The organism is Rhizobium sp. AC27/96 (assembly GCF_001692325.1).
Taxonomy (GTDB): domain Bacteria; phylum Pseudomonadota; class Alphaproteobacteria; order Rhizobiales; family Rhizobiaceae; genus Rhizobium.
Map to the genome: position 1 here is coordinate 1 of NZ_LXKN01000002.1, position 114591 is coordinate 114591.

Here is a 114591-nt window from a genome sequence, read left to right on the forward strand (position 1 = left end):
GCACTTCTATCTTAGGTATGTGACTGGTCATAATGGGCACATTACTCCTAACACTTAACAAGTGGGAGATCGTGTCCGGAGATTTAGGGGGCCACTACAATTCGCGCCATAACGACCGCCGCTTTCGCAGGTGCCGAGCACAGCTCAGGCACCGAGGCAATGATCATCGATGCCCTGCGAACTGCCGGAGCGCTGACCCTCTCGCTCGTCGCTGTCGAAGGCGACGAGATCGTCGGACATGTTGCATTCTCGCCTGTCAGTATCGAATCAGGGACAGCGGGATGGTTCGGCCTCGGGCCGGTCTCGGTGCTACCTGATCGACAAGGAAGCGGCATCGGCAAAGCCTTGATCGAGGCCGGGCTCGCCAAGCTCAAGGAAGACGGCGCCCACGGCTGCGTCGTCCTCGGCGACCCCCACTACTACGCCCGCTTCGGCTTCAGGAATGACCCGGCTCTTCGCTATGCCGACGTGCCAGCGGAGTATTTTCAGCACATTACATTCAAGGGACCAACACCAGGTGGAGAGGTTCGATATCACCAAGCATTTGAGGTGAGTTAAATGAGGCTCGCATCATACCTCTGAACAAGCTGACTTTGAAAAGACAGCGTTCTTCTCGCCCCTCGCACCGTTCGATTGAACAGATCGCACAGTACCTCTGAGCAAAACGGGCAGCATCGCATCATATCTCTGAGCACGAGGCTCGTCAAAACGGCGACCTCGCGAATCGCGGTAAATCCTTGTAAGGTTGCGCTCATGAAGGCAGATGCCGCAACAAAGTCGAATGCAAGTCGATTAGGCTCGCGTTATGTGAAGCCTGAGCACTTCCGGACGTCTACTCTCCAGGAAATTCTTCATCGCTTTGGTCGTAGCGCGAACGACGTCGGACAATCTGACCTTCTTCGTAGTTATGGCGAACGGGATACCTTCCTTCACTACTCAGGCGATCTAAAGTTGTTGGCCAAACCCACCGTCTCGATAGTGGGAACGCGACAGATCAGCGAAAAAGGAGTGCTTCGCGCGACCAAGCTGGCGCGGCAGCTGGGAGAAGCTGACGTATTGGTAATGAGCGGGTTGGCAAAAGGCGTCGACACAATTGCTCACACCTCGGCGATGGCGGCGAAGGGACATACTGCAGCGGTTATCGGCACGCCACTGGATCGTGTCTATCCTGCCGAGAACGCGGAATTGCAGATGGAAATCTATACCCGCCATTTGTTGATTTCCCCGTTCAACATAGGTGAGCAGGTTTTCAAATCGAATTTCCCTGCACGGAATAAGATCATGGCCGTTCTTAGTGACGCGACGGTGATCGTCGAAGCATCCGATACGTCGGGAACTCTTCACCAAGCAGCCGAGTGTCAAAAAAATAATAGGTGGCTTTTCATTATGCGGTCTGTGGTCGAAGACGAAACACTGACTTGGCCTGCAAAATTTCTAAAACATCCAAAGACGCGGATGCTCACCGACACATCAGAACTGCTGGAAGCGATCCGCCGATGACTGACATCGCTGTAACTTGCTTGATCCCTTACAATGCGGAGCACAAGGAGAACCGCCCGCAAATCGAGTGGGAGGCAATACATATGAAGCGTGTCGTTAAAGCTGAGCCGCTCAACGGCAGCTTTAATTTTTGGATTAATGGCGTTTACACGAAGATAAACAACCACAACGTTGGCCTCTTCCAAAGCGAAATCAATAAATTATTTGCTGCAAAAATTCTTGCCGATCATCCTTATCCGGTTGCTGTAGTTCCCATTCCAAATGGCGATGGCGTTCTTGGTCAGAACAATGTTTTCCGAACTTTCCGCATAGCAACCACTATCGTCAACCGAATGGGCAACGGTAGTATTTGCCTGGACTTACTGCGATGGAATGTTGCGCAGGGAAAATCTCATCTTAAGCAACGGGCTCGGCGGGTTGATGACCATTTGGCTGCGTTACGCATCAATGGCACCACCAATTTGCCCGTCGTGATTTTTGATGATTTCCTTACGACAGGGTCACAAATGGCTGCAGCAAAACTCAAGTTAGAAGATGCTGGCTACAATGTGGTTGGCTGTTATACGGTGTTCGAAAGGCTTGATGCGGGAGCCGCCGTGAACCCGCCTGGTTGGAAAATTGCTACCCGCAGCGTTATGCAGATAGCGGATTTCTTCGCCGATCTCGGTTAGTCATCTCACACGAGGCTTGCGATTGTCACCAGCGCTTCCTCCAACTTTTCCAGGGACTGTGGGTTCGAAATTGCGATCTCGAAACTAAGCCCATTGGCAAGACGTCTTCCTTCGAACGCCAGAATGCCTGTGTCCTCGTTAAAGACCACCATAAAGGTCAACGTCCGTTTTGCATTAGAAATCGCCTGACCGTCGAGCGAAAGTGTCGAGGGGAGATAGAGAAACGGTGGCCGTTCAGAAGTCATCGCACGCGCCTTGTCCCAAAAGTTTTGGAACGAGCGCGTGGTGATCCGTGTCGGGTCACGCCGGAATCTCAACACTTTGCGGAGATCGCTGTAGCGGTAGATCACGTTTACAGAATGCCCCTTCGACTTCGGGTGTGGCGACAGCAAAGCCCTGATATTGTTGTCAGTCATGGTTTGTTTCAGGTCATCCAGACTTCCCTCAATATATGTCAGGAACTCTCTGGCGTTGCGGTGGTCTCTTCCAAAGACAACCACTTCAGCTCGATCCAGCCAGCGGGCACCATTCTGCTCTTGCAGGCTCAGATGCTTTTCTTGGACAAGTGCCCAAAGCGTCTGCCGAGTAATATTCAACTCAATTTCAGCTTCTGCTAACGACATCTGGTTGGGCAATCGCTTGATCGTCTTTGAAGGGGTCCTTGATGATGGCGGAAGCGAAGGATCGGCCTCGGCCGTAACAATGCGAATAGCCCGGAAGCCAGCTCGGGAACGGTCTCCCGCGACAATCTTCAATCGTCCACGAAGAATGTCCGCAGCTCCATCGCCGCGCTCGATTTTCATTCCCTTTGCAAACGCGAAAAGCCCAAGGGATGTACAATTGCTGTCGACCGTCAGCAATTCAATCAAACGGTCGAGAACAACCTGGATATCTGATTGCAAGAAGCGTGCGCCGCTCGGTCCCTCAATTGAGACATTTCGAAACTCCCTGAGATATCCTGCGTCAACCAGGTGCTGAATATCCTGAGAAACAAGTCCAAGGCTCGCGGCGGCCTCTACGCGCGTGGCCATACGGCGGCAATGAAATTCGATAGTATCAGCCTCGCTCGGATCGAACTTCACAGGGGCACGGTACCACTCTCGTTCAGGGAGGAGACCAATCGCGTCTGCAACAGCGGAAATGCCTTTTCTGCTTATCCCAATGCGTTGTGCCAACGCTGTAAGGCCAATCTCGTCATCCAAGAAATCGTCATTCGTCAATGGATCACAAACGCCGCGTGCTTCCAGAGCAAGTGCTTTTCGGAATGCCTTCTTCAGGAGGTTGGAAAGCTCGGGGTCGGAAAGCGCTTGCCGTCTTTTGTTTGCCTGGCCAAACACGATGGTGTAGCCGCGTCTTACGATCTCCTTGGGCACATTGATGCGAATCCAGGCTCTCAAAGCCTCTACCAATGCGACCGCGCTCCCCCCGATTGCTCGGAATCCAGCTTCGCCAAACATCTCCGGGTTGCCAGGAAGATTATCGGTCCACGGAAGCGACAAGAGCGTCCCAAGCATTTGACATACAGAGATCGCGGCGCTGAGATCGCATCGATCTAACAGCGGTGCCGGAACATACGGGCCAAAACCGAGGCGACCGACGATGTATCCCGAAAACGACCGGTCATCGCCCGTCCTACCAATAGGCGAATGAAGCACATCACCTCCCGGTGAAACGCTCATCTCTGGCCACCACCAACGCACGGCTTCTGCGTTTTTGTCATGCTCTACGAGATCGACTCCATGAAATGGGCAAGTTTGGATGGCCGTAATATCCCACCAGGTTCGGTGATGACCACTCTCATGCAGGCATCCTGGGCACCAGCGTCGCGATGAAAACGAAAGGTCCGAATGATTCAGCCTTTGACCGGCAAGCCATACACCGTCACCGCGACGTTGCGGCGTCGCATTAAGAAGGCGAGCTTTTCGCCCTTCAGCAAGCGGAAGCTTCAGGAGAACGTCCAGCAGGGTTTCTGGATTGGTGTGTCTCGTATTGACGTCGATACCATCGGCGTAGCGGGTTACGCTTGAATGGCCTTCTGCGGCGACCAAGCGGGCGAAGTAGCCGTGAGCGGGCTCGTCAAGAGCATTCTCCACATTCCAGCGGCTAAACGGGGCGGTGCGAATATCGAACTGGACGGTCATTCGGTCGCGCCTTCACCGAAAGGAATATAGGTTTTTCCGGTCGGCATGCGTTCTTTCGCTGCCTGGTGAAGATGCTCCGGCATGACGCAGGCAGTCCCGTCGTTGATCGCGCGATAGGCAGCCGCAATCACGATGTTCATCACCATCCCGACAGAGCCGTCCGAGACTTCAACCAGATCGGCGACATAGCGCTTTGACGACAAATTGGAGAGCGTGCGAAATGGAAGTCGCTCGTCAACTCCATGAAGGAAAATCCGGAATTTCGTTCGCCCTTCGACGGTCTTAGGATCGAACCCTTCCACGTTGAAGGTCGGGAAGCCACCGCGACCGATCATCTGCATATCGTTTTCCATCGACTGTTTTACAATCGACGGCCCAGCCAGCAGGACATTACATGCGTTGACGTTGTCGAGCAGGTATTTGATGAGCGAGATGAACACGGTCCGCCGCCGTCCCGCTGCTCCAAGCAGACAATGCGCGTCGTCAATGATAATAAGCTTGACGCCGCATTCAATGATGCGACGGGCCGCCTTGGTGTTAAGTGTCGAAGTCGAAATGCGCGGAGTGGTAGGGATACCTGTTGCCAAATAAATCTGGCGTCCAAGCTCAAGCGAGTCCCAGTCAGCACGCGCCTGGAGGTAGATGACCTGATGCTCAAAGCCGGTGTCGGTTTGTTTAGGCTGAAACTGTCTTGCAAAGTTCTGCAGGATGAATGTTTTACCGGAACGGAACTGCCCGATCACGCCCGCCATCCAACCGGTGTCGGGCTGTCCCCCCTTCACCGGCCGATGGAAGCTCTGAATCTGCTCAGAGACGGTCAAGAACTGTTCATAAGGAAAAAGCACGTTCTTCACCATCTCCTGACGCTCGCCGGGCGAAAGAAGCGAAGCCTCCAGACGCTTTGCGTCGGAGAGGAAAGGCGTCATGTGGAAATTTGGGAAAATCATCATTCTGCTTGATCCTTGTTGTTGAGGAGGCTGGCGATGTCGTCGACATCATCTGAGAGGTCGAGGTTATAGCTGCGGCTCTCCTCAGGAACGGACTGCTCGGGAGTTGCGGGCTTCGGCTGTTTGGACTTGGCGGGAACCTTGGACGGATGCCCGGAAGCCGGGGGTACCGATGGGCTCAGTTCAACCATGTCGGAACTGGAGCCATCCGGCTCAATGGAACTCGTGGCGTACGATTGGATTGGTGAAAAGAACGACGGCTCCGGAACCGCCAAAGCGTTTTTCACCAATTCCATGTGAGCAGCGCCGCCTGGATCATTGTGATCCACCTCAACCACCCGGCTACGAACGAATTTATTGGTTGCACGGGCATGAAATCGGCCGAGCGCCTGTCGCGTTCTCTTGGTGGTGCGGATATTATTGATTTCGGCAAGCCGAGCAGAAAACGAGTCGTAGACTCCCTGGAAGTCCCGCTCGTCCAGGCCCAACTCCCTTTGATACTTCATCATCATCGTATGCTGGTAAAGTCGCAAGCCCTTCGCGTACCAGAGGTCGATTGACTGGACCGGGACCGTAACAACCCGGTTGTTGAAATGATCGAAGAGATAGATGCACTGGAGATCGCCAGGGTCACGCCATGCCTTGTACTTCGTCGTTGCCACGCCCGACACAGCGGTGCGGTTTCGAGCGTCAGCCTGCACAACGACAAGATCGGGATGGGTGTAGATGAGGTTGTCCCAGCGCACGCATCCGTTTTGGATGGTGACGAAGGCAGTATTGCCTAACGCGCGGGTGAGGATGTCCGCATCAAGCGGCCGACGCGCCTTGGCCTTGCGGATACCTTCGTCCCAAAGCTTGTTTGGCACCCCACTGAGGGTGCGGAGCATTCCAAGACCGCTATGAGCAGTGACATGGTATTCACCACAGATATATTCGGTAAGAAAGCGATCAAGTTCGCTGAGCTTGATCTTTGGAACGTCGTCATTTTTCTCCAAGAATTTCTCGCGCTCGACGACAGTTGCCATCATTGCTCCAGGCAAATTGTGGACGACATCCAAATTCAACGTGTGGAACAGGCGCTCTACGGCACCCTTCTCCCAAGGGTGTCCGGGACGGTATTCGACAAGCTGGATGCCGAGTTGTGAAAGCGTAAAACGCGCATGGTCGTTAATGAACGCCATGTCGTTGTCGACACCCAAGCGCAGAAACGTCCCGTACTGTTTCCATTCAAGACCTGGGAAATCAGACATATCTTTCGGCATGATCGCCATTTTAAGCGCTTCGAGGAACGCTTCGAATGTCGCGCCCTTGAAGCTGATAGCCTTGCCGAGGATCGAGCCAGTCTTCCGATCACGGAATGCAATCAGGTGCGGACGTCCAAAGATGATCGGACGTTCGTCATCGATTACGATGACGTCGATGGGCGTGAAGTCGACATCGACAACATCAAGGGGGTGGTCCGGCAAGGCTTGGCGAACCTTAATGTCCAAATGTTTTTTGGCATACGCGATGCCATGACGCCAAATCGTACGTTGGACGTGATCGACGCTGCCGAAACGCTTTTGGATCGTGCGGTTCTTCGGTCGGACGAAGTGCCCTTCGGCATCGTGAGTAAACTCGCGAAGATACTGGTTTTCCGGCTTTTTGAGTTCTTCTACGAGGAAATCCTTGACGTTCTTCCAATCGCCGGTTTTCAGATTCCAGCTTTTCTCGACCGCTTTGGTGAGTAACTCCTCGATCTGGCCGCAAAACCGGTCGGTGCGGTTCCCAGCACTCTTTGTTGGGACCAGGGCGCTCACCGGGTCAAAACTGCCATTGCAATACTGATCGATTTTCAGCTTGATCGTATTGTAGCACGGAGGCTTCGCATCGCCGGTCGACACTGCATGCTTCGCGATAGCTTGTTCAATAAGGCCACGGCGAAGGGGCTTGTTTGCATCTGATGCTGCGCAAAGGCATGCCTCGACGTACCCAAGATACCGCTTGGCTTTCGCAAGGTCCTCATCGGAAACCTTAAAAACGGCACCGGGAGAATTGTCATTCAGACGCTTGCCGTTGGCAGGGCGGAGACGCCGATGTTTTTCCAGGAACACCAGCTGCGACGTGCTGAAGTGGGCCGCGCTATTGCTGGCGATATTCACCATTGTCACAAGCGCCCCAAAACGATCATCGAGCGACCATGACTGGACCGCGTAATGACCGACCCTGGATCGGTCCGCCGAATAAATCTGCCAGCGTTCGCCAACGTTCATTACAAGCGACTGTTGGTTCGCCGAGTTTTCTGGGCGCGGAAGATCAAGCTCATCAGCTGTCATAATGAGTTGCATGGCTTCCGGGTTGATAAAAGCAGTTGGATTTTCACGAAGCGACATCTCAGGCCTCCTGATCAAGCGAGCTGAAGAGGAGCGTGTCGTCATTGAACGGCCGCGAAAGATCGATGCGCAGTTCACCCATCGTGGCCATCTGCATGATCGCCGTGAAGACCCGGTCAACATCATCAAGGTCACGGGCATAGAGCACAGACTGCCCGGAGAGATCGGCAACTTCAAAACGTAAGCTACGCAGCACCGCCTCTTTGCGAACGGCGGCGATGGTGGTCGGCATATCCAATTGCGCCACGACGCGCCGCACGACCATCAAAGCCTCGTGATCTTTGACGCGACGGTGCTGGTACATGATCTTGAGGTTGGCGAACCGAGGCTGAATATGAAGCGTACGTTCGTCGTGGACGACGTAGTCCGCGCCGAGTTCGTTTCGTGCCGCCTCTTCCAGGCGCAGTGTGCGTTCCTTGATCCAGGGGCGCTCTTGCTGGATCGCATATGGAATGTAGTCGATATAGACGCGATGACCGGATCGCATTTCCACGCCCAAATGGAAGGTGCGTTCGCGAAATTTGAACATCTCGCTAGTCTGGCTCGATGCATATTCGATCCGGATCGGGTACGGGCAAATACGCGACACTGCCGGATTGACCTCCAGGTGGATCATTCCATCCAGCATGAGAGGCGATTTGGTACGCACAAAGCCGCCTGCGACCTTGAGGCTCGGCGCAATGCCAGGCAAGCTCGCCTGCATCTGTCGACGTGGCGGTTCAAAGACCGGAACGCTACCAGGTTCAAATCCAGTCTTCATTTCTTTTCCCCTTTGTTACCGCCGGGGACAACACCGTGGCCGTTAAGCGCTTGAAGGGAAGTGAGGGTGCTCAATGGCACCCCATGTCGAATGACGGCGTTCGCCGAAATCTTCGTACTACCTTGAAAGGAAATCGCTGCCGGATACATCACGACACACTCCATCGGCGGCTGCGGCCAGCGGCCGAGCTTCGAGCAACACTGAAACGATGTGAGATTCAGTTCGCTATGCGCGGTAGGAGAAATTCAGGAGCGCTAGGGAGCGAGCGCTGAGGCTTGGGCAAGCAGCAGCGCGGCTGGAGGTGATTGCAATTTCCTTTAGTCACGTTCATTCGGCACCTAAACCAATAAGGGTTTCTGGGTGACGTTCGGCCTGTCGTGGCCGAGAGGAGACTCAGCGCACGGACAGGCTAAACGCCCATAGGTCCTTCAATTGAGATAGCGCTGCATTCACGAACTTATTCTCCAAAACGAACGTGCTTGCAGCGTATTTCATGCAGCATTGAGGAGTCACGAGAAACCTATCTTCATGGGTAATTCCTTACGAATATCAAAGAGTATTTTTGAGCAATTTCCTTGTCATGACGCTAACGCTGTTCCAGTGGATGAGATGAAATTTCCTCTTATTTTGAGAAATCGTTCAGCGGATACGTTCCCTGTTTCCTGCAATTCCTTCGCTAAGGTTTCGAGAAACGGTCGATGTTCCGAGAGTATGGCCAAGGCTCGGTCAAACTGCTCGCGAAGGAGTTGTTCAATCCGCTGGGCGTATTGATGGTGAAGAACAGCAGAGCTTCCATGGGCCTCCGCTTCAACGAACCGAAAGCCCTGTCCCATGCCAAGGTTACCTTCAACAAGGAACGCTAACCTGGTCGCCTGCCGAAGATCATTGTCGCTGCCAACGCCTGCGCCATCACCATGGCGTCCGAATAAGACATGTTCCGCAGCGATCCCGGCAAGGGTCGTGCAAATCTCATCCAAGTACGACTGTCGATCTCGGAAAGATAAGACCCTGTACCTGAAGGTGGCAGCTCCAGCTTGATGCTCACGAATGCGTGGGTTTACCTGCCGCGCCACAACGACGCTGACGAGTTCACCATGACCAGTTCGGTCGGCAACGATGGCGTGGCCCGCCTCATGTGCGGATACGGTTCGACGATAAAAGCCATCGACCGGGATGAGGTCCGGCAAATTATCTTTGAGATCGTCGACCGTGACGTCTCTTTGCATCCTGCGGGCAGATCGCCGCGCATGTCGCGCCAAGTGTTCGATGTCTGCCCCGGACATGCCTTCCATTTCAGGTCCAAGCGCCGCAAGGACTTCAAATGGGAGCGTTCCGGCGAGATGATGTCCAAGGATCGCAACTCGATCTTTCTCATCAGGCATTCCAATGATGACATGCTTGTCGAGGCGACCGGCCCGCCTTAAGGCAGGGTCGATCCGGTCCGGATTGTTCGTTGCCGCAATGACAACGACACCCTCTCTTCCCGAAATGCCATCGATGCATTCGAGCAAGGCATTCACGACCTGGGTGCTGTAAGACGCATGGTCTCGCGGGAACGATTCCCGATCACCGATGCTGTCGAGTTCATCCAAGAAAATGATAGATGGCGCTTTTCGGCGAGCATCGTCAAAGTCCGATCTCATCGCCTTAAGGAGATCGCCAAGGTGTCCTCGCGCTTGCCATTGACCGACAGACGAGGCAACGAGGTGAGTGCCGCAGGTTGCTGCAAGCGACCGGGCAAACTGGGTTTTCCCAGTACCCGGCGGGCCGCTCAATAAGAGACCCTTATCAACATCGCTCCAGTCGAGTTTCCCGTCACGCCACTGCGCAAGGTCATCAGCAAGTTGAAGACCCCATTCCTTGGCCTCTCCGTATCCGTGCATGTCGTGGAGATGCGGAACCGCTTTTTTCTCAAGCGACGACTTTTTTCCAGCCGTGTCGTTCACAGCTCTCTTTAAGCGGTCAAGAGACTCCGCCATCGGTCGCCCGATCCGCAAGGCACTCCAAAGCAAAGGATCAGGATAGGAAAGCGCTTCGGCCGCCTGGGCTTCTGATGCTTTTGTTTTAAGGACAAATCGACAGGCAGCCTGAAGGTCTTTGACCGTAATCGGCGGAATGTCGACCACGGCATCTGCTGCTAAAGCGATCACGGTCGGAATGACATCCTTTGATTCAGCGATGACGATTGCACGGCGTTTGTCGCGGCATTCGCTTTCGAATTCGTCGACGGATTTCGCTTCCCGATCTTTCGACACAATGCACATGAAGCCCAAGTCGCGGCCGAGATAATCGACCTCGCTTCCGTGGAGTGCCGTTGTGACCGGTCTGACATAGTCAGATGGCGGCTTTCCGGATGGCGTAACAAGAACGAGAATACCGGGTCCACCGGCAGCAAACGCAGGAACCGTTCGAACAGCGCGTGTGATGCAGCAATGTAATGCGAAACCGTAAGCAGAGCCGGGTTTTTGCCGCTTTGTTGAATTTTCAAATTTTGACATAGGAAACCTACCTGCAGCCGTGCTGCGAAACCAATAGAACGAGCGGCTCAGTCGCGCTTACGACGAACCTGTGTCTCAGGGCCGATGAGGATTTCGTCTAGGTCCATCGTGATAAAGCGATGGAGAACGAGACTCGCGAGCCCGGCTATTGGCTTGGTTTCCTGGAACGCGTTGAGGCATTCGGCAACACTAAGGCTGCCATGTTCATCAAGGGCAGCAAGAAGTCGAATGCGGTCAGCGAGCGCGGCTTCAAACCTGGCGTATCGAAGAAGGTCTTTGGCGTTCTTCAATCGCACCTTTGGAAGTGATGACCTTGAAACGGTTTCGTAGTGATACCCGGCCGTTTCAGCGCTGCGCTCCACCCATTCAGGAGGACTGCCATCAGTGGTCGTGTCAACGAGGAACGTGATATCGGCCCGCTCTACGACAAAATCAGGCCGGTATTCCTCTATTCCATTTGAGAGACAGATCGACATGCACGACCACGAAACAATATCGTCGTCGGTGTCGAGAATGCATGCCAAATCTCTGGAAAGCTGGTTCCGGAAGACTGATGGACCGGAGCATCGGATTGTGCCAAGCGGATAGAAAGTTTGTGCCGAAACAATCGGCGACCCTGTCGGGGATGAAGTAGAGACGCTCATCATGAACACTCGCAACAGAACAACACTATACGGTTCCGCCTAAGCGGAACGGCTCATAGGGTTATTCGTAGCGATGGTTGAGCGTGTTGGGTCATGGCGTGAACAAATACGGAACAAAATTCCATCTGTCAAGCGGATTTAGTTCCCGAACACCGGCCTCATGCGCAACATGACGATTTAGCAGAAGACCCGCAACAGTTTGTTGCCGCTACTGCCTGCTCGACCAGCCAACGATCACGCGGCTTGCAGCTGGCAGGCCGCGCCGATAGTCGCACCAGCAAAGCTCCGTCCACGTTCACAGGGCGCTCAGCACAATAAAGTTGCATGGGTCTCACGCCATCACTGGCCTCGAACGTCAATTTGGCGGTTCCGTCGAGATTTACGTGCTCCGAAACCTTGCGAACGATGGCGGAGAATTTTCGGGCGGTCATGTGAGTTTGCTCGTCTTCTTCAATAATAGTCTTGTCGTAATCCGTTAGGTGACAAAATCACACTGTTACTTGTCACTCAAACCTGAAGCCGAACAAGCCGCCTGTGGCAGTGTCATCCAGCACCACTGGAAGAACATGGCTTTGTGCATCAAAGCCTCCTGTAAACGGCAACTCTCTGAAAAGGTCGCTGTTCATGGTGACGATGTATTGACCCGCCACCTCGTGGGCCAACGCACCGCCAATTTCCAGCGCTTTCGCAACCTGGCGAGTATCAACACCATCAAAGAGATGACTGTCATGTATCAAGAAATGCGGACCGCCGAAGCTTTTGGACACAAGCTTGAACAGCGCATAATCCATCGCAAATATTTCCATACTCGCGATCCCGCCGCTGCGGCTCCCGTCAATATGAACTATAAAGCGTGGTCCGGTTTCGGTGCTCTCGATACGTAGCGACATGTTTCGGTTCGCTGCATAAAGAGCCTTCAGAGCCTCATTGACGGCGAGCGTTGCGTCGCGCACTGCCTTCTCACGAGCAGCCAAGTCAGCGTCCAGCCTCTGCTTAAGATTGATACGTTCTTTGCGATGTTCGCTTTTGTTGCTTTCCGCCTTTTGCAAAGCCTCCTTCTGCGTGGCGAGATTGGCAACCTGCTGGTTCACGTCAGCAAGCCTTCGCTGCATGTCGACCAGTTCCCCGAAAGCGCCTTTGCCTTTCAGGCTTTGATAAATCTCGCTTTGACGGGTTGTGTGAGCGCGTCTTTCCAGGTCGATTTCCCGAAGTCGCTGTTGGTTGCGTTCAAGCTCCTGAGAAAGATGAAACTTCCGGTTTGTTACAACGGATTCATGGAAGGCGGCTACGCTCTCAAAACCGATCCGAACACTGTCAGGCAATTGAAATCCGACGGCGTCATATAGCCGCTCGACATCGCTTAAGGTCGACCGCTTCTCATTTTCGATACTGGCTTCTATGTGTTTTATGGCAGTGGCATACTGCACCTCTTCGCGAGTCAGGCGCTCGGCCTGCAGGCGAGAATCGGTCGCCTCCTTCATGAGGTCGTGATAGTGCTCTTCAACCTGGAAATCAGCAATCTGTTGGGATAACCGCGCAGCACGCTGCTGCGCCAGAACGTGTTCAGCGGTGGCAGACGCAAGCGTGGTCAATGATGGATTGGCGCGGATCGCATTTTTAGCATCAGCGTCAATTTCTTTCTTTGCCTGCTTTGCCTCTTCGAATGCGCGAACGATGGTCCAGTCCAAACCCATCATGTACGATAGCGCCGTCTGAGCTTGGGCATCAGGAGCTTTCTCATAAGCCTTTGCAGGATGGAGGAAGCCGCCGTTGCCGCGCCGCCGAATGAAGTATGGCAAGAGCATGCGAAAGGTTGGGCCACCCTCTTCGAAGACGGTGTTTTCGCGGTGGAGCGGGAGCCGGAACATCACATGACCAAGCCACGCATTCCAATTTCTGAGAGACACGTACGGCTCGATCAGGTCGCCTTCCTGGACTAGAGGGGTGCCGGGCTGACCATCGAACTGAACGTAAACTCGGTCAGGCATGCTCACATGCCTGGTGACCTTCGTCCTGGTTCCTTCGATGAAAAACTCTCCCCAGAACGAAGTCTTGGCCAAGTCCTTGGCGACAAACGGCGTACCTTGGGTGATATCGCCGCCCAACAGAAAGCTAACGATCTCGATGATGCTTGATTTCCCAGCACTATTTCGAGTCTCTTTCTCCGTCGAGATTTCACTCTTATCGGCCAGAAGAATATTAAGGCCTTCGTGAAAATTGATGGTCCTGAATGATGGAAGCGAACTACCGATGGCAATGATCATGACTTAACCGCCCGGCGGATTTGCAGAAGCCCATCGCTCATTTCGATCATTTGTACGGCATAGAGAAAAGTAAGAGCCAAGGTGAACCAATCAAAACCGAGAATTTGCCCTCGCGTTCTGCGATCTGCGCTCACACGTTCCCAAACCTCGCTGACTGAGCGTGGGGTCTCGTTAATCACCGTCAGCACCTCGCCACCGACAGTTATGAGGGCGCGGTCAGCGGGCAAGAATTTGCTAGGCAGGATCATTGACGACTTCCGGGAACTTTGCCTTCTCTTTATCTTCGAAGATTACGCAGGATTCAAACATGCTCGCCATTACCGCGAGGGCTGCTTCGTATCGGCCGTTGTGCTCTAAAACGAACCCCGCCAACTGCTCATGTAAAGTTTCCAGAACAGTCTTTGGCGATAAACTCTGCTGTTTAAGGAGCTTGTATTGTTCGTGGAAATAAGGCGGAGCCAGTTCAGCCGCCTTCTCGGTAGGATAGTGGGCGATCACATACTCTACTGTGGGCGCGTGTTTCAGCCAGGTAACAAGGTTCTCTCTCCAAATCGGCGGGATTTTGTTGTGGTCCAGCTTATCGAGCGGCACTGGCTTGATCGGCAGAACCGCGAGCTTCTCTTCAATCCCTGAGGAGTAAATTTCTTCAATGACGCCGTCGAGGATTTCAGAAATTAGTTTTGGAAGCTCATCGACATGCGCGGCATTTAACGTCCTGATACCGATAAGTTCTTCAAGGTTATCCGCCGACTGTTGCGGCAACATTTCGCGGAAGTTGTTGAAGCCGAAGAAGCCGACCTTGATACCGTGCTTTTTTCCTTCGATCTCCAGTTCGAACAGCTCTTTCACAAGCGGGGCAGGAACCTCAATCAAATTGTGAGTGAAACGCCACTCTTTAAGATTTTTGTAATTCAGGCGAGCAGTCTCGAAATCTGCTTTCATCTTATCGATGACGTTATAGATATTGTTGACCACCCCATTTTCCGCACCATAGCACTGATATAGCGTGTCGCTGCTTCGCAGATATCCGTCCATGCCGCCGTCGCCCAGCGAGCCGTGCGGCTTAACTGGGATGTAGTCATCCGGATACAAACAGCCCATAAACTCTGCAAAGAACTTCTGGAAACTTGTTGAGTTGCTTTTCCTCAAACGCAGTTCAAGCAACTGCCGCCATTCACGCGCCACTGTCATCCCTCCAGACGTCCCACGCAGATTCTCTTAAAAGTATCAATGCAGGTTGCAAGGAAAGCAAGATAAACGACCGGTTAAACAACCGGCAGGCGGTGTATTGCTATCTCAAAGGAGACGTGCGTTCGACGATTACCTCGACACCATTCAGCCTTGTGATGAGAAAGGTCAGCGCATTCCCGGCATCTAATTTGCACGCCGTCAGCCGGTTCGTCGCGTAAGCTCCGGTATCCAGTGCTATCCGGTTCGGGTAGACCTCTGGCAATCCCGAATGCGTTACTGAATGCCCGTGCACGATAACTTTCTCAAAAGAGCCCGAGTGCGAGAGAAAGTCGTCACGAATGAGCCGCGTATCGGTTGAGGATTGGGAATCGAGAGCGATTCCGGGTCGAATCCCGGCGTGGACGAGACAATAATCACCCACCAAAACCTGACAGACGGCGTCTTTTAACAGGGTATGATGATGCTGATAGTAATTGCAGACAAAATCAGCGAACTGGCCGACGGACGGACGGGTGCCTGGCAGATACGACTCGGTCGTTGCCCGGCCACCGTTTCCGTCAAGCCAGTTTACCGCGTCGCTATCTGTCAGGAGGCCTTCTAGCGCCAATAAAAGATACTCGTCGTGATTTCCAAGGATAAGTTGCGATCCTGGAAATCTGTCGAAGGCCTCATCAACGAGTTCGAGAGCCTCTTTGCTATCCGGCCCTCTGTCGATGATGTCACCAAGGAAAACGACCTGCGCGGGGCAATCTCCAGCGTCAGCTTCGATAGCGTCCAGCAGCGGACGGAGCAAATCTGCTCGACCGTGAACGTCACCTATTGCGTAAACTTGCCCCTCAAGCCTTTCCACGCACCCGCCCGCTTTTCCTTTGCAAAATCAGATGCAAAAATCGTTATCGTGAATTCCGGAAACGATCAATGCGCCACCCACATCCCTCTCGCACGATCATGTTTGATACCTTGTTTGAGAACCGGGTACATGCGCTTGCGAACAATCACAGAGAAACTCTGCTGAATTCTGATCTTCGCAACACGGACAAGCAGCAGGAAATCATAAAAAACTGGGCCTCTTCAAAAGAATTCGCAGGCATGCGCGACGATGAACGCCTTGAGCGGTTTGAAACTCTCGTAGGACTTCAGCCTTTGGCCACTGACGTCATGGTCCATGGTGATCGCCTGTTCGATATCTCAAATCTAGTAAAGCAATTTCAATCTGCCAGCCTGGCCGGATTGACGTTCCAGAACGAACGCTTACCGTATGAAACAATCTTCATTTCCTTTGGGGAACAGAAAAACCTGACGGTCGATTCGGCTGAAGGGATATTTTTCGAAGGAGCGTATGTTCACGAAGTAAGTGAACACGGAGAGGTCGTCTTCGACGTGATCCTGGTCTGCAACGATCCAAAGTTCGTTGACGAAGACGAGAATGCCGGAGACCTCTTAAAAGGCCTGACACGCTTCTATCACATCAAAATCCCGCTTGGGAAACCGTTGCTTGAGGCGACAAACACCTTTTCGTATGGGCTCGATCCGTCTGTTTTGGGAGACCGGTCAGCAGCGACTGCTGGGACGCGCTTGGTAGCTCACACGATACTGTATCTCTCGCAGCCGAACATTGAGGCAACGCTCGGGCACGACGCCAATGCGCCCAAAAAGATGGCGCAGAGATCGATGCTGGGAGAGTATGGCGTCCAGCTAGATTTGGATTGGCGGGGCTATCCAAGCATTACGTACCTGGGACGCCAGCCCAAGAGCACTTTCGAGTTAAATGTCGCGCCACGCCTACCGGTTTACGGTATGTAGCGCCAGGCGAATCGGCAGGATTGTCGCTTATCTAAGCAACATCGAGATATGGTATTAGCCACGCCAGCTCTCGGCACGTCTCTTGAAGTCGATCTTCTTCCACTCGTCTTTCCAAAGCGTAAGATACTTGACGTCGCTCGATGCTGGTTCAGGGTCGCATTTCTCGACGTAGACAACGCAGGGCATAATAACGGCGTCCCCAATCAAAAGGGCCTCACCCTGTTCAAGCGCTGGCATCCCTTCTGTCAAATTGCCGAGCGTGTCAGGCAAAAGCCGCCGTACATAACTTTGGTCATCTGGATTGGTCAGGCGCATCGCCAGGAAGTTGCTGCATTGAGAGAAGATTGTCTCAGAGATTTCCGACGGCCGCTGGCTGGAGATAAGCAAGCTGATACCGTACTTGCGGCCCTCCTTAGCGATCCGTTCGATGGCTGCCAATGACGCCTTATAGCGAGCAAGGCCGCTCTTGGGGGCATATTTGTGGGCCTCTTCGTAGACCATAAGAAACGGTTGCTCGGTCGCCTTGTCCGCGCGGCGGGCATAATAGCAGAAATCGAACATCAATCTGGAGATTAATGAGACAGTGATGCTAAGCAATTCGAATGGTATGCCGCTCAAGTCGATGATGGTTATGTTCGCTTCAGCACCTGCTTTGTAGCCAGTGAATTGCTCCAACACTTGCTCCAAGGTCGCAGCTTTTGCCTTTGCGCCGAAGATGAAATCGAGCCGTGAATTGGATATCTTTGACCTTATGCGCCGCTCGAATTTGTCGATGCTGCCATCGGCATATGGCCCTTTATTTATCTTGCTGCGTTCCGGTAAAGCGAACTCATGCAACGCTTTGCAGTAGTGCTCAAGCTGACCTTCGACGTCATCGAATGTTTTCGCAGTGCCGTCCTTGAATTTGATATGTAGAGAATTGTCAGCATCTTTCGTTTCGCGCGTAAGATTGCGGAAAGCGTTCGCAACATTCTGTATGTCGTATCGCAGTGGACTGTCGAAATTCACCTTCTCGACATTTGGATTGGCGATCTTCTTTGCGATGGTCACGATAGATCGCAGCAGGGATTCTTGATTGTAATTATTGTTGTCGCCCGATTCCAAAAACATGTCTTCCATCTCGTCCTCGTTCAGCAGCCAGTAAGGCAGAACGAGATCGTCAACGGTAATGACGTTGGCCTTTGGGAAAGCGGATGCATATTCAGAGTGTAGGTCGAATATCAGAATATGAGAGTTGTTCAGGCCCTGGTACTCGCCTGTTTTCGCCGCTATGGCACGCTGAAGGACTGACGACACGCTTGATGACTTCCCGGAACCCGAAGCCCCGACCACGGCGACATGTTTGTTAAAAAATCGGTCTCCGTGAACAGGGACCTTGATGTCACGTTGCCTCGTCAGCGAGGAAAAGCAAAAGCGATCCTTTTCCTCAAACGCCTCCGCATAAATTGCCGCAATCTCTTCTTTAGTGGCAGGCACGACCTTTTTCGGCGGGATCGCCAGCTCGTCACCACCTCGATTAAATTTACCGTCTTTGAGCGTTCCGAGCGGATATGCATCGATCATGTACACGCGTTTGGAATCCGGCACGCCGTCAACGGTGACCGATTTCATTTCGATGGAAAAGCTCTCGATAATGCAGATCAGCGATACATTGTCGTTGTCTGAAACCTTGAGGAACGAGCCAACACGCAAAGATTCCCCGGCCGCTTGGAAATTGATTAGGTCATCAACCGCCACGCGCACCTTATTTGGATATACGGCAACGACTTCAGCGTTCGCTATCTCTTCGGTCATGTTTACCTCATACAATTCTTCTGATTATGGAAATGTCGTTGATTGGGATCGAGAACATCCGGCTTTTTGCACCTGGCAATTTGACTACCAGCGGTCTCTCTAAGAAAAAGTCGTAGAAATGGCATAGTTTCCGACCGACACCGTCGAGTGCTTCAAGCAGTTGATCAGTGTCGTCCGCGAATCGTATAGCTATCAACCGTTCTCTTGTTTGGGCTGTGTGGATGTGTTCAGCTCTGAACGGTGACCCCTGGTAAGGAAAGCCATCAACAAAATCGGTTCCGGTGTCGAACAGTTCGTTCTTAACATCTGAAATCAATTGTGCGGTCGCGTCGCGCAAAACGATGAAGGGTGCATATCGGTCGGCATTTGGAGTGGTTTTGCTTTTGGCAGAACTCCATTTCCGAGCGATCTCGCGTAGCTGGTCGCAAATTGCGCCGCTGTCAGCTTTACCAACATCAAGAACGAACGCTCTGACAACCCCTGCGCTATTGTTCGCAGCGAAATAGAGGCGTCGCATATGCTTGCCATATTCGGCGGCGTCCTTCTCGCGTAAAAGCCATCGACTGTGAATTGCCTGTGTACCGGCCAAGTGCCCCTGCAGCGCCCGCAGACAAGTCGTCCGTTCCCGGTGATCGGCTTTGGTTGCCATCGTGGCAATGAAATCAAACGCACGCGGGTAGTGAAATCCTTCAGCTTCCAGGATGGAAATTCCCTGAGCCTTCTTGACGGCCGCTATCACATCGACACGATGTTCGGAATATTCCTTCGACAATATGATCCGAAACGCCTTGCAGAACTCCTCTATGAGTTCATCGGCCATGGTAGCTGGATCAATAAGCGACTTCTTGTGGAGCCGCTTAACGCCTTGGGCATCTGGAAGGAATTCACCGACTTCCATCACCTCTTTAAAGCGGTCGACCGTCAGCTCATCCGTTGAGATTTTAACGTCGGCGTAAAACCCGTAGAGAACGTACTTTCGGTTCCTTCGCGCGTCGGGCTTCAATTTCGCGAAATGCTGAAAGAGCTTAAACAAAGGTTCGCGAAGAACGCTGTTCGTTAGTTCCTTGCCTGCGTAGTATTTGACCTGGCTGTAGGTGATCTCATCGCCCGAATAACGGTCGAAGTCCTCGATTCCTTCGATAACGATCTGATCATCAAGGCCTGCGTTGAGAATTTCCAGCAGAGCGGCATCCAACTGGTAAAGATATCCGCGTATGGATGCGGTGGCCTCTCTTTGCTTATCAACGTCGACGTCTGCCACTCAGATTCCCCCGAATCAATCCCCGGTTGGAATAATAGGATATAGATCGCACGAAGGGCGAGCGCCGATACTTGCGCCATAGGAATTACGACGGAAAATCAGGACCCCGAAATGCATTTCGAAAGCTGATTGGTGCTAAGATTTCGAATTCTAATTTAAAAGGACCGGCCGCAGCAACGTTTGTCCCTCATTCTGCGAGGCAGAGACGTAGGAATTACGGATAAATTAAATTACTCTGCCTCCCGCAGCAGAAGTTTGGCGACACTCAAATGCAGCGAATGCGAGCAAATCGGAGTAATATGCCAATACCTCGCAACCAATGAGGGCGCTTTGCTCAATTTGGCGTGCAAACGCTCACACGTATGATGCGAGCAACATTAAAAATGGTGGGCCCGGAGGGACTCGAACCCCCAACCAAGCGGTTATGAGCCGCCGGCTCTAACCATTGAGCTACAGGCCCGGCACGAGAAAGGATCCCCGCGCGCGACTCCGGAGCAATGGTTCTCCGAAAGCCGAGATGGCTCTAGCCCAATTTCTCTTTTCCGACAAGGGACTGCCGTAATACCTTCACAATCAATCCGCAAAAGCGAATCCTGAGGGACCATCAACCAAGGAACGAACTATGCCACTGACCAAAACCAGAGATTTTGTCCTTGCCGCTCTTGTCAGCGCCACTTTTTTCGTACCTGCGGCCGCAGCCTTTGCCGAGGACGCCAAGCCGCGCGAGGCCGTCATCACGGTCACCGGCGAAGGACATGCCGCCATCGCGCCGGATATGGCCGTGGTGACGCTTGCGGTCGTCCAGCAGGCAAAGACGGCGCAGGATGCGCTTGATCAGAACAACAAGGCCATGGGCGCCGTTCTGGCAACGCTGAAGGACAGCGGCATCGCCGAGCGCGACCTGCAGACCTCGGGCTTCTCCATTCAGCCGCAATACACCTATCCGAATGACAAGGATGGCCATACCCAGCCGCCGGTTCTCAACGGCTATCAGGTCTCCAACGGCCTGACCGTTCGCGTGCGCGACCTCTCGAAGCTCGGCGGCTTGCTTGACCAGGCCATCAAGCTCGGCGTCAACCAGGGCGGCGATATCCAGTTCACCAATGACAAGCCGGATGCCGTGCTCGAAGACGCCCGCAAGAAGGCCGTCGCCGATGCCGCCGCCAAGGCGAAAACCTTGACGGATGCCGCCGGCGTCAAGCTCGGCCGCGTCATCGCGATCCATGAAGGCGGCATTGCCGCTCCGCCGCAGCCCTACATGCGCGCCATGTCTGCCGCAGCGCCGATGGACAAGGCCGTTCCCGTCGCAACCGGCGAGAATGAATATAACGCCTCGGTCAGCATCACCTACGCGATCCAGCCGTAATCAAAAGCAAAACCGCCCTTCGCTCAGATTCATCCGAATCGAGCAAAGGGCGGTTCCGCGGCCCCCGCCAAAAGGCGAAAAGATCAAACAGGCAAGAACGGGCGCGACAGGCGCCCGTTGTTCTATCAGCGGCCGAGCAGCGGGCAACCGCGCACATTCGCAAACATCATCGTATCCGGGCCGCGACGACCGAAGCCATCGACGATGACGCGGCGCGGCGTCACATCCACGACACGAGCGCGGCGCAAGCCATAGCTGCGGGCGACATCCAGGGCCTCACGCGCATCGCAGCCGCGGCGACGGTCGAAGCGTGGCGGCGGGTTGTTATAATCCGGCGGTGGCGGCCGATGGCGGCCGGGACCGACATAAATATCCACGCCCTGCGCGGAAGCAAAATCCGCCGTTCCCGACAACGCAGTAACTGCGATGGCAGTGGCGACCCCCAACTTTGCCAGCAAGTGTCTCATTGTGTCCTCCATGGAGCAAAAAAGCCTTTCCTTCGCTCCTGCAATACTTGCCGAGCGAGTGCCGAGAGATAACGTGAGACGCTGAAACGAGCAGAATCGACGGTACCTCTACTCGTCAGGTACAATGAACGCTAAAATGACACCAGATGCGCCACGATAGCACAATGTTAAAAAATAAAGCCGCCTCGTGAGCGGAGGCGGCTTCGGAACTATCGAATATATGTGGAAAACGTCAGCGCTCTTGCAGCCGGCATCAACGGCGGATCAGCGGGCAACCCCGCGCATTGGCGAAAACGACGCGATCCGGACCACGGCGGCCAAAACCTTCGACAACGACGCGGCGCGGCGTGATGTTATCGATGCGGGCGCGACGCAGGCCCATGTCGCGTGCCTTCTGAACAGCCAGAACCGGCGAGCACGAACGGCCGCGATAGTGATCATAGCGCGCCTGCTGGATGCCGGGGTGAAAATCATTGGCAGATGCGGTGGCGGCCGTTGCGGAGATACCGCCGAGCGCGATCAGAGCGGCAATACCGACCTTGGTGAAAAGATTGGTCATGGGTGTTTCTCCTTCAAATCCTTGCTGCGGATTGTTGCAATCCCGGGATCCGGCTCGACGCCTTTGGGATTGAGTGCAGGTTACGTCGGCCAAGCTGAACCGAACGCGAACTCGCCATTCAGATTGTATTCATGAGGGTTAACAATCGGTTGACGCGAGGATTTCAGAAATCAGACTGAGAGATGCAGGACAATTTCACGCCGGTGAGGCCGGTCACGATGCTCGAAAAGATAGATGCCCTGCCATGTGCCGAGCGCCAAGCGGCCATTCATGACGGGAATGCCGATCGAGACTTGCGTCAGGGCCGCCTTGATGTGCGCCGGCATGTCGTCCGGCCCCTCCATCGTATGCACGACCCAGCGCATTGACGGGTCCGAGGAGGGCGGCACCAGCCGCCGGAAGAAGGTATCGAGGTCCGTCTTCACATCCGGGTCGGCATTTTCCTGAATGAGCAGCGAGCAGGATGTGTGCCGCACGAAGACGGTCAAAAGCCCCTCGCCGCCGCCAGCCGTTGCATCACGGACGAAAGCCGCGGCCTGATCGGTGAACTCGTAAAGTCCCTGCGCACGAGTGGCGAGCGTGATGACGGTTTGCGGCATGGCTTCTTCCGACAATAGTGTTTGTAATCGGCATCAGGTCTGCCGCAACACTCGCAATGTCAAGTCCGGCGGCTATGTCTCGAGGAAGATCTCGAAGCCGCCATAGATCAAGCGTTTGCCATCGAAGGGCATATTCTGCATATCGTCTTGTAGGCGTGGATCGGCCATGACCTTTTTCAGCACCTCGTCGCGGCTCTGCCGGGATTCGTAGGTGATCCAGGAAAAGACGACCACTTCATCCTCGGTTGCCAGCACTGCGCGAGGGAAGGATGTCAGTTCTCCATAGGGCACATCGTCGCCGATGGCCTCCACATAGCTGAGAGCACCATGTTCCCTCCAAACCTCCCCGGCCCTGCGCGCCTGCGCCTTGTATGCCTCGATCTTGTCTTTCGGCACGGCAAGGATAAAACCATCCACATAGGACATTTGAGCCTCCTCTGTTCTACACTCACGTCAGAATGACGATCGAACACATCACTATCCGACATGGGACGCTCACTTTTTTCAACGATTGCCCAACAGACGGATCCGCCCGAGTGATTCAAATGCAAATAGAGTACAGGGACGATCCAAATCCTGGAAATAAAGCCCTTGGCGCTCTCTGGACGAGTGCATGGAATGATCCCTCCATGCGCGATTTCTCGCCTATCCTCGCAAGAAGCCTCGCCCATGTCGGCGCATTTGCAGGCCCGAGGCTAATCGGTTTTGTCAATGTCGCCTGGGATGGCGGCATCCACGCCTTCATTCTCGATACCTGTGTCGACCCGGAATTCCGAGGTCAAGGTATCGCGACCGGCCTAGTCGAGCGAGCAACGATCCTCGCCCGCCAGCGTGGCGCGGAGTGGCTGCATGTCGATTTCGAACCGCATCTCACCGGCTTCTATCGAAAGCTCGGTTTCACCCCCACCGAAGCAGGCCTGATAAGATTGCGTGATTGAGACCGGAGTGCGTTACCCAACGCCTCACCCGGGCGAACGAGCTTGCGACAATAACCAATTGCGAAACAATGCTGCCGAAGGGTTCTCCAGCGCATTGGGCGGATAGAGCAGGTTGTAGCTGACTGGTGCCGGCTGAACCTCGACAAAACAACGCACCAATTTTCCCTCGGCAATATCCCGCGCAACCAATGAGCTGCGCACAAGGGCGAAGCCGCGCCCTTCCCGGCACGCCTCAAGCATGTCGGCAAAGGATTGGAACAGCTCGCTGTTCTCCACAGCCCGGATGATATCGAAATGCGCGCCTGCCTCGCCGATCCCGCCGGTGATCTGCCCGTGCCAACGCTGCCAATCCAGTATCGTGTGGCTCATGCCGGCATAGCGCAGCAGCGGCGCCGCCCTTATGGCGTTGCGCGGGGGTAAACGTTCGGAAAGAGCCGTCGAGCTGACGACGAACTCCTCGTCCGCCAGCAATACCTCCTCAACAAGGCCTGCGTCGGCATGGCCAAGCCAGATCGCCAGATCAATCCCACCGGGCCGGAAATCCGGACGCTGGTAGCCGACGGCCATCTTCAATTCGATCTCCGGATGTCGCTGACAGAAATCCGGCAGCCGCGATGCCAGCCATTGGCTCGAAAACTCCGGCGAGACGGAAACGGCAACGCTACGAACAGAAATACTCGCCCGCGCCTGATAGAGCGCCGTCTCCAGCTCGGAGATGGTCCCGGCAATTGCCGGATGCAGCCGCGCGCCGAGTGGCGTCGGCCTTGCACCGTTTCGGCCACGATCGAACAGGCGCCCGCCAATCCATCCTTCCAGCTGCGCGAGCTGATGGCTGACGGCGGTCTGGGTTTGCCCGATCCGCTCCGCGGCGCGGCCAAAACCGCCGGTTTCGACAATGGCACAAAATGTCTGCAACACCGGCAGGGGTGGAAGCGGCCTCTTACCCATGAAAACCCTGCATGTTCGATTGCGAGAAGCTTCATTATACATCACAAATTTTCGAGCGCATCCATTCATCTCAAGAAATCATAAGGCTCCGATAGATGAAAAATCTTCATGGAAATGATTGGGCGCGATGGATTGCCCGGTGGCTGGATCAAGCAATCCGCGAACATAACAGCGAAAGGCTGCCCCAGCTGAAATCGAAAGGCAGGCCCAATACGCTCGATGCGGCGAACGACCATTTACTGAGGGATATCGGGCTCGGCGACAGCCAGGCAAGCTGCAGGGATTGTCGCTTGGGCTAGCCCTTGAGCGTCTTGACCCTGGTGAGATCCGGGAAGAGCCGCATCCACAGCAGCACCACAACTATGGTGCCGACACCGCCGACAATGCCGGTCAACACCGGTCCGAGAGCGCTGGCCAGCATGCCGGACTCGAATTCGCCGAGCTGATTGGACGTGCCGATGAAGAGTGAGTTCACGGCGTTGACGCGGCCACGCATCGCATCCGGCGTCAAAAGCTGCACGAGCGAGCTGCGCACCACGACGCTGACCGTATCCGAAGCGCCGACAACGAACAGTGCGGCGACGGAGAGGAGGATGTTACTCGACAGCGCGAACACGACGGTGGCCACGCCGAAAATCAGCACGGCAAACAGCATCTTCTTGCCGACATCGGTCTGCAAGGGCCGCCGGGCCAGCCAGATCGACATCACCAAGGCACCGATCGCCGGAGACGCACGCAACAGGCCAAGACCCCAGGGGCCGGCATGCAGAATGTCGCGGGCGAATATCGGCAGGAGCGCGGTTGCACCGCCCAGCAGGACAGCAAACAGATCGAGCGAGATCGTCCCCAGCATTACGGGCCTGCTCTTGATGAAGGAAACGCCGGCAAAGACGGAGCTCAGCGTGACCGGCTCCCGCGACGATGGTTGCTCCCGCTCGACACGGATCGAAATGACGTTGCTGCTCGCGATGACATACAGCATTGCCGAGACAGCGAACGGCGCCACCGGATTGAGGCCATAGAGCAGGCCGCCAAGCGACGGGCCGATGATGAAGGCCGTCTGCATCATCGACGTCGAGGTCGCGATCGCGACCTGGAGCAGCGAGGGCGGGACGATATTCGGCAGGAGCGCCGCCATTGTGGGGCGCTCGAAAGCGGTAGCCGCACCCATGACGGCGACGGCAGCCAGAATGCCCGCGGGACCGATCCAGTGCTGCCAGACGGCAACGGCCAGCACCAGTGCCGTCAGAGCCTCGACCAGTTGGCACGCAAGGCCGATGCGCCTCCGGTCGAACCGGTCGGCGACATGGCCGACGACAAAGGTCAGGATGACCATGGGCAGGAACTGGCAGAGGCCGACCAGGCCGAGATAGAAGGCGCTATGAGTCTGATCATAGATCATCCAGCCCATGGCGACGGTCACCGACTGAAAGCCTATCGAGGAGAAAACGCGCGACGCCACAAATGAACGGTAGCCGGGGTGACCGAGCACGCCCGGCCGGTCTAGGTTCTGCAGGGTATCCATGGGCCTTCTTCGTCTTCCGGCGCCGATGCGCGGAGACATGCGCTCTCAATCGTCAAAATCTCTGTAGCCCCTGCTCTGCCTGAACGCGCCGCTTGTCAACCTCGTTTCGGTTCCAGTTGGGCATTCGTCTCCGCCGGGAGATCAAATCGCGGTGATGAGCGGCTTAGCAATCCCCGCCTGGCCTCCAGCGACCAGACAGCGGCAAGCTCGGCGGCAATCGTATCGATCAGCCGCGGCACATCGCTGGCGGCGGAATCGTGCAGCGCTTCCGCCACGATGAGCACGGATCGCGTGTCCTCCCGCACCGCAGAAAAACCGCTTTGCCGATTGGTCCACCGCCGGGCGTGGGCCTGCCCTGCTGCATCGGCAAAGACCACCTCGCGAGGCTCCGGACGCTCGACATCTCCGGAAAATGTCAGATAGGATTCGCTACCATGAGCATACCGCACCTCGAGATCACCAGATATTTTCGAGAGATCGAACACGGCAACAGGAATGGCGAAGGCGATGGAAACAGCGTTACAGAGATCGACGAGCGGATGAAGCCGCGGCAGCGAACCCTCCTGGCGGAAACGACGCAACAGAGCCTCCGAGGCGCAGCGATATTGAGTGGGCTTCAATCCCATTTTCGAGAAGCAGCGCCGCCAGGCCTGAATCTCAGGCATCTCACTTTCGGGACCTTGCGCCAGCCGCTCCGTCGCAGTCGCATAATACCCATTGAGGCGATCGGTGACGGCGGCATCAGCGGTGATCCCGTCGGCAAACAACACGCCCGGAACCAGTTCGGGGAACTCGTTCCACATCTCGTTCGAGTGGCGAAAATACATGGCCTCTCCTTCTGCATGTCCGGTTTTGCATTTCAGAAGACCCTGTCATCATCGCAAGGTCTTGAATGAAATTGCAGAAGCCTCAGCAGGCGGCGGCATAGGCGCCGGGCGATATGCCGAAATTGCGCACGAACAGGCGCGTCATGTGGCTTTGATCTGCAAAGCCACCGGCAAAGGCAGCTTCAGCCAGCGGCGTGCCTGTTGCGATCAGCCGCCGCACTTCCTGGATACGACGCTGCATCAGATAAGCGTGCGGAGTAAGCCCCATCGCTTTGCTGAATGCGCGCAGGAACTGGAATTGGCTCAGCCCACAGGCATCGGATAGCTCGCCAAGCGTTAGGGGTGCAGCAGGATCATCGTCGATCATGTCGCGCGCCCGATCGATGGGCGCGGGGACAGCGATATCGCGCGCCGTCCGTTCGCCTTCACTCATCACGGCGGCGACCAGCGATAACAATAGCCCATCCCGCAGCAACCCATCCGCGGGCTCAGCCCGATCGACCACAAGCGGAAACAAGGCGCTGAAACATGCGGCTATCTGGCCATTGCGGATGACAGGGGCCGGAAATTCGATCTCGCCGATCTGCCCTTCCCCGATATCCTCAAGTAGATCGCCGATCAATCGTGGATCGAAATAGAGCATCGACCATGCCCGGCTTTCGCCGATGGGCATGCCGTCATGCACCTCGTTTGGACTGACGCTGATGACGTCTCCAGCCTCCGCCCGCACCATCCCACGCCCGCTGAGCGACATCTGTGCGCCGGCCTCGATAAGACCGATACCGAATTGATCATGGGTATGCTTGGGGAAGCTGTGCCCCGTTGCCGCCTTCACGGCCTCGATGCCCGTAACTTGAGAGCGGAATATCCTGAATTGGCTGGATCTCATGCGTATCGCTTCCCCACGGAAACAGCATCACTCGCTCGAGGATGATGGCGAAGCCTAATCCGATACGGGTACAGCTGGCAATCTCGCTCGTCTTCCTTCCAGCCCTGCTATCGTTCCGGTATGGCTGTGTCCTCATCCTGGGTTGTTGCCAATGCCGCCTGCGTGTTGCCGGCAACGGCGGCCGGCAGCGGGGTACCGCGCCTGCGCTCCCTCGCCAGCGTCAGCAGGCCGGAGAAGATTATGAGGGCGATGCCGAAGGCCATGGGCATATCGATGCTGTCATTGAACAGCAGATAGCCGAAAATAATCGCCCAGATCATCTGGCTGTACTGCGGCGGCGCAACCAGATTGGCAGGCGCCATGCGTGCAGCATTCATCAGCAGCACGTTGCCGATCGCACCTAACAGACCATAGCTCGCGAGGAAGATCCATTGCGTCGCCGTCGGCGCCATAACCTCCGAAAGCATCAGAAAGCCGCTGACAATCAAAGTGCCGAACAGGCCGGCACCATAAAGCGAGATGCGCTTTTCCTTCGAGCCGAGCGCACGATTAATGACGATCGAAATCGCCGCCGCAAGACCGCCCACCGCAGCGCAGAGATGGCCGATCGAGAGCTCGCGAAAGCCTGGCCGCAAGACGATCAGCACGCCGATGAAGCCGAGAATGACCGCTGTCCAGCGCTGCCAGCGCACATCCTCTTTCAGGAAGATCACCGAGAGGATCGTCACGAAAGACGGCAGCAGGAAGAGAAGCGCGAAGGCTTCCGCCATTGGCAGCTTGGTAAATGCGATGACCGAGCAGATGGCGCCGGTCGCGCCGCAGATGAAGCGCAACAGCCACAGCGGCCGGTTAGACGTCCTCACCATATCAAGCCAGCCGTCCTCCCGCTTTTTCAGAAAGGGCACGGCGGCAAAGCCAAACAGCGCGCCGATGAAGGCGACCTGATAGGACGGAACCACGCCGTGCAGGATCTTGATCGAAGCATCGCTGAAGGCAAAGACGGCATAAGACGCGAATGCCACAAGGACACCGCGCAAGGCGGAGCGGCCAGCGGCCGCGGAACTGGGATCGGCTGTAATCGAGGACATCGGAATCGTACAATGTGACGGGAGGAGAATTGAATCAGGTAGATACAGGCAATTGTATGATGAAACGAGCCGAATTTCGATTGAGCTGACAATAAACTATTGTTTCAGGTGGATGTGGCGGGCGATCTTGCCGTTTCAATTTCCTGCAAAGCCCAGCTTGTCGAGTTGGCTTGGGGGAACGCGCCCCCTGACGGTGTAGGAAAAAGCGACCACCTTCAACGCGTCGCTGTCCACCTCACAGGTAAACGCCACTCTCTGCCAATCATTTTGGGTCTGCACCGCCACCCCTTCGCCGAACAGGCTGGTGTCCGAAACCATCGCGGGAGACAGGGCAGAATTCACATAACCGACGGCACCGAGATCGTGACGGTACTGGAGTTTTTCCTCGGAGTTGCAGAGGTAGGCGACACGCTGCCTACGTGGCAGCTTCTTCCAGGCATCATAGTCACTCTTCGAGAGGCGCGACATCTCCGCGCTCGAATAAAGCTTCTTGGCCTGGACGGCCCTCTTCGGTGCGTCGGACTTGGGCGGCTGCGGTTCAGTCACCAATGCGGTACCGCCGGTCTGCCCCCCCTGACTGCTCGAAGCAGGCTGACTTTGCGAAGCTTGCTCCGTCGGAGACGGCCTCACTGTGGGAACAACAATCTGCGGCTCGGCTTTCGCCTCATCCTTGGCTTCATTGGCGGTAGGCTGCTGTTGCGGATCAGATGGGGGCACCTGCGCGGCGGCTTGCGCCTGTGGATCATTCTGATCGGTCGATTGCGCCTGCGGCTGCTGCACCTGCTGATCAGAGGGTTCGTTGGTCGCCAGCACATCGGGAGCCGAAGAGGCAGCTTTGGCGGTCGAATCGCTTTCCGGCGGCTTGGCCGCATTTGCTTCCTGGCTCTGGGCATCGGCTTGCTGTTGAGCTTGCTCGGCTTGAGCTTGGGCTTGAGCTTCTGCAGCTGCCGCAGCAGCAGCCTGTGCCTCAGCCTGTTGCGCGGCGGCATCATTCGGCGGCGTCTGCGGCGTGTCGCTCGGCTGCGTTGAGGCTTCCGCCTCCTGCGTGGTCGTCGCGTCCTTCTCCTCGCCCTTCATATCCGGAAATGGCGTCTCCGTCGCAGAGGGCTTCTGGTCCGCTTTCTCGACGGGCTTGTCAGTGCCGCCATCGTCAGATTTGGGCGCAGGCTTTTCCGGCTGCTCTTCAGGCTTGTCGGCCTTGGCCTCATCCGATTTGGGTGATGGCTTGTCCGTCGGCTCCTTGCCCTGAGGGTCGGATTGCTTTGGTGGTTGTTCGTCGGCCTTTTTTCCCTCGGGCTGCTGCGGCTGCTCTTGAGCTTCAGCGGTCTGTTGCGCTGGCTTCTCATCGGGCTTCTGAACGGGCTTCGGAGGCTGATCGGGCTTCTCGTTCTCCTTCGTCGCGATCTCCTTTTTTTCCTCCGGCTGCGGCACCAGCTCGACGTTGACGCTCTGCTCGGGCTTTGCCTGTGGCGGCGCGGGCAACAGCGGCAGCAGAAAGATAGCCACAAACAGGACATGCAGGAGGATCGACAGGACAAAGCCCGGCCTCGTCTCCTTATCCCGTTTTTCCGCAACCTTTTCCATCGTTCAGCGGATGGCTCGCGAAGAGAAAACAATCAAGAGGGAACTGCGCATCGATTCATTCGATCCTTGCCGGCAAACAGATCAGAAGACTTCCAAGCCCGCTGACATATGGTATCCGACAGCACGCCAAGAAAGAGGCAGCCATCAAAATCGAACTTGTCAGGCCTCCGGGCGATCCGCAATGCTTCAAAAACAAACCTGCGTGATCGCACGGGCGCCAAACCCACCCGTCCACCGTTAAAAAAACTCGTCCAACAGCCGATAGTAAGCCATCTTTTCAGGATGCAGCTCGAAGTGCCCATAGGCATTGAGGAAATCGGCAACCAGCGCGGAGCCGAAATTATATTCGATGCTGCCGCAGGCAAGCGACAGGTCCTGATGGCGATCGGCAATGCCGAGGCGGCCGCAATCGATATAACCACTGAAGCCCGTATCATCGGCTATGAAATTCGGAAGACAGGCATCGCCATGGGTAACGACAAGGTCTTCCGTCGCAGGCCTTTTCTCCTCGAGTTCTCTGAAAAGATCATGCCCCGAGCGCCCCAAGCGGGTCTCATCGAAATCATCCTCATCAACGTGGCCGGCAAGCAGACGCGCCCGTGCATCGCCAATTCTGTTCGCCAATCGATGATCGAAAGGGCAGGCAGCGATGTCGATCGCGTGCAATCGCCGCAACGCATCCGCCAGAAGACGGACACGTTCGGCCGGCGATATCAGCTCCGCGCTGACAAGATCGCTGCCGGGAAGCGCGCTCATCAAAAGCCATTCGCGCTCCTCGTCCTTCGCATGGGCAATGATCTCCGGACAGGCAAGGCCCTGAGAGCGCAGCCATCGCAGCCACGCGACCTCGCCGGCCAGCTCGCTCAAGGGGTCCACAGGCTCTGTCTTGAGATAAACAGGCGCAGACCCATCGGCCTCAAGCCGGAAAACATGCGCCGAAGAACGCCCGAGCGCATCCTGCCGCCATTCATAACCGGCCAGCAGATCACGCAGCGGGACGGGGATGGGTGTTTCCATGAATTGCCGCTTACCCGCCATGCTCAGACCTTTGATGCCGATGCCCTCAATGAAAAGCCCGGCTCGCTTTCGCGAACCGGGCTCCGTTTCGTATACTGCCAATACCGGCTTGCGCCAGGGCCTTAGCTGTCGAGGAAGCTTCTGAGCTTGCGGCTGCGGCTCGGATGCTTGAGCTTGCGCAGAGCCTTGGCTTCGATCTGGCGAATACGTTCGCGGGTAACCGAGAACTGCTGACCGACTTCTTCGAGCGTGTGGTCGGTGTTCATGCCGATGCCGAAACGCATGCGCAGCACGCGCTCTTCGCGCGGCGTCAGCGATGCCAGAACGCGGGTGGTCGTCTCGCGCAGATTTGCCTGAATGGCGGCGTCGATCGGCAGAAGCGCGTTCTTGTCCTCGATGAAATCGCCCAGATGCGAATCTTCTTCGTCACCGACAGGCGTTTCGAGCGAGATCGGCTCCTTGGCGATCTTCAGTACCTTGCGCACCTTTTCGAGCGGCATGGCAAGCTTTTCGGCCAGTTCTTCCGGCGTCGGCTCGCGGCCGATCTCGTGCAGCATCTGGCGCGACGTGCGAACGATCTTGTTGATCGTTTCGATCATGTGCACCGGAATACGGATCGTGCGTGCCTGGTCGGCGATCGAACGGGTGATTGCCTGACGAATCCACCACGTTGCATAGGTCGAGAACTTGTAGCCGCGGCGATACTCGAACTTATCGACCGCCTTCATCAGGCCGATATTGCCTTCCTGAATGAGGTCGAGGAACTGCAGGCCACGGTTGGTGTACTTCTTGGCGATGGAGATGACCAAGCGCAGGTTGGCTTCGACCATTTCCTTCTTGGCGATGCGCGCTTCGCGCTCGCCCTTCTGCACCATCTGAACGATACGGCGGAATTCCGAGATGGAAATGCCGGTTTCGGTCGCAAGGTTCTGAATTTCCTGGCGAATGTCACGGATCGTGGTGTTTTCGCTCTTGGCGAATTCCTTCCAGCCGCGCGCGGCCAGATTGCCGATCGACTTCATCCAGTTCGGGTCGAGCTCGGCACCCTGATACTGCTCCAGGAAGCTGTCGCGCTTGACGCCATAGGATTCCGCAAGACGCAGCAGGCGACCCTCGTTCTGCACGAGACGCTTGTTGATGTCATAGAGCTGCTCGACGAGAGCGTCGATGCGGTTCTGGTTCAGCGACAGTGACTTGACCGACTTGACCAGCTCATCCTTCAGCTCCTTGTAGCGGCGCTCCTGCGCCGACGACAGCGTGCCGGAAGCAGACAGACGCTGTTCGACCTGCTGATCCTGCAGCTTGCGCAGCTTCTTGTAGGTCTCGGCGATGGTATCGAGCGTCAGCATCACCTGCGGACGAAGCTCGGCTTCCATGGCTGCCAGGGAAAGGCTGGACTCGTCTTCGTCCTCTTCCTCTTCCTCCATCGGCAGGCCTTCGCCGCCGACATTGGTAATATCGTCGTCGCCACTTGGCGAACGGCCACGGCGAGCCTTTTCCTTTTCTTCGGCAGCCTTGCGGTCAGCCTCGATCTTCTCGGGGCTCTGGAACTGCGGAGCAGCCTTTGCCTCGGGACCGGAATAGGTGGTTTCGAGATCGATGATCTCGCGCAACAGCGTCGTGCCCTCGTTGAGCTCGTCACGCCAGATGATCAACGCCTGAAACGTCAACGGGCTCTCACAGAGGCCACCGATCATGGTTTCGCGGCCGGCCTCGATGCGCTTGGCGATGGCGATTTCGCCTTCGCGCGACAGCAGCTCTACGGAGCCCATTTCGCGCAGATACATGCGCACCGGGTCATCAGTACGGTCGGTCGGCTCTTTCTTCTTGGCGGTCGCAAGCGCAGACCCGGTGGAAGGAGCCAGCTCGCCGCCTTCGCCTTCCTCGTCGCCGCTCGCGTCGTCATCGTCGTTGGAAGGCGTACCCGCCTCTTCAACGTCTTCATCCTCGATGACGTTGATGCCCATGTCCGAAAGCATGGCCATCGTGTCTTCGATCTGTTCCGATGTCACCTCTTCCGAGGGCAGAACGGCATTGAGCTCGTCCATCGTCACGTAGCCGCGCTTCTTCGCGGCCTTGATCATCTTCTTGACCGCGTCATCGGAAAGATCGAGAAGCGGGCCGTCGGAGGTGCCGTCGCGTTCGACTTCAGCTTCTTCGTTCTCTTTGACCTTGGTTGCCATCTCTATATCGTCGCTTTCCCTGACGCTGCAAACTTTACACGCGGTAGAACATTTCAATCAGGCCGGCACGCCCTGCGCCAGCCTCGACTCACCGACAAACACCTAACGGAATGACCTTTAATGCCCGATTAACCACGATCACCTCTACCGGATTGCAAAGCTGGATTGCGTTTGGATTTCCGGCCATGGTATTAGGTGATCCGCTTGATCCAGTTTACCGTTCTTCCCGAAGTTAAACGGTGATTCCTAGATTTTTTGTTCTCGTCAAGCTTTTCCGGTAAAAAAGCACGTTAAATGCGCGAAAAAGCCTTATCCACAGGCTCGGTGCGCCATAAACCATTATTTCCCGTATTTAGGAAGTCCCCGCGCGATGACAAGAGCATCCTAAAGAAAGCTGCACATTTCCGACATCGCATGCCATTGTCGATGCAGGAAATCGACAGTCAGGATCAATTCCAGTCCATGACGACCTTGCCGGAATTGCCTGAGCGCATGGCCTCGAAGCCCTCGCGAAAATCATCGATGCCGATGCGGTGCGTAATGACGGGCGATACATCGAGACCGCCCTGCACGAAGGCAATCATCTTGTACCAGGTCTCGAACATCTCGCGGCCATAGATGCCTTTCAGGTTCAGCATCTTGAAGATGACCTTGTTCCAGTCGATCTCAAAGCCCGCCGGCGCGATGCCGAGAATGGCGATCTTGCCACCATTGTTCATCTTGTCGATCATGTCGCGGAAAGCCGGTGCCGCGCCCGACATTTCCAGCCCGACGTCGAAGCCCTCGGTCATGCCGACGGATTTCATCACATCGGCAAGGTTTTCCTTCGAAGCGTCGACGACGTGATCGATGCCGACCTTGCGGGCAAGCGCCAGCCGGGTGGGATTGATATCGGTGATGACGACCTTGCGCGCACCAGAGCGCTTGGCAACCATGGCCCCCATGATGCCGATCGGCCCTGCGCCCGTGACAAGTACGTCTTCGCCGACCAGATCGAAGGAGAGCGCGGTGTGAACCGCATTGCCGAACGGATCAAAAATCGCGGCGATCTCATCCGAAATATCGTCGGGGATCGGCACGACGTTGGATTCGGGAATGCAGACGAATTCGCCGAACGAGCCGGGACGGTTGACGCCGACGCCGAGCGTATTGCGGCAGAGATGTCCCCTGCCCGCACGGCAGTTACGACATTTGCCGCAGACGATGTGCCCCTCGCCGGAGACGCGTTCGCCGACATGGTACTTCGTGACAGCCGAACCGATTTCGGCGATCTCGCCGCAGAACTCATGGCCGACGACCATCGGCACGGGAATGGTTTTTTGTGCCCATTGATCCCAGTTCCAAATATGGACATCGGTGCCGCAGATCGCCGACTTCCTGACCCGAATCAGCACATCATTCGGCCCGACTTCGGGAACCGGAACATGCTCCATCCACAGCCCGACCTCCGCCTTCGATTTTACCAGCGCTTTCATCATGTTCGACATGATCGGTTCTCCCCAACCAATTCAAATGATTCCGAGTTCTCGTCCAGCTTCCGCAAAGGCCGCAATCGCCCGCTCGACATCGGCCTTCGAGTGGGCGGCCGACATCTGCGTGCGGATGCGCGCCTGGCCCTTGGGCACGACGGGGAAGGAAAAGCCGATGACGTAGACACCCTTCTTCAGCATCAGCGCCGCCATGTCCTGCGCCAGCTTGGCATCACCCAGCATGACTGGAATGATCGGATGATCGGCACCGGCAAGCGTGAAGCCGAGCTTGGTCATTTCGCTGCGGAAGAGTTCGGCATTGCTGCGAAGCCGCGCCCGCAAGGCGTCGCCATTGTCGATCAGATCGAAGACCTTCAGCGAGGCAGCCGCGATGACCGGCGCCAGCGTGTTGGAAAAGAGATAGGGGCGCGAGCGCTGCCGCAGCCAATCGACGATCTCGCCTTTGGCGGAAGTATAGCCGCCAGAAGCGCCGCCGAGCGCCTTGCCGAGCGTGCCGGTGATGATATCGATCCGGCCCTCGACGCCACAATGTTCCGGCGAGCCGCGACCGTGCGCGCCGACGAAGCCAACGGCGTGACTGTCGTCGACCATGACCATCGCGCCGTATTTCTCGGCGAGATCGCAAACGCCGCCAAGATTGGCGATGATGCCGTCCATCGAGAAGACGCCGTCGGTGGCGATCAGCTTGAAGCGGCTGCCCTCGGCCTTCTTCAGCTCTTCTTCCAAAGCGGCCATGTCGTTATTGGCGTAACGGAAGCGCTTGGCCTTGGAGAGCCGCACGCCATCGATGATCGAGGCGTGATTGAGCGCATCAGAGATGATGGCATCCTCCTCGGACAGCAGCGTCTCGAACAGCCCGCCATTGGCATCGAAGCAGGAGGAATAGAGGATGGTATCCTCCATGCCGAGAAAGGCCGAAATCCGGGCCTCGAGCTGCTTGTGCTCTTCCTGCGTGCCGCAGATGAAGCGGACCGAAGCCATGCCGTAGCCATAGCGATCGAGCGCTTTCTTCCCGGCCTCGGCAAGCTCCTCGTTGTCGGCCAGGCCGAGATAGTTATTGGCGCAGAAATTGAGCACGCGGGCCCCACCGACAACGGCGATTTCACCGGCTTGCTTGGACGTGATGACGCGCTCGGCCTTGTAGAGACCGGCTTCTTTCAAGCCGACAAGTTCCTTGCGCAGATGGGATAGAAATTCTGAGGTCATTGTCGCATTCCGATGCTGGTCACAGTGCCTGATTGATGAAGAAGTAACACAGGATTCGACCGCTTGCTGCATCCAGCAGCGGCAAAAATGCGCAACGCGGTGACGTCGGCGCGATAGGAGGCAGGTTCGATATTATCTGTCAAACCAGCATCGATCCACGCAAGTTCCTGTCCGGTTCCCTTTAGCTGCCATTGCGGAAATTACTTGACTGAGTCCATTATCTTGCGGCAGCTTGTCTTCACTGCATAATAAAGGGATAGCCATGAGCATATTTCACAGATTCTCCCTTAAAGGGCGTGTCGCGCTGGTTACCGGCGGAGGTCGTGGCCTTGGATTTGAGATGGCACAGGCACTTGCCGATGCTGGCGCTCACGTCATCATCAACGGGCGGACCGAAGCGACCTTGAATGCGGCGGTCGAAACCGTCCAGGCGAGCGGCGGTTCCGCCGAGGCTGCCGCCTTCGACATCGCCGATCGTGAGGCCCAACGCGCTGTGATGGCCGAGATCGAGAGCAATCACGGCCGGCTCGACATATTGATCAACAATGTCGGCGCCCGCGACAGACGCCAGCTGGCGGATTTCGACGACGAAGCGATCCTTGCCTTGCTCAACACGGATCTTGCCGCGTCGATCATGCTCTCACGCGATGCGGCCCGCTTGATGAAGCGGCACAATCACGGACGCCTGATCTCCGTCACCTCGATCAGCGGTCAGGTCGTCATGCCCGGCGACTGCGTCTATCCCGCAGCCAAACAGGGACTGACGGGGCTGATGCGCGGAATGGCGGTCGAGTTCGGCCCGCACGGCATCACCAGCAATGCCATCGCCCCCGGCTGGTTTGCAACGGAAACGAATGCGGCGATGGCGGCGAACGAGGAGCTGATCCCCTTCGTGCGGCAACGCATCCCGGTCCAGCGCTGGGGACGACCCGACGAAATCGCCGGTGCTGCGCTCTTCCTTGCCAGCGACGCCGCGTCTTTCGTCAACGGCCATGTTCTGACCGTCGACGGCGGCATGACGGTACGCATGTAGCCGCGTCTCTACACGCGGCCGACGGATATCAACGACGACCGAAATCCGAAATCACACCAAGGAACGCATCGCCATAGCGCTCCAGCTTCGATTGGCCAACACCGGAAATGCCGAGGAGTGCCTTGGAATTCTTCGGGCGTTCGGTCGCGAACGCGATCAGGGTCGTATCCGGGAAAACGACATAGGGCGGCACACCCAATTCCTTGGCGATCCTTGTCCGCTCGGCGCGCAGCGCATCGAACAGCGCTTGTGCCTCGCCGGCAAGGCCATGCGCCGGCTTTTCCGAGCGCCCCGCCTTTTTGCCACGGCGCCCTGTCTCGGGCCGATCCTTGCGGAAGAAGACCTGCCGCTCGCGCTTGAAGACGGCCCTCGCTTCCTCCTCCAGCTTCATGGCACCGAAGGCCGTGTGGTCGACGCTGATGAGGCCGCTTGCCAGCAATTGCCGGAAGATAGATTGCCAGGTGCGGGACGGTATATCCTTTCCGGCACCGAAAACGGGCATGTCGACATGGCCGAAACGCTCCGTCTTCTCGTTGACCGTGCCCAACAGCACATCGATGACATGGCCGGTGCCGAAGCGCTCGCCGGTGCGATAGACCGCCGCCAGCGCCTTGATCGCCGCTTCCGTGCCGTCCCAGGTCTCGACGGGTTTCAGGCAGGTATCGCAATTGCCGCAACCGCCGCCATGCGCCTCGCCGAAATGGGCCAGGATGGCCTGTCGGCGGCAACCGGCCGTTTCGCAGATGGCGAGCAGCGCATTGAGCTTGCCCCGCTCCACCCGCTTTATCTCATCGGCCGCATTGCCCTCGTCGATCATGCGCCGCCGTTGGATGACATCGGCCATGCCGTAGGCCATCCATACCTCCGAGGGCAAGCCATCACGCCCGGCACGACCGGTCTCCTGATAATAGGCCTCGACCGAACCCGGCAGATCGAGATGCGCGACATAGCGCACGTTCGGCTTGTCGATGCCCATGCCGAAGGCGACGGTTGCCACAAGACACAGGTCTTCTTCCTTGAGGAATGCATCCTGGTTGGCATCGCGCAGAGACCGATCCATGCCGGCATGATAGGCGAGCGCGCGGATGCCCTGCCCGTTCAGCCATTCCGCCGTGTCCTCGACCTTGGCCCGCGACAGGCAATAGACGATGCCGCTATCGCCGCGGTGACCGTCGAGAAAGCGCAACAATTGCTGGCGCGGCTGATCGCGCTCGACAATCTCATAGGTGATATTCGGGCGGTCAAAACTGGTGGTGAAAACTTCGGCGTCATCAAGGGCAAGCCGCTCGATGATATCGTCACGGGTATGAGGGTCTGCCGTCGCCGTCAGCGCGATGCGCGGCACGCCGGGAAAAAGTTCGGCAAGCTTGCCGAGGTCCCGATATTCCGGTCTGAAGTCATGCCCCCATTGAGAAACACAATGCGCCTCGTCGATCGCAAAGAGTGCGATTTTCGCCTTGGAGATCATCTGCTGGAAGCCATCCGTCAGGATACGCTCGGGCGTGACATAGAGCATATCCAACGTGCCGCTGGAAACCGCGCGATAGACATCGCTGGCCTCTTCGCGCGACAGGGACGAGTTCAAGGCGGCCGCCCGGATGCCGAGCTGCTTCATCGCCTCCACCTGATCGCGCATCAAGGCGATCAGCGGTGAAACGACAATGCCGACGCCGTCTCGGCACAACGCCGGAATCTGGAAACACAGCGACTTGCCGGCGCCGGTCGGAAACAGCACGACGGCATCGCCGCCCGAGACGACATGCTCAACCACCTGCTGTTGCTTGCCGCGAAATGCCGAATAGCCATAGACACGCTTCAGCACGTCGAGCGGCGCGGATGCACCACCTCTGTTACCGAATAGGGCGTCATCGGCGGAAAATCGCGGTTCCAGTCTATCCGGCTGTGGCATTTATTCCCTATTTCCCTGCTACGCCCTTGATACGGCCGGACAACACGCCAAAGCCATCGATGATCGCCTCCTGGTTTTCCAGCCGCACCGCTTCAAGCTGTACTTCCTGCAAGGCGCGCATCAGCTGCTCGATCGCTTCGCCATCGCCATCTTCCGTCGCCTCGGCGATCGCGCCTTCCAACTCGATCTTGTGCCAGCGCAGTGCCTTGGAACGCTTGTGAAGCGCAAGCGCCTGGCGATAGCCCTCGCGGGCATCCTCCATCGCGGCTTCCTCGGTTGCCGTCCAAAGCCGGGCATTGCGAACCTGCTGGTCGAGATTCTTCAGCAATGCGCCGAAATCCTGCTCTTCCAATTGCTCGACCAATCGGTCGCGGACAAGCTGTGATCCGGTCGTGGTTGCGGCAATCCCGAGAACCGCAGACCAGAGGCGCTGCAATTCCCGGCTTTCGTAGTCGATCGCAGCGATCTCGTCATATTCATCCTGCAGCAGCAGCGGATGATTGACGATGGTCAGCGCCAGAACGCTTTCCCGAAGGCTCGGAATGTCCTGATGTCCCTTGATCATCGCCGACCGCGTCAGCCGGTCAGATGCCGTCGTGCTGACAGCAGCCCGATCACGGCCCTGCTGTCCTCCACGCCCGCCGAAGGAGCGGCCGTTGCCGTCGCGGGAAAAACCACGCCCCTGCTGATTGCCGCCACGCTGGAACTGCGGCTGAAACAGCCCGTTCAGCCGCTCGCGCATGCTCTGCTGATAGTGGCGGCGAACATCCTCATCGACGATGACCGACACGATGCGCCGCAACCGGGCCTCGAGTTCCGCCCGTGCTTCCGGCGTTTCGAAGGTGCCGCTGCCCGCTTCCCTTGCCCAGATCATGTCAGCCAACGGCTTTGCCTGCGCGAGAACCTTGTCGAAAGGCGCGCGACCGTCATGGCGGACGAGATCGTCCGGATCCTTGCCATCGGGTAACAGCGCGAAACGGACGGTTCGGCCCGGCTTGATATGCGGCAGCGCCAGGTCGGCGCCACGGTTGGCAGCGCGAATACCGGCGCCATCACCATCGAAGCAGAGCACCGGCTCCGGCGTCATCTTCCAGAGAAGATCGAGCTGATTCTCGGTCAGCGCCGTGCCGAGCGGCGCGACGGCATTCTCGACGCCTGCCTGATGCAGGGCAATGACGTCCATATAGCCTTCGACAGCAATAATGGTGCCGGCACCATCGGCGCCCTGGGAGGCGCGGCGCGCGCGGGTGAAATTGTAGAGTACGTTGCCCTTGTGGAAGAGCTCGGTCTCATTGGAATTGAGATATTTCGCCGGCGCATCCGGCGACATGGCGCGGCCACCGAAGGCAATCACCTTCTCGCGTGACGACAGGATCGGAAACATGATGCGGTCGCGAAAGCGATCGTAGGAGACGGGTACGTTCTCGTGCACGACGAGGCCGCAGGCTTCCATCTGCTCCTTCAATACGCCCTTGCCGGCCAAAAACTCCTTCAGCGCATTACGGCTATCCGGGGAGTAGCCAAGACGGAAGGTCTCGATGGTGCGTCCACTCAAGCCTCGGTCGCGCAAATAGGCGCGGGCGCGGGCGCCATTGGCGGTCTGCAGCTGGTCCTGGAAGAATTGAGTCGCCATCTCCATGACATCTAGCAGCGATGTGCGCTCCTTCTCGCGCTTCGCCTCCATGGGATCGGCAACCGGCATGGGAACGCCGGCCATGTCGGCGATCTGCTGCACCGCCTCGGGAAAGCTTAAGCCCTCGAGCTCGGTCAGAAAACGGAAATGATCACCTGTCACGCCGCAGCCGAAGCAGTGATAGCGGCCCTTGCGGTCTTCGCAGTGGAAACTTGGCGACTTCTCGCCATGGAAAGGGCAGCAGGCCCAGAAATCGCCACGCGGCACATTGGTCTTGCGCCGATCCCAGCTCACGCGACGACCGATCACGTCTGAAATCAGAACGCGGTCGCGAATCTCGTCGAGAAACGTATTGGAAAATCGCATGGCTACCTCTGGCTTGCCCCATATAAACAGGAATGGCGCGCATTGCCACGACGACCCGACGGACACACACGGTATTCACAGCCCAATACGGACGATTGCATTTCCACCCCGCCGATCACAACTTCGTGAAGCCATGACGGAAATCGAGCCGAGCAGACCGGCAAGACAGGTCGATTTCAGCCTGATCCAAACCCGCATTTGCACTGGAATCGAGCGGAAGGGCTGACGGATTCAGCGGCGAGCACTCAACTGCTTTCATGCAAAAAGAGACGGAAAAGCAAGGGCTTGCACATCTTGAGGTGGGTGGAAAGGAAAAACGGATGCGAGAATGACAATCACTGGCTGCAACGCCTATGACTTGCGCCCAAACTGCTTGGTGGCGCATTTGCGGCATGGTTCGTAAGCCAAACATTATTTTTTTGTAATTTGATTGTTGATGTGCACCGCAATAGCGTTCTTCTCACGGGGCGAGACAAGCCGGCGAAGAAACGACTTCGCGACGCGACATGCCGAGACGCCCCGACGAACCGGAAGCCATAAGGAACAGGGCTTTCAGTTTAGGAGATGAAATGCGTGTTCTGATCGTACCCTTAGCCGCCGCGGCGATTTTTGCCACAGCTAATTACAGCTCGGCCACGACAGCTAACGGCAGTACCGAAAAGAACGTGCTTTATGCCGGCGCGGAATACCAGCTGCCGGTTGATATGAAAATCCCTGCCCTCACGGCAGGCGTTAAAGTTCAAATGTACGGACTGCCGTCGCAAGCATTGGCTTTGCCCCAGCAAGTCAGGATCATTCGATAGGTTCACCAGATACTCAGGTGGGGCACCATCCCTACCCCCGGCGCCGCCCCACCTGAGTGCCTTTGCAATAGACGTTTGATTTTTGGGCCCCACCCTGCGTCATCAAACGGCTGCAAAGTGCAAGAAGGCAGGAGCTCCCCCAGCTCCTGCCTTCTCTAATTTTACGGCCCGAAAACGATGAGCGTCGCCCACAAGGCATCGCTATACCGCGTGCGCATGTATTTTGACGTACGTGATGCAATGTATATTTCCTAAGCCCACAAGATATGCCATCCTGATGAACATCATCTTCTTCAGAGAATCCGGAAGTTTGTCCAGTTCATCGGAGACGGCTACATGTCTTTATCCGCGAAGGAACTTGCCCAAGATCCCAATTTTTTTGCCGAAATTCTAGATTATACACGAGAGATTATATCAACTTATAATGAAAATCAGAAAATCTGCTCTGTCTTTGCTTCGCAGCAACGCTGGCTGATGGCGCTTGCGGGTTTTGCCTTATACTATGGCGGCGTCGACGGAGAGCCGCCCGGCCTCCATGCGAATCGTTTTGCCACCTATGTGGTCGAGCACGAGATCGCCAGCCACAACACCGCCCTCAGCTTCATGCAGGACATGCTGGCCGAGGGCTTTCTGCGTTACCTGCCGAACGCGCCAGACCGCCGTGCGCGACCAATGGAACCGACGGAAGAGGCCATCAGGCAGCTGGGGAAATGGCTTGCCATTCATCTCGCAGTGCTGGACCGGCTGGATGGCGGCAGGCGCAGCGTCCTATTTGCCAAGCGCCCCGAGCTGATAGCTGCCTTGCAGCCTGCAATCTCGGTCGGCATCATCGACAGCGTTGATGTTCGCCGCCCAGGAGATACGTTCGATCTGTTCACATGGGTCAATTCCGGTGGCGTGATTATGGACTATCTGATCTCGCGTGTCGGGCTGGTCGATTCGGTAACGCACAGGGCAATTGTCGGGCGAATTGCCTTCACAGACATTTGTCGCCGCTTTCATATTTCCAGAACCCATGCGAAGCGGCTGATGAACAGGGCCGTGAAAATGCAGAGTATCGGGTGGACGGGCTCCTCGGGGAGAAGCCAGCTCTGGCTCTCCTGCGGCTTCATCCAGGAATACCGGAACTTTCAAGCCGAAAAATTCGCCATCATAGAGGGGGTCTGGAAAAGCGCCTTCGGCACGCAGCAAATCCGCATGCCGAAGACGAAACAGCTCTTTATTTCAGCAATTCCTTGAGGATCGCCGAAGCCTTGGCGAAATCCATCTGGCCGGCGTAACGCTCGCGCAGGGCGGCCACGCATTTGCCCATATCCTTCAAGCCCTGCGCACCAAGCTCAGCGACGATCGCGACGCAGATCTCGCGGACCTTGTCTTCCGACAACTGCGCGGGCATGAAGCCCTGAATGACCGTGATTTCCTCACGTTCCTTCGCGGCCAGCTCCGGACGTCCGCCGTCGACATAGATCTTCTCGGACTCTTCCCGCTGCTTGATCATCTTGGCGAGCAGCTGCAGAATCTCGTCGTCGCTGGCCGGTTCCTTGGCCAGGCCGCGATTGGCAATGTCCTTGTCCTTGATGGCGGCAAGGATAAGACGCACGGTGGAAAGCCTTGCCGTATCCCTTGCCTTCATCGCATCCTTCTGGGCGTTGGAAAGGGTCTCGCGGATCATGTCTATACTCCTTGAAGCAGGCGGACGACGATCGCCCGGTCTCTTATTTCATGCTGCCTGTCTCATAGACCATCAGCAGCAACCAATGCAAATGCGTCAAACCGGCCGAAATGGGATGAATTCCCTGGCAGGAAACGAAAAGCGCGCATTGACCGGCTGGCCTTGTTTAGCTATGTCCAACACCTGCACATTAGATCCATATGAAGATCTCAAGCCGCGACACGTGTCGTCGGCCGTACCTTGCTACAAACATGGCGGAAGCCGACGGCCTCTTCAAGGTCGCGCACGACGCCGGAAACGGGATGACTATGACCGCCACAGCCCCATGGACCATTGAAAAGCCGACCGCTCTTCTCGTTCTCGCCGACGGCACCGTGATCGAAGGCAAGGGCATCGGCGCGACCGGCAAGGTCCAGGCCGAAGTCTGCTTCAACACGGCGCTGACCGGCTACGAGGAAATCCTGACCGATCCCTCCTATCTCGGCCAGATCGTCACCTTCACCTTCCCTCACATCGGCAATGTCGGCACCAATGAGGAAGATATCGAAGACCTGACGCCTGCCGCCCGGCACGGCGCGGTCGGCGTCATCTTCAAGGCCGACATCACCGATCCGTCGAACTATCGCGCCGCCAAGCATCTCGACCAGTGGCTCAAGGCCCGCGGTATCATCGGCCTCAGCGGCATCGACACCCGCGCGCTCACGGCCTGGATCCGTGAAAACGGCATGCCGAACGGCGTGATCGCCCATGATCCGAACGGCGTCTTCGACATCGAGCAGTTGAAGGCGGATGCCAAGGCCTGGAGTGGCCTCGAAGGCCTTGACCTCGCCAAGGTCGCCTCCTCCGGCCAGTCCTCGCAATGGTCGCAGACACCGTGGATCTGGAACGAAGGCTATGGCGAACTCGGCGCCGCCGAAGCCAAATACCACGTTGTCTGCCTCGACTACGGCGTCAAGCGTAACATCCTGCGTCTCTTTGCCGGTCTCGATTGCAAGGTCACCGTCTTGCCGGCGACGGCTTCGACCGACGAAGTCCTCGGCCTCAAGCCCGACGGCATCTTCCTGTCAAACGGTCCTGGCGACCCGGCCGCGACCGGCGAATATGCCGTGCCGGTCATCAAGGACCTGCTGAAATCGGACATTCCGCTCTTCGGCATCTGCCTCGGCCACCAGATGCTCGGCCTCGCACTCGGCGCCAAGACGGCGAAGATGCACCAGGGCCATCACGGCGCCAACCATCCGGTCAAGGATCACACGACAGGCAAGGTCGAGATCGTCTCGATGAACCATGGCTTTGCAGTGGACTCGAATTCGCTGCCGCAAGGCGTCGAGGAGACTCACGTTTCGCTCTTTGATGGCAGCAATTGCGGCCTGCGCGTTTCCGGCAAGCCGGTCTTCTCGGTGCAGCATCACCCGGAAGCGTCTCCCGGCCCGCAAGACAGCCACTACCTCTTCCGTCGCTTCATCAATCTGGTGCGCGAAAAGAAGGGCGAACCGGCTTTGGCGGAACGCGCCTAAATCTTTCCAACCCAGCAATATTCAAAAGCCCCGGATTGGCAGCCAATCCGGGGCTTTCTTTTGTTTAGGCCAGCATAGGAAACCTTAGCTGTCCCGTTATCCGGTCAGGCCTGCAGGCGCCGTTGCTTTACCACTTCAAGCTCGCTCATCATGATTTCCTCCAAGAATTCGAAGTCCGACTGCCCGAAGGCAACGAGACCGAATCTCAGCCTGTAACCCCAGTTCTTGTCCTGGGTGAAATCAAGCCAGCCCAGCAAGGGGCGAAGCGGCTGTTCAGGGGCATCCAGCCAATCGACATCGCGGCGATAAGCTTTTCCGCAACCCATCTCCGCTCGGTAGGGCTGACCTTCGCGGACAAAGCCGATGGCGGTAAAGCTCTGAAAGCTGTCTCTCTCGCCCATCTTCACAGATGGAGAGTAATAGACGATGCCGTCGCCCGGCTTGATGCGCTTCAATGGTGCTTCCTTGCCGTGGTTCACCTGCATGAAACCATACTCGCGCCCGAGGCGCACGTGCTCCGCACTAGCCACCGCCAGCCAATAGGACCTCTGCGCCGGCTGAGGCTGCCGGGACGATGTATTGGCGCGCGGAAACAGGCGCACCATGGTGCCCTGGTTGATGGAGTCTTCCCGCGAGAAAAGCGCGGTATCGTTACGATCGCTTGCTTCGAATATCATGGTCATCTCCCGTGATTGGTATGACACCATACATACACGACCATGCTGACAATATTTGTCAGTAGTCTCTTCGCGTGACGCTCAACATCGCCGATTTCACGCGGATTCTGTTTGCGAACGCAACAGAATATAGAAGCGTGTGCACAGCATCACAGCTGCCGAGGCAAGGCCGAGCAGGAACCCGAACCATATGCCGATGCCGCCGAAGCCGAACGGAAAGGCAAACAGCCACGCAAGGAAAAAGCCGATCGGCCAATAGGCGATCAGTGCCATGATCATCGGCACGCGCGCGTCCTTCAGACCGCGCAGCAGGCCGCTGGCGATCGCCTGCAGACCATCGACCAGCTGGAAGAGGCCAGCCACCATGATCAACGGCGCCGCATAGGCAAGCACCTTCGGCGCATCCGCTGAGGTGACATCGACATACCAGCTTCCCAGCCATGTCGGCACGGTGGCGAAAAGGATGCTGCCAAAGACCGAGATCACGCTCGAAACGACAAGCACCACGATCGCCGCGCGCTTGAGACCGAAAAGATCGCCCTGCCCGTGCGCAACGCCCACCCGTACCGTTGCCGCCTGGCTGAGGCCGAGCGGGATCATGAAGGCCATCGACGCCCATTGAAGTGCGATGCCATGGGCTGCCAACTCGATCGTGCCGATCTGTCCCATCAACAACGATGCCGCCGTGAACAGGCTAACCTCCGCGAGAACCGTGATGCTGATCGGAAAGCCCAACCGAATGACGTCCCACAGAGCGTGCCAATCCGGGCGCCAGAGATGGACGAAAATCTCGTAGCGGCGCGTTTCCTCATGGCTCTGCACATAGAAGATGATGAAAATCAATCCGGCCGTCTGCACGGCAACAGAGACGATGGCCGCCCCATGCAGCCCCATAGCCGGCAGGCCGAAATGACCGAGCACCAGAATATAGGCAAGCACGGCATTCATCACGAGCATGGCAATCGTGACTTTGAGGATGATGGCGGCATGACCGATGGCGCTGACCAACGCACGGATAACGTTGTAGAGCAACCCGGGCAGCACGGCGAAGTGGCCAATGGCGATATAGCCGCTGGCCAACCGCGCCACCTCGGGCTTTTGTCCCGCCGCAAGAAGGATCTGCTCCGAATAAAGAAAGGCCGGCTGCGCCAACAGCCAATAGGCTGTCACGACCCACAGACCCATGCGCAAGGCGCGGCGCACAGACGCCACATCGCCCTTGCCATAGGCTTGCGCCACCAGCGGCACCACGGCGATGGAGAAGCCGGCGCCGAAAATCAGAATCGTGAACAGGAACTGCGCAGAGAGCACCATCGCAGCCAGTTGCTCGGCACCAAGCCGGCCGACGATCATCACGTCGGTGGTATTGATGCCAAGCTGCGCCAACTGCGCGCCGATCAACGGTATGCCGAGCGCAAGGGTCGCACGGATATGTGCAGACCACGAATTATTGTTGTCATGCGCGTATGGGCGCGCAGCTAGCGGCATATCCATGATGAAAACTCGATTTCTAGAATCGCGCGAACCGCCCTACCCAAGGGTGCGCAATGCTGCGGCCATACCGCAAGTTGGGCTAAAAAGCCAGTCGGCAAGCCCATAGTGCTAAAGAATTCATCAGGACATCAAAATATCTGATGAATTTTTAGGCCGCCTCGCCCGCCTCTGACTGCACCGCTACCTTCGGCTCGGTCTTGCGAACCTTTGTCAGCAGAACGAAAAGCGCAGTCGCCACCAGAATTGCACCCATGATGAAGGGGGCGCCGGCAAAAACAACCGGTGCCGTGGGCGCGGTGTAGTATTGAAACAGATATGGAAAGAGCAAGGGGCCGACGATCGCGGTGATACTCGTCAAGCTACCGAGCGCGCCCTGCAACTCGCCCTGCGCCGAAGGCGGCACCTTGCTGGCAGCGATGGAACGTAGCGGCGCATCTGCGACGTTTTCGATGACGGTCAGGACGACGACGGCATAGACCATCCACCCTTGCCAGGCGAAAGCATATCCCATCAACCCGAGACAGGAAAACGCCAAACCGAGCAAAGCGGTCTTCCATTCGCCAAGCACAGGCACCAGACGAGGCAGAACCAGCCCCATGACGATGGCCGCTCCGATACCGTACACGCTAAGCGAAAAGCCGATCTGTCCCTCACTCCAATTATAGCGATAGGAAGTGACGAAGGACCACACAGCCGGGTAGACGCCATGCGCCAGCCAGTTCAGGAACATGACGACGCAGACCCAGCCGATACCCTGGTAGCGTCTTATCTGCGTGAGTGCACCGAACGGATTGGCCCGCCAGATCTCGAAGGGGCGACGATGCTTCGCATCCAGCGTTTCCGGCAGCAGGAAATAGGCGCCGACAAAATTCAGGAATGCCAAGGCGGCTGCGCCGTAGAAGGGAACGCGAGGGCCGAATTCACCGAGAAAGCCGCCGATCACGGGACCAAGCACAAAGCCGACGCCGAAGGCCATGCCGATCAGGCCGAAATTCTTGGCGCGGTTCTCATCATTGCTGATATCGGCAATATAGGCGGAACAGGTCGAGAAGCTTGCACCGCTGATGCCGGCAAGAATGCGGCCCACGAACAGCATCCAGTAGGTGCCGGCGATCGCGCAGATGAAATTGTCGATCGCGAATGTCAGTACCGAAGCGAGCAGCAACGGACGGCGACCGAAGCGGTCGCTCAGATTGCCGATCAGCGGCGAAAACAGGAACTGCATCCCCGCATAGGCCAGCAACAGCCAGCCCCCTTCGGTGGCGGCGGTACTGACCGACGCGCCCGTCAGCTCTTCCAGATACTTCGGCATGACCGGCATGATGATCGCAATGCCGATGACATCGAGGAAGAGAATGAGGAAGACGAGGAACAGGCCACGCCGTGCGAATTTCTGATCGATCATGGAGTTGCCTTTAAGGCTCCATCTCCATGAAAGAGACAGAACGTGAACGAAAAATAGGAATGTTCCCATACATAAAGATTTTGGCAGAAACAATCCGTGAACGCTTCAATCTTATTGATTTATTGACCGCTTTTTTTGATCCTCGACCCAAAAGCGACTATCGACCGCGATTGCGCCGCTGCTCGCGATTGAGGAAATCCACGAAGGCTCGAAGCGGCGTCGGCATGTGCCGGCGGCTGGCATAATAAAGAAACGGACCCGAGAAATCCGTGTCCCATTCCTCCAGGATCGGCACCAGCTCGCCGCTGGCGATCTGTGGTGCCAGGAACTCCCGAAAGGTTCTGATGATGCCGAGGCCGGCCACCGCCGCGCTGCGCTCGATCTCGATCGAATTCGAGGCGATGACCATCGTGGGAGCAATGAACAATGTCTCGCCATTGCGCTCGAACTCCCAGGGCAAGATGGAGCCGCCAAGGAAGCGATGGCGGATGCAGCGATGCTCAAGTATGTCCCGCGGATGCTCCGGGATACCATGCGCCGCAAGATAGTCCGGCGCAGCGGCCGTCACGTAGCATTGCCGCCGTGGCCCGATCGGCACGGCGATCATGTCCTTTTCCAGCCTTTCGTCATAGCGAATGCCGGCATCATAGCCGGCTGCCACCACATCGATAAAACTGTCTTCCGCAACGATCTCGACGGAAACCGCCGGATATTCGAGCAGGAATCGATTGATGATGTCGGGCATGACGACCATGGCGGCAACGGTTGGCACATTCAGGCGCAAGGTCCCGCCGACGCTGTCGCGAAAGCTGTTGATGTCGTCGAGCGCCAGGGTGATCTCGCTCATTGCCGGCGTCAGGCGCTCCATCAGCCGCTCGCCAGCTTCGGTTGGCGTGACGCTGCGCGTCGTGCGGTTGAGCAGACGCACGCCAAGCCGCTCCTCCAGCCGCCGAACCGCCTCGCTCAAGGATGAAGCGGATACGCGCCGCTTGCGCGCCGCCTCGCGAAAGCTGCGTTCGCGGGCAACGGCAGTGAAGGCGACGAGATCGGCCAAGGGCAAGTCATCCATTGTGCAAAATTCCAAACGACCTGTTTCGATTTACTCGGATTATCGCACAAAGAGCAACGGAGTAAACAATCCCATCAGATCCAGTTGAAGCTGAGCTATGCTTCCCATCGAAGGAGAACCGCTATGCATAAACACCCATTGGGAAAAACAGGTCCGCAGGTGTCCGCTCTCGGCCTCGGCTGCATGGGCATGTCCGACATGTACGGACCATCCGATCGCGCCGAAAGCATCGCTACCATCCATGCCGCGCTCGATGCCGGCATCAACCTGCTGGACACCGGCGACTTCTATGGCATGGGCCACAACGAAATGCTGATCGGCGAAGCCATCAAGGGCCTGAAGCGCGATGACTTCCTGCTGAGCGTCAAGTTCGGCGCATTGCGGGATCCCTCTGGCGCCTGGCTCGGCTATGATGCGCGGCCAGCCGCGATCAGGAACTTCGTCGCCTATTCGCTGCAACGCCTCGGCGTTGACCATATCGACATCTACCGCCCTGCCCGTCTCGACCCGAACGTGCCGATCGAGGACCAGATCGGCGCGATATCGGACCTCATCAAGGCCGGCTACATCAGGCACATCGGCCTGTCCGAGGTCGGAGCCGACACCATCCGCCGTGCCGCAGCCGTGCATCCGATCGTCGATCTGCAGATCGAGTATTCGCTGATCTCGCGCGGCATCGAAAACAGCATCCTGCCGGCCTGCCGCGAACTTGGCATCGGCATCACGGCCTATGGCGTGCTGTCGCGCGGGCTCATCAGCGGCCATTGGCAGAAAGACAATGTCCAGAAGGGTGATTTCCGCACCATCAGCCCGCGCTTCCAGGCCGGTAACGTGGAAAAGAACCTGGAGCTGGTGGAAGCATTGCGCGGGATCGCCGATGCCAAAGGGGTCAGCGTGGCGCAGATCGCCATCGCCTGGGTCGCAGCGCAGGGCAAGGACATCGTGCCCGTCGTCGGCGCTCGTCGCCGCGATCGCCTGACGGAAGCTTTGGGCGCACTCTCGGTCGAGCTGTCGCAGGCCGATATGGCGGCGATCGACCGGGCCGTGCCCAAGGATGCCGCTGCCGGCGGCCGCTACCCGGAAGCACAGCTGACACATCTGGATAGCGAGAAGTAAGGAATAAGAGTTGCACCCGCTCCCATGATCGGGAGCGGGTGTCAAAAATCAGACCGGATTGTTCAAGGTATCGCAATCGGTGAGCTTGCCGGAATCGAAGCCCTGCTTGAACCACTTCATGCGCTGTGCCGAGGTACCGTGGTTGAAGCTGTCAGGAACGACATAGCCCTGGCTGCGCTTCTGCAGCGTATCGTCGCCGATCTGCTGGGCAGCGTTTAGAGCCTCCTCCAGATCGCCGGCCTGCAGGATGCCTTTCTGCTGGGTGAACTTGCCCCAGATGCCGGCAAAGCAATCCGCCTGCAGCTCGATGCGCACCGACATCTTGTTGGCATCCACTTCGCTCATGTTCCGGCGGGCCTGATTGAACTTCGGCAGGATGCCGAGCTGATCCTGAACGTGATGACCGACTTCATGCGCGATGACATAGGCCTGCGCGAAATCGCCGGATGCGCCGAACTGATCCTTCATCTGCTGGAAGAAGGCCATGTCGAGATAGATCTTCTGATCGCTTGGGCAATAGAAAGGCCCGGTCGCGGCCGAAGCCTGTCCGCAAGCCGAAGGGAAGCTGCCCGAAAACAGCACCAGCTTCGGATCGGTATAGGTCTGGCCCATCGACTTGAAGATGCCGGTCCAGGTATCCTCCGTATCGGCGAGAACAGTCGCAACAAACTGTTTCATCTCGTCATTGGCGGGCTGGCCGTTGCTCCCGGCAGATGTGCTCTGCTGATATCCCGAGCCGCCGCCGAGGACGCCGCTCTGCTGCAGCAAGCCCATAACGTCGACGCCCATGGCTCTCAGCACCAGGAAGATCACCACCAGAATGATGATTGTGCGAAGGCTCAAACCGCCGCCGCCCAACCCGCCGCCGGGAAAGCGAAAGCCGCCGCCACCGCCGCCACTCATGGGCGATGAGCCACGCTCGTCCTCGATATTGTCGGATTGCCGACGCCCCTTCCAATCCATGATTGCACCTCCTGGCGATGCCTGAAACCAAAGTCCCTTAAAGCACTTATATATCCAGGAAGCGGCGCAACGCCAGTTGGCTATCGACAGAACCTCAGCTTAACCGCCGCCGGGGCCGCATTTCTCTATACACACCCCATAGAAGAGCCATAGCAATGACTGCGACGACGACAAGCGGCGCAATTTCGTCGCCGCCGAAAGCCACCTTGTTCATGATGCGGCCCGGGAGGAACGTAAATAATCCCGCGCCGACGATGCCGCCAAAATAAAGGCCTCTGACGATGCGCTTATGCGCCGCGATATTGTGCCTGCGCGCATTGACGATCGCCCCCCAGCAGCCGAATAGAACGAATACCGAGAGCAGATGAATGGGGCTGAAACCATAAAAGAGGTTGATCTGGTGAATGAAGAAGCTCGACAGCGCCGTAATCACCATCAGGCATAACCATATTTTGCCGAGCAACCGATGTCTCGGCGTCCCCTTCGGCCTCAGAAGAAGATAGGCACCGAGCAGGGCAGCGGGAACGACTGCCGCAACGTGAATCTGGATTGCGAATGGGGCATCAAAAAGCGGATCGAGAGTCATGGCGGCATCCGGTTGAGTTTGCCGAGCCTTTCCGCGATATTATCCTCCTCTCAATCGAATTTGCGCGAAAGAACGGGAAAATTTCGTGGATCACACCTTTCTGCAATCCACGCTTCGCGAATTGCAGGTCTTCCAGCGTTCACCGAGATTCTGGGCGACCTTCGTCGCAATCGTCCTGATCTTCGCCATATCAGGCCCATACGGCACCTTTGCGCGGCTGATGCCGGGCGCCCGGCTCGGCTATTGGCTGGCCCTGCATGCGATGGCCTGGTCGATAGCCATCCTCTTCTCCGTTGCGGCCGAAATACTCCTGCGTGAGCGGATGACGAGCATGTTCGCCCGGATGATGACCGGCTCCATCATCGCCGCACTGCCGATCGGCTTCGGCATCGGGCTCGTCGACCTGGCATTCTTCGGCACGGTACCCACCCTGGCAAGCAGCCTGCGGCAGGCCCTGAGTTCGATCCCGCTTTGCTTTCTCTTCTGCCTTTTGACCTATCTGACAATGCACCAGCAAATCGCAATAGCAGCCGAAAGGCCAACTGGCGCGCAGCCAGCGCCTTCTGCCGCAAAGATGGCTGAGATTAAGCAACAGTCTTCACAGCCACCGATCCTCTCACGTCTGAAACCGGAAAATCGGGGAGCGCTCATACGCCTTTCCGTTCGCGACCACTATACCGAGGTCGTCACGAGCCGCGGGCGCGAACTGATCCTGCTGCGATTCGGCGATGCGCTGATGGAAATCGGCGATACCGAAGGCTTGCGCCTGCATCGATCCCATTGGATCGCCGCCGATCATGTCGCCGGTTTGAAACGCGACAACGGCAAGCTTTTCGTCCTGACACACGACGGCTTGGAGATGCCCGTGAGCCGTCCCTATGCGGATGCGGTCCGGCATCGTTTCGGCCAGCAATAGTCGAGCTGCCGGCGCACGGGGATAAAAGCGGCTCGCCTCCCCCGGACATGGAGCGTCGCCAAAACTTGTGAAACCGCGAAAGACATTCTTTACGGTCGCAACCATTGGTCTAAAAAAATCCGGCAAAACGCACGCATACGTTCTTTAAATCAGGCCGATTTACACCTAACTGTTTTGTCGAGCCCATATTCCTTACGTTGAAATCTTTGCTCATGTGAACAGCCGCACCCGTGTGTCTTGCGGCCGATAGACGTGTGCGGGCAACGTGCGAAATATCCGGCTGCGAAGGCGCAAGGCGCAGGGGGTTTTATGAAGCGATCGATGAGTGTGTCGCTGCTGCTCATGGGAACAGCGGCATTGTCGGGCTGCGGCCAGAAAGAAGATAAGGTTCAGATCTATAAGGATGTCGATGCCTGCGTCGCGGGCGAACTCTTTTCCGCCGACGAATGCCGATCCCAGTTTGCCGCTGCCGAGACGGAGCGCGAGCGTAACGCGCCCGCCTACGAGACGGTGGCGAATTGTGAAAAGGATTATGGCGCCGACAAGTGCCAACCGACAACCACCGCACATCAGGCCGGTACCGGCCACTTCATTCCCTTGCTGGCCGGTTATCTTGTCGGCAGCGCCACCAGAACGCTCGACACGCAAGCGCTTTACCAGCCGCGTGGGAGCAGCGACTTTCGAACGGCGACGGGTCGCAGCTTTGCAAACGGCATGCTGCTTGGAAAGACAAACTATGCAGCAAAGAAGAAGGACGACGATACACAAACCTCATCTTCGGGTGGCAGCGGTGGCGGCTCTCATGGTTCCTGGGGGTCGTCTTCGGAGCGTTCGACGCGCTCGACCAGTTCGGTAGAGCGCGGCGGCTGGGGTTTTCGCGGCTTCCATCTTTCGGGTTAACGGGTAGGCAGATGAAACGGGTTTTCATGAACGAGCGACCGGATTGGAAAGCCGATGCCGAGAGCTGCGGCTTCACCATCCACTCCATGTATGGTCAACGCTATTGGGACGAGCGGCACGCCTACGTCTTCAGCCTCGAAGAGGTGGAGACGAAGCTCGAAGATCCCACGGCTGTCCTGCTGGAAATGTGCTATGCGGCCGTCGAAAGGATCGCCCTGGATGGCGAACTGATGCGCCGCATGGCCATTCCGCGGGTCTATCACGATGCCGTACTGCGCTCCTGGCGCAATCGCGAACACGATCTCTATGGCCGATTCGACCTCTCCTATGATGGAGACGGTCCGGCAAAGCTGCTCGAATTCAATGCCGACACGCCGACCAGCCTGTTTGAAAGTGCAGTCTTTCAATGGCGCTGGCTGGAGGACATGAAGCAACGAGGCGAGCTTCCGCCCTCGGCGGATCAGTTCAACTCCGTGCATGAGCGTCTAGTGGATGCCATACGCATCCTTGCCGGACCCTCGCGGCGCATCCACTTCGCCGGCATGCTGGAATCCGAGGAAGACCTCGTGACCTTGAACTATCTGGTCGATTGCGCCGTGCAGGCCGGCTGCAAGACGAAACTGATCGCCATGCCGGATATCGGCGTCGACGACAAACATTGGCTGATCGATCTTCAGGACCAGCGCATCGACTGCTTGTTCAAGCTTTACCCACTGGAAGACATGGTACGCGAACCTTTCGGTCGCCATCTGCCGATCACACCGACGCGGGTAGTCGAGCCGCTCTGGAAACTGACACTATCCAACAAGGGGCTATTGCCAGTGCTGTGGGAGATGTTCCCTGGCCATGAAAATCTGTTGCCCGCCTATTTCGAGGACGACCCACGCGTAAGCGATCTGGGGGATCGCTATGTCCGTAAACCGTTGCTATCCCGCGAAGGCGCGAATGTGACGCTCGTCAACCACGAAGCTGGCGCCGGCACGTATCATGTTGAAGGCCCTTACGGCGAAGAAGGCTATATAAGGCAGGCATTGCACCTGCTCCCCCGTTTCAGTGAGGATTGGACGGTCATCGGATCCTGGATCGTCGCCGGCCAGCCCGCGGGTATTGGCATTCGCGAGGACGATACGCCCGTCACTCGCGATACCTCGCGCTTCGTGCCCCATTATATAGAAGGCTGATGATCCGCTGCCCAAAAAGCGGGCGTCACCCCTCACGAATTCATAGAGTCATGAAGCGTGCAAGCCGAATTCCTGTCGATTCCGCGATTTATGGGGTTCCGTTTACAAATACATTTGCCTATAAGCCGCTTCTAGCCTGAAAAGATTTGTCTATGCGCGCCCGGCCGGTGATCTCCCACCCTGGCCGGTTTTTCGCGCAACAAAAAAACGGATGTGAGCCCATGCCGAAGCGCCAAGATATCAAATCGATCCTCATCATCGGCGCAGGACCGATTGTTATCGGCCAGGCCTGCGAATTCGATTATTCCGGCACACAGGCCTGCAAGGCGCTAAAGGAGGAAGGCTACCGCGTCATCCTCGTCAACTCCAACCCGGCAACGATCATGACCGATCCCGGTCTGGCGGATGCGACCTATGTCGAACCGATAACGCCGGAAGTCGTCGCCAAGATCATTGCCAAGGAGCGTCCGGACGCGCTGCTGCCGACCATGGGCGGCCAGACGGCACTCAACACCGCACTGTCGCTGAAGCGTATGGGCGTGCTCGACCGCTACAATGTTGAGATGATCGGCGCCAAGCCTGCCGCGATCGACATGGCCGAAGACCGCGCCCTCTTCCGCGAAGCCATGGCCCGTATCGGCCTTGAAACGCCGCGCTCGATGCTGGCAAACGCCACCGATATCAAGGATGCCGACCGCAAGACCCACGAAGCCGAGCGCAGCAAGCTGAAGGCCCAGCTTTCCGGCGCCGAGCTCGACAAGGCGCTCGATGCGCTGGAAAACCAGTGGAACCTCGGCGAGAGCGACCGCAAGCAGCGCTACATGAGCCACGCCATGGCAATTGCCGCGCAGGCGATCGATCATGTTGGCCTGCCCGCCATCATCCGTCCTTCCTTTACGCTTGGCGGCACCGGCGGCGGCATTGCCTATAACCGCTCGGAATTCTTCGAAATCGTCAGCGGCGGCCTCGATGCCTCGCCGACCACCGAAGTGCTGGTCGAGGAATCGGTGCTCGGCTGGAAGGAATTCGAGATGGAAGTCGTCCGCGACACGGCGGACAATTGCATCATCATCTGCTCGATCGAAAATATCGACCCGATGGGCGTCCATACCGGCGACTCGATCACCGTTGCCCCTGCCCTGACGCTGACCGACAAAGAATACCAGATCATGCGTAACGCCTCGATCGCGGTCCTGCGCGAGATCGGCGTCGAAACCGGCGGCTCGAACGTGCAGTTCGCGGTCAATCCGCAGGATGGCCGCCTTGTCGTCATCGAAATGAACCCGCGCGTGTCGCGTTCTTCCGCTCTGGCATCGAAGGCCACCGGCTTCCCGATCGCCAAGATCGCCGCCAAGCTCGCTGTCGGTTACACGCTGGACGAACTGGAAAACGACATCACCGGCGGTGCGACGCCCGCTTCGTTCGAACCGTCGATCGACTATGTCGTTACCAAGATCCCGCGTTTCGCCTTCGAGAAGTTCCCCGGCGCTTCCCCGGTTCTGACCACGGCCATGAAGTCGGTCGGCGAAGTCATGGCGATCGGCCGCACCTTTGCCGAATCGCTGCAGAAGGCGCTACGCGGTCTTGAGACCGGCCTGACGGGTCTCGACGAGATCGAGATCCCCGGCACCGAGGAAGGCGAAGGCAACCGCAACGCCATCCGCGCCGCCATCGGCACCCCGACGCCGGACCGCCTGCGCATGGTCGCCCAGGCGCTGCGCCTCGGCCTGACGCCGGAAGAAGTGCACGAAGGCTGCAAGATCGACCCCTGGTTCATCGCGCAGTTCAAGAATATCATCGATATGGAAGCCCGCATCCGCGAGCATGGCCTGCCGCAGGATGAGACCAATCTGCGCATGCTGAAGTCCATGGGCTTCTCCGATGCGCGTCTGGCGACCTTGACCGGCAAGCGCCCGAAGGAAGTGGCGGAGCTGCGCAACAGCCTCAACGTTCGCCCCGTCTTCAAGCGCATCGACACTTGCGCTGCCGAATTCGCCTCGCCGACCGCCTACATGTACTCGACCTACGAGACGCCCTTCGTCGGCGCTGCCCGCTCCGAGGCTGAGGTTTCCGACCGCAAGAAGGTCGTCATCCTCGGCGGCGGCCCGAACCGTATCGGCCAGGGCATCGAGTTCGATTATTGCTGCTGCCACGCCGCCTTCGCGCTGAAGGATGCGGGCTACGAAGCGATCATGATCAACTGCAACCCGGAAACAGTCTCGACCGATTACGACACCTCGGATCGTCTCTATTTCGAGCCGCTGACGGCCGAAGACGTGATCGAAATCCTGCGCGCCGAGCAGGAAAAGGGCGAAGTGGTCGGCGTCATCGTTCAGTTCGGCGGCCAGACGCCGCTGAAGCTTGCCGAGGCGCTCGAAAAGAACGGCATTCCGATCCTTGGCACCGCGCCCGATGCCATCGACCTTGCCGAAGACCGCGACCGCTTCCAGAAGCTCCTGATGAAGCTCGATCTGAACCAGCCGAATAACGGCATCGCCTATTCGGTCGAGCAGGCGCGCCTCGTCGCCTCCGAAATCGGCTTCCCGCTGGTCGTGCGCCCGTCCTACGTTCTCGGCGGACGTGCCATGCAGATCATCCATTCGGAAGGCATGCTGCAGACCTATCTGCTCGACACGGTTCCTGAGCTGGTGCCGGAAGACATCAAGCAGCGCTACCCGAACGACAAGACCGGCCAGATCAACACCCTGCTCGGCAAGAACCCGCTTCTGTTCGACAGCTACCTCGCCAATGCCATCGAAGTTGACGTCGACTGCCTGTCCGACGGCACCGACGTTTACGTCGCCGGCATCATGGAGCATATCGAAGAGGCCGGCATTCACTCCGGTGATAGTGCCTGCTCGCTGCCGCCGCGCACGCTCTCGCCTGCCATGATCGACGAGTTGGAACGCCAGGCGAAGGCCATGGCCAAGGCGCTGAACGTCGGTGGCTTGATGAACGTCCAGTTCGCCATCAAGGACGGCACCGTTTACGTGCTTGAAGTCAATCCGCGCGCCTCGCGTACCGTGCCCTTCGTCGCCAAGACCATCGGCGCGCCGATCGCCAAGATCGCCGCCCGCGTCATGGCCGGCGAAAAGCTGGATGCGACTTTTGCCGCCTACGGCGAAAAGCCCGATCCGCGCAAGCTCAAGCACATCGCGGTCAAGGAAGCGGTATTCCCCTTCGCCCGCTTCCCTGGCGTCGACATTCTGCTCGGACCGGAAATGCGCTCGACCGGCGAAGTCATCGGTCTCGATACCGATTTCGCGCTGGCCTTCGCCAAGTCGCAGCTCGGCGCTGGCGTCGAATTGCCGCGTGACGGAACGGTCTTCGTTTCGGTTCGCGACGACGACAAGCCGCGCGTCCTGCCGGCCATCCGCATGCTGACGGAACAGGGCTTCAAGGTGCTGGCCACCGGCGGAACCCAGCGCTTCCTGGCGGAGAATGGCATCGACGCGACGAAGATCAACAAGGTGCTTGAGGGACGTCCGCATATCGAAGACGCCATCCGCAACCGCCAGGTCCAGCTCGTCATCAACACGACCGACAGCAACAAGGCGATCTCGGATTCGAAATCATTGCGCCGGGCGACGCTGATGCAGAAGGTGCCGTACTACACGACCATGGCCGGCGCTGAAGCCGCTGCCATGGCCATCAAGGCGCTGAAGGCCGGCAGCCTCGAAGTCCGGCCGCTGCAGAGCTATTTCTAAGCGCTAATTTAGGCCGCGACGAATGTCGGCATAATAGTCGGCTCATATTCGTCGCGGCTTCATTCGGTTGGCGTAGCGGTTGTGAATGACAGCTTGCCGCAAACCGCCAGCGATCGGCTTTCAGTCGGCGCGAGCCTTGAGCAGCGTTCCTTAAAGCATCGAATTTTCTGGAAATCGGCGGACGCAATCTGCTATAGATGACAAAATAATGGCTCGACTGGTTCCGAAGTACCGCTTCGGAACCTGTTTTCTTTTGTGTGTGCGGAAGAGCTGCGCAGAGACTAAGGACAAGGAAAATGGTTGAAAAGGTACCGATGACGCAGAACGGGTTCGTCAAGCTGCAGGAAGAACTGCGCTGGCGTCAGCAGGAAGAGCGCCCGAGAATCATCGAGGCAATTGCGGAAGCGCGCGCCCATGGCGATCTGTCCGAAAATGCCGAGTACCATGCTGCCAAGGAAGCACAGAGCCACAATGAAGGCCGCATCGGCGAGCTTGAAGACCTGACGGCGCGCGCTGAAGTCATCGACCTCACGAAGATGTCCGGCTCGAAGATCAAGTTCGGCGCCAAGGTGAAGCTCATCGACGAGGATTCCGAGGAAGAGAAGATCTATCAGATCGTCGGCGACCAGGAAGCCGACGTAAAGGCAGGCCGCATTTCCATCTCGTCGCCGATCGCGCGTGCCCTGATCGGCAAGGAAGTCGGCGACTCGATCGAGGTCAATGCGCCCGGTGGTGCCAAGGGCTACGAAATCCTCTCCATTACCTGGGGCTGATCGCCCGTGCGCGATCGTGATTCAGCGCAGACGAGCGATCTCCGCGAGATCGAGATCATAGCGACGAATTTCAAACGCCGGCTCTCCGGCGTTACTTCCACGATCGTACAGCTGATCCCGAAGCAGATCGAGCTTGGCTATCATATTGCCACGCTCGGTCCCGGCCTGCCGGAGGGCCTGCCCAAGCTTGGCTGGCTCAGGCTTCCAGGCCTTTGGATGAGGCCGCGCCGACACCGTTTGCGCGTCTGGCATGCCCGCCGTAACAACGAGATGCTGATCGGCCTCCTTCTTCGCTCGGTGCTGCGCATGCGCCTGAAGCTTGTCTTCACCTCTGCAGCCCAGCGCCGTCACACTGGCTATACGCGCTGGCTCATCCGCCGCATGGATGCGGTCATCGCCACCAGCACGCGCTCGGGCAGCTTTCTGCAGGTGCCACATACGGTGATCCAGCACGGCGTCGATCTCAATCGCTTTCATCCGCCGGAAACTCGCGACGACCGCATGGCTGCCACGGGCCTGCCCGGCACCTATCTGGTCGGCTGCTTCGGCCGCGTGCGGCATCAAAAGGGCACCGATCTCTTCGTCAAGGCGATGATCGAGCTTCTGCCGCACCATCCGGATTGGACCGCCGTCGTCTGCGGCCGGGTGACGGCGGAACATCGCGGTTTCGGCGATGGACTGGTGAAGCTGGTCGCCGATGCCGGTCTTGCCGACCGCATCCGCTTTCTCGGCGAGGTCGACGATATCAAGCCATGGTATCGCCGCGCGACCCTCTATGTCGCTCCTTCCCGCAACGAAGGTTTCGGCTTGACCCCGCTGGAAGCCATGGCGTCCCGCACCGCCGTCGTCGCTTCCGATGCCGGCGCCTATGCAGAAATGATCATTCCGGGCGAGACCGGCACCGTCGTGCCCGCCGGCGATGGCGATGCTTTGACCAAGGCTATCGCCTTCTATCTCGCCGACCCGGAGGAAGCGCTCCGCCAGGGCGAAAATGCGGTGCGCCATGTGCGCAGCGAATTCGCGCTGGAAAAAGAAGCGATGGCTATCGGCGACATCTATCGCCAGATGCTCGCCACCAACGGCTGAGCGGAGACGTCAGCGGCCGAGATCGATGGCATAGCGTTCGATGAAATCGATCATCGAACGGTCCTCCGTCACATCTTCCTCAATGCTTTTGACGACGGACAGAACCTTGTCCCGATACTTCGTCGCGCTGCTATCGTAGATCCATCCGCGCTCGAGCTTCTCCATCAGCTCTTGCCGGGATTTCGTATAGTAGTGATTGAGTTGCAGGAACTGGTTCGAATAGAACTCCGGCGCTTTCCGCCCGCGCCGTGTAAAGCGCTTGCCGGCATCATTGGCCGTCAGATCCCCGAAAGCGCGCGTCTGGAACTGGTGGACGCTGACCTCGGTCACTTCACATGGGTCGACGATGCATTTGAAATTGCTGACGTTTTCCTTTGACGTCATCGGGTCGGCGCCACGCAGCGTATAATTCAGCGTCAACGGCCCATCAGGCGGCGCCTCGTGGCCGCTGGTGGCGAACATGTGCCACGGCAGCGAGACGTTCGGAAAATCACCAACAGTCTCCAATGCCTGTTCCACCGTCCGCCCCTGTTTCGGCAACAGGAATTCATCGACGTCGATGAAGGCCATCCAGCGGTAGTCGCCGCCGAAATTGAGGATGGCGTGCGCCAAGACGATAACCTGTCCGTTGAGCAGCGTCGCTGTCGCGGCATCGCGCATCCGCCCCGCCCAAGGGATGATCGTCAGCGTTTCCGCGCTCAGAAGGCCGCGAAGGACTGCGCAGGTATCGTCGGTCGAGCCGTTGTCATAGATATAGAAGTGACGAATGCCGACGGCTTGGTGGAAGCGCACCCATTCCTCGATGTAGCGGGCCTCGTTCTTCACGCAGGCGGCAATGGCAATGCCATGACGCCCTGCCCGGGCCGCAGGCGGCTCAATCGTGAGCTTCTTGGCATCGGAGCCTTTGGGTTTCAGCCAGCGCATGAGCCTCACGACCGCGATTTAAACCTGTCATCGTAACCGAAATCATATTTCAGCAACGCCGAAACAGGCGAATAATTGACGAAGGAAACGCCGCGTTCGGCGGCGATCTGCCGAGCAAAGACGAGGTGCTCGACAATGCGGCCCTCGGCCCGCGCAATACCGGAAAATGCCATGTCGTCGCTAGTCTCGTAAAAGCGTGGCTCGCGGTCATTGGAAATATCGATACCGACAAAGCCGATCGTCTGTCGCGCACAATAAAGGGCAAACTGCAGCGCCGATACCGCCACAGACCCGCCAAGGAAAACCCCGCGATCCGGCGAGAGCGAAAAGCCTGCCGAACCCTCTGCATCCAGACGCACATATTGCAGCTTCTTGAGATCATCCAGCGAGCGGCGGCGCGCACCATAGGGCTTGCGGATGTCGTCGATCAGAATGATCGTCTTGTCCGCCAGCCATTCCTTGTCGATCTCGCAGAGCGCGCGCAATACGGCAACGGAAAACAGACAGAGCGAACCCGGCATGATCTTCTTGCGCATCATTTCGATGTGCCGCCAGACGAAGCGTTCGTCCTCGACCGCAATCGCCAATGGCTCGCTGACCTGCTCGCCGAGCAGCCCTATGGCGCCGTTCAAAAGAATGGCGCTGCTGGCTTCCATGCCGCTGAGGTTGCTCTCACGGATCGAAGGCCCGGAGCCGACAATATAGATCGTCTCACCGGCCCGCTCGCGCAGCCGATCCATCCCGGCAAGGTTGGCGACCTTGACGCGGCGATAGAGCACTTCGCTGATATTCTGGCTGCGAACAATGCTGAGCCCTGGAAACCAATCCTGCACATGCGCCTGCGAACCGCCCAGAAACAGGCGCACCGCAGGCTTGATCAGCGCTCTATGCCAGGGCCGATCCGCCATCCGTCTAGAGCTCCACCAGACCGAGCTTCTTGACCTGGCGGATGGTCAGCATCGTGCGCACCGTATCGACATGCTCGTTCGCCGTCAGAACCTCGATGACGAAATCCTGGAATCGGGTGAGGTTTTCGGCCACGCAATGCAGCAGGAAGTCGCTGTCGCCGGACACCATCCATGCCTGCCGGACGAGCGGCCAGGCCGCCGTAGCGCTGGCGAAAGCCTTGAGATTGGCTTCCGACTGATGCTTGAGGCCGACCATGCAAAAAGCCACGAGATCGAAGCCCAGCTTCGGGCTGTTCAGCATGGCGTGATAGCCTTCGATGACGCCAGCCTCCTCGAGCTTGCGCACACGACGCAAGCAAGGCGGCGCGGAAATGCCAACGCGATCGGCCAATTCGACATTGGTCATACGTCCGTCTCGCTGCAGTTCCCGCAGAATCTTGATATCGATGGCATCGAGTTCAGCGCGAAGCACTTTTATTGCCTTTCTTTAATTCCCCCTCGCCAGCTTCTATATAAGGCAGGAAAATTCGCAAGAAAGTTTCTCCTGGGTAACCGATTCTTACACAAAGCAGATTTGCCCTGTTAGTAATGCAAGGCTGCCCTTGAATAAATGCATAAGGCAATCATAAATGAAGCGGCGGATCGTGAAATCGCCTGCTTTGCGCGTTTAAGCCGCGGTTTTCCCGATCGCTGAATTGAAAGGACTGACTATGCCTGCCCGCCACACGAAGGTGCTCATCATCGGCTCCGGCCCAGCCGGCTATACGGCCGCTGTTTATGCGGCCCGCGCAATGCTGAAGCCGGTTCTGATTGCCGGCCTGGAGCAAGGCGGCCAGCTGATGATCACGACGGATGTCGAAAACTATCCAGGCTTTGCCGATCCGATCCAGGGCCCATGGCTCATGGAGCAGATGCTGCAGCAGGCCCAGCATGTCGGCGCCGAGATCGTCAACGACCTCGTGACCGAAGTCGACACCAGCAAGCGCCCCTTCGTCGCCCATACCGACAGCGGTGACGTCTGGACCGCCGACACCCTCATCATTGCGACCGGCGCCAAGGCGAAGTGGCTCGGCATCGAGAGCGAGCAGCACTTCCAGGGCTTCGGCGTTTCAGCCTGCGCCACTTGCGACGGCTTCTTCTATCGCAACAAGGATGTGATCGTGGTCGGCGGCGGCAACAGCGCCGTCGAGGAAGCGCTCTATCTCTCCAACATCACCAAGTCGGTGACCGTGGTCCACCGCCGCGATTTCTTCCGCGCCGAAAAGATCCTGCAGGAACGCCTGTTCGCCAAGGCGAATGTGAAAGTTCTCTGGAACACCGAAGTCGCCGAGATTACCGGCACGCCAGCCAAGCCGCCAATGCCGCCGTCTGTCACGGGCGCGCGCCTGCGCGATACGCGCACCGGCGCCATCACCGAAATGGTGATTGACGGCGTCTTCGTCGCCATCGGCCATGCACCGGCGACTGAACTCTTCAAGGGCAAGCTGAAACTCAAGGACAATGGTTACCTCTGGACCGCGCCGGATTCGACCGCGACCAATGTCGAGGGCATCTATGCCGCCGGCGACGTGACCGACGATACGTTCCGACAGGCGATCACTGCAGCGGGGATGGGCTGCATGGCGGCGCTTGAGGCGGAACGCTACTTGACCGGGCATATGCCCGTCGCCGTGGCTGCGGAGTGAAGCAGCCGATGAGGGGAAACGGCATGCCACTGGATTGGGACAAGCTGCGTATTTTTCACGCGGCTGCCGAAGCGGGTTCGTTCACGCACGCGGCTGATAAATTGCATCTCTCCCAATCCGCCATCAGTCGTCAGGTCAGCGCGCTGGAGCAGGATGTGGGCATCAAGCTCTTCCATCGCCATGCGCGTGGCTTGATCCTGACCGAACAGGGCGAACTGCTCTACCGTACCGCACACGACGTTCTGCTGAAGCTCGAAACGGTCAAGATGCAACTGACCGAGACGACCGACAAGCCGAGCGGCAAGCTGCGCGTGACAACGACGGTCGGCCTCGGCCAGGGGTGGCTGACCGACAAGATCCAGGAGTTCCTGCAGCTTTATCCCGATATGCAGATTCAGCTCATCCTCGACAACGAGGAGCTGGACGTGAACATGCGCCATGCGGATTGCGCCATCCGCCTGCGCCAGCCGCAGCAGTCGGATCTGATCCAGCGCAAGCTCTTCACCGTCCACATGCATGTCTATGCAGCCCCCTCGTACATCAACCGTTACGGCGAGCCGCAATCCGTGGAGGATCTGGACGAGCATCGCATCATCAGCTTCGGCGAGCCGGCACCGAATTACCTGCTTGACGTCAACTGGCTGGAGATCGCCGGTCGCTCCTCCGACAACAAGCGCATGCCGCATTTGCAGATCAACAGCCAGACGTCGATCAAACGCGCCTGCCTGCTCGGCATCGGCATCGCTGTGCTGCCCGACTATATCGTCGGTCGGGACCCGGGCCTCATCCAGCTCGCCATCAATGCGGACGTTCCATCCTTCGATACCTATTTCTGCTATCCTGACGAGATGAAAAACGCGGCTAAGCTTAAGGTTTTCCGTGATTTTGTCGTCGCCAAGGCCCGGAACTGGAATTTCTAACCGTAGGTAAGTGACTGATAACGAACTCTTTTTATCTCTAATATATCAGCTACGCGTATTACGCATATCTGATATGCGCAAATGAGAGTTGAAGCCTGCCCATTTAACTACCATATCGCACATAGCTGATGCACACGGTGGCTTTTCCTCCCAGTTCCACCGCATTGGCTGTTCCCCTCTGGAGGTTTTTGACCTTCATACCTATAGGGCCCTGGTTTACTCCGGCGGCCCTTTTTTTTGCCCTTTTGGCCCTGAGCCCGCAAACGCATAACTGCCATGCACAAAAAAGCATTGCGCACTGCACAAATTAGCATCATAACGCACACAGCTGATGCACATGGTGGCTTTTCCTCCCAGTTCCACCGCATTGGCTGTTCCCCTCTGGAGGTTTTGACCTTCACACCTATAAGGGCCCTGGTTCATACCGGTGGCCCTCTTTTTTTGCCCATTTTCTAAGCAGCCACTCTTGCTGCACTGCAAGAAATAATATTCCGCGTCGGTCTTGATATATCGAAAACCATCGATACATATATCGTCATTATTCGATATTCACGCGGTAAACACCATGGACAAGAGCGAGATACTGAAGGCTTTGGCCCATCCGGCCAGGCTCGAAATCCTCAACCACCTCAAAGATCCGCAGACCCACTTCCCGACACAGGAGCATCCGCTGGAACTCGGCGTTTGCGCCAGCCAGTTCGAGCGCTGCGGCCTGTCGCAATCCACCGTTTCGGCGCATCTCAGCACCTTGCACCGTGCCGACCTGGTAACGACACGGCGCCTTGGCCAGTGGATTTTCTACAAGCGTAACGAAGAGACCATCGCGGCCTTCCTCGAAGCCATGCAAAAGGAACTCTGAACATGCCTCTTGCGCTCCTCATTCTGGCGCTCAGTTCTTTCGCCATCGGCACGACCGAGTTCGTCATCATGGGCTTGCTGCCGGAAGTGGCCTCGGATCTGTCCGTCACCATTCCGCAAGCCGGCTGGCTGGTGACCGGCTATGCATTGGCCGTCGCCATCGGCGCACCGATCATGGCGGTCTCCACCGCCCATCTGCGTCGACGTTCGGCACTCATCATGCTGATGGGCTTCTTCATCCTCGGCAACCTCCTCTGCGCCATCGCCCCCGGCTACTGGGTGCTGATGTTCGCTCGCATCGTCACCGCCCTTTGCCATGGCGCCTTCTTCGGCATCGGCTCGGTTGTTGCGGCAAGCCTGGTAGCAGACGATCGCAAGGCTCGCGCCGTCGCCCTGATGTTCACGGGCCTGACGCTCGCCAACGTGCTCGGCGTTCCCCTTGGCACCGCATTCGGCCAGGCCTTCGGCTGGCGCGCACCGTTCTGGATCGTGTCGCTCCTCGGCGTCGCTTCGATCGTCGGCCTCATTGTCGTCCTGCCGAAGGGCGAGGAAGTGCGGGAAGGCAATCTCGGCCGCGAAATATCCGCGCTGCGCGGCACCGGCCTCTGGCTGTCGCTCTTGACGACCGTGTTCTTCTCCGCCGCCATGTTCGCGCTCTTCACCTATATCGCGCCCATGCTGCGCGACGTCACCGGCGTTTCGCCGAGAACCGTCACCTGGACGCTGCTCTCGATCGGCGTCGGCCTGACGATCGGCAATCTGATCGGCGGAAAGCTTGCGGATTGGCGCCTCGGCACCACGCTTGCGGGTGTCTTCATCGCAATCGCGGTGACATCGGCGATCTTCAGCGTCACCATGCACTCGTTCATCGGCGCCGAGATCACGCTGTTCATATGGGCAGCAGCGGCCTTTGCAGCCGTCCCGGCTCTCCAGATCAGCGTCGTCACCTTCGGAAAAGATGCGCCGAACCTGGTCTCAACCATCAATATCGGCGCCTTCAATACCGGCAACGCACTCGGTGCCTGGATCGGCGGCGTCGTGATCGATCAAGGCTTTTCGCTCTCGCAGGTGCCGCTTGCCGGTTCGGCCATGGCGATCCTCGGCCTCATCACCGTGCTGCTGACTTTCGCAGCCACACGCCCCAAGAGCGAGGCACTCGCCTCCTCCTGACCCCTCTTCTTCTCCCGCCCCCATGATTAAGAAAGGACAACCCATGACAAAATTGTTCGAACCGACGAAGCTTGGTGATATCTCCCTGGCCAACCGCATCGTCATGGCGCCTCTGACGCGCAATCGTTCCCCGAATGCCGTGCCGAATGAGCTGAACGTCAAGTACTACGCTCAGCGCGCCTCCGCCGGCCTGATCATCACCGAAGCAACCGCCATTACCCATCAGGGTCAGGGCTATGCCAATGTGCCGGGCCTCTACACCAAGGAAGCCCTCGATGGCTGGAAGAAAGTGACCGACGCCGTGCACGCCAATGGCGGCAAGATCGTCGTGCAGATGTGGCATGTCGGCCGCATCTCCCACACCACATTGCAGCCGAATGGCGGCAAGCCGGTCTCCCCTACTTCCAAGCGCGCTGAAACCTCCAAGACCTACCTCGTCAACAGCGATGGCACCGGCGGCTTTGCCGATGTCTCCGAGCCACGTGCATTGGAAGCTTCGGAAATCCCCGGTATCATCGAGGATTATCGCAAGGCCGCTCGAGCTGCGATCGATGCCGGTTTCGACGGCGTCGAGATCCATGGCGCCAACGGCTACCTGATCGATCAGTTCCTGCGCGGCAATATCAACGACCGCACCGACCAATATGGCGGTTCGATAGAAAACCGCGCGCGCTTCCTCTTCGAAGTCGTTGATGCCGTTACCAAGGAAGTGGGCGCCGGTCGCACGGCGATCCGCATCTCGCCGGTAACACCATCAGGTGATGCCAGCGATCCGGCTCCGCAGCCGCTCTTCACCTATGTGGTCGAGGGCCTGGCGAAGTATGGCCTTGCCTACATCCACGTCGTCGAAGGCCAGACTGGCGGCAAGCGCGACTTCCTGCCCTTTGACTACGATGCCCTGCATGCAGCCTATAAGGCCGCAGGCGGCAAGGCCGGCTGGATGGTCAACAATGCCTACACACGCGAAATGGCGATCGAGGCTGTCGACAGCGGCAAGGCTGATGTCGTCGCCTTCGGCAAGCCCTTCATCTCCAATCCGGACCTCGTCCATCGCTTGAAGGAAAACGCTACGCTGGCGACATGGGACCAGGCAACGCTTTATGGCGGCGGCGCCAAGGGCTATGCCGACTATCCGACGCTGGATGAGGCAGCCTAAGTTCCGATCCATCGCTTCAGGCAGCGCCTTCGCGCATAGCCGAAGCTGCCGAACGATACCGGACGCAAACACAATACCCTCGCGACGACGCCTCGCGAGGGTTTTTCTATTTTAGCGCTTGAAAACAGGGGGATCACAACCAAACTAAGCAGGCATACCGCCTCGCAGTCCCAGCACCCACAGATAGCAAAGCCGATATATGTTTGATCCCTATATCCACCGCTGGTCACTCATACCGGACGGCGATCCCATCATCACCCATTCGAGTCATCTTCTTCCCGTCATCTGGCGGAACAAGCCCACCATGCTCAAGGTGGCGCAAAATGTTGACGAGAAGTTCGGCAACCGCGTGTTGCGCTGGTGGGACGGCGATGGCGCAGCCTTCGTCTACGAACATGACGACGATGCTGCCCTTATGGAGCGGGCGACGGGGCCAGGCTCCCTGCTCAGCATGGCAATGCGGGGAGAGGACGACGAGGCAAGCCGGATCATGTGTCGGACGGCTGCGCGGCTGCATGCACGCAAGGCCAAGCCACTGCCGTCGGATCTGGTTTCCCTGGATCGCTGGTTTAGGGAACTTGAACCAGCGGCTCGCATCCATGGCGGCATGCTCGCCGCCTGTGCCGAGGTCGCCGCGCGCCTTCTGGCGGATCAACGCGACCAGACCATATTACACGGCGACATCCACCACGAGAACATTCTCGATTTCGGGCCCCGCGGCTGGCTCGCCATCGACCCCAAGCGGGTCTATGGCGAGCGTGGTTTCGATTTCGCCAACATCTTCTGCAATCCCGAGCTGCCTACCGTCACCAAGCCAGGCCGCCTGCAGCGGCAATTGCCGATCATCTGCGCCGAGACTGGCCTCGAGCCGAAGCGCCTTCTGCAATGGATCATTGCCTATGCGGGGCTTTCGGCAACGTGGTTCCTGAGTGATGGCGACACCGAGAATGCGGATTCGGATTTCACCGTCGCCGGCATCGCCTTCGCCGAGCTCAATGCCTGACGGCCGGCTCATGCTGCCGGCAGGCAGCCGATTGCTGCAAGCGTCGATCTGACGGCCTCGTCGATCGGCGTATGCGGCTCCTCGCCGAGAACAGCGACCAGCTTGTCGTTTCTCATCTCCACCGGCACCTTCCAGAGATAGCTCATTTCGCGCAACTCCCGCATGAACGGAACGAAAGGGGCAGCCAGCGGCACGATGATCCAGGGAAACGCCTTGACCTTCACCGCGTGCCCAAGCACACGCCGCACGGCATCGATCATCTGCCTGCCATCGCCATCCCAATGGCCGCGCATGTGATAGACGGCGAACGTAGGCAGCTCGTCGCCCTTTTCGATCAGCCGGATCATCGTTTCGGCGACGTCAGGCAGGTAGGCCCATTGATGCCCAAGACCGGCCTTGCCGGGATAGGTGATGGAATTGACCGGCTTACCCGGCGTGACCATGGCCTGCGAGAACCAGCTATTGGCGCGCGATCCGCCAAAGAAATCGCCGGCGCGAACAATGATAACCGGCGTATCGCCCTGCTCTGCCGCCGCCCTCAGGCGCCGTTCCATCTGCACGCGGATGGCACCCTTGCGGGTCTTTGGACGCTGCGCACTGTCCTCACTCACATTCGGAAAAACATCGGGGCCGAAATTATAGACCGTACCGGGCAGCACGATCCGCGCGCCGACGCTCTTTGCCGCCGCAATGGTATTATCGAGCATCGGCAGCACCAGTTGACCCCAGTTGCGGTAGCCCGGAGGGTTGACGGCATGCACGATGACTTCGGCTCCAGCCGCGGCCTTCAAGACATCTCCAACCAGCATGGCATCGCCCTGAATCCAGTCGAAATCCGGACGGCGGCGAGCCGCCTGCGCGACATCGCGGGTCAGAGCCCGGATGCGCCATCCGCGGGCGGCAAGTCCATCGGCAACAGCACCGCCGATGCCGCCGGTAGCGCCAAGTATCAAAGCCGTCTTTCCATTTTCTGTCTGGTTGCTCATGGTCGTCTCCATCGGTTTCGATGAGCTGACTATGCCTTCCGTCCGACATAAACGAAATTGCCAAAAAATCTGCAGATGATATACATAAATGTATGACTGAGTCTGAACCGAGCTGGGATTTCTACCGCACCTTTCTTGCCGTGCTGCAGCAAGGTTCGTTGTCGGCCGCTGCCCGTGATCTGGGCCTCACCCAGCCTACGATCGGCCGCCATATCGACGCGCTGGAAGCTGCCGTCGGCGCCGAGCTTTTCACCCGCTCGCAACAGGGCCTCCTGCCAACGGATACGGCTCTCGTCCTGAAACCTTATGCCGAGACGCTGGCAAGCACGACGGCCGCCTTGCTGCGAGCCGCTTCAAGCTCACGCGATAAGGTAACAGGCACGGTGCGCATCAGCGCCAGCGAAGTCATCGGCACCGAAGTGCTGCCGTCAATCCTTGCCGAATTGCAGGCCGGCTATCCCGACCTCGTCATAGAGCTTTCCGCATCCGATGCCGTGGAGGATCTATTGCAGCGTGAGGCGGATATCGCGGTCCGCATGGTCGAGCCGGCCCACGAAGCTCTGCTTTCCCGGCATATTGGCATCATCCCCCTGGGCTTCTTCGCTCACCGCAAATACCTTGAAAGATATGGCATGCCCGAGAGCATCGAAGACCTGCAGCGGCACAAGCTGATCGGGTTCGATCGCCAGACGGCCTATATCAGGATGATGCGCAAGCGCTATCCAATCTTCGACGGCATAACCCTCGCCTTTCGATCCGACCATACCATTGCCCAGCACAATGCGCTGCGCGCAGGCCTCGGCATCAGCTTTCTCCATATACCCCTGGCAAGACGCGCCCCCGACCTCGTACGCCTTCTGCCCGAGATCGAACTTCCACTCGACACCTGGGTCGTCATGCACGAAAACCTGAAAACGTCGCCACGCTGCCGCGTGACCTTCGATGCATTGGTCTCTGGCCTGCTGGATTACGTCAAGGGTGGTACGGATGGGAGACGATCGTGACAAAGGGAACGGCCGTCGAACTGGTGCCTTACGATCCAGACTGGCCGGCGGCCTTTCAACGCATTCGCGGCAAGCTCGAACGATTACTAGCACCCCATGTGGTGACAATCGAGCACATCGGCAGCACATCCATCCCCGGCCTGGCGGCAAAGCCGCTTGTCGATATCGATATCATTCTTCGTCATTCCGACGATGTAACGCCGGCGACGCAGCTGCTTCTGGATCAAAATTACGAACCGCGCGGCAATCGTTACGATGATGATGTCTGGGCATTCATGCTGCGAGGCGGCACGCCGCCAGAACGCATCTATCTCTGCTCGCCCGACAATCAGACGCATCAACGAAGAATGATCTTTCGCGATCATCTCAGATCGCATCCTGAGGACATGGCCGCCTATTCCACGCTGAAACAGGGGCTAGCCGAACACTACCGGCACGATGGCGATCGCTATACCGCCGAGAAACGACACTTTGTCGATGCAATCATCGAGAAGGCATTGCGCGCATCGCAAGGCTAAGCGCCAGGAGCCGTGTCAATGGGCGGGAAATGCATTTGGCCATCGATGACTTCCGTTTCCGGCCGGTCGCCGCCATCGGCATATTCCTCATGCCATTTGCCGCTTTCGTCCTGCCAGCTGATTTCCGCAGAGTCACCCCCGACCTGCTGCTCGGCCGCAACAATCCTGGCGGCCTCCACCGCCTCCGAATGTGACGGAAACGCTTCCGAATAAACATCCCGGAACCGATACGCCCATCCGCCGTCATGCGGCACGATTTCGTAAACGACCTTGATCATCCAGATCCTCCTGCTCATCTGCCAAGGCTTTGGGGCCGGACATGGCCGGCGGGCCGCATGCATCTCAGACAGATTTCGAGGATGCCGCGACATTTTAGTTGGGCAGACCTATCCCGTTAGTATTTCATTAAACGGCTTCGACTGCAAATTTCACCCCAACATGCGCGCTTGATGTGAAAAATCATTGATTTAGATTGCAACCGGGAATCGGCGCAAAGGTTGGGAACGTGATCACATCAAACTGGTTTAGACAGGAAAAAGCACTCTTGGTGGCGCTGGCGGTCGCCGTCATTGCCTATGCCGTCGAGCACACCGTGCTGGAAATGGGGCAGACCGCGTCCATGATCGCGGCGGCGGCATTGATCGCAACGATTGTGCTGGCATCCATGCGCGTTGCCCACCACGCCGAAAACCTCGCGGCAAAAGTCGGCGACCCCTATGGCACGATGATCCTGACATTGGCAGCCGTTGCCGTCGAAGTCATCATCCTTGCCATCATGATGAGCGGAGAGAGTTCGCCGACACTGGTCCGCGACACCATCTACTCGGCCGTCATGCTCGACATTAACGGCATCCTCGGCCTTGCCGCCCTTCTCGGCGGATTGAAGCATGGCGAGCAACCCTACAACGACGATTCCAGCCGAACCTATGGCGTGATGATCCTGACGGCCATGGGCATTTCGATGATCGTGCCGGAATTCATCCCTGAAGCGAAATGGCATTTCTATTCCGCCTTCACCATCGTTGCGATGATCGCGCTCTACGCGCTGTTCCTGCGCATGCAGGTCGGCAAGCACAGCTATTTCTTCAGCTACAGCTATCCGCGCACCGAGAAGAAGCTCTCGGCACCCGAAGAGCATCACGAGGACGAATCCACCACCACGTCGATCGTCACGATCCTGATCGGCGTCGTGCTGATCGGTGCACTCGCGGAATTCATGTCGGGGTTCATGGATGTCGGCCTCAAGGGCACGGGCGCACCACCGGCTATCGCCGCCATCGTCGTCGCGGCAATATCGGCAGCCCCGGAAATCCTGACGGCCCTGCGCGCGGCGCTGCGCAACCGCATGCAGGCGACGGTAAACATCGCTCTGGGTGCCTCGCTTTCGACCGTCATCCTGACGGTGCCTGTGATGGAGGCGATCGCGCTCTATACCGGTCAACCCTTCATCATGGCGATGTCACCAGTGCAGACCGTCATGGTGATGATCACGCTGATCGTCGCCGCCATAAATCTCAACGATGGCGAGACCAACGCCATCGAAGGCATGACCCACTTTATCCTCTTCGCCACCTTCATCATGCTGACGACGCTTGGACTTTGACTCTGATTTCAAAGGCTTGGGGCGGCAGGCGGATTCAGATCGCGAAGCGCTTGAATCAATTGATGAACCAGCATCAAGGCCTTTAAGACAAAAAGCCCGTCATCTCTGGCGGGCTTTTCATTGAACTAGTCTTGGAACCGCTTATTTGCAGGCGCCGCAGAAACGCTGGATGCGGCGGCAAGCTTCTTCGAGCAGCTCTTCCGAGGTCGCGTAGGAGATGCGGAAGTTCGGGCCGAGGCCGAAGGCAGAACCGTGCACGACGGCAACGCCTTCCGATTCCAGCAGCTCGGACACGAAGTCTTCGTCCGTCTCGATGATCTTGCCGGTCGGAGCCGTCTTGCCGATCAGGCCGGCGCAGGACGGATAGACGTAGAAAGCGCCTTCCGGAACCGGGCACGAAAGACCCTTTGCCTGGTTCAGCATGGATACAACGAGATCACGGCGACCTTCGAAGATCTTCTTGTTGCGCGGAATGAAGTCCTGCGGACCATTCAGCGCTTCGACGGCAGCCCACTGGGCGATCGAGGTCGCACCCGAGGTCTGCTGACCCTGGATCATGTCCATGGCCTTGATGAGCTGCAGCGGGCCGGCAGCGTAACCGATACGCCAGCCGGTCATCGCATAGGCCTTCGAGACGCCGTTCATCGTCAGCGTGCGGTCATAGAGGCTCGGCTCGACTTCGACCGGCGTGGCGAACTTGAACTCGCCATAGGTCAGGTGCTCGTACATGTCGTCGGTCAGGATCCAGACATGTGGATGCTTGACCAGCACGTCCGTCAGCGCCTTCAGTTCGTCATGCGAATAGGCGGCGCCCGACGGGTTGGACGGCGAGTTGAACATGAACCACTTGGTCTTCGGCGTGATCGCCTTTTCGAGGTCGGCGGGCTGAAGCTTGAAGTTGTTGGCCTGCGTCGTCGCGACGAAAACCGGCGTGCCGCCGCAAAGCGCCACCATCTCCGGATAGGATACCCAGTAAGGTGTCGGGATCACGACTTCGTCGCCAGGGTTCAGCGTCGCCATGAAGGCGTTGAACAGGATCTGCTTGCCGCCCGTGCCGACGATGGTCTGCTCGGGAGCGTAGTCCAGATTGTTCTCGCGCTTGAACTTGGCAGCAATCGCCTTGCGCAGTTCAGGAATGCCGGCAACCGGCGTGTACTTCGTCTCGCCGCGATTGATCGCGTCGATGGCCGCCGTCTTGATATTATCGGGCGTATCAAAATCAGGCTCGCCTGCGCCGAGGCCGATCACGTCGCGTCCTTTTGCTTTCAACTCGCGCGCTTTCTGGGAAACGGCGATGGTGGCAGAAGGCTTTACACGGGAAAGAGCGTCGGCAAGAAAGGCCATGATGATCGGTCCTATTCGGTTGAAATGGGCAGAAAGCCTGTGGACCAGATTTCTGCGCTAAGCTCTATGTCGAATATGGGCCGAGGTTTCAAGCACAAAGGCGTCACAGTGGCTTTATTTCATGGCTTTCCGGGCGCTGCCTTTCGCACCATCTTCGGCCGATCTTGAGGTGCCGGCGAAAGACCGCGCATGACCTCCGCGTCGCCGTGCGCCATCCCGCTGATCCCTCGACGTTGAATCAATTTGCGAGGCAGCTGATTCAGTTTCTGAAGAGCGTTGAAATTTCCGATGAAAATCAAACAGTTTCCCGTATCCGGAACTTCACGCGAGCCTGTCGACACAGATCGGGTCGACGCATCGGCGCCTTGCCCTCCGTCTGGATCGACCGGAGAAACATGGAGACGCCACCTTTGCGAACACAATGGCGTTATCGACCACACACCTCTCCTTGAACGCCGGGTCGGCCGCCCCACGTTGCGAAAGCGGCTATATTGGGGGAGTTGAGAACATGCGCTTTGGTCCAGGACGATTTGCGATTGCCTTGGTGGCATCAGCTCAGTGGTCGGCAGGCGCGGCATCTGCCGAAACCTCTCAGACCATCAAGACGCAGAAAGTGGCGGCCAAAGTCGAAACGATCGCCACCGGGCTCGAACATCCCTGGGCGGTCGCAGTGCTGCCGGATGGCGCCTATCTTGTGACCGAACGGCCCGGCCAAATGCGCCTGATCCGCGATGGCAAGGTGTCAGCCCCGATTGTCGGAGTGCCGGAGGTCTATGCCCACGGACAAGGCGGCCTGCTGGACGTCGAACTCGACCCGAAATTCAGCAGCAACCGAACCCTGTATTTCACCGCCTCGGTGGCAGCCGACGGCGGCAGCGGCACGGCCGTGTTCCGCGCCAAACTTTCACCGGACGAGAAGCAACTGACCGAGGTGAAGCGCATTTTCCTGATGAACAAGCTGTCGCGCGGCAATATCCAGTATGGTGCACGCATCGCCATTGCCAGGGATGGCAGTCTTTTCGTCGGCCTCGGCGATCGCGGCGAGCAGGATCGCGCACAGGATTTCCATGACGATGCGGGCTCCATCATCCATATCGAGGCGGATGGCAGCATTCCCACCGACAATCCCTTCAAGGATGGCAAGAGCGCTTTACCGGAAATCTGGTCGAAGGGTCATCGCAATCCGCAGGGCATCACATTCGATACGGCGACAGGCAAGCTCTATACGGCCGAGCATGGCGCGAAGGGCGGCGACGAGATCAACACGCCCGAAGCTGGCAAGAACTATGGCTGGCCGGTCATCTCCTATGGGGTCAACTACAACGGCACGAAGATCGGCATCGGCACGGCGAAGAAGGGCATGGAACAGCCCCTCTTCTACTGGGATCCGTCGATCGCACCCGGCGCCATTGCCGTCTATCGCGGCAAGATGTTTCCGGAATGGAATGGCGACCTGCTGGTCACGGCGCTGAAATTCCAGCTGCTGTCTCGTCTCGAGCGCGACGCCGGCGGCAAGATCACCGAGCGGGAACGCATGTTCGACGATAAATTCGGTCGCATGCGCGACATTGTTATCGCGCCCGACGGTGCGCTTTTGATCACGACGGACGAGAATGATGGCGCGCTTTTGAGAGTTTCAAGAGCGACGAACTAGGCGCATGTGGCTCGCCGTCGCCGGCACCTTTCGGCCTTGCTCCGGGCAAATGCAACTGCTAACGGTCATCAAGATCGGTCCCCCTCCCGTAGGATGCAAATGTCTCGCATACAGGCGAATTTATTGTTGTTGCTGGCTGCCGCAATCTGGGGCGGAGGCTTCGTCGCACAATCGACAGCAATGAAGTCGATCGGACCGTTCTGGTTCATCGGTCTGCGGTTCGCCGTCGCGACCATCGTTGTCCTGCCCTTTGTGTGGATGGAAAACAGGAAGACGGCGCAGCCGCTGACGCCTCGCAACTGGCTCTCCTTCGTGCTGATCGGCGTCGCGCTGTTCGGCGGCGCCGCAACGCAGCAGCTAGGGCTCCTGACCACAACCGTCACGAACTCCAGCTTCATCACCGGCCTTTACGTCGTCTTCGTACCCTTGATCGCCGTCGTCTTCCTGCGCCGGTCTCCCCATTGGATCATCTGGCCGGCGGCTCTGATGGCGCTCGGCGGCATCTATCTCCTGTCCGGCGGATCTCTGTCGCATCTGACAATCGGCGATTTCCTCACCGTGATCTGTGCGCTGTTCTGGGCCGCGCAGATCACGCTTGCCGGCTCTGCCGTCAACGAAACCGGCCGGCCCCTCGGTATTTCCGCCACGCAATTCGCAGTCACCGCCGTCCTCGCTTTGGCAGTAGCCGCCGACATAGAGCCGATCAGCGTGGCCGCCATCCGCGCAGCACTCGGCGAAATCCTTTATGTCGGCATCTTTTCATCCGGCCTTGCCTTCGCGCTGCAGATTATCGGCCAGCGTTACACGACCGCCCCGCAGGCGGCGATCTTCCTCTCCTCGGAAGCTCTGTTCGGAGCCTCGCTTGGCGCTTTGCTCCTCGGCGAGACCATGGGACCGCTCGGCTATGCCGGTTGCGCCTTGATGTTCACCGCCATGCTGGCAGTAGAACTGGTACCGGAAATCGTTCGCCGCCGCAGCGCAACGGCCTGAAAACGGCCCGAAATGCACGCTATGGCTGTTCGCGGCCACTCTCTTTGAAATTTTCTCGAACAGTCTAAAACGGGCGCAGATCGCCAGCGATTTGGGAAAATTTCACCAAAATTATATCGCCAACGATGCAAAACCCTTAGAAACTTGTTTCAACGTGGGAAAATTTGCGAATCGCCATAACATCATCGCGTTACAGGACTGTGCTCCTCCCGATACGTTAAAAAACTTTTGCTTGCCAATTCCCAATAAACACAGCACTCTCAACGATGTTCGGGCATTTTTAGAGCATGGGAAGTCCTAATAGAATTGCGCGCCGGAAACGCTAATATTCCGGTCAGCTTGGTCAAGACGCGGGGTGGCAAACATCGCATCGAGATCGAGCCGAGGTATAGGGGACCTTTTCCTTCAAATTGCGAGAACTGCCTGCAAGCGCCCGCAAGGGCAATACAGTAGTGCTGCCCGTGTGGATGGCGGGCAGAGAGAAAAGGGACCTTAGGCATGGCCGAGACTGGCACTGTAAAGTTTTTCAACACCGATAAGGGCTTTGGCTTCATCAAGCCGGACAAAGGTGGAGCAGACATCTTTGTACATATTTCTGCGGTTCAGGCATCCGGCCTGGCAGGACTGTCTGAAAACCAGAAAGTAAGCTTCGACACGGAACCGGATCGCCGCGGTAAGGGACCGAAGGCCGTCAATCTCCAGATTGCGGGCTGATACGTCTCACGGCTATCATTCGAGTTGAGGCCCGGCAGCGATGCCGGGTTTTTATCATTCAGTCTGCATTCAGCTTATCGCATTTAGTCTGCCTGACATGAAAGAGCGGGGATAATAGTTGTCCCGTTTTCGTTGAAGGATAGACCAATGACCATACTCGGCAAATCGCTCGTCATGTCCGCCATGGCTGCAGCATTGACGCTGACGTCCATGAGTGCAGCTTCAGCGGACGAATATTGGCGTCACCGCAACCGGGATGGTTGGGCGCTCGGCGCCGCCGGTCTCGCTACCGGCCTCATCGTCGGCTCGGCGATCGCCAGCCAGCCGCGCTATGTCGAGCCGGCACCGGTCTATGTCGAACCTGACTATGACGCCCCTCCTCCGCCCTATTATTATCGCCCGGCGCCGCGCCGCGTCTACGTCGAACGGGATGTCAGCTACTACGCTCCGCCGCCGGTCTCGGGCCTGCGCCCGTGGTCGTCCGCATGGATGCGCTATTGCTACGATCGCTACAGAAGCTTCGACGGCCAAAGCGGCACCTATGTCGGCTTTGACGGCATGCGTCACTTCTGCACGGCAGATTGATCCAGACACATCGGACCAGATCGAGAAAGCGCCGCCCCTGAGCGGCGCTTTCTGATTCAAAGCCCGCGGAGGAAAGGATTGGTGCGACGCTCGTCGCCAATGCGGCTGCCCGGACCGTGACCGCAGATGAAGCCGACTTCGTCGCCAAGCGGGAAGACCTTGTCGCGGATCGAATCCAACAGCTGCTGATGGTTGCCGCCGGGCAAATCCGTGCGGCCAATCGAGCCGTTGAAAAGCACGTCGCCGAGATGCGCGAAGCCCTGCTTGCGATTGACGTATATGACGTGGCCGGGCGCGTGACCCGGGCAGTGAAACACCTCGAATTCATGTTCGCCGAAGGAAACCTTGTCGCCATCCTTCAAAAAGCGATCCGGCACCACATTGCGCACGCCGTCGATGTTGAACATCTTGCCCTTGGCCTCGATGTCCTCGAGCAAGAACCGGTCATCCTCATGCGGGCCGATCACCTCGATATCAAGCGCCTCACGCACCTCGTCCGCACCGCCGGCATGATCGATATGGCCATGAGTCAACCAGATGGCCTTCAAGGTCAGACCATTTTCACGCACCGTCTGCAGGATGACGTCGACATCGCCACCGGGATCGACCACCACCCCTTCCTTGGTATCCGGGTCGAACAGGATGGTGCAATTCTGTTCGAAAGGGGTCACCGGAATGATGCCGGCCTGGAGCATGCCCATGAAGCGCCTCGTCTCTTGGATCGTCGTGCTGCCGGTATAGCCGCAAACTCCGGGCAAAACAGCCCCTGGCGCTTTCAAAGTGCCGTGCTCACGCGAACGCCAACCTGCGGAATCCGGAAATAGGTAAATAATTCGAGCAGTTACCTGAACCTTCTCTCAGCAAGCGTCAGAGCTGAACCGCGCGGACCGGAACACTGAAGCGTGCGAAGCGTTGAGATACGTCTTTAAAGGCAGAAGGAGAGAACCAATGTCCTTGAAGAGAAATCTGCTGCTGACCGGCCTCGTCCTTGTCGGCAGCGCCGGTCTGGCACAGGCCGAAATGGCCGCGACCACGGCGAGCGACATCGAAGTCCGTTCAGGCCCCGGCGCCGAGTTTCCAACCGTCGGCGTCGCAACACGTGGCTCCGAAGCGACGCTGGACGGCTGTATCGAAGGCAGCCGCTGGTGCCGCGTAGATGTCAACGGCATGCGCGGCTGGGTCTATGCTCAGTATCTCAACGTCGAGCAAAACGGCGCCTCCGTCGTCGTTCAGGATCATCGTGACGATCTCGGCATTCCCACAGTTACCTACGAGCAGACTGACCCAGTCAGGACGGGCAGCGTGCGAGCCGTACAGCCGGGCCCGAACGACGAATTGCTCGGCCCCGCCGATGAGAATGGGGACACTGTCGTCGCCGTTACACCGCCAGGCAATATCCGGGGCTACATCGACGAGAATCCGGTCGACACAGTCCAACTGGACAACGACGCAGTGGTCGGCGCCACACTGCCGCAAAGCGTCGAGATCCACCGTATCCCGGACTACCGATACAGCTATGTCGAGGTAAACCGCCAGCCGGTCCTGGTTGATCCAGGCACGCGACGGATCGTTTACGTCTATCGCTGATTCGGCTCGAAACCCGAGCAAGATGGCAAAATTCGCGTGCGGCTAGTCGGCCGCATGCCTAAGAAGCGGATTTCCCCTGCTTTTATCGCGGATTTCTCCCGTTTGAGTTGCCCTTCTATTTCCACCGTCTGGTGCATGATGTAATCCTAATATCAGTGAGGATTATCGCCGCTCCCTGGCACCGATCCAGGATGCGACGAGAGGGCATCCGGAAGCGTCTTCCGGAACTATGGGAGAAGGGCAATCATGGAAAGTCTAGGGCCTATCATCACACAGCTGATAGCCGGCGCAATCGGCGGCAACGCCGCAAGCGCCGTTTTGAAGCAGGACGGCATCAATCTTATCGCCAGAACGATCGCGGGCGCCATTGGCGGCCTTGGCGGTGGGGTCATCCTCAATCTGATCGGCAGTGAAGCCCTCACCGGCCTCGTGGCACAGGGCATATCATCGCTGATCGCCGGCGGCGTGCTCTCGGCAATCGTTGGCGCGGTTCTCGGCCGCAAGTCGTAAAATTATACGCAGCAAAAGCCGAGCGACATGCACGCTCGGCTTTTGCGTATCCATATGCAGGCCTGTTTGAAAGCTGTGGCTTCGATGCCCCGCGGGCGCTCATTGCATGAGGCAAGAGGAAGTCGCGATTGCTGCCGACCGGCTGATGATCCCGCACCAATGCGATTGCTTTCGCGGAAGATATTCGTTTTTCGCGTCACCTGCCCGTCAGAGCCATGTATAACAGCGGGGCGGGTTTACACTATGTCGACTGGTTGCTGTTCTCCTTGCGCAGCATCCGCGCAGCGCCGGGGAATTCAGGGATGTTGAAGTTTTTGCAAAGCCGCATCTAATTTCGCGCGAACGGCAAGCTCGTTCCTGCAAAGCGGCATTGTGCGGGAGCAACCGATGGCATAAAAATGTCAATAAAGCTGACATATTTTTGCATAAGTTTCCCGAACGATTGAAGATAAAAAGGAAATGCTACGGTGGCACGACAGATGAGCCAAAACGCGACAAAGGCGGAGTTGCTGGCAACGCCGATGCAGAACGCGGGAATCATCGATTTCGAGATCATCGAGCTGCTTTTCTTCGCCTACCGCGACTTCGTATCGGATCCGGATCAGATCCTCGTCAAGAGCGGCTTTGGCCGGGCCCATCACCGCGTCGTCCATTTCGTTAACCGCGAACCCGGGATGACCGTTGCGGACCTTCTGGAAACACTGCAGATCACCAAGCAGAGTTTGGCGCGGGTTCTAAAACAATTGATCGATTCAGGTTATATTCGGCAGGTCGCCGGTCCCGAGGACCGGCGTCAACGCAAGCTTTATCCCACGCAAGCGGGCCGCGATCTGGCGCTGGCGCTGGCCGAGCCGCAATCGCGCCGTATTGAACGGGCATTCGAAGGCGCATCGGAAGCAACGCGCGAAAGCGTGAAACGTTTCCTGAGGGGAATGCAAACCGAGACGTGACGACGGTTCCAGCTGCACAAGGCTGGCGCGAAATGGATCATTTCCATCAACGGGCAGGATTGAGACGGATCGAATGACGACGAAGACAGCTATTTCGGACGATGCGGCACATCTTTTGGTTGTGGATGACGACACGCGTATCCGCGCCCTCCTCAATCGCTACCTTATGGAGAAGGGATTTCGCGTGACGGCGGCGGCAGACGGCGCCGAAGCGCGCCGCAAGCTCGAAGGGCTCGATTTCGATCTCATCATCATGGATGTGATGATGCCCGGCGAATCCGGCATCGAGCTTACGGCAAGCCTGCGGGCCATCAAGAACATCCCGGTCATCATGCTGACGGCGCTTGCGGAAGCCGATTCCCGCATTGCCGGCCTTGAGGCCGGCGCCGACGACTATCTCCCCAAGCCCTTCGATCCGCGCGAGCTGGTGCTGCGCGTCAACAATATCCTTCGCCGTAACACCCCGGCCGATTCCCCGAAAATCGAGCTTGTCATGTTCGGGCCCTATACGTTTTCGCTGACCCGCAAGGAGCTGAAAAAGTCGGCGGAACTCATCCGCCTGACCGACCGGGAGCAGGAAATCATGCTGCTCTTTGCCAAGCGTGCCGGTGAGACCATCCCGCGTCATGAACTGATCGGCGGCGACGCCGAGGTTGGCGAGCGCACCATCGATGTGCAGATAAATCGGCTGCGCCGCAAGATTGAAGACGATCCGGCAAACCCTATCTGGTTACAGACGGTACGTGGCATCGGCTACCGTCTGAGCATAGACTGAGTTCGGTTCCAAAGGTCCGCGGCAATGGTGGCATTCGATTCGATCAGACGTGAACAGGATCACACGCCGTCGAATGGGCTGCGGTGGCTTTCGCGCTGGATGCGCAGATATGTGTTGCCGACCGGTCTCTATGCCCGCTCGCTGCTCATCTTCATCCTGCCGATGATCATCCTTCAGGCCGTCGTTACCGTCGTCTTCATGGAACGCCACTGGCAGATGGTGACGCAGCGGCTGTCGATGGCGACCACGCGCGATATCGCCGCGATCATCGCCATCATTGAGACCTATCCGCAGGACGCGGACTTTTCGGCCATTACCCAGATCGCCCGGCAAAAGCTCGATCTCAGCATCTCGATCGAGCCGGGCGGCGAATTACCGCCTCCGCGCGAGAAGCCATTCTTCTCGATCCTCGACGGCATTCTGAGTGACGAGATCCGCGATCAGATCAACCTGCCCTTCTGGATCGACACGGTTGGAAACTCCAGCCTGGTCGAGATCCGGGTCAAGCTGCCCGACAAGGTGCTACGCGTCTTTGCCAAGCGCAGCCAGACCTATGCGTCCAATACGCATATTTTCATCCTCTGGATGGTCGGCACCTCATTGGTTCTGATCGGCATCGCCGTATTGTTCCTGCGTGGCCAGATCAGGCCGATCCTGGCGCTGGCCCGCGCCGCCGAGAGCTTCGGCAAGGGACAGCGCCTGGAGAACTACTCTCCGCGTGGCGCCGACGAGGTTCGGCGCGCTGGCCTTGCTTTCATCCTGATGCGCGAGCGCATCGAGCGACAACTCGAGCAGCGCACGGCGATGCTGTCAGGTGTCAGCCACGACCTGCGAACGGTGCTCACTCGCTTCAAGCTCCAGCTCGCTCTTGCCAGCGACAATCCCGATCTGGCCGGCCTCAACGAGGATGTCGAGGATATGCAGAGCATGCTCGAAGGCTATATGGCCTTTGCACGCGGCGAAGCGGAGGAGGATGTCGGCCAGTTCAAGCTCAGCGACATCCTGGAGAGGATTCGGCAGGACTTCACATTGCACGGCAAATCCATGGACTTCACCATCGACGGTGACGACGAGATTTCCGTCCGTGCGAATGCCTTTACCCGACTTGTCACCAATCTTGCCACGAATGCGCGCCGCTACGCCAAAAGTCTGCGTATCGAGGCCAAGCATAGCGCCAAGTGGCTGACGATCATCTTCGACGACGATGGCCCGGGCATCCCCCCCGAGGCGCGAGAGGATGTCTTCAAGCCGTTCTTCCGGCTGGATTCTGCCCGCAATCTCGACAAATCCGGCACCGGCCTCGGCTTGGCCATTGCCCGCGATATCGCCCGCAGCCATGGCGGCAACGTCACGCTATCCGACAGCCCGCTGGGCGGCCTGCGCGCCACCATCCGCATTCCTGCCTGAAGGAGAAGGCACTATGTCGATCGACATCGATGGCATGCATTGGCTGAACGCGCCGCCGGCATGGGAAATGAACCAGGGTCGGTTATTCGTACGCTCAGGCAACAAGACCGATTTCTGGCAGGAAACCTATTACGGCTTCCATCGCGACGACGGTCATTTTCTCGGAAAGCCGCGCCGGGGTGACTTTACCGCCGAGGTGAGCTTCATCGGGCATTACCGTGAACTCTACGATCAGGCAGGCCTGATGATCCGCCACGATGCCAGGCACTGGATGAAATGTGGGATCGAATATACCGATGGCGCAAGGCATTTCAGCGTCGTCGTCACCAATGGCAATTCCGACTGGTCGGCCTTTCGGCTGGAGCATGAATTCGACGTCATGTCCGCGCGGGTGACACGCAACGGCGACGCACTCTTCATCCAGTATCGCACCGACAGGATGGACGAATGGCGCATGGCAAGGCTCGCCTGGTTCGACGCGACCCTGGAGGAACTGTCGGTCGGTCCTGCCTTTTGCTCGCCACAACGAGAAGGCTTCGAAGCGGAATTTCTCCACTTCAGCCTGACTGATCCGCTATCAAGGGATATTCATTGAGCCATTCATTCCCTTGAAGGAATGCAGCTTACATCATCTTCTTGCCGTTCGGCACTGGATGCGTCACGGCGGCAAGGACGATCGCGCCTGCCTCATCCTCGAATCCGAGCGTCAGAACTTCTGAACGCACCGGGCCGATTTGACGCGGCGGGAAATTGACCACGGCAAGCACCTGCCGGCCGACAAGGGTTTCCGGCGTGTAGTGCACGGTAATCTGCGCGGAGGAACGCTTGATACCGATCTCCGGTCCGAAATCGATCCGCAGCTTGTATGCGGGCTTGCGGGCTTCCGGAAAGGTCTCCGCCTCGATGATCGTCCCGACGCGAATATCCACGCGCTCGAAATCGCCATAGGTGATCTCTTCCGTCATGCCTCGGCCTTCCCCATAGAGCATTTCCAGGAAAAGTGCGCAGCGGTTTTCCGTTTGGAATGCGTAAAAACAAAGAGATAGAGCGCTTTCGCGATTCGAAGAAAAGCGAAAATGCTCTAGAATTCAACCGGCCAGCTCTTGCGCTCGCTTGCGGGCCGCTTCAATCGCCGCATCGAACAAGGGCTGCATGCCGTCTTCCGCCATCAAGACGCCCAGCGCCGCAGCGGTCGTGCCGCCGGGAGACGTGACGTTCTGGCGCAGACGCGCTGCGTCGTCGGGGGACTGATGGAGCAATTCACCAGCCCCCGCGACAGTCTCCCGTGCGAGCCGCATGGCGAGGTCCGCCTGCAGGCCGAGCTTCCGGCCGGCTTCCGCCATGCATTCGACGAGATAGAAAACATAGGCGGGACCGCTGCCCGAGACCGCGGTTACGGAATCGATATCGGCCTCTCCCGGCACCCACTCGACCGGGCCGGATACCTTGAGGAGATTCTGGACAAGTTGCCTCTGAAATTCGGCAACCCTGTCATTCGCAAAAGCGCCGGTAACGCCGCGCCCGACCATAGCAGGTGTATTGGGCATGGCTCGCACCATGGCTGCTTCACCGAGATGCGCTTCGAGCGCGGCGAGCGTCTTGCCCGCCGCAATCGATACGACCACTGTATTGTCACCCACCGTAGCCTTCAATGGCGGCAGCACGGCATCCATCATCTGAGGCTTGACGGCAATGAAAAGCACACCCGCCGTCACGCCGGCAGGAACGCCCGTGACATGGCTGGCGCCCGCATCCGCAATCATCTTCCGCATCGGCTCGGACGGATTGGGATCGACGACGATGACCGAAGATCCGGGCACTCCGTTCTTCAACCACCCCGTCAGCAGCGCACCGCCCATATTGCCGGCGCCGATCAGCAGGATCGGCCCGGAGGATGCGAAAGCACTGGCGGACTGTTGGCCTGTCATGTCACGCTTCGCCTACCGTTTCGAAGAGCACCGCTTCCATGGCGCGGTTGGCATCGAGGCCAGACCACACCACGAACTGGAAAGCCTGATAGTATGCCTCGCAGGTGTCAAGCGCATTGGAAAGCAGCACTTCCACCTGCCGGTTTGTCGGCTCGGCACCGCCTGACAGCAGCAGCGACTGGCGGAAAATAACGATATCCTCCTGCCGCCACAGATCGAAGTGGCCCATCAGCACCTGACCATTGATGCAGGACAGTAGCTTGATCACCTCGTTGACGCGGGGCTCCGAGACCTTCACGTCGAATGCACAGGCGATATGCAACGCCTCGAATTCTTCCATCCACGAGAAAGACACGTGGTAATCGGTCCACCGCCCTTCGACCGTCATGGCAAGCTCGTCTTCGCCTGATCGTTCAAACGACCAGTCGTTGTTGGCCGCCACGAACTCGATCATGTCCACCGGATTCGATTGTCGTTCGACTTCCATTTCCATAAGGCTCATGCAGCACCTTCTTGACCGGAACGAATGCAGTTTTCCCGTGGTTCAACACTGAAATAACGCAACCCGCTTTACCCCGGAAACATCCTCGGGATGATGTTGAACGGCTGCCAGACTAACGCGTCCACCCTGCCCGGAGCTTACCAAGTCCGTTTCGAATCATCATTTAAAATCAGTGTATAGCGGCATGCCCGGCCTGCCAGCCCCTGAGCGGCGTTTTTGGAAACGGCGCTGTGGACAGCGGTTGTCGCACCTATTCAGAAGGGAGTCATAACCGACTCTGGCAATTGGCTTTTTTGCCTATGTCCACAGGTGGAAAAACAAATGAAATTTTTGAATAAAAAATGCGCGGCAAACGAGTGCCGCGCCAATCCGCAGTGGAAGATTGCAGCTTATTTGCCCTTGGAGGCAAGCTTGGCTTCGAGTGCTTCGATTCTCGCAAGCAGCGCCTCGTTTTCGTCGCGCGCCTTGATCGCCATTTCGCGAACGGCCTCGAATTCCTCGCGCTTGACGATATCCATGCTGTTGAGCCAGCGCTCGGCATGGGCGTTGAAAGCGGTCTCAACCTCGCGGCGCACGCCCTGGGCAGCACCGGCGGCATCGGTCATCAGCTTGGCAAATTCATCCAAGATACGGTTCGGTCCAGTGCTCATAGCAATCTCCTTGCGGCCGTCAGCCCCTAAAACCAGCAGGCTTCGATACGGGGCCAGATAGTGTTGAGGTAGGATTTCCAAGGGGCCGATGCAAGCAAATTGAGATAGGACGGGGACAACCGGACCCACGATAACGGGCATATCAATAATCGACTTGACCGTTTCGACAGCGAGCGCCATGTTCCGCGCACATTTGAACTTAAAATATTCCTGTCCCGAAAAGGCGCAGTGCTTTTGGGAATCACGCTGCAACGGGCCTGACGATCTTGCTGACATCCGCCAATCTCGCCGCCATCCTGCCATTTCCGGATATCGATCCGATTGCCGTTTCCCTGGGTCCAATTTCGATCCACTGGTACGGGCTCGCCTATGTGGCGGGCATCCTGCTTGGCTGGTTCTATGCGCGCCGTCTGGTCGACAACGGCAAGCTTTGGCTGAACGACAGCGCTCCGATGACGCGCCAGCATCTGGATGACTTCATCCTCTGGGTGGCGTTCGGCATCGTTCTTGGCGGCCGCATCGGCTACATCCTGTTCTATGATCTCGATCCGGTCCTTGCCAATCCGATCCGCGCCATCGAGGTCTGGAACGGCGGCATGTCTTTCCATGGCGGCTTGATAGGCACGACCATCGCCATGTTCCTGTTCGCAAGACGCAACAATATCCCGGCATGGAGCCTGTTCGATATCGTTGCCGCAGTCGCGCCGATCGGGCTCTTCTTCGGTCGCATCGCCAATTTCATCAACGGTGAGCTTTGGGGCCGGGTCTCGGATGTTCCCTGGGCGATGGTATTCTGCAGCCCGCATGTGATTGCAGCGCATAATGGCGTCTGCCCCGCAGGCCCCGATCCGCGCCATCCAAGCCAGCTTTACGAGGCCGGTATCGAAGGCATCATCCTCTTCCTCGTTCTCTTCATTCTCACGCGCTGGGCCTTCGCGCTCAAGAAGCCCGGCACGGTCAGTGGCATTTTTGTGATTGGCTATGCCTTCTCGCGTATTTTTGTCGAATTCTTCCGTCAACCTGATGAGCAGCTCGGTTATCTCCTCGGCACGAACTGGCTAACGATGGGAATGGTGCTGTCGCTGCCTATGGTCGCCATCGGCCTTTGGGCCGTGATCCGCGCCCGTCGTCAGGCGTTAACCGGACAGACGGCTTGAGACGAAGATTGATATCGCATGATGCTTTCGAAAGCCCCCAAGCTTCCCAAGGCCGTGCACTAGCGAAAGCAACGAATGACGACGGCGCTCGGTGAAAAAATCAAAGCCATCATCCGCACCAACGGGCCACTGAGCATTACGGACTATTTTTCGCTATGTCTCGCCGATCCCGTGCATGGCTATTACAAAACCCGTGAGCCCTTCGGCCAGTCCGGCGACTTCGTCACCGCTCCCGAAATCAGCCAGCTTTTCGGCGAGATGATCGGCGTCTTCATGGTGCATGCGTGGCAGCGCCACGGAACGCCATCCGATGTGCGCCTGGTCGAGATCGGCCCCGGCCGCGGCACGATGATGTCGGATATGCTGCGCGTCATCGGCAAGCTGGCGCCGCCACTCTATGACGCCATGAGCATGCATCTGGTGGAAACCAGCATGCGCTTGCAGGAGTTTCAGAGGGAAACCCTCGCGGCACATGGCGAAAAGGTCTCCTGGCATACGGATTTCGGCGAAGTACCGGATGGTTTTACCCTGCTCGCCGCCAACGAACTCTTCGACGCCATCCCGATCCGCCAATTCGTGCGCACTGCCAATGGCTTTCGCGAGCGCGCGGTTGGGCTCGACATCGATGACGAATTGACCTTCACCGCCGGCGTAGCAACTCTCGATCCTGCGTTTCTGCCCGAAGGCGGCGCGCCGCCGATCGGCACCATTTTCGAAATCGCGCCCGCCCGCCAGGCTGTCATGACGACGATCTGCGATAGGTTGAAAGCTCAAGGCGGTACGGCGCTCGCCATCGACTACGGCCATATGACGACGGGCTTTGGCGACACGCTGCAGGCGGTGCGTATGCATGAATATGATCCGCCGCTTGAGCATCCGGGCGAAGCGGACCTCACCAGCCATGTCGATTTCCAGCACCTGGCGCAAACGGCGCTCGCATCGGGAACGCATATCAACGGATGCTGTCACCAGGGAGATTTCCTGGTCGGGCTCGGATTGCTGGAACGAGCGGCAGCGCTCGGCCGTGATCAGGATGCGGCGACGCAGGAGAATATTCGCGCCGCTGTGGAACGACTTGCGGGTGCGGGCGAAGGCAAGATGGGAGAGCTCTTCAAGGTGCTGGCCGTCTCGAACCCGGCGATCGACCTCCTGCCCTTTCGTCCCGTCGCCTGACTGACCCTCCATACTGCGGATTGACAGCCCGCGCCGGGCTGGGCCAACATCGCCGCCAAATCGAACTGCTTCGCCGCGGCTGCGTTATCCATCGCACGACAGGCTAAACCAGACATCAAGGGACGCTCCAGTTGCCGAAACCCATTGCAAGCACGCTGCTGAGCGCCGCAGAAGCTACCGGTATTCGCCACGGTTATTTCACCCGTGCCGGCGGCGTCTCCGAAGGCCTCTATCGGGGATTGAATGTCGGGCTCGGCTCGCATGACAATCGCGAGCACGTGTTGGAAAACCGCCGTCGCGTCGCCGATTGGTTCGGCCTGCCGTTGGAACGGCTTGCCACCGTACATCAGGTCCACTCCCCCGATGTCGTCACAGTCGATGAGCATTATAACGGCAATCGCCCCGAGGCCGATGCGATGGTGACCGCTACACCAGGGATCGCGCTCGGCGTTCTTGCCGCCGATTGCGGCCCCATCCTTTTCGCCGATCCGGACAATCGGGTCATCGGCGCCGCCCATGCCGGCTGGAAGGGCGCACTGACCGGCGTACTTGAAAACACCATCGACGCCATGGTGGCCCTCGGCGCGAGGCGCGAGGCGATTGTTGCTTGCCTCGGCCCCTCCATCAGTCAGGCAAGCTATGAAGTCGGACCGGAATTCGTCGACCGCTTTCTGGCTCACGACCCCGACTACGCCCGATATTTTGCACCTTCGGAACGGGCGGGCCACGCAATGTTCAATCTGCCAGCTCTCACCGTCGATCGCCTGCGCAAGGCGGGCGTGACAGCCGAAAGCCTCGATCTCTGCACCTATCCGGACCCCGACCGCTTCTTCTCCTATCGCCGCACGACACATGCGAAGGAGCCGGACTACGGCCGGCAGATCTCAGCCATCGCCATCGGGGAGGCAAGCTAATATGGCTCTGCATTTCGAACGCAGCGAATTTGACGCACGCCTGGCTCGGCTGCTTGCCAGGATGCAGGAGGAGAAGCTCGATGCCATGCTGCTGTTCGCGCAGGAGAGCATGTACTGGCTGACCGGCTATGACACCTTCGGCTATTGCTTCTTCCAGACGCTGGTGGTCAAGGCCGATGGATCGATGACGCTTCTGACGCGCTCCGCCGACCTGCGTCAGGCTCAGCTCACTTCAGTCATTACCGACATTCACATCTGGGTCGATCGCCTCAACGCCGATCCGACACTCGACCTCAAGGAATTGCTTGCCGATCTGGATCTTCTCGGCACCCGCATCGGCGTGGAATACGACACCCATGGCATGACAGGCCGCATCGCCCGCCTGCTCGACCATCAGCTCGCCAGCTTCGGCCAGATCGTCGACGCCTCCTATCTCATCAGCCGCTTGCGCCTGACCAAGAGCACGGCGGAGATCGCCCATATCGAGCGCGCAGCCGCTCTTGCTGACGATGCGCTCGATGCCGCTCTGTCCCTGATCAAGCCGGGCGCGGATGAGGCAGATATTTTGGCTGCCATGCAGGGCGCGGTCTTCTCCGGCGGCGGCGACTATCCCGCCAACGAATTCATCATCGGCTCCGGCGCGGAGGCTTTGCTCTGCCGCTACAAGTCAGGCCGGCGCAAACTCGATGCTGAAGATCAACTGACGCTCGAATGGGCCGGCGTCGACGCTCATTATCATGCCGCGATGATGCGAACGGTCGTCATCGGCACCGCCAGCCATCGCCACCGCGAACTTTACAGCGCTTGCCTGGAAACGCTGCAGGCGATCGAAACGATCCTGAAACCTGGCCACACCTTCGGCGATGTTTTCGATATGCATGCGAAAATCATGGATGAGCGCGGCCTTGCCCGACACCGGCTGAACGCCTGCGGCTATTCGCTCGGCGCACGCTTTTCACCCTCATGGATGGAGCACGAAATGTTCCACATGGGCAATCCGCAGGAGATCGAGGAGAACATGTCGCTCTTCGTCCATATGATCATCATGGACTCCGACAGCGGCACCGCCATGACCCTCGGGCAAACCTATCTGACGACCTCGCAAGGCCCCAAGGCGCTCTCCCGCCACCCGCTCGAATTTCTTAACCGTTAGTGGCGTAAAATAGCGATCCTGAACGGAGAGACCGTCAAGAGAAGGGATCGCGCAAATGGGACTGGTCAGGACAACCTTGATTGTCGCCGGCTTTTGCCTCGCGCTCTCCGCCTGCAACACGACGGACGCCTTGACGCCACCCGAGGCGATCGGCGATGTCAGCTCCAGCCCGGTCACTCAACGGGATGTCGAGCGGATGGCCACCGCGCCGCAGCGCCGGCAGACTTATCCGGGGACACAGGACAGCTACGGCTATCAACAACAGACCTCCCAGCAGGCATATCAGTCGCAAAGCTATGGTGGCGGCGGCTCGCTGGACGATCAGGCATCAGCGCTGAAGTCGAACGGCACCAATCCCTATGCTTCGCGTCCGCTTGACGATGGCCGCACGGCATCGATCGCCCCGGCCGATCCGCAGACATCGCAATCCGACGAGCAGCGCGAGGCCGACCGCCGGCTTTCGGACGATCCGCCACCGCAGCAGCAAGCGGCCGACGATCAGCAGCAGCCGGACCAACAGCAGGCATCGCTGCCGCCGGCCACAGCGGCAACTGGCGGCAACAGCATCCGTTTTCTGCCGATCATCGGCGCGCCCGTGCAGGCCGTTACACCGCTATCGCGTCAACTTGGCTCCGATGCCCGCTCGCTTGGCCTCACAATCAAGAGTTCCAGCGATGCCAGCGCCAACTACATCCTGAAGGGCTATCTTGCCGCCTTCGAAGATGGGCCGCAGATCTCGGTGACCTATGTCTGGGATGTGCTTGATAATGCTGGCAATCGCGTGCACCGGATCCAGGGAGCGGAAAGTGCGCCGCTGAAGCGCGGCGATCCCTGGACGGCCGTTCCGCCGGCCGTCATGCAGAAAATCGCCACCAAAACCATGTCGGAATTCAATTCCTGGCGCAATTCCAACGGTGGATAGCCACAAGCTTTTCATAAATATGAAAGGTATCGCACCCTTCCCCCCTTGCATTCGAGAGCAAGGCGGTTAAAAGCGCGGCTATCAGGTTGGTAACAGGCGGGCCAAGATGAAGGTTTTCGCAGGGAATTCGAACAGGCATCTTGCCGAAGCGATCTGCAATTATCTCAACGTTCCCTTAGGCAAGGCCAGTGTCAGGCGTTTTGCGGACCAGGAAATCTTCGTTGAAATCCAGGAGAACGTCCGCGGCGAAGATGTGTTCTTGGTCCAGCCGACATCGTTTCCGACCAACGATCATCTGATGGAACTGCTGATCATGATCGATGCGATGCGCCGCTCCTCGGCGCGCCGCATCACCGCAGTCATCCCCTATTTCGGTTATGCCCGCCAGGATCGCCGCGCTTCCGGGCGCACACCGATCTCGGCCAAGCTGGTGGCCAATCTCATCACCGAGGCTGGCGCCGACCGCGTTCTCACGCTTGACCTGCATGCGGGCCAGATCCAGGGCTTCTTCGATATCCCCACGGACAATCTCTACGCGCTGCCGATCCTCACCCGTGACATCAAGGCCAATTACGATATCAGCAACGTCATGGTTGTTTCACCGGACGTCGGCGGTGTCGTACGCGCCCGCGCTCTTGCCAAACGCCTCGACTGTCTGTTGGCGATCGTGGACAAGCGCCGCGACCGCCCGGGCGAATCCGAAGTGATGAACATCATCGGTGACGTCGAAGGAAAAGACTGCCTGCTGATTGACGACATCGTCGATTCCGGCGGCACGCTCTGCAACGCGGCCGACGCCCTGCTCGCAAAGGGCGCGGCAAGCGTCACCGCCTATATCACCCACGGCGTGCTCTCCGGCGGTGCCGTGACGCGTGTCGCAAATTCCAAGCTGAAGGAACTGGTGATCACCGATTCCATTCAGCCGACGACGGCGGTGCAGTCGGCCCCCAATATCCGCGTCATCAGCACGGCCAGCCTCATCGGCGAAGCCATCAACCGCACCAGCCAGGAAGCTTCGGTTTCGAGCCTCTTCGACTGAGATCGCTCACCTCTCGTCAGACGACCCTTGCCCTGGACGGATGCGTCTGTCTCCAGGCCAGCAGGCCAATACCGATGAGACCGGAGATCACGACAGCAGCCCCTGCCCCCATGATCGAAGGACCGATGCCGAACCAGGCAAACAGGGTCGGCGACATCAGGTAAGCCAGGAAAAGTCCTGTAAAGATCGCGCACATCATCAGACGATAAACCTGCCCGAGACGATGCGGTTCGCTGCGTGTCTGCATCAGATGCAGCATGGCGAGATTCTCGAAAGGTCCGTTGATCGCAGCAAAGCACGCGACGGCCATCAGCCAAATCCGGTCGTGCATCAGCGGCAGCAGGAAAACCCCAGAACCGAAAATGAGCTTGGCGGCGATAATCCAGACAACGGGCTGGCGCGGTTTGATGTTGCTGAGAATAAGATTGGTCGCAACATTGCCAACGCCGTAGGCGGTCATCATCAGGCTGTAATCCGTCAGGGGATCGGCGCTGGTTTCGCGCAGATGCAGGATCATCCCGAGCAGGATTCCCATTGCCCAGGCGATGTTTCCCATCAGGTTGGTGAACAAGCCATAGAGGATGGCCGCGTGGCCCCGCGCCACCCGCCATCCGCCGAGAACGCCGTCCACTACGGCAGCCATTCCGGAGAAATCACGCCGCCGCGGCGCAGCGGGAAGCCTTGCCACCGCCAGCCATACCGCAAGCGCCGACAGCAGGAAGGTGGCCGCCGTCACCGCAAAGAATTGCGATTTCGGCAGGAAGCCGTTGACGATGGCAATCAGGCTCGGGCCGAGGATGCGTGCCATGCGTCGCGTCGCGTCGAACAGGCCGTTGGTTGCGTGACGAACGTCCGGGTCGACGGCAATCGTCGGCAGCGTCGCCTGCAGTGACGGATCGAATGTCGATGTCAGCAACGCGATGCATGCCGCAAGCACCATCAGAAGCGGCAGGCTCATCAGATGCAGAAGACCGGCAAGTGACAGCATCAGCAACAGGATGGCGCGCAGCAGATCGGCCATGATCATCGTCGTGCTGTGACGCCACCGATCCGTGACGATGCCGGCAAAAAGACTGCCGAACAGGAGCGTGCCGGACTGCAGCGCGGACACATATCCCGCATCCCTGCCGATAAAGTCCGCCGCGATCCAGACGACTGCGACCATGTAGAATTCGGAACCCGTGGCCGCCAGTACCTGACCGGCCCAAAGGAGAGAGATCGAGCGCTGGCTCAACGGCCTCAGGACAAACATGATCGCATTCTGATTTCTGATTGATTTACTTCATGACCTGACCGTTGACCGTCACGCCACCGGCATCGGTAAGCTCGATGTCCCAGCGCGAGCGCCCATCCGCATCGGTCTTGGCGAAGCCCTTGGCCATCATCAGGCCGAAGGAGAGCTGAGAAAGATCGGGCTTCGTCTTGGCAGACTCCTGCACGGCGGCAATCGTCTTGTCGAGATCACGGGCCAGCACCGTCATCTTCATCGAGACGCGGTCCTTCTCGTTCAGCCAGCCACGCATGCTGCCGGTAGCCTCGATATCATAGAGACCTGAGACGGCGCTGATCTTCGGAAAGTTGATCGACACCGTGCCATCCGGGAACATGGCCTGCTGCAATTTCTCGTCGAGGGCGGCATCGCTTTCCGGCTTGTTCAAGTCGGTCTGCTGCAGGATCTCCATCAGGGCGGAAAAGTTCAGGTTCGGCACCTGTATCTGAAAATCCGCCGCATCCGGAATGAAGGCGATATAGTCTTCAGGCACCAGACCGGTGGCCAGGGTGAGCTTTTCGGCATTCAATCCGAAATCGGCGCTCATCGCATTGGTCGGCCCGGCGATCTTGAAGAAATAACCCAGCTTCTGCAGACCGCCATCGCCGAACGGCGACGTCACCGAAATGTCCTTGGCGGAGATGGACTCCTCGAAGGAGCCGGCGATTGGCATGGCATCCATCAGCAGCGCCTTGAGCGCCGTGGCGTCCGGATCGGAAAGGGTCTTCTGGTCCTTGTGCTCGGAAACGAAGTGCAGCAGGGAATTCACCGCCTTCAACGGCAGCTTGGTCGCGCCGGCATTGAAGTCGATCGCCGCAACCTTGATTTCGCCGAGCGTCGTGTCGTCGGACGAGATCTTGTCGTAGAGCGATTGCAGACTGCCGCTCATCTTGACGTCGAGCCGGCCCGGTTCGCCGCTATCGGCGGATGATAGAGTGTAACCGACGCTATCGACCGTGGCGTCGTTTTTCTGGACACCGCTATTCTCGTCGCTGGTCTTCGTGGTGAAGGTGATACCGCTGCCCTTCATATCCATCGAACGCAGGTAATGAAGCGCGGGATCGAAGACACCCTGGAAATTCGATGAAGCCAGGGCATAGCGAAATTCCATGTCAGCGGCGCTGCCAGGCTTCGAATGTGCCGTGATATCGAAAGCATTGTTGCCTTCGATATTCCAGAGGCCGCTATCTTGCGGCATTGCCAGCATGGTCAGCGGCCTCAGTCCGCTGATATCGAAGCCGCTGACATCCAGCTTGTCGAACAATGTCCGCAGATCATAAGTGACCTCATAATGCGAACTGACCGGCTTTACCGAAATTGCGCCGCCCTTGGCGATATCGTCAGGCAAAAAATAGGTCAGATTGCCAAACAGATCCTTTGCACCCTGTTCGCTGACTTCAGCCGCCTGCGTAGCACCGGCCACACCTGCAGCAAGAACAGCTGCCACGGCAACCGCTTTGAAACGCATAATTCACCCCCCAAATACCTGGAAAAAATGTGAAATTCGAGAGGGCCGATTCGCCTCTCGAACGAAACTCTATCAATGCAGCGGGACATCCCGCGCTCTCATGCCCTATCAGGGCTTCTTCATCACCTGCCCGTTAACGGTTACCGTCCGATCCTCATCCATCGTTACGTCCCAGCGCAGACGCCCATCCGGGTCGGTCTTGGCAAACCCCTTGGCCGCGAGCAGGCTGAAAGAGACGCTGTTCAGACGCGATTCCGTTTTTGCGGCGGCCTGCATGGCCGCAACGGTCTTGTCGAAATCGCGCGCCAGGATCGTCGCCTGCAGCGAATAGGTGGAATGCGCCTTGGTCGAGCCCTTCAATGTACCGGAAACCTCTAGGTCGTAGACGCCCGAAGTAGCGCTGATCTTCGGAAATTCAAGCGTCCCGTATCCGCTTGGAAACATGGTCCGCTTGACCAGTTCCCCGGAGACCGGCGTCGCTCGCGCCGCCACCGCATCGAGGGCTGTATCGATAAGGCCGGAGAAATTGATATTGGGTACACCGAGTTGCACATCCAGCGTTTCAGGCAGGAAGGGCGCATATGCCGCCGGAATAAGGTCCGCATCCGGAGTGAAATGTTCGGCGCGCAGCTCGAAATTGACGTTGGAGGACTTGGTCAGACCATCCATCTTGAAGCTATAGTCGACTTGCTTGACGCCGACCTTGCCCTTGTCCGTGGAGACAACCGCATTGCTCAATGTCACCGACTTGCTGAGGGAGCCGAAGGCAGGCAAAGCCCGATGCACGAGCTGCTCGAACTTTTCGCTGCCGCTTGCCGACAGCTGCTTGGCCTTCACGTGCTGGACGAAGAAGCGAAAGAGTTCGCGCAGCTCCTTTGCCGGCAGGCTCGTTGCCGTCAGGTGGGTGCTGACACTATCGGCGCTGAAACTCACGGGCGAGCCATGTGGCCGCAGTGTAAGCTGTTCGTTCAGTCGTTGCAGCGTGCCCTGCACCTGCAGATCGACCTTGCCCGCCTCGCTGCTGTCGGTCACCGTATGGGCAAAAGAAATGCCGTCGATGGTTGCGTCGATCTTGCGGCCACTCTTGGCACCGCTGCCGACGCTGGAAAACTTCACGCTGCCGCTCTTGATGCCAATCGACCGCATCATCTCGATCCTGGGATCGAAAATGCCGTCGAAGGAACTGGAAGCGATCGAGTAGGCAATATCCGATGACGGCGAATGTACCGCAATATCAAGGCTGTTGTTCCCCGTCAGGTGCCAGCGGCCCTGGTCGACAGGCTGGGCGAACAGAGAAAGCGGCTTGAAACCAGTGACCGAGAACCCACCGGAATTGACCTTGTCGAAGAACTTCGCAAGGTCGTAGGTGATCTCATATTGGTCACCGGCGGGCTTGACCGTCACGAAATCACTGCGCGCGAGATCGCGCGAAAGCGAATGCGTCAGGATATCACGGAGATCGTTGGCGCCCTGCTCGTTGATGTCGGCGGCCTGCGACACGCCGGCGAGACCCATGGAAAAAACCGCGGCGGCGATAGCCCTGGAGCGCATGCCCGACCTCTCTTTCTGACCCTGATCGATTGAATTCGACTGTTGAAGAGGCCGAGGGTATATGTCAAGGCGTTGATGGAAATGGCGGGCGGCCACGAAGGCAAGCGTGGCAATGTCATCACAAACCCTCCCATTCCGGAGGTGCTTGCGCCTGCGGCCACTTTGTATTATACGCCACGCGTCCGCGCAGACACCCTTGGAGGCAATGCGGATGAGGCAGGGAACGCCCTTCCTCCAGTTCAACCGATACGGCACATGACCGACCGGCTGAGCTCTCCAGATAACACCTCGAAAGGAATAGCTATGAGCCACGAAAGCTACGAGCTAAAGGCCGAGGCGCGCGAACGGGTTGGTAAGGGGTCCGCCCGTGAACTTCGCCGCAATGGTTTGATTCCCGCTGTCATCTATGGTGACAAGCAGGCCCCCATTTCTATCGCTCTCAACACCAATGAGGTGACGAAGCGCATTCACGCCGGCGGCTTCCTGACGACGATCGCAACGATCGACGTCGGTGGCAAGAAGATCAAGGTTCTGCCGAAGGACTACCAGCTCGATCCGGTCCGTGACTTCACGGTTCACGTCGATTTCCTGCGCGTTTCCGGCAACACCGAAGTCACCGTCGAAATCCCGGTTCACTTCGAGAACCACGAGAAGTCCCCGGGCCTCAAGGCTGGCGGCGTGCTGAACATCGTTCGCCACGAAGTCGAAGTCCATTGCCCGGCTGATGCCATCCCGGAATTCTTCACCGTTGACCTCAGCGGCCTGAAGAGCGGCGACAGCATCCACATCTCGGCCGTCAAGCTGCCGAAGAACGTCACGCCGGTTATCGCCGACCGCGACTTCACGATTGCGACGATCGTTGCTCCGGCAGCCGGTCTTGCAGAAGAAGAAGGTAGCGAAGAAGCCTCCGCCTAATCGGCATCTTCATCGCAATCATTCGAACCCGCCTTCCCCATGGGATGGCGGGTTTTTTCATGCTCGACATCGAAATATTAGAGAAAGTAAAAATAACAATTTCTTGAATCTATACTTTCACTAATTTCCATTAACCCCAGAGTTTCAGCAACATTTAACAGATTCATGAAAACCTACGCGAAAGAGTTGTAGGGATCGGTGCCCCAGTATCCGCTGGCCTATAACTGGGGAGCTAACGGAACGATGAACCATTCGGTCGAAAATAGGTTTTTCGCGATCGTCTGCGGTGCGCTGCTTGTCTTCGTAGCGCCGCTCTTCATCCTATTCCTTTTCCTGTCGTCGGAGCGCGCCGAAAAGGAAATCAAGGACCATATAACCGTTCTGCTCGTCGCCAATGCCCAGGCTCTGGCAAAGCCGCTCTGGGACCTGGACGAAGACAGCGTCACCCAGATCAGCGCGACGACGGTCGCCGAGGGCGCGATCGTCAGGGTGAATGTCCGCGATCTCTCCGGCCAGCTCGATGTCACTCAGTCGACGATACCGAAGTCCTACAAGGGCAATCTGGAGTCCGTCTCCCGCTCCATCATCTATAATGGCGTTGATGGCGCCAAGAAGCTCGGCACCATCACTGTCTATTACCCACAGCTCGGCCTGTTCGACGGATTGAAGAATGAAGAGATCGTCTTCATCTCCATCTTCATCTTCGCCGTGCTGACGGTCTTCGGCGCGGCGCTGATCGGTAACCGCATTTTCGTCATCCAGCCATTGATGCGGCTCACGCACGCCGTCGAGGCGACGCGCCGCCTCGGCTCGCGCCATCATGTCGACTGGCAATCGAACGACGAAATGGGCCGGCTCGCCAGCAGCTTCAACGACATGCAGAGCAAGCTCCAGCGTGAGGAAACCGAGCTGAAGCTTGCCCATCGCCGGGCCACCGACACCTATAATCTCACGCCCGCCATGCTTTTCTCCCTCGACAAGGACGATTGCATCGCCGCCGTCAGCGACTATTGGCTCGCCGCCACGGGCTATGATCGAAAAGAAGTGCTTGGGCGCGAGTTTGCTAGCCTTGTCCTGCCGGAATCGCGTTCGCAATATTCCGAGCGCAAGCGCAGTAACCCCGATAGTGCTGCCCGGCTTGCCGTCACCGTGAAATTCCTTTGCCGGAACGAGCAGGTCATGGATGTCCTGATCCTCGAGACCACCGCGATCCAGGACGGCCTCTCGCTTTCGGTCATGACCGATGTCACCGAACTCAAGCAGTCCGAGGACCGCAACCTGCGTCAGGCGATCACCGACCACCTGACCGGCCTTCTGAACCGCCAGGGCTTCGAGACCGCGCTGGACGCCAAGATCAACGAGGCCGATCTGCGCGGGCGTGAGCTTGCCTGCCTTTTCATCGACCTCGACCGCTTCAAGTGGATCAACGACAATATGGGCCATGCCGCCGGCGATGCGGCGCTGCGTGAACTCGTATCGCGCCTGCAGAAGCGCATGAGGCCGGGCGATATTGCCGCGCGCCTGGGCGGCGACGAATTTGCAATCCTGCTGCTGGCTGAAGATGCCGAAGCAAGGGCGTTGGACATGTCCGCCCGCATTGCCGAGGTTTTCGAGGCGCCCTTCTATGGCGATGCCCGTCTGAGCGCCAGCGTCGGCATCGCCATCTACCCGCGCCACGCCGCCAATGCGGCCGAACTGTTGCTGAAATCCGATATCGCCATGTACGCGAAAAAGCGCGACGGCAAGAACGGCGCCCAGATCTTCGACAACGGCATGCTGGACGACTCCCGCCGCCGCGCGGAGCTGGAAAGCCATATCGAAAGCGGTCTCAGCGAAGACTGGTTCGAGGCTCATCTGCAGCCGGTCGTGAATATCGACGATCGCTCAATCGCCGGCTTCGAAGCCCTGATGCGGCTGCATCATCCGCACAAGGGGATCCTGCCTCCGGCCCGCATCATCGAGGTCGCGGAGGAAACCGGCTCCATCATTCGCATCGGCAACCGCATCATGGAAAAGGCTGTCGCCCACTTCGCGCGCCTCTCACAGCTCGATGGCATGCAGGATACCTACCTCGCCATCAACTTCTCGCCCCTGCAATTCGAGCCCGAGCTGCCGGTGCGCATGGCCGCCCTGCTTTCACGCTATGATATCTCGCCGCGCCGCATCGTGGTCGAGATCACCGAAGCCGTGCTCATGGATGACAATCCGGAGACGCGCATGGTCATCAACGAGATCTGCCGCTATGGCTGCCGCATCGCCTTGGATGATTTCGGTACGGGATACTCGTCGCTGAGCTACATCAACCGCTTCCCTGTGGACATCATCAAGATCGATCAGTCCTTCGTGCGGGCGATCAACGACACGGCGTCGGATGTCAGCGCCAAGAGCCGCATGCTGGTCGAAAGCATCACGACGCTTTCGCACAAGATGAGCTGCACGGTCATTGCCGAGGGTGTCGAAACCGAAGAGGAATGCGCAACCCTGCGCACCATGGGCATCGACTATGGCCAGGGCTATCTCTTCTATCGGCCGCAGCATCCGGATATCCTGATGACGACGCTGTCCTGCCTGGAAATGAATGGCCAATCCCGTGTAGCGCAGGCGTCGTAGCAATGGAGAGCCGGGTGGGAAAGCTGTTGCTCATCGTCGCTGCCAACCTGTTTTCACTCTCTCTTCTTGCTTCGGCCCACGCAGAAACCGTCCACTTCACCACGGAAGACTACCCGCCCTTCAACTATCGTGACGGCAAGACCCCCGTCGGCGCGACTGTCGAGCAGGTGCAGAAGATGATGGCGGATATCGGCGTGGACTATACGATCGATGTCATGCCCTGGGCCCGAGCCTACAGCCAGGCAATGACGGAGCCGCTGACCTGCGTTTTCGCCACGGCGCATAGTGAAGAGCGCGACAAGCTCTTCGCCTGGGTGCAGCCATTGTTTATCGATCGCAATGTGCTGATCAAGCACAATGGCTCGAAGGCCACTGCCGCCACGATCGATGAGGCCAGGAAATATCTTGTCGGCACGTGGCGTGAGGACTACACCGAAACAATCCTGCGTAGAAATAATTTTCCGCGCATCGATGTCGGCAGCGACTTCAAGGCGACGTTGAAGAAGCTGATGAGCGACCGCATCGACCTGATGCCGATCTCGGAATTCTACTTCGACAAGCTGAAGAAGGAAGGGCATGCCGTGCAGAAGGTGACCATCCTCTCTCAGCAAGCCATGGGAATTGCCTGCCAGAAGGATTTCCCCAGCGACCTTCAAAACAGGATGCAAACCGCGCTCGATGCCTTGATCGCCGACGGCACGCAAAAGCGGATTTTCCGGAAGTACGGCCTGCACCTCGGCGACTGATCGCATCCCGCCTTGACTTTGCCGTCAATTCGCTGTCGTGAAGGGCATCGGCATTTTCCAGGGGGTGAAGCGCATGCTTCTCATCGCGGGTCTCGGCAATCCCGGCGCCAAATATCAAGGCAACCGCCACAATATCGGCTTCATGGCCGTGGATGCGATCCATCGCCGCCATAGCTTTTCGCCATGGACGAAGAAGTTCAAGGCGGAGATTTCCGAAGGGGAGTTGGGCGGCCAGAAAGTGCTGCTCATCAAGCCGCAGACCTTTATGAACCTCTCGGGCGAATCCGTCGGCGAGGCCATGCGCTTCTACAAGCTCGAACCATCCGACCTCGTGGTCATCTACGACGAACTCGACCTGCCGGCCGCCAAGGCGCGGCTGAAAACCGGCGGTGGTCATGGCGGCCACAATGGCATCAAGTCGATCGACGCCCATTCCGGCCGCGAATATCGGCGTCTGCGCCTCGGCATCGGTCATCCCGGCGCCAAGGAACTCGTGCACAATCACGTTCTTGGTGATTTCGCCAAGGTGGATCGGGACTGGCTCGACCCCTTGTTCGATACGCTTGCCGACAATGCCGACATGCTGGTGCGCGGCGAGGACTCGCAGCTTATGAACAAGATCGCGCTTGCCCTGGGCGGCAAGGCGGAGGAAGAGGCTCCGAAGCCTGAGAAGAAGGCGACCGCGAAGTCGCATATCCATCAGGCACGGAACCATAACCAGCCAAGGATACCCGAGACAGGTCCGATGGCGGAGATGCTGAAAAGGATGTTCGGCAAGAAGGATAATTGACATGTCGCAAGCAGCCGTAGAAAACGCCGCCGATATCGTCATCCGGCCGATAGAGATTGCCGATCTGCCGACGCTTCTTGCACTTTATCAGCATCTCAATGCTGAAGACCCAATGCTGGACCTGCCATTGGCGGAGCGCCGCTTCGCTGAAATCCTGGCCCATTCCGGCATGACGATCTTCGCGGCCTTTGCCGGCGATAAGGCCGTGTCCTCCGTGACACTGGTGGTCATTCCGAACCTGACGCGCGGCGGCGCTTCCTATGCCTTGCTCGAGAATGTCGTCACGCATTCGGATTATCGCAAGCGCGGCCTTGCCGGGATGGTGATCCAGAAGGCCGTCACAACAGCCTGGGGCAAAAACTGCTACAAGGCCATGCTGCTGACCGGCTCGAAGGACCCGGCAACATTGCGCTTCTACGCCAATTGCGGCTTCGTGCAGGACAAGACCGGCTTCCAGATCCGCCGCCCAGCCATCGCCTGATCGGCCTCAGGCCCTACTCTTCCGGTTCCGTGGTGAACATCAGCGGGAAATCGGCGCTTTTTGCCAGGTCGATCGCCTCCTGGGCTTTCGTCTCGGCGATATCTCGCGCGCAAACCATCACCACGCAGCTGCCGAGCTTATGCGCCGTCATCATGACGCGATAACAGGTATCCTCGTCCATACGGAAGACAGCCTTCAGCACCATCACGACGAATTCACGTGGGGTGTAATCGTCATTGACGAGAATGATTTTGTAAAGCTTCGGTCTGTCGACCTTCGGCTTCGTCTTGGTCTTTGGTTTCAGGACAATATCATTGTCACTCATCGGCATCACCGTTGACGACAGAGAAAAAGGCTTTGGAGTAATAGCGCTATTATAGTGCAGCGCACTACGCCATTCAAGGAGGGTGAGCTCCGGCACCAGTTGGCAGATCGGGGGATTGCGAGCAACCACGGGTGGGCGATCTCAAAACAGGTCTTGCAATCCATTCTGTTTCGCTTATACAGCCGGCATTAGTTTTTCAGGACTGGGAGCACAAATGATGCACGTCATTTCATCGCGCCCCTTAGGGGCAAAAGCTTAAGTTAGCGTCGATGCGCTGCCGTGAGCTCCTTTGATCGGCCTTAAGGCCGAAAATATTTATCCTGTCCTGGGATCATATTCATGGGCAATTCCATAGGGGCCTCCGGTCCCGTCACTATGCGCTGCAGCCGCCCTGCCGCGATAGCACACTATTTTACGGCAAAATCCTGGATCGAAGGATTGGCGCTGGAGCAGCTTGCGGAAATCACAAGGCTTCCGGGCATGCTGTCCGTCGCCGGTTTCCCTGACCTTCATCCGGGAAAATACGGCCCGGTCGGCATGGCCGCCTTGTCGTCGCGCCTTTATCCGCAATTGATCGGTAACGATATCGGCTGCGGCATGGCGTTCTTCGAGCTCGACATGCCGCAACGCAAATTCAGGATCGACAAGGCTGCCACCGCCTTGCGCGAACTTGAGACTATTGGCTTCGATGCACCCGACATCGCAAAATTCGCGCCGCTGGCCGACCTTGAGGCCAATGTCGAATCGCTGGGTACGATCGGTGGCGGCAACCACTTCTGCGAGATCCAGTCCGTGGAAGAGCTGCTTCAACCTGATCCGGCCGAACTCCTGGACAGGCAGAAGCTCTATCTGCTTGTCCACACAGGCTCGCGCAACCTGGGAGCCAGCGTCTTCGATCGGACGATCGACGAGAATGGCGCTATGACGGATGGCCTGGATCCGGCATCCGAGGCCGGCATGACATGGCTGAACCGCCATGATCTCTGCGTCGAGTGGGCAGTGCTCAATCGACAGATGATTGCGCAACGAGTGGCCGAGGCACTTCGCGTAGACGTTCACCTGATCGCGGATGTCCCGCACAATCTCGTGCGTCGGCATACCGATGGGTATGTCCACTACAAGGGGGCAGCCGCCGTTCAGAATGGCGGCATTGCGCCCATTGCCGGCTCTCGAGCCAGCCTGAGCTATATTGTCCAGGTTCTCTCCACCGCGGCGAAATCGCATTGGGCCATTTCGCACGGAGCCGGGCGCAAATACGACCGCCGCAACATGCATGGCCGCATTGGCGTAACCCGCTCGGAGCGGGAGGCGTTGTTGCGAAATCAGTGGGGCGGCATCGCCATTTGCGACGACCGCAAGCTTGCAGTCGAAGAGGCCGCCAGCGCCTACAAGAATGCAGGGCAAGTCCTTGAGGATCTTGCGGGCCATGGCCTTGTGCGACCACTCGCCTCGATGAAGCCGCTCATTACCTACAAGAAGACGAGCGTCGATCACGAAGAGCTCAAGCGGGACCGCACGCGCGATCGCAGGATGAATGGGAGGCGCAAGAATGGCTGACATCCATCTCCTTGCCACCTCGGGCAACGGTCCGGCGGAATGCCGTGTCGCACTTAGATCGCTGCTCTCCATTCTCGAAAGGGAGGCGCAGGCCAGAGACTGCGAAATCGAGATGGCGGTCTCACAGGAACCGGACCGGCATGGCCCGGTATCAGCAATCGTCACGCTGCGTGGCACGGGTGCCTCGACCCTGGCGGCGGATTATTGCGGCTCGATCCGCTTTATCTTCAAAAGCAAACTCAGGCCCGGGCACAAGCGGCAGAACTGGTTCGTCGGCGTCAAGCGCATCGAACTCGCCGATACAGCGAATGAAACAACGACCGTCAACATGAACCACATTCGCTTCGAAACGCTGCGCGCCGGAGGTCCCGGCGGGCAGCATCAAAACACGACAGACAGCGCGGTCAGGGCAATCCATGTCCCGACCGGCATCACCGTCATGTGCCGCGATGAACGCTCTCAACACCGCAACAAGGCGCTCGCCATCCGGCGGCTGCAGGCCATCTTGCTGCTGCTGGCCGAGCGGGAAAGCCAGAATGCGAAAACCGCGCTCTTCCTGGCCAACAAGGAACTTGAACGCGGCAACGAAGTGAAGGTGTTCCGCCTCTGACAATTGAGCCGCCCGAGCCGCTCGGGCGGCTTCTGCACCGCCAAAGGCGCCTTTCTGCCGCGAAAACCGGCTCGCTTTTCGCACAAGACTTGACCCGCACCGGCCGTTCCCTCATACGCACTGCAAAGATTTTTCAAGATATGGACAAGGTGCCATGGGTTTCAAATGCGGTATCGTCGGACTGCCGAATGTTGGCAAGTCCACTCTGTTCAACGCGCTGACCAAGACGGCGGCGGCGCAGGCGGCGAATTATCCGTTCTGCACGATCGAGCCGAACACGGGTGAAGTTGCCGTTCCCGATCCACGCATGCGCAAGCTTGCCGATATCGCCAAGTCGAAGGAACTGATCCCGACGCGCATCTCCTTCGTCGATATCGCCGGCCTCGTGCGCGGCGCTTCGAAGGGTGAAGGCCTGGGCAACCAGTTCCTCGCCAATATCCGCGAAGTCGACGCCATCGTGCATGTGCTGCGTTGCTTCGAAGACAGCGACATCACCCATGTCGAAGGCCGTATCAATCCGGTCGCCGACGCCGAGACGATCGAGACCGAGCTGATGCTTTCGGATCTCGAAAGCCTGGAGCGCCGCACCGAGCAGATGCGCAAGCGCGCCACCAGCAAGGACAAGGAATCCATGGCGATGCTGCCGATCATGGAAGCCTCGCTCAGCCTGCTGAACGAAGGCAAGCCGGTGCGCACGCTGCTGTCGAAGCTCGATGCCGAAGAACTCCGCATCCTCAAGAGCCTCAACCTTCTGACCTCGCATCCGGTTCTCTATGTCTGCAACGTCGCCGAAGCCGATGCGGTGACCGGCAATGAGCATACGGCTGCCGTTGCCGCCATGGCCAAGGAGCAGAATTCGGAAGTTGTCATCATCTCCGCCGCCATCGAAGCGGAAGTCGCACAGCTGCCCGAAGAAGAGGCGACGGAGTTCCTCTCCGCGCTCGGTCTCGATGAAGCCGGCCTCGACCGGCTGATCCGCGCCGGCTACAAGCTGCTGCACCTCATCACCTACTTCACCGTCGGGCCGAAGGAAACGCGGGCCTGGACGATCGAGCGCGGCACCAAGGCTCCGCAGGCAGCGGGCGTCATCCATTCGGATTTTGAGCGTGGCTTCATCCGCGCCAACACCATCGCCTATGACGACTACATCGCCTTCAATGGCGAAGTCGGCGCCAAGGAAGCCGGCAAGGCGCGTGACGAAGGCAAGGAATATGTCGTCCAGGACGGCGACGTCATCCACTTCCGTTTCAACACGTAATCCTCAAAAAGCATCTGCTCATGGTGCGCGTTTACCCGCGCACCATGAAACCTGCCACGACGATCATGCACAGCGCGAACGCCCAGCCCTGGATCCGTTGCTCTTTTTCAGAGCGGAGGCGGCCGAGAACGGTTGCGCCGAGATAGATCCACAGAAAATGGCAGATGATGGAGACAACCAGAAATGCCAGGGTCAATTGGGTGACCTGCCCGACAAGATGGCCGCTGTCGAGAAATTGCGTGAACATCGCCAAGACCATCGAATGAATTTTCGGATTGAGCAGAACTGACACGAAGCCATCGACAAGACCCAATCGTCCATGGCCCTTTTCACCGTATCTGGATGGCTTTGTCGTCGATCTGATGAAGGTCCACGCCAGATAGAGCAGATAGACGATACCGGTCCACTTCAATGCCGCACCAAACAGCGGATAGGCATGCGCCAGTTGCCCAAGCCCGAAGCCATAGATGAGACACAGGGCCACATTGCCCGCCTCAAATCCCAACCAGAACGGCCCTGAACCTTTAACGCCGAAGCGCGCGCCCATGCTTGTCAGGATCGTGTTGCCCGGACCGAGGCTGATTACCAGCGGCACGGTGTAGCCTAAAAAGAGCAACCAAATTTCCAAACTGATCATCACGCCCTCGGTTCCGAAACGGGCGGGAACAGCGCCGTTGCGGATGCCAGAAACACGACTTTCATCATGAAGAAAAATGATCTATTTTCATGGCCTCGATAAACAGAGGTAATCGAGCATGCGCCGTTTGCCACCGCTCGGGGCCGTCCGCGCTTTTGAAGCCGGTGCGAGGCATCTGAACTTCACCCGCGCCGCCGACGAGCTTTGTGTCACGCAGGCCGCCATCAGCCATCAGGTTCGCCTGCTCGAAGACTGGCTTGGCGTAAAACTCTTTGAGCGCGCCGGGCATTCTCTCCGCCTGACGGACAAGGGCGACACCTTTCTGATGGAGGTGAGCGAGATATTGGACCGGTTGGCGGCGGCTTCATCCATTGTCGGCAGTCGCCAGGACGGCCCACTGCGCCTGACGGTTCTTCCGTCCTTCGCATCTTCCTGGCTGGTGCCGCGTCTGAAAGCATTTCGGGAGCGCCATGCCGGTATCGATCTGAGGCTGAGCAGTTCGCCCGAAAGCTGGGGCTTTTCGACTGATGGTTTCGACGTTGCCATCCGCTCGGGGCTAGGGAAGTGGCACGGCCTCAAGACATATCTCATTGCCCATGAGGCATTGAGCCCCGTCTGCGCGCCTTCGCTGGCAGCCATGCTGGACCTCAGGACGCCCGACCAGTTGCTTCGAGCCAATCTGCTACATGATACGCCTCGTAACGCTTGGTCGCGCTGGTTCAATCAGGCCGGCGTTTCTCATACTGACCCCTTGCCCGGCATGATCTTCAACGACCACGCACAGATGTTGCAAGCCGCAATGGACGGCCAGGGCGTGGCACTTGGCAGACTGTTTCTCGCCGGAGCAGCGCTGCTGGACGGGCGCCTCGTCCAGCCATTCGATATGACCTTGCCGAATGACTTCAGCTACTGGTTTGTCTGTCCGGGAGCCGTCGCCGACCGGCCGGATGTTATCGCATTCAGAAGCTGGCTGCTGTCAGAGGCACAGGCCTCCGGCCAGCACTGACCGTCAACGAAGGATCGGCAATCTACCCTGTATCGACAGCGGCAACCGCCGCACGACGATGCGGCGCAGATCGGCCCAGCCGATGCCGATGACCAGCACGACCAGACCGACAATCATCAGCACGAGGAAGCCGATCTTGTCGAGACCGGCGTCGTTGTGCCGGAGAATGGCGCCGGTCGCGAGACCGAGCGATACGAGGCCAGCCGTAACGAAGGCGCGGCGATCGATGATAAGGCCGATGAGCATCATCACCAGGACAACCGCCAACACCGTAAATGCCTGCAGATAGCCGCCGAAGAAGACATTGGTGAGGTTGTTGAACACGACACCGCTATTGGCGAGCTGCAAGCGCAGAACCAGCAGGATCGTTGAATAGAGCAAAGCCGGCGCGGTCACGAGATGCAGCCAGAACGCCACGTCGGAACGCCGCGTTTGCCGCTGCGAATCGCTCAGATCAAAGCGCATTGCCAGGGCAAAGCTGCCAAGCGCTGCCGCAAACAATATGACAAGCGTCAGGAGCGGATAGTCCGTCAGCACGTCCGAAGAGCCGAGCATCGAGCCAACGGCGTAGAAGACCGCCGCGAGCAGCAACCCGAATAGTGAGAAGAGCAGCAATGCCAACGACAAGGGCACGCGGTAGCGCCAATAAAACAAGGCCAGCATGATCGGGAACGGCGCGACCAGTACGACGGCACCATGGGTGAAATCGGCGAACAGCGACGGCATTGTATCGACATAGCCTATCATCGTCTGAACAAGCCAGTTGACGAGGGCGATGGTCAAAACCACGGCCGGCAGTGCCAGCCGTTGGCGCCGCACCAGAATTTCCGCCAGGATACCGATCGCCAGCAGCGACACGGAGTGGTTCGCCACTCCCCACAGGCCGACGAGCAGGACGACGATGCCGATGGTGATGAGCACATCGTGAAAGCCGCGGACAAAGCGTGGCGCTTCCGTTTCTTCCAATGGGTTGGGCGCATCCGTCGAACGCAGTTCGGAAAGAGCGCCCGTCGCCGCCAGTGCCCCGATGTTCCTGTCGCTTAGATAAGGCAGCAATCGCGCGGCCTGATCGGAGGAAATAATCCCCTCGCCGGCAGCCTCGTCCAATGCGATTTTAAGATCGCTCATTCATATCCCCATGTCATCTCGCCACCACCAAGCCTCAACATATCGCCCGCACACAATCAAGAGCTGCCGGGGACCAATCGCCGTTCGGCAACAGTCCTCATCCTCGAAGCCATGAAAATACTTGCGCCATTGCCACCGGCTATGCCATTGCCGACGAAAGCGATGCGGAGGATGGCGGGAGACATGACGAAACTGGCCTATGAAGACTTCCAGCAGGGGCAGGAATTTCCGCTCGGCCCCAAACATGTGACAGCGGCTGAAATTATCGAGTTTGCCGGGGAATTCGACCCGCAGCCGATGCATCTGGATGAGGCAGCCGGCCGCGCCAGCATCCTCGGTGGTCTTGCCGCCTCCGGCTGGCATACCTCGGCAATGTTCATGCGTATGATGTGCGATTCCTATCTCCTCAAAGCCGATGCACAGGGTGCGCCCGGCATCGATTTCATGGAGTGGAAGAAGCCGGTTCTGGCCGATGATACGCTATCCGGCCGGTCCATCGTGCTGGAAGCCCGGCCCATGCGCTCACGCCCCGGCATAGGCATCGTCAAGTTCCGCCACGAGATCGAAAATCAGAACGGCGAACTCGTGTGCCTCGGGGAAAACTCGACGATGATCCGCATGCGTGCGGGCGCGGAGGTATCGGCATGAAGATGAGCGAGCTCTATACGGTCGGCGAGCGCGTCGAGATCGGCAGCCATACGTTCACCCCCGAAAGCATCGTCCGGTTTGCATCGCGCTTCGATCCGCAGATCTTCCACATGGATGCCGAAGCGGCCAAGGAAACCTTGTTCGGCGGGCTCTGCGCCTCCGGTTGGCATAGCTGCTCAGTGTGGATGCGCAGCTTCGTCGATTACTGGAAATCCGAGATGGCCCGGCTGATCGCGGAGGGCAAGACACCACCCACTCTCGGCCCCTCGCCGGGTTTCAAGACGCTGCAATGGCTGCGCCCGGTCTTTGCAGGCGACACTATCACCTATGGTGTCACGATCCTCGGCAGCCGTCCATTGGCCTCGCGGCCCGGCTGGGCGCTCTATACGCTTGCGTGTGACGGAGTGAACCAGCACGGCGCGCCAGCCCTGCGCTTCGAAAGCACCGTGTTGGCCTTTGAATAGAACCTTGCGGGGCGCGATCACGCCGCCCCGCAAGCCATTCGCACATCCAGGTCAGTGACCGGAGAATTCCACGAGCGTGTGAACCGGCACGTCCAGTTCCTCGAGCTTCTTGCGCCCGCCAAGGTCAGGCAGATCGATGACGAAGCAGGCGGCAACGACTTCGGCGCCGATCTGGCGCAGGAGCTTCGTTGCGCCGACGGCCGTGCCGCCCGTGGCGATCAGATCGTCGACCAGGATAACCCTTTCACCGGGATTGACCGCATCGCGATGCATCTCCATCTCGTCGACGCCGTATTCGAGGCTGTAGGCGATCCGGACGATATCGTGTGGCAGCTTGCCCTTCTTGCGGATCGGCACGAAGCCGGCCGACAATTGATGCGCAACCGCTCCCCCGAGAATGAAGCCGCGCGCTTCCATGCCGGCAACCTTGTCGACCTTCGAGCCGGCATAGGGCTGCACCAGCGCATCGACAGCACGGCGGAACGCCCTGGCATCGCCGAGCATGGTCGTGATGTCGCGAAAGATGATGCCGGGCTTGGGATAGTCCGGAATGGAGCGGATGCTGGCAGCGAGCTCCGAAGCAATAGTGTTCATGAAATATGTACTCTCAGGCTGTGATAGGGCCGGCGGCACCCTATCAAGAGCCGGGCGCTATACCAACAAAAAAGGCGGCCTCGACGGGCCGCCTCTTCGTTCAATCATCGCAATACTTAGTGAGCGCCGGCCTTGGCATAGACGGAACGCTTGGTGAGATAGATCAGGATCGAGAAGATCAGCAGGAATATGATCACCATGAAGCCGAGGTGCTTGCGATCCTCAAGATGCGGCTCGGAAGTCCACATCAGGAAAGCAGACACGTCGCGCGCATACTGGTCCACCGTCTGCGGCGAACCATCGTCATAGGTCACCTGCCCGTCGGAAAGCGGCTTCGGCATCGCAAACGTCGCGGCCGCATCGAAATACGGATTGTAGTGCGAGTTCTGCGGCACCTTGAAACCGGCCGGTGCATCTTCGTAGCCGGTCAGCAGCGAGTAGATATAGTCCGGGCCGCCTTCCTGGTATTGGGTGAAGATGTCGAAAATGAACTGCGGGAAGCCGCGTTCGATTTCACGCGCCTTGGCCAGCAGCGACATGTCAGGCGGCACCGCCCCGTTGTTGGAAGCAGCAGCAGCCTCGTCGTTCGGGAACGGCGAGTTGAAATGATCCGATGGAAGCGCCTTGCGGGTGAACATCTCGCCCTGAGGGTTCGGGCCGTCCTGCACTTCGTAGTTGGCAGCGAAGGCCTTCACCTGCGCCTCGGAATAGCCGAGGTCGCCCAGCGTGCGGTAAGCCACCAGCTTCATCGAATGGCAGGCGGAACAGACTTCGGTATAGACCTTGAGGCCACGCTGAAGCTGCGCTTTGTCATAATAGCCGAACGGGCCGGAGAAGCTCCAGTGCTGTTCGCGCGGCTCCTTCAGCGGATAATGCGGCGTTTCGCTCTCCGCCGCAGGCTTCGTTTCCGCAGCCACGGCAACGGCGGTAGCAGCACCGCCGATGAGTGTGAGCGACAGAAGGCCGACAATAAGTTTTTTCATCGTTTTCTTCCTCTATCGCCGGTTATGCTTGCGCCGGAGCGGCAGCTTTACCGCTCTGCTTTTCAAGAACCGCTTCCGTAATCGAGTTTGGAACGCGCCTCGGGGTCTCGACGAGGCCGAGCACCGGCATGGCGACGAGGAAGAACAGGAAGTAGAACAGCGTCGCGAACTGAGCTGCCGTGGTGTAAACGCCTTCCGCCGGCTGCGAGCCAAGCCAGCCGAGCAGGATGGCGTCGGCAATGAACAGCCAGAAGAACAGCTTGTACCAGGGACGATAGACGGCCGAACGGATCTTCGACGTATCGAGCCATGGCAGGAAGAACAGCACGATGATCGCGCCGAACATTGTCAGAACGCCGCCGAGCTTGGAGTCGATCGGTCCGATGTTGAAGGTGATCGAGCGCAGCATCGCGTAGAACGGCAGGAAGTACCATTCCGGAACGATGTGGGCCGGCGTCTTCAGCGGGTTGGCCGGAATATAGTTGTCGGCGTGACCGAGGAAGTTCGGCAGGTAGAAGACGAAATAGGCGAAGACCAGCAGGAAGACGGAAACGCCAAGCGCATCCTTCAACGTTGCATAGGGCGTGAAGGCCACGGTATCGGTCTTCAGCTTGACCTCGACGCCGGTCGGGTTCGTCTGGCCGGTCACATGCAGCGCCCAGATGTGCAGGATAACAACGCCCGCGATCATGAACGGCAGCAGATAATGCAGCGAGAAGAAGCGGTTGAGCGTCGGATCGTCGACGGCAAAGCCACCGAGCAGGAAGGTCTGGATCCAGTCACCCACCCATGGGAAGGCCGAGAAGAAGCCGGTGATGACGGTCGCGCCCCAGAAGGACATCTGGCCCCAGGGCAGAACGTAGCCCATGAAGGCCGTTGCCATCATCAGGAGGTAAATAATCACGCCGAGGATCCAGAGGATTTCGCGCGGCGCCTTGTAGGAGCCGTAGTAGAGACCGCGGGCGATGTGCAGATAGACGGCGACGAAGAAAAAGGACGCTCCGTTGGCATGCATGTAGCGCAGCAGCCAGCCGTGATTGACGTCACGCACGATCTTTTCGACCGAGTTGAAGGCGACCGTCGTATCCGCCGCATAATGCATGGCAAGCACGACGCCGGTCAGGATCTGCAGAACCAGCATGACGGCCAGCATGGCGCCGAACGTATAGGCATAGTTCAGGTTGCGCGGGACAGGATAGGCGATGAAACTATCGTAGACCATACGCGGCAGTGGAAGCCGCGCGTCTACCCATTTTTCGAGCCCTGTGGATGGCTCGTAAGACGAATGACCACTCATGATTCAGCTCCCCCTCAACCGACCTTGATCTTCTTTTCAGACGTGAACGCATATTGCGGTATGAAGAGGTTTTGCGGCGCAGGCCCATGGCGGATGCGACCGGCGGTATCATAGACGGAACCATGACAGGGACAGAACCACCCGCCGTATTCCCCTGCCTGACCGAGCGGGATGCAACCCAGATGGGTGCACACACCGATCATCACGAGCCAGTTTTCCTTCCCGT

General features: G+C 58.2%; 109 protein-coding genes, 1 tRNA gene and 1 pseudogene (1 of these 111 only partly in view). 53 read left to right on the forward strand and 58 right to left on the reverse strand.

The window, feature by feature from the left end:
• Window positions 1–159 precede the first annotated feature (159 nt).
• From A6U86_RS06750 to A6U86_RS06760, 3 genes are all read left to right on the forward strand, one after another.
• Window positions 160–558 (forward strand): GNAT family N-acetyltransferase, encoded by a 399-nt coding sequence (locus tag A6U86_RS06750; RefSeq protein ID WP_083196745.1) that lies wholly within the window; start codon window positions 160–162, stop codon window positions 556–558.
• A 195-nt stretch (window positions 559–753) separates the two neighbouring features.
• On the forward strand, window positions 754–1500 hold the full coding sequence (locus A6U86_RS06755; RefSeq protein ID WP_083196746.1) for a DNA-processing protein DprA: 747 nt from the start codon (window positions 754–756) through the stop codon (window positions 1498–1500).
• Entirely contained in the window at window positions 1497–2171 is a 675-nt protein-coding gene (locus tag A6U86_RS06760; RefSeq protein ID WP_068388057.1) for a phosphoribosyltransferase, read from the forward strand. Before A6U86_RS06755 ends, A6U86_RS06760 begins: the two co-directional genes overlap by 4 nt.
• Before the next feature lie 5 nt (window positions 2172–2176).
• Here A6U86_RS06760 and A6U86_RS06765 read toward each other — a convergent pair whose 3' ends face one another.
• The 11 genes and pseudogenes from A6U86_RS06765 to A6U86_RS06815 all read right to left on the reverse strand — a co-directional run bounded on the left by A6U86_RS06765 (window position 2177) and on the right by A6U86_RS06815 (window position 15838).
• A complete protein-coding gene (locus A6U86_RS06765) occupies window positions 2177–4312 on the reverse strand; it encodes a TniQ family protein (protein ID WP_083196747.1) in 2136 nt (711 codons plus the stop codon).
• On the reverse strand, window positions 4309–5262 hold the full coding sequence (locus tag A6U86_RS06775; RefSeq protein WP_068388066.1) for a TniB family NTP-binding protein: 954 nt from the start codon (window positions 5260–5262) through the stop codon (window positions 4309–4311). The genes A6U86_RS06765 and A6U86_RS06775 overlap by 4 nt, the downstream gene beginning before the upstream one ends.
• A complete protein-coding gene (locus A6U86_RS06780; protein WP_068388068.1) occupies window positions 5259–7631 on the reverse strand; it encodes a DDE-type integrase/transposase/recombinase in 2373 nt (790 codons plus the stop codon). Before A6U86_RS06780 ends, A6U86_RS06775 begins: the two co-directional genes overlap by 4 nt.
• A 1-nt stretch (window position 7632) precedes the next feature.
• Window positions 7633–8391, reverse strand: coding sequence for a hypothetical protein (locus A6U86_RS35410; RefSeq protein WP_158008735.1), 759 nt, complete (start codon window positions 8389–8391; stop codon window positions 7633–7635).
• A gap of 578 nt (window positions 8392–8969) precedes the next feature.
• Window positions 8970–10889, reverse strand: coding sequence for an AAA family ATPase (locus A6U86_RS06790; protein ID WP_083196749.1), 1920 nt, complete (start codon window positions 10887–10889; stop codon window positions 8970–8972).
• Between the two features lie 47 nt (window positions 10890–10936).
• Window positions 10937–11533 (reverse strand): hypothetical protein, encoded by a 597-nt coding sequence (locus tag A6U86_RS34625; protein ID WP_343287063.1) that lies wholly within the window; start codon window positions 11531–11533, stop codon window positions 10937–10939.
• Between the two features lie 158 nt (window positions 11534–11691).
• Window positions 11692–11988, reverse strand: a pseudogene (locus tag A6U86_RS35810) (hypothetical protein); the annotation flags it as partial.
• A 48-nt stretch (window positions 11989–12036) separates the two neighbouring features.
• Complete coding sequence (locus A6U86_RS06800; RefSeq protein WP_068388079.1) at window positions 12037–13797, reverse strand: DUF2326 domain-containing protein; 1761 nt, start codon at window positions 13795–13797, stop codon at window positions 12037–12039.
• Window positions 13794–14045: an ABC-three component system middle component 6 gene (locus A6U86_RS06805; protein WP_068388083.1), complete on the reverse strand. Its 252-nt coding sequence runs from the start codon at window positions 14043–14045 to the stop codon at window positions 13794–13796. The genes A6U86_RS06800 and A6U86_RS06805 overlap by 4 nt, the downstream gene beginning before the upstream one ends.
• A complete protein-coding gene (locus A6U86_RS06810) occupies window positions 14032–14982 on the reverse strand; it encodes an ABC-three component system protein (RefSeq protein WP_141683649.1) in 951 nt (316 codons plus the stop codon). Before A6U86_RS06810 ends, A6U86_RS06805 begins: the two co-directional genes overlap by 14 nt.
• 106 nt (window positions 14983–15088) lie before the next feature.
• A complete protein-coding gene (locus A6U86_RS06815) occupies window positions 15089–15838 on the reverse strand; it encodes a metallophosphoesterase (protein ID WP_068388091.1) in 750 nt (249 codons plus the stop codon).
• A gap of 68 nt (window positions 15839–15906) precedes the next feature.
• Here A6U86_RS06815 and A6U86_RS06820 point away from each other — a divergent pair, with 68 nt between their 5' ends.
• Entirely contained in the window at window positions 15907–16791 is an 885-nt protein-coding gene (locus A6U86_RS06820) for a hypothetical protein (RefSeq protein WP_141683650.1), read from the forward strand.
• A gap of 54 nt (window positions 16792–16845) precedes the next feature.
• Here A6U86_RS06820 and herA read toward each other — a convergent pair whose 3' ends face one another.
• The 3 genes from herA to A6U86_RS06835 form a co-directional block, all read right to left on the reverse strand.
• Window positions 16846–18585 carry an anti-phage-associated helicase HerA gene (herA, locus tag A6U86_RS06825; protein WP_068388097.1) on the reverse strand — a complete coding sequence of 580 codons (1740 nt, stop codon included), beginning with the start codon at window positions 18583–18585 and terminating at the stop codon, window positions 16846–16848.
• A 7-nt stretch (window positions 18586–18592) separates the two neighbouring features.
• On the reverse strand, window positions 18593–19846 hold the full coding sequence (locus A6U86_RS06830) for a DUF4297 family anti-phage-associated protein (RefSeq protein ID WP_068388099.1): 1254 nt from the start codon (window positions 19844–19846) through the stop codon (window positions 18593–18595).
• A 384-nt stretch (window positions 19847–20230) separates the two neighbouring features.
• Window positions 20231–20306 (reverse strand) — tRNA-Ile (locus A6U86_RS06835).
• Between the two features lie 162 nt (window positions 20307–20468).
• Between A6U86_RS06835 and A6U86_RS06840 the strand changes: the two genes are divergently transcribed.
• Entirely contained in the window at window positions 20469–21212 is a 744-nt protein-coding gene (locus A6U86_RS06840; protein WP_068388102.1) for an SIMPL domain-containing protein, read from the forward strand.
• Window positions 21213–21337: 125 nt separating this feature from the next.
• Here A6U86_RS06840 and A6U86_RS06845 read toward each other — a convergent pair whose 3' ends face one another.
• From A6U86_RS06845 to A6U86_RS06860, 4 genes are all read right to left on the reverse strand, one after another.
• A complete protein-coding gene (locus tag A6U86_RS06845) occupies window positions 21338–21679 on the reverse strand; it encodes a hypothetical protein (protein WP_068388105.1) in 342 nt (113 codons plus the stop codon).
• A gap of 253 nt (window positions 21680–21932) precedes the next feature.
• Window positions 21933–22238: a hypothetical protein gene (locus A6U86_RS06850; protein ID WP_068388108.1), complete on the reverse strand. Its 306-nt coding sequence runs from the start codon at window positions 22236–22238 to the stop codon at window positions 21933–21935.
• 170 nt (window positions 22239–22408) lie between these two features.
• Window positions 22409–22837 carry a secondary thiamine-phosphate synthase enzyme YjbQ gene (locus A6U86_RS06855; RefSeq protein WP_068388112.1) on the reverse strand — a complete coding sequence of 143 codons (429 nt, stop codon included), beginning with the start codon at window positions 22835–22837 and terminating at the stop codon, window positions 22409–22411.
• 72 nt (window positions 22838–22909) lie between these two features.
• A complete protein-coding gene (locus A6U86_RS06860; RefSeq protein ID WP_068388115.1) occupies window positions 22910–23263 on the reverse strand; it encodes a DUF1428 domain-containing protein in 354 nt (117 codons plus the stop codon).
• 119 nt (window positions 23264–23382) lie between these two features.
• On the opposite strand from A6U86_RS06860, the gene A6U86_RS06865 reads away from it, so the two are divergent.
• Window positions 23383–23775 (forward strand): GNAT family N-acetyltransferase, encoded by a 393-nt coding sequence (locus tag A6U86_RS06865; protein ID WP_068388118.1) that lies wholly within the window; start codon window positions 23383–23385, stop codon window positions 23773–23775.
• 24 nt (window positions 23776–23799) lie between these two features.
• Here the strand turns inward: A6U86_RS06865 and A6U86_RS06870 are convergent, their stop codons facing one another.
• The 10 genes from A6U86_RS06870 to A6U86_RS06920 form a co-directional block, all read right to left on the reverse strand.
• A complete protein-coding gene (locus A6U86_RS06870) occupies window positions 23800–24723 on the reverse strand; it encodes a LysR substrate-binding domain-containing protein (RefSeq protein ID WP_068388120.1) in 924 nt (307 codons plus the stop codon).
• Window positions 24724–25018: 295 nt separating this feature from the next.
• On the reverse strand, window positions 25019–26248 hold the full coding sequence (locus A6U86_RS06880; RefSeq protein WP_068388616.1) for an MFS transporter: 1230 nt from the start codon (window positions 26246–26248) through the stop codon (window positions 25019–25021).
• A gap of 95 nt (window positions 26249–26343) precedes the next feature.
• A complete protein-coding gene (locus A6U86_RS06885) occupies window positions 26344–27075 on the reverse strand; it encodes a B3/4 domain-containing protein (protein WP_068388125.1) in 732 nt (243 codons plus the stop codon).
• Window positions 27076–27157: 82 nt separating this feature from the next.
• A complete protein-coding gene (locus A6U86_RS06890; RefSeq protein ID WP_068388129.1) occupies window positions 27158–27964 on the reverse strand; it encodes an AraC family transcriptional regulator in 807 nt (268 codons plus the stop codon).
• A 107-nt stretch (window positions 27965–28071) separates the two neighbouring features.
• Complete coding sequence (locus A6U86_RS06895) at window positions 28072–29052, reverse strand: DMT family transporter (RefSeq protein WP_068388132.1); 981 nt, start codon at window positions 29050–29052, stop codon at window positions 28072–28074.
• Between the two features lie 135 nt (window positions 29053–29187).
• A complete protein-coding gene (locus tag A6U86_RS06900; RefSeq protein WP_244509845.1) occupies window positions 29188–30483 on the reverse strand; it encodes a DUF930 domain-containing protein in 1296 nt (431 codons plus the stop codon).
• 390 nt (window positions 30484–30873) lie between these two features.
• The gene (locus tag A6U86_RS06905) at window positions 30874–31653 is read right to left on the reverse strand and encodes an APH(3')-II family aminoglycoside O-phosphotransferase (RefSeq protein WP_068388619.1); all 780 of its coding nucleotides are present in this window, start codon (window positions 31651–31653) and stop codon (window positions 30874–30876) included.
• 122 nt (window positions 31654–31775) lie between these two features.
• On the reverse strand, window positions 31776–33836 hold the full coding sequence (rpoD, locus tag A6U86_RS06910) for an RNA polymerase sigma factor RpoD (protein WP_068388138.1): 2061 nt from the start codon (window positions 33834–33836) through the stop codon (window positions 31776–31778).
• A gap of 449 nt (window positions 33837–34285) precedes the next feature.
• On the reverse strand, window positions 34286–35323 hold the full coding sequence (tdh, locus tag A6U86_RS06915) for an L-threonine 3-dehydrogenase (protein WP_068388141.1): 1038 nt from the start codon (window positions 35321–35323) through the stop codon (window positions 34286–34288).
• A gap of 21 nt (window positions 35324–35344) precedes the next feature.
• Window positions 35345–36532 (reverse strand): glycine C-acetyltransferase, encoded by a 1188-nt coding sequence (locus A6U86_RS06920; protein ID WP_068388144.1) that lies wholly within the window; start codon window positions 36530–36532, stop codon window positions 35345–35347.
• Window positions 36533–36794: 262 nt separating this feature from the next.
• Here A6U86_RS06920 and A6U86_RS06925 point away from each other — a divergent pair, with 262 nt between their 5' ends.
• Entirely contained in the window at window positions 36795–37565 is a 771-nt protein-coding gene (locus tag A6U86_RS06925) for an SDR family oxidoreductase (RefSeq protein ID WP_068388147.1), read from the forward strand.
• 28 nt (window positions 37566–37593) lie between these two features.
• Here A6U86_RS06925 and recQ read toward each other — a convergent pair whose 3' ends face one another.
• Together recQ and dnaG are read right to left on the reverse strand one after the other, a co-directional pair.
• Window positions 37594–39474, reverse strand: coding sequence for a DNA helicase RecQ (gene recQ / locus A6U86_RS06930; protein ID WP_068388150.1), 1881 nt, complete (start codon window positions 39472–39474; stop codon window positions 37594–37596).
• 7 nt (window positions 39475–39481) lie between these two features.
• Window positions 39482–41473 carry a DNA primase gene (gene dnaG / locus A6U86_RS06935; protein ID WP_068388153.1) on the reverse strand — a complete coding sequence of 664 codons (1992 nt, stop codon included), beginning with the start codon at window positions 41471–41473 and terminating at the stop codon, window positions 39482–39484.
• Window positions 41474–42042: 569 nt separating this feature from the next.
• On the opposite strand from dnaG, the gene A6U86_RS06940 reads away from it, so the two are divergent.
• Together A6U86_RS06940 and A6U86_RS06945 are read left to right on the forward strand one after the other, a co-directional pair.
• On the forward strand, window positions 42043–42276 hold the full coding sequence (locus A6U86_RS06940; protein ID WP_068388155.1) for a hypothetical protein: 234 nt from the start codon (window positions 42043–42045) through the stop codon (window positions 42274–42276).
• Window positions 42277–42612: 336 nt separating this feature from the next.
• Window positions 42613–43515: a hypothetical protein gene (locus A6U86_RS06945; RefSeq protein ID WP_068388158.1), complete on the forward strand. Its 903-nt coding sequence runs from the start codon at window positions 42613–42615 to the stop codon at window positions 43513–43515.
• Here the strand turns inward: A6U86_RS06945 and A6U86_RS06950 are convergent.
• On the reverse strand, window positions 43496–43948 hold the full coding sequence (locus A6U86_RS06950) for a GatB/YqeY domain-containing protein (protein WP_068388162.1): 453 nt from the start codon (window positions 43946–43948) through the stop codon (window positions 43496–43498). The genes A6U86_RS06945 and A6U86_RS06950 overlap by 20 nt on opposite strands.
• A gap of 308 nt (window positions 43949–44256) precedes the next feature.
• Between A6U86_RS06950 and carA the strand changes: the two genes are divergently transcribed.
• Entirely contained in the window at window positions 44257–45465 is a 1209-nt protein-coding gene (gene carA, locus A6U86_RS06955) for a glutamine-hydrolyzing carbamoyl-phosphate synthase small subunit (protein ID WP_068388622.1), read from the forward strand.
• A gap of 104 nt (window positions 45466–45569) precedes the next feature.
• Here carA and A6U86_RS06960 read toward each other — a convergent pair whose 3' ends face one another.
• From A6U86_RS06960 to A6U86_RS06975, 4 genes are all read right to left on the reverse strand, one after another.
• On the reverse strand, window positions 45570–46142 hold the full coding sequence (locus tag A6U86_RS06960) for an EVE domain-containing protein (RefSeq protein WP_068388625.1): 573 nt from the start codon (window positions 46140–46142) through the stop codon (window positions 45570–45572).
• A 96-nt stretch (window positions 46143–46238) separates the two neighbouring features.
• Window positions 46239–47636 (reverse strand): MATE family efflux transporter, encoded by a 1398-nt coding sequence (locus tag A6U86_RS06965; protein WP_068388164.1) that lies wholly within the window; start codon window positions 47634–47636, stop codon window positions 46239–46241.
• A 148-nt stretch (window positions 47637–47784) separates the two neighbouring features.
• Window positions 47785–49041, reverse strand: coding sequence for a TCR/Tet family MFS transporter (locus A6U86_RS06970; protein ID WP_068388167.1), 1257 nt, complete (start codon window positions 49039–49041; stop codon window positions 47785–47787).
• A 157-nt stretch (window positions 49042–49198) separates the two neighbouring features.
• Window positions 49199–50110 (reverse strand): LysR family transcriptional regulator, encoded by a 912-nt coding sequence (locus A6U86_RS06975; protein ID WP_068388172.1) that lies wholly within the window; start codon window positions 50108–50110, stop codon window positions 49199–49201.
• A 123-nt stretch (window positions 50111–50233) separates the two neighbouring features.
• Between A6U86_RS06975 and A6U86_RS06980 the strand changes: the two genes are divergently transcribed.
• The gene (locus A6U86_RS06980) at window positions 50234–51226 is read left to right on the forward strand and encodes an aldo/keto reductase (RefSeq protein ID WP_068388175.1); all 993 of its coding nucleotides are present in this window, start codon (window positions 50234–50236) and stop codon (window positions 51224–51226) included.
• Between the two features lie 48 nt (window positions 51227–51274).
• On the opposite strand, the gene A6U86_RS06985 is transcribed toward A6U86_RS06980, so the two are convergent.
• Window positions 51275–52189, reverse strand: a complete 915-nt coding sequence (locus A6U86_RS06985) for a neutral zinc metallopeptidase (RefSeq protein ID WP_068388179.1) — start codon at window positions 52187–52189, stop codon at window positions 51275–51277.
• 94 nt (window positions 52190–52283) lie between these two features.
• Window positions 52284–52775 carry a DUF2306 domain-containing protein gene (locus A6U86_RS06990; protein ID WP_068388182.1) on the reverse strand — a complete coding sequence of 164 codons (492 nt, stop codon included), beginning with the start codon at window positions 52773–52775 and terminating at the stop codon, window positions 52284–52286.
• Window positions 52776–52860: 85 nt separating this feature from the next.
• Here A6U86_RS06990 and A6U86_RS06995 point away from each other — a divergent pair, with 85 nt between their 5' ends.
• From A6U86_RS06995 to A6U86_RS07020, 6 genes are all read left to right on the forward strand, one after another.
• Window positions 52861–53691: a LytTR family DNA-binding domain-containing protein gene (locus A6U86_RS06995; RefSeq protein WP_068388185.1), complete on the forward strand. Its 831-nt coding sequence runs from the start codon at window positions 52861–52863 to the stop codon at window positions 53689–53691.
• A 321-nt stretch (window positions 53692–54012) separates the two neighbouring features.
• Window positions 54013–54591, forward strand: a complete 579-nt coding sequence (locus A6U86_RS07000; RefSeq protein WP_158008736.1) for a DUF1190 domain-containing protein — start codon at window positions 54013–54015, stop codon at window positions 54589–54591.
• A gap of 11 nt (window positions 54592–54602) precedes the next feature.
• Window positions 54603–55772 carry a glutathionylspermidine synthase family protein gene (locus tag A6U86_RS07005; protein ID WP_068388191.1) on the forward strand — a complete coding sequence of 390 codons (1170 nt, stop codon included), beginning with the start codon at window positions 54603–54605 and terminating at the stop codon, window positions 55770–55772.
• A gap of 221 nt (window positions 55773–55993) precedes the next feature.
• On the forward strand, window positions 55994–59479 hold the full coding sequence (gene carB, locus A6U86_RS07010) for a carbamoyl-phosphate synthase large subunit (protein ID WP_068388194.1): 3486 nt from the start codon (window positions 55994–55996) through the stop codon (window positions 59477–59479).
• A gap of 296 nt (window positions 59480–59775) precedes the next feature.
• Entirely contained in the window at window positions 59776–60252 is a 477-nt protein-coding gene (greA, locus tag A6U86_RS07015; RefSeq protein ID WP_034476737.1) for a transcription elongation factor GreA, read from the forward strand.
• 6 nt (window positions 60253–60258) lie between these two features.
• Window positions 60259–61338, forward strand: coding sequence for a glycosyltransferase family 4 protein (locus A6U86_RS07020; protein WP_068388196.1), 1080 nt, complete (start codon window positions 60259–60261; stop codon window positions 61336–61338).
• A gap of 9 nt (window positions 61339–61347) precedes the next feature.
• On the opposite strand, the gene A6U86_RS07025 is transcribed toward A6U86_RS07020, so the two are convergent.
• From A6U86_RS07025 to A6U86_RS07035, 3 genes are read right to left on the reverse strand one after another with little or no spacing between them, the layout of a single operon-like run.
• Window positions 61348–62262: a glycosyltransferase family 92 protein gene (locus A6U86_RS07025; protein ID WP_068388198.1), complete on the reverse strand. Its 915-nt coding sequence runs from the start codon at window positions 62260–62262 to the stop codon at window positions 61348–61350.
• 5 nt (window positions 62263–62267) lie between these two features.
• Entirely contained in the window at window positions 62268–63170 is a 903-nt protein-coding gene (locus A6U86_RS07030) for a glycosyl transferase (RefSeq protein WP_068388201.1), read from the reverse strand.
• 4 nt (window positions 63171–63174) lie between these two features.
• A complete protein-coding gene (locus tag A6U86_RS07035; RefSeq protein WP_034476732.1) occupies window positions 63175–63642 on the reverse strand; it encodes an Lrp/AsnC family transcriptional regulator in 468 nt (155 codons plus the stop codon).
• 238 nt (window positions 63643–63880) lie between these two features.
• Between A6U86_RS07035 and trxB the strand changes: the two genes are divergently transcribed.
• The 6 genes from trxB to A6U86_RS07065 all read left to right on the forward strand — a co-directional run bounded on the left by trxB (window position 63881) and on the right by A6U86_RS07065 (window position 69962).
• Window positions 63881–64855, forward strand: coding sequence for a thioredoxin-disulfide reductase (gene trxB / locus A6U86_RS07040; protein ID WP_068388204.1), 975 nt, complete (start codon window positions 63881–63883; stop codon window positions 64853–64855).
• A 23-nt stretch (window positions 64856–64878) separates the two neighbouring features.
• Window positions 64879–65775, forward strand: a complete 897-nt coding sequence (locus A6U86_RS07045; protein ID WP_034504110.1) for a LysR family transcriptional regulator VtlR — start codon at window positions 64879–64881, stop codon at window positions 65773–65775.
• Window positions 65776–66340: 565 nt separating this feature from the next.
• Entirely contained in the window at window positions 66341–66634 is a 294-nt protein-coding gene (locus tag A6U86_RS07050; protein WP_068388206.1) for a helix-turn-helix transcriptional regulator, read from the forward strand.
• A 2-nt stretch (window positions 66635–66636) separates the two neighbouring features.
• Window positions 66637–67803, forward strand: a complete 1167-nt coding sequence (locus tag A6U86_RS07055; RefSeq protein ID WP_068388209.1) for an MFS transporter — start codon at window positions 66637–66639, stop codon at window positions 67801–67803.
• Between the two features lie 43 nt (window positions 67804–67846).
• Window positions 67847–68959 carry an alkene reductase gene (locus A6U86_RS07060; protein ID WP_068388212.1) on the forward strand — a complete coding sequence of 371 codons (1113 nt, stop codon included), beginning with the start codon at window positions 67847–67849 and terminating at the stop codon, window positions 68957–68959.
• Between the two features lie 199 nt (window positions 68960–69158).
• A complete protein-coding gene (locus A6U86_RS07065; protein ID WP_068388215.1) occupies window positions 69159–69962 on the forward strand; it encodes an aminoglycoside phosphotransferase family protein in 804 nt (267 codons plus the stop codon).
• Window positions 69963–69970: 8 nt separating this feature from the next.
• Here the strand turns inward: A6U86_RS07065 and A6U86_RS07070 are convergent, their stop codons facing one another.
• Window positions 69971–70948 (reverse strand): NAD-dependent epimerase/dehydratase family protein, encoded by a 978-nt coding sequence (locus A6U86_RS07070; RefSeq protein ID WP_244509846.1) that lies wholly within the window; start codon window positions 70946–70948, stop codon window positions 69971–69973.
• A gap of 92 nt (window positions 70949–71040) precedes the next feature.
• Here A6U86_RS07070 and A6U86_RS07075 point away from each other — a divergent pair, with 92 nt between their 5' ends.
• Together A6U86_RS07075 and A6U86_RS07080 are read left to right on the forward strand one after the other, a co-directional pair.
• Window positions 71041–71952 (forward strand): LysR family transcriptional regulator, encoded by a 912-nt coding sequence (locus A6U86_RS07075; RefSeq protein WP_068388222.1) that lies wholly within the window; start codon window positions 71041–71043, stop codon window positions 71950–71952.
• Window positions 71949–72470, forward strand: a complete 522-nt coding sequence (locus A6U86_RS07080; protein ID WP_068388225.1) for a GrpB family protein — start codon at window positions 71949–71951, stop codon at window positions 72468–72470. The genes A6U86_RS07075 and A6U86_RS07080 overlap by 4 nt, the downstream gene beginning before the upstream one ends.
• On the opposite strand, the gene A6U86_RS07085 is transcribed toward A6U86_RS07080, so the two are convergent.
• On the reverse strand, window positions 72467–72748 hold the full coding sequence (locus A6U86_RS07085; protein ID WP_068388229.1) for a DUF2188 domain-containing protein: 282 nt from the start codon (window positions 72746–72748) through the stop codon (window positions 72467–72469). The genes A6U86_RS07080 and A6U86_RS07085 overlap by 4 nt on opposite strands.
• 227 nt (window positions 72749–72975) lie before the next feature.
• Here A6U86_RS07085 and A6U86_RS07090 point away from each other — a divergent pair, with 227 nt between their 5' ends.
• Window positions 72976–74073: a calcium:proton antiporter gene (locus A6U86_RS07090; RefSeq protein ID WP_068388629.1), complete on the forward strand. Its 1098-nt coding sequence runs from the start codon at window positions 72976–72978 to the stop codon at window positions 74071–74073.
• A 141-nt stretch (window positions 74074–74214) separates the two neighbouring features.
• Here A6U86_RS07090 and A6U86_RS07095 read toward each other — a convergent pair whose 3' ends face one another.
• Complete coding sequence (locus A6U86_RS07095; protein WP_068388233.1) at window positions 74215–75417, reverse strand: pyridoxal phosphate-dependent aminotransferase; 1203 nt, start codon at window positions 75415–75417, stop codon at window positions 74215–74217.
• A gap of 508 nt (window positions 75418–75925) precedes the next feature.
• Between A6U86_RS07095 and A6U86_RS07105 the strand changes: the two genes are divergently transcribed.
• The 4 genes from A6U86_RS07105 (at window position 75926) to A6U86_RS07120 (ending at window position 79360) form a co-directional block, all read left to right on the forward strand.
• Window positions 75926–77071 (forward strand): PQQ-dependent sugar dehydrogenase, encoded by a 1146-nt coding sequence (locus tag A6U86_RS07105; RefSeq protein ID WP_068388240.1) that lies wholly within the window; start codon window positions 75926–75928, stop codon window positions 77069–77071.
• Window positions 77072–77170: 99 nt separating this feature from the next.
• Window positions 77171–78061 (forward strand): DMT family transporter, encoded by an 891-nt coding sequence (locus tag A6U86_RS07110; RefSeq protein WP_068388244.1) that lies wholly within the window; start codon window positions 77171–77173, stop codon window positions 78059–78061.
• Window positions 78062–78559: 498 nt separating this feature from the next.
• Entirely contained in the window at window positions 78560–78775 is a 216-nt protein-coding gene (locus A6U86_RS07115) for a cold-shock protein (RefSeq protein ID WP_004116423.1), read from the forward strand.
• Window positions 78776–78922: 147 nt separating this feature from the next.
• Window positions 78923–79360: a BA14K family protein gene (locus tag A6U86_RS07120; protein WP_068388245.1), complete on the forward strand. Its 438-nt coding sequence runs from the start codon at window positions 78923–78925 to the stop codon at window positions 79358–79360.
• A 56-nt stretch (window positions 79361–79416) separates the two neighbouring features.
• On the opposite strand, the gene A6U86_RS07125 is transcribed toward A6U86_RS07120, so the two are convergent.
• Entirely contained in the window at window positions 79417–80061 is a 645-nt protein-coding gene (locus A6U86_RS07125) for an MBL fold metallo-hydrolase (protein ID WP_068388248.1), read from the reverse strand.
• A gap of 247 nt (window positions 80062–80308) precedes the next feature.
• Between A6U86_RS07125 and A6U86_RS07130 the strand changes: the two genes are divergently transcribed.
• From A6U86_RS07130 to A6U86_RS07155, 6 genes are all read left to right on the forward strand, one after another.
• Window positions 80309–80947: a DUF1236 domain-containing protein gene (locus A6U86_RS07130; RefSeq protein ID WP_068388250.1), complete on the forward strand. Its 639-nt coding sequence runs from the start codon at window positions 80309–80311 to the stop codon at window positions 80945–80947.
• Window positions 80948–81193: 246 nt separating this feature from the next.
• A complete protein-coding gene (locus A6U86_RS07135; protein ID WP_068388252.1) occupies window positions 81194–81457 on the forward strand; it encodes a hypothetical protein in 264 nt (87 codons plus the stop codon).
• A 467-nt stretch (window positions 81458–81924) separates the two neighbouring features.
• Complete coding sequence (locus tag A6U86_RS07140; RefSeq protein ID WP_068388254.1) at window positions 81925–82407, forward strand: MarR family winged helix-turn-helix transcriptional regulator; 483 nt, start codon at window positions 81925–81927, stop codon at window positions 82405–82407.
• Between the two features lie 73 nt (window positions 82408–82480).
• A complete protein-coding gene (locus A6U86_RS07145) occupies window positions 82481–83182 on the forward strand; it encodes a response regulator (RefSeq protein ID WP_068388257.1) in 702 nt (233 codons plus the stop codon).
• A gap of 24 nt (window positions 83183–83206) precedes the next feature.
• Window positions 83207–84589 (forward strand): ATP-binding protein, encoded by a 1383-nt coding sequence (locus A6U86_RS07150; RefSeq protein ID WP_068388261.1) that lies wholly within the window; start codon window positions 83207–83209, stop codon window positions 84587–84589.
• A 13-nt stretch (window positions 84590–84602) separates the two neighbouring features.
• Window positions 84603–85184 carry a DUF1349 domain-containing protein gene (locus A6U86_RS07155; protein ID WP_068388264.1) on the forward strand — a complete coding sequence of 194 codons (582 nt, stop codon included), beginning with the start codon at window positions 84603–84605 and terminating at the stop codon, window positions 85182–85184.
• Between the two features lie 28 nt (window positions 85185–85212).
• Here the strand turns inward: A6U86_RS07155 and A6U86_RS07160 are convergent, their stop codons facing one another.
• From A6U86_RS07160 to A6U86_RS07175, 4 genes are all read right to left on the reverse strand, one after another.
• Window positions 85213–85554, reverse strand: a complete 342-nt coding sequence (locus A6U86_RS07160) for a tRNA-binding protein (RefSeq protein WP_068388632.1) — start codon at window positions 85552–85554, stop codon at window positions 85213–85215.
• A 123-nt stretch (window positions 85555–85677) separates the two neighbouring features.
• Window positions 85678–86517: a pyrroline-5-carboxylate reductase gene (proC, locus tag A6U86_RS07165; protein WP_068388267.1), complete on the reverse strand. Its 840-nt coding sequence runs from the start codon at window positions 86515–86517 to the stop codon at window positions 85678–85680.
• A gap of 1 nt (window position 86518) precedes the next feature.
• Window positions 86519–87019 (reverse strand): YbjN domain-containing protein, encoded by a 501-nt coding sequence (locus A6U86_RS07170; RefSeq protein WP_068388271.1) that lies wholly within the window; start codon window positions 87017–87019, stop codon window positions 86519–86521.
• Between the two features lie 389 nt (window positions 87020–87408).
• Entirely contained in the window at window positions 87409–87669 is a 261-nt protein-coding gene (locus tag A6U86_RS07175; RefSeq protein WP_068388635.1) for an accessory factor UbiK family protein, read from the reverse strand.
• Between the two features lie 266 nt (window positions 87670–87935).
• Between A6U86_RS07175 and lgt the strand changes: the two genes are divergently transcribed.
• The 6 genes from lgt to A6U86_RS07205 all read left to right on the forward strand — a co-directional run bounded on the left by lgt (window position 87936) and on the right by A6U86_RS07205 (window position 94027).
• Window positions 87936–88826 carry a prolipoprotein diacylglyceryl transferase gene (gene lgt / locus A6U86_RS07180; protein WP_068388274.1) on the forward strand — a complete coding sequence of 297 codons (891 nt, stop codon included), beginning with the start codon at window positions 87936–87938 and terminating at the stop codon, window positions 88824–88826.
• Between the two features lie 75 nt (window positions 88827–88901).
• On the forward strand, window positions 88902–89999 hold the full coding sequence (locus A6U86_RS07185; RefSeq protein ID WP_068388277.1) for a class I SAM-dependent methyltransferase: 1098 nt from the start codon (window positions 88902–88904) through the stop codon (window positions 89997–89999).
• A 131-nt stretch (window positions 90000–90130) separates the two neighbouring features.
• On the forward strand, window positions 90131–90913 hold the full coding sequence (gene pgeF / locus A6U86_RS07190; protein ID WP_068388280.1) for a peptidoglycan editing factor PgeF: 783 nt from the start codon (window positions 90131–90133) through the stop codon (window positions 90911–90913).
• A gap of 1 nt (window position 90914) precedes the next feature.
• The gene (locus A6U86_RS07195; RefSeq protein ID WP_068388283.1) at window positions 90915–92066 is read left to right on the forward strand and encodes a Xaa-Pro peptidase family protein; all 1152 of its coding nucleotides are present in this window, start codon (window positions 90915–90917) and stop codon (window positions 92064–92066) included.
• Between the two features lie 55 nt (window positions 92067–92121).
• The gene (locus tag A6U86_RS07200) at window positions 92122–92988 is read left to right on the forward strand and encodes a hypothetical protein (protein ID WP_068388284.1); all 867 of its coding nucleotides are present in this window, start codon (window positions 92122–92124) and stop codon (window positions 92986–92988) included.
• A 106-nt stretch (window positions 92989–93094) separates the two neighbouring features.
• A complete protein-coding gene (locus A6U86_RS07205; RefSeq protein ID WP_068388287.1) occupies window positions 93095–94027 on the forward strand; it encodes a ribose-phosphate pyrophosphokinase in 933 nt (310 codons plus the stop codon).
• 16 nt (window positions 94028–94043) lie between these two features.
• Here the strand turns inward: A6U86_RS07205 and A6U86_RS07210 are convergent, their stop codons facing one another.
• The 3 genes from A6U86_RS07210 to A6U86_RS07220 all read right to left on the reverse strand — a co-directional run bounded on the left by A6U86_RS07210 (window position 94044) and on the right by A6U86_RS07220 (window position 98316).
• The gene (locus A6U86_RS07210; RefSeq protein ID WP_068388290.1) at window positions 94044–95279 is read right to left on the reverse strand and encodes an MFS transporter; all 1236 of its coding nucleotides are present in this window, start codon (window positions 95277–95279) and stop codon (window positions 94044–94046) included.
• 25 nt (window positions 95280–95304) lie between these two features.
• Window positions 95305–96765, reverse strand: a complete 1461-nt coding sequence (locus A6U86_RS07215; RefSeq protein ID WP_068388292.1) for a hypothetical protein — start codon at window positions 96763–96765, stop codon at window positions 95305–95307.
• Between the two features lie 108 nt (window positions 96766–96873).
• On the reverse strand, window positions 96874–98316 hold the full coding sequence (locus A6U86_RS07220; RefSeq protein WP_068388295.1) for a hypothetical protein: 1443 nt from the start codon (window positions 98314–98316) through the stop codon (window positions 96874–96876).
• 303 nt (window positions 98317–98619) lie between these two features.
• On the opposite strand from A6U86_RS07220, the gene A6U86_RS07225 reads away from it, so the two are divergent.
• The 5 genes from A6U86_RS07225 to A6U86_RS07245 all read left to right on the forward strand — a co-directional run bounded on the left by A6U86_RS07225 (window position 98620) and on the right by A6U86_RS07245 (window position 103858).
• Entirely contained in the window at window positions 98620–99231 is a 612-nt protein-coding gene (locus A6U86_RS07225; protein WP_068388298.1) for a 50S ribosomal protein L25/general stress protein Ctc, read from the forward strand.
• Between the two features lie 243 nt (window positions 99232–99474).
• The gene (locus tag A6U86_RS07230) at window positions 99475–101841 is read left to right on the forward strand and encodes an EAL domain-containing protein (RefSeq protein WP_068388300.1); all 2367 of its coding nucleotides are present in this window, start codon (window positions 99475–99477) and stop codon (window positions 101839–101841) included.
• Between the two features lie 2 nt (window positions 101842–101843).
• A complete protein-coding gene (locus A6U86_RS07235; RefSeq protein ID WP_198929030.1) occupies window positions 101844–102587 on the forward strand; it encodes an ABC transporter substrate-binding protein in 744 nt (247 codons plus the stop codon).
• A gap of 73 nt (window positions 102588–102660) precedes the next feature.
• The gene (pth, locus tag A6U86_RS07240; RefSeq protein ID WP_068388641.1) at window positions 102661–103377 is read left to right on the forward strand and encodes an aminoacyl-tRNA hydrolase; all 717 of its coding nucleotides are present in this window, start codon (window positions 102661–102663) and stop codon (window positions 103375–103377) included.
• Between the two features lies 1 nt (window position 103378).
• Window positions 103379–103858 (forward strand): GNAT family N-acetyltransferase, encoded by a 480-nt coding sequence (locus A6U86_RS07245; protein ID WP_068388304.1) that lies wholly within the window; start codon window positions 103379–103381, stop codon window positions 103856–103858.
• Window positions 103859–103871: 13 nt separating this feature from the next.
• On the opposite strand, the gene clpS is transcribed toward A6U86_RS07245, so the two are convergent.
• Window positions 103872–104183 carry an ATP-dependent Clp protease adapter ClpS gene (gene clpS, locus A6U86_RS07250; RefSeq protein ID WP_068388644.1) on the reverse strand — a complete coding sequence of 104 codons (312 nt, stop codon included), beginning with the start codon at window positions 104181–104183 and terminating at the stop codon, window positions 103872–103874.
• Window positions 104184–104522: 339 nt separating this feature from the next.
• On the opposite strand from clpS, the gene A6U86_RS07255 reads away from it, so the two are divergent.
• From A6U86_RS07255 to ychF, 3 genes are all read left to right on the forward strand, one after another.
• On the forward strand, window positions 104523–105740 hold the full coding sequence (locus A6U86_RS07255; RefSeq protein WP_068388307.1) for an RNA ligase RtcB family protein: 1218 nt from the start codon (window positions 104523–104525) through the stop codon (window positions 105738–105740).
• Window positions 105733–106350: a peptide chain release factor H gene (gene prfH / locus A6U86_RS07260; protein ID WP_068388310.1), complete on the forward strand. Its 618-nt coding sequence runs from the start codon at window positions 105733–105735 to the stop codon at window positions 106348–106350. The genes A6U86_RS07255 and prfH overlap by 8 nt, the downstream gene beginning before the upstream one ends.
• 154 nt (window positions 106351–106504) lie before the next feature.
• Window positions 106505–107608, forward strand: a complete 1104-nt coding sequence (gene ychF, locus A6U86_RS07265) for a redox-regulated ATPase YchF (RefSeq protein ID WP_068388313.1) — start codon at window positions 106505–106507, stop codon at window positions 107606–107608.
• Between the two features lie 31 nt (window positions 107609–107639).
• Here ychF and A6U86_RS07270 read toward each other — a convergent pair whose 3' ends face one another.
• Window positions 107640–108245, reverse strand: a complete 606-nt coding sequence (locus A6U86_RS07270; protein WP_068388316.1) for a LysE family translocator — start codon at window positions 108243–108245, stop codon at window positions 107640–107642.
• A gap of 118 nt (window positions 108246–108363) precedes the next feature.
• Between A6U86_RS07270 and gcvA the strand changes: the two genes are divergently transcribed.
• Window positions 108364–109251: a transcriptional regulator GcvA gene (gene gcvA / locus A6U86_RS07275; protein ID WP_068388319.1), complete on the forward strand. Its 888-nt coding sequence runs from the start codon at window positions 108364–108366 to the stop codon at window positions 109249–109251.
• Window positions 109252–109254: 3 nt separating this feature from the next.
• On the opposite strand, the gene A6U86_RS07280 is transcribed toward gcvA, so the two are convergent.
• Window positions 109255–110379 (reverse strand): hypothetical protein, encoded by a 1125-nt coding sequence (locus A6U86_RS07280; RefSeq protein ID WP_068388322.1) that lies wholly within the window; start codon window positions 110377–110379, stop codon window positions 109255–109257.
• A 171-nt stretch (window positions 110380–110550) separates the two neighbouring features.
• Here A6U86_RS07280 and A6U86_RS07285 point away from each other — a divergent pair, with 171 nt between their 5' ends.
• Window positions 110551–111027, forward strand: a complete 477-nt coding sequence (locus tag A6U86_RS07285) for a MaoC family dehydratase (RefSeq protein ID WP_068388325.1) — start codon at window positions 110551–110553, stop codon at window positions 111025–111027.
• Window positions 111024–111491, forward strand: coding sequence for a MaoC family dehydratase (locus A6U86_RS07290; protein ID WP_068388328.1), 468 nt, complete (start codon window positions 111024–111026; stop codon window positions 111489–111491). Before A6U86_RS07285 ends, A6U86_RS07290 begins: the two co-directional genes overlap by 4 nt.
• A gap of 51 nt (window positions 111492–111542) precedes the next feature.
• Here the strand turns inward: A6U86_RS07290 and A6U86_RS07295 are convergent, their stop codons facing one another.
• From A6U86_RS07295 to petA, 4 genes are all read right to left on the reverse strand, one after another.
• On the reverse strand, window positions 111543–112085 hold the full coding sequence (locus tag A6U86_RS07295; protein WP_068388331.1) for an adenine phosphoribosyltransferase: 543 nt from the start codon (window positions 112083–112085) through the stop codon (window positions 111543–111545).
• Between the two features lie 116 nt (window positions 112086–112201).
• Complete coding sequence (locus tag A6U86_RS07300) at window positions 112202–113068, reverse strand: cytochrome c1 (protein WP_068388334.1); 867 nt, start codon at window positions 113066–113068, stop codon at window positions 112202–112204.
• A 22-nt stretch (window positions 113069–113090) separates the two neighbouring features.
• Window positions 113091–114365 carry a cytochrome b N-terminal domain-containing protein gene (locus tag A6U86_RS07305; RefSeq protein ID WP_068388337.1) on the reverse strand — a complete coding sequence of 425 codons (1275 nt, stop codon included), beginning with the start codon at window positions 114363–114365 and terminating at the stop codon, window positions 113091–113093.
• 14 nt (window positions 114366–114379) lie between these two features.
• Window positions 114380–114591, reverse strand: partial view of a ubiquinol-cytochrome c reductase iron-sulfur subunit gene (gene petA / locus A6U86_RS07310; protein ID WP_068388340.1) — the end only. It continues 367 nt past the right edge of the window; the window shows 212 of its 579 coding nt (coding positions 368–579); its start codon lies beyond the right edge, outside the window; the stop codon is at window positions 114380–114382.

Excerpts from the sequence above, each read along its gene's own strand:
- A6U86_RS06750 (WP_083196745.1), top strand. The coding sequence starts at position 160 with ATGATCATCGATGCCCTGCGAACTGCCGGAGCGCTGACCCTCTCGCTC.
- A6U86_RS06755 (WP_083196746.1), top strand. The coding sequence starts at position 754 with ATGAAGGCAGATGCCGCAACAAAGTCGAATGCAAGTCGATTAGGCTCG.
- A6U86_RS06760 (WP_068388057.1), top strand. The coding sequence starts at position 1,497 with ATGACTGACATCGCTGTAACTTGCTTGATCCCTTACAATGCGGAGCAC.
- A6U86_RS06765 (WP_083196747.1), bottom strand. The coding sequence starts at position 4,312 with ATGACCGTCCAGTTCGATATTCGCACCGCCCCGTTTAGCCGCTGGAAT.
- A6U86_RS06775 (WP_068388066.1), bottom strand. The coding sequence starts at position 5,262 with ATGATGATTTTCCCAAATTTCCACATGACGCCTTTCCTCTCCGACGCA.
- A6U86_RS06780 (WP_068388068.1), bottom strand. The coding sequence starts at position 7,631 with ATGTCGCTTCGTGAAAATCCAACTGCTTTTATCAACCCGGAAGCCATG.
- A6U86_RS35410 (WP_158008735.1), bottom strand. The coding sequence starts at position 8,391 with ATGAAGACTGGATTTGAACCTGGTAGCGTTCCGGTCTTTGAACCGCCA.
- A6U86_RS06790 (WP_083196749.1), bottom strand. The coding sequence starts at position 10,889 with ATGTCAAAATTTGAAAATTCAACAAAGCGGCAAAAACCCGGCTCTGCT.
- A6U86_RS34625 (WP_343287063.1), bottom strand. The coding sequence starts at position 11,533 with ATGAGCGTCTCTACTTCATCCCCGACAGGGTCGCCGATTGTTTCGGCA.
- A6U86_RS06800 (WP_068388079.1), bottom strand. The coding sequence starts at position 13,797 with ATGATCATTGCCATCGGTAGTTCGCTTCCATCATTCAGGACCATCAAT.
- A6U86_RS06805 (WP_068388083.1), bottom strand. The coding sequence starts at position 14,045 with ATGATCCTGCCTAGCAAATTCTTGCCCGCTGACCGCGCCCTCATAACT.
- A6U86_RS06820 (WP_141683650.1), top strand. The coding sequence starts at position 15,907 with ATGCGCCACCCACATCCCTCTCGCACGATCATGTTTGATACCTTGTTT.
- herA (WP_068388097.1), bottom strand. The coding sequence starts at position 18,585 with ATGACCGAAGAGATAGCGAACGCTGAAGTCGTTGCCGTATATCCAAAT.
- A6U86_RS06840 (WP_068388102.1), top strand. The coding sequence starts at position 20,469 with ATGCCACTGACCAAAACCAGAGATTTTGTCCTTGCCGCTCTTGTCAGC.
- A6U86_RS06845 (WP_068388105.1), bottom strand. The coding sequence starts at position 21,679 with ATGAGACACTTGCTGGCAAAGTTGGGGGTCGCCACTGCCATCGCAGTT.
- A6U86_RS06850 (WP_068388108.1), bottom strand. The coding sequence starts at position 22,238 with ATGACCAATCTTTTCACCAAGGTCGGTATTGCCGCTCTGATCGCGCTC.
- A6U86_RS06855 (WP_068388112.1), bottom strand. The coding sequence starts at position 22,837 with ATGCCGCAAACCGTCATCACGCTCGCCACTCGTGCGCAGGGACTTTAC.
- A6U86_RS06860 (WP_068388115.1), bottom strand. The coding sequence starts at position 23,263 with ATGTCCTATGTGGATGGTTTTATCCTTGCCGTGCCGAAAGACAAGATC.
- A6U86_RS06865 (WP_068388118.1), top strand. The coding sequence starts at position 23,383 with ATGCAAATAGAGTACAGGGACGATCCAAATCCTGGAAATAAAGCCCTT.
- A6U86_RS06870 (WP_068388120.1), bottom strand. The coding sequence starts at position 24,723 with ATGGGTAAGAGGCCGCTTCCACCCCTGCCGGTGTTGCAGACATTTTGT.
- A6U86_RS06880 (WP_068388616.1), bottom strand. The coding sequence starts at position 26,248 with ATGGATACCCTGCAGAACCTAGACCGGCCGGGCGTGCTCGGTCACCCC.
- A6U86_RS06885 (WP_068388125.1), bottom strand. The coding sequence starts at position 27,075 with ATGTATTTTCGCCACTCGAACGAGATGTGGAACGAGTTCCCCGAACTG.
- A6U86_RS06890 (WP_068388129.1), bottom strand. The coding sequence starts at position 27,964 with ATGAGATCCAGCCAATTCAGGATATTCCGCTCTCAAGTTACGGGCATC.
- A6U86_RS06895 (WP_068388132.1), bottom strand. The coding sequence starts at position 29,052 with ATGTCCTCGATTACAGCCGATCCCAGTTCCGCGGCCGCTGGCCGCTCC.
- A6U86_RS06905 (WP_068388619.1), bottom strand. The coding sequence starts at position 31,653 with ATGGAAACACCCATCCCCGTCCCGCTGCGTGATCTGCTGGCCGGTTAT.
- rpoD (WP_068388138.1), bottom strand. The coding sequence starts at position 33,836 with ATGGCAACCAAGGTCAAAGAGAACGAAGAAGCTGAAGTCGAACGCGAC.
- tdh (WP_068388141.1), bottom strand. The coding sequence starts at position 35,323 with ATGTCGAACATGATGAAAGCGCTGGTAAAATCGAAGGCGGAGGTCGGG.
- A6U86_RS06920 (WP_068388144.1), bottom strand. The coding sequence starts at position 36,532 with ATGACCTCAGAATTTCTATCCCATCTGCGCAAGGAACTTGTCGGCTTG.
- A6U86_RS06925 (WP_068388147.1), top strand. The coding sequence starts at position 36,795 with ATGAGCATATTTCACAGATTCTCCCTTAAAGGGCGTGTCGCGCTGGTT.
- recQ (WP_068388150.1), bottom strand. The coding sequence starts at position 39,474 with ATGCCACAGCCGGATAGACTGGAACCGCGATTTTCCGCCGATGACGCC.
- dnaG (WP_068388153.1), bottom strand. The coding sequence starts at position 41,473 with ATGCGATTTTCCAATACGTTTCTCGACGAGATTCGCGACCGCGTTCTG.
- A6U86_RS06940 (WP_068388155.1), top strand. The coding sequence starts at position 42,043 with ATGCGTGTTCTGATCGTACCCTTAGCCGCCGCGGCGATTTTTGCCACA.
- A6U86_RS06945 (WP_068388158.1), top strand. The coding sequence starts at position 42,613 with ATGTCTTTATCCGCGAAGGAACTTGCCCAAGATCCCAATTTTTTTGCC.
- A6U86_RS06950 (WP_068388162.1), bottom strand. The coding sequence starts at position 43,948 with ATGATCCGCGAGACCCTTTCCAACGCCCAGAAGGATGCGATGAAGGCA.
- carA (WP_068388622.1), top strand. The coding sequence starts at position 44,257 with ATGACCGCCACAGCCCCATGGACCATTGAAAAGCCGACCGCTCTTCTC.
- A6U86_RS06960 (WP_068388625.1), bottom strand. The coding sequence starts at position 46,142 with ATGATATTCGAAGCAAGCGATCGTAACGATACCGCGCTTTTCTCGCGG.
- A6U86_RS06965 (WP_068388164.1), bottom strand. The coding sequence starts at position 47,636 with ATGGATATGCCGCTAGCTGCGCGCCCATACGCGCATGACAACAATAAT.
- A6U86_RS06970 (WP_068388167.1), bottom strand. The coding sequence starts at position 49,041 with ATGATCGATCAGAAATTCGCACGGCGTGGCCTGTTCCTCGTCTTCCTC.
- A6U86_RS06975 (WP_068388172.1), bottom strand. The coding sequence starts at position 50,110 with ATGGATGACTTGCCCTTGGCCGATCTCGTCGCCTTCACTGCCGTTGCC.
- A6U86_RS06980 (WP_068388175.1), top strand. The coding sequence starts at position 50,234 with ATGCATAAACACCCATTGGGAAAAACAGGTCCGCAGGTGTCCGCTCTC.
- A6U86_RS06985 (WP_068388179.1), bottom strand. The coding sequence starts at position 52,189 with ATGGATTGGAAGGGGCGTCGGCAATCCGACAATATCGAGGACGAGCGT.
- A6U86_RS06990 (WP_068388182.1), bottom strand. The coding sequence starts at position 52,775 with ATGACTCTCGATCCGCTTTTTGATGCCCCATTCGCAATCCAGATTCAC.
- A6U86_RS07000 (WP_158008736.1), top strand. The coding sequence starts at position 54,013 with ATGAGTGTGTCGCTGCTGCTCATGGGAACAGCGGCATTGTCGGGCTGC.
- A6U86_RS07005 (WP_068388191.1), top strand. The coding sequence starts at position 54,603 with ATGAAACGGGTTTTCATGAACGAGCGACCGGATTGGAAAGCCGATGCC.
- carB (WP_068388194.1), top strand. The coding sequence starts at position 55,994 with ATGCCGAAGCGCCAAGATATCAAATCGATCCTCATCATCGGCGCAGGA.
- greA (WP_034476737.1), top strand. The coding sequence starts at position 59,776 with ATGGTTGAAAAGGTACCGATGACGCAGAACGGGTTCGTCAAGCTGCAG.
- A6U86_RS07025 (WP_068388198.1), bottom strand. The coding sequence starts at position 62,262 with ATGCGCTGGCTGAAACCCAAAGGCTCCGATGCCAAGAAGCTCACGATT.
- A6U86_RS07030 (WP_068388201.1), bottom strand. The coding sequence starts at position 63,170 with ATGGCGGATCGGCCCTGGCATAGAGCGCTGATCAAGCCTGCGGTGCGC.
- trxB (WP_068388204.1), top strand. The coding sequence starts at position 63,881 with ATGCCTGCCCGCCACACGAAGGTGCTCATCATCGGCTCCGGCCCAGCC.
- A6U86_RS07045 (WP_034504110.1), top strand. The coding sequence starts at position 64,879 with ATGCCACTGGATTGGGACAAGCTGCGTATTTTTCACGCGGCTGCCGAA.
- A6U86_RS07050 (WP_068388206.1), top strand. The coding sequence starts at position 66,341 with ATGGACAAGAGCGAGATACTGAAGGCTTTGGCCCATCCGGCCAGGCTC.
- A6U86_RS07055 (WP_068388209.1), top strand. The coding sequence starts at position 66,637 with ATGCCTCTTGCGCTCCTCATTCTGGCGCTCAGTTCTTTCGCCATCGGC.
- A6U86_RS07060 (WP_068388212.1), top strand. The coding sequence starts at position 67,847 with ATGACAAAATTGTTCGAACCGACGAAGCTTGGTGATATCTCCCTGGCC.
- A6U86_RS07065 (WP_068388215.1), top strand. The coding sequence starts at position 69,159 with ATGTTTGATCCCTATATCCACCGCTGGTCACTCATACCGGACGGCGAT.
- A6U86_RS07070 (WP_244509846.1), bottom strand. The coding sequence starts at position 70,948 with ATGAGCAACCAGACAGAAAATGGAAAGACGGCTTTGATACTTGGCGCT.
- A6U86_RS07075 (WP_068388222.1), top strand. The coding sequence starts at position 71,041 with ATGACTGAGTCTGAACCGAGCTGGGATTTCTACCGCACCTTTCTTGCC.
- A6U86_RS07085 (WP_068388229.1), bottom strand. The coding sequence starts at position 72,748 with ATGATCAAGGTCGTTTACGAAATCGTGCCGCATGACGGCGGATGGGCG.
- A6U86_RS07095 (WP_068388233.1), bottom strand. The coding sequence starts at position 75,417 with ATGGCCTTTCTTGCCGACGCTCTTTCCCGTGTAAAGCCTTCTGCCACC.
- A6U86_RS07105 (WP_068388240.1), top strand. The coding sequence starts at position 75,926 with ATGCGCTTTGGTCCAGGACGATTTGCGATTGCCTTGGTGGCATCAGCT.
- A6U86_RS07110 (WP_068388244.1), top strand. The coding sequence starts at position 77,171 with ATGTCTCGCATACAGGCGAATTTATTGTTGTTGCTGGCTGCCGCAATC.
- A6U86_RS07115 (WP_004116423.1), top strand. The coding sequence starts at position 78,560 with ATGGCCGAGACTGGCACTGTAAAGTTTTTCAACACCGATAAGGGCTTT.
- A6U86_RS07120 (WP_068388245.1), top strand. The coding sequence starts at position 78,923 with ATGACCATACTCGGCAAATCGCTCGTCATGTCCGCCATGGCTGCAGCA.
- A6U86_RS07125 (WP_068388248.1), bottom strand. The coding sequence starts at position 80,061 with ATGGGCATGCTCCAGGCCGGCATCATTCCGGTGACCCCTTTCGAACAG.
- A6U86_RS07130 (WP_068388250.1), top strand. The coding sequence starts at position 80,309 with ATGTCCTTGAAGAGAAATCTGCTGCTGACCGGCCTCGTCCTTGTCGGC.
- A6U86_RS07135 (WP_068388252.1), top strand. The coding sequence starts at position 81,194 with ATGGAAAGTCTAGGGCCTATCATCACACAGCTGATAGCCGGCGCAATC.
- A6U86_RS07145 (WP_068388257.1), top strand. The coding sequence starts at position 82,481 with ATGACGACGAAGACAGCTATTTCGGACGATGCGGCACATCTTTTGGTT.
- A6U86_RS07150 (WP_068388261.1), top strand. The coding sequence starts at position 83,207 with ATGGTGGCATTCGATTCGATCAGACGTGAACAGGATCACACGCCGTCG.
- A6U86_RS07155 (WP_068388264.1), top strand. The coding sequence starts at position 84,603 with ATGTCGATCGACATCGATGGCATGCATTGGCTGAACGCGCCGCCGGCA.
- A6U86_RS07160 (WP_068388632.1), bottom strand. The coding sequence starts at position 85,554 with ATGACGGAAGAGATCACCTATGGCGATTTCGAGCGCGTGGATATTCGC.
- proC (WP_068388267.1), bottom strand. The coding sequence starts at position 86,517 with ATGACAGGCCAACAGTCCGCCAGTGCTTTCGCATCCTCCGGGCCGATC.
- A6U86_RS07170 (WP_068388271.1), bottom strand. The coding sequence starts at position 87,019 with ATGAGCCTTATGGAAATGGAAGTCGAACGACAATCGAATCCGGTGGAC.
- A6U86_RS07175 (WP_068388635.1), bottom strand. The coding sequence starts at position 87,669 with ATGAGCACTGGACCGAACCGTATCTTGGATGAATTTGCCAAGCTGATG.
- A6U86_RS07185 (WP_068388277.1), top strand. The coding sequence starts at position 88,902 with ATGACGACGGCGCTCGGTGAAAAAATCAAAGCCATCATCCGCACCAAC.
- A6U86_RS07195 (WP_068388283.1), top strand. The coding sequence starts at position 90,915 with ATGGCTCTGCATTTCGAACGCAGCGAATTTGACGCACGCCTGGCTCGG.
- A6U86_RS07200 (WP_068388284.1), top strand. The coding sequence starts at position 92,122 with ATGGGACTGGTCAGGACAACCTTGATTGTCGCCGGCTTTTGCCTCGCG.
- A6U86_RS07205 (WP_068388287.1), top strand. The coding sequence starts at position 93,095 with ATGAAGGTTTTCGCAGGGAATTCGAACAGGCATCTTGCCGAAGCGATC.
- A6U86_RS07210 (WP_068388290.1), bottom strand. The coding sequence starts at position 95,279 with ATGTTTGTCCTGAGGCCGTTGAGCCAGCGCTCGATCTCTCTCCTTTGG.
- A6U86_RS07215 (WP_068388292.1), bottom strand. The coding sequence starts at position 96,765 with ATGCGTTTCAAAGCGGTTGCCGTGGCAGCTGTTCTTGCTGCAGGTGTG.
- A6U86_RS07220 (WP_068388295.1), bottom strand. The coding sequence starts at position 98,316 with ATGCGCTCCAGGGCTATCGCCGCCGCGGTTTTTTCCATGGGTCTCGCC.
- A6U86_RS07225 (WP_068388298.1), top strand. The coding sequence starts at position 98,620 with ATGAGCCACGAAAGCTACGAGCTAAAGGCCGAGGCGCGCGAACGGGTT.
- A6U86_RS07230 (WP_068388300.1), top strand. The coding sequence starts at position 99,475 with ATGAACCATTCGGTCGAAAATAGGTTTTTCGCGATCGTCTGCGGTGCG.
- A6U86_RS07235 (WP_198929030.1), top strand. The coding sequence starts at position 101,844 with ATGGAGAGCCGGGTGGGAAAGCTGTTGCTCATCGTCGCTGCCAACCTG.
- pth (WP_068388641.1), top strand. The coding sequence starts at position 102,661 with ATGCTTCTCATCGCGGGTCTCGGCAATCCCGGCGCCAAATATCAAGGC.
- A6U86_RS07245 (WP_068388304.1), top strand. The coding sequence starts at position 103,379 with ATGTCGCAAGCAGCCGTAGAAAACGCCGCCGATATCGTCATCCGGCCG.
- clpS (WP_068388644.1), bottom strand. The coding sequence starts at position 104,183 with ATGAGTGACAATGATATTGTCCTGAAACCAAAGACCAAGACGAAGCCG.
- A6U86_RS07255 (WP_068388307.1), top strand. The coding sequence starts at position 104,523 with ATGGGCAATTCCATAGGGGCCTCCGGTCCCGTCACTATGCGCTGCAGC.
- prfH (WP_068388310.1), top strand. The coding sequence starts at position 105,733 with ATGGCTGACATCCATCTCCTTGCCACCTCGGGCAACGGTCCGGCGGAA.
- ychF (WP_068388313.1), top strand. The coding sequence starts at position 106,505 with ATGGGTTTCAAATGCGGTATCGTCGGACTGCCGAATGTTGGCAAGTCC.
- A6U86_RS07270 (WP_068388316.1), bottom strand. The coding sequence starts at position 108,245 with ATGATCAGTTTGGAAATTTGGTTGCTCTTTTTAGGCTACACCGTGCCG.
- gcvA (WP_068388319.1), top strand. The coding sequence starts at position 108,364 with ATGCGCCGTTTGCCACCGCTCGGGGCCGTCCGCGCTTTTGAAGCCGGT.
- A6U86_RS07280 (WP_068388322.1), bottom strand. The coding sequence starts at position 110,379 with ATGAGCGATCTTAAAATCGCATTGGACGAGGCTGCCGGCGAGGGGATT.
- A6U86_RS07285 (WP_068388325.1), top strand. The coding sequence starts at position 110,551 with ATGGCGGGAGACATGACGAAACTGGCCTATGAAGACTTCCAGCAGGGG.
- A6U86_RS07290 (WP_068388328.1), top strand. The coding sequence starts at position 111,024 with ATGAAGATGAGCGAGCTCTATACGGTCGGCGAGCGCGTCGAGATCGGC.
- A6U86_RS07295 (WP_068388331.1), bottom strand. The coding sequence starts at position 112,085 with ATGAACACTATTGCTTCGGAGCTCGCTGCCAGCATCCGCTCCATTCCG.
- A6U86_RS07300 (WP_068388334.1), bottom strand. The coding sequence starts at position 113,068 with ATGAAAAAACTTATTGTCGGCCTTCTGTCGCTCACACTCATCGGCGGT.
- A6U86_RS07305 (WP_068388337.1), bottom strand. The coding sequence starts at position 114,365 with ATGAGTGGTCATTCGTCTTACGAGCCATCCACAGGGCTCGAAAAATGG.